Here is a 115,343-nt window from a genome sequence, read left to right as displayed (position 1 = left end):
TCGCGGACATAGAAATGGAACCAGCCCCGCAACGACTAATCGAAGAAGCAGTGGGTTGGGTAATAATACCACATGTTCTAGTTACAGATATTTCATCTATGTAGAGGTACTCGTTGTTATTGTTATTTGCGTCGAGTGTGCTGCTAACGTAAAAGGCCAGGTGTTCAGTTGTCACACTATTAACAGTAAAATTCGCAGTAAAATTAGTGTAGTTAGCGTTAGTAGCATTTACTATGCTGCTTGGCGAAATACCAGTAACCTTAGTTCCGCTAGCACTGGCAGCAATAGCTGCTGTAGTACCCCGTTGGAATAACAGCTGCGCATTTTGTGCTTCTGCTCTTACCCTAAAAGTGATCGTGTACACTGAACCAGGGTTGAACTTGAGAGCCTCCGTTGTTATGTGACCTGTATAGCCTCTTGTCTCGCGGCTACCATTATTTCCTCTGATAATTAAAGTACTGCCGCTTAGCTCACCCGGCATCTCCGGCTTAAAAGCTTTGGTGAAGGTGAACGTTAGTCTACTTACATCAGCAGCGCCATTGGTAAAATCATTTTTATAGATTGAAACCTGTGCATTGGTAGATAAATTAATGATGAAAAGGGCAATCAATAATGTGTAAATGTGTTTCATGGCTTTCGATCTTATACCTCTATATATGAAAGAAATATGCCACCATTTTATAAATCTATTTATTTCCAGCAAAATCCAATAAATCAGGAAACCGGCTTATTAGCTCAAATTGTAAGAACCTATATATCAGGAAATTATTGTAAACTATCAAAAAAGTGATTTAGATCATATATAGCAATAAGCTTCATTGAATGTCACATATAAAACGGAAATTTTCCATATATGGGAAACATTGCACCGATATGGGACATAAAGCACCTTATTTGCCCCCGTATAAATTGTATAGAATTTCTGGTTATTCGAGGTGAGCTATACCTAACCCAACTATAAAGAAGAATTGAAACAAATCAATCATAAAGGCCATTTTGGCATGCTGAGGGCGTCTCTGAAAATATTTATCGGTCAATTTGGCGTTATAGGCTATTGGCACCTCATTTGCATCATTATTAATGAAAACTTAGAGGAGAAAGAGATGAAAATTATAAAGGATAAAGAGTTTTTACGAAACATCGCGCATCACATTGACCTACTTAACACAGTGGGCGGCGGTGTGAGCGAGACCTATATTGATATTAAAAAGAAAAAGAAAAGTGCTGTCATCAACGTTTGGGCGGCCGGTGTAAATCCGGAGTCGTTCAAAGTGGTGCTGCACCAGAATCAACTTACCATATTCTCTGTATTGCAGAGCGAGGAAAATCCTGAAATAGCGGTACCGATGTTTAACCGTGTATTTATGTTGCCTCCTCAGATCGACTTAGGTCGTATCGAGGCCTTCTACAAGGACGGTGAGTTGCGGGTTAAGCTGCCATACCATAATGCTGCGCTCCATCCGCGTCAGATTGATATCCAGCAGCTTTAAACTAGTTAGCGGCGCGGATGTTCGTGCCGCCAGCCTACTACAGCTACAATGCCCCACACTGTATAGAAGGGGGTAAGGGCTGACGCCAAATAAGGGTCTACTGCCAATGAGACTATTAACTGGATCACAAAGGTTAGCACAACTCCCCAGAAAGCAATCCTGTAGTACTTATTCCATTTATTCATAGTTGGCTGTAAATGAAAATACCCGGCTTCAGGGCCGGGTATTCATTAATCTGAACGCTTCCGCGCGCGATATCTTTTTTTCGACTATAAGCGGTGGATCGTCTTCTTTCGATATTACTAACGTGTAGTTGTTGTTGTTATCCTGGTAATAAATGAGCGTCGTAAGATCCTCATAACCTATGCTAAAGATCTTCCTCGTCTTGTCACCGTAGTTAAAATAGTGATTGTCTAATTTAATATTCCTTAATAACCTCATATCCCTACATTCATCTGGTATTTTAACGGGTTTTCCCCCTGAAATTGTTTCACATTATAAAAGATGTGCAAGTATATTCTTCCTATCTTACCATAAATTGCACTAATCAGACACGTATTCAGAATTCGCTTCGCAACCATATCTATATATGTGCCTGTTAATGAAGAACAAACAGTATGCCATAACTCACATATAGAGCATTAACAATATGGATTAAGTTTGCTTAACTTAGTAGTCAGAGTATACGAGCGTTCTAAAAAACAGCACGCGTGGCAACATATCAGCTTTCCTTTATTATATTTAAGTGAAGAAGGGTTTCACTTAGGCAAAACATCAATTACATAGATTCCATGCCTCTGAAAGCTATCTTTTGTATCCCTAAACCCGGCAACATGTCTGAGCAGAAAAGCGACAAGCTTTACGGTCTGTTTTTCTTTATAGTGTTCGAAGTAGTGGTGTTTTTTCTGCTGCGCTACCTGGTGTCGGGTATGGGCATGGATGACCAGTATCAGGCAGAAAACACTATAGTGCCGAATTGGGTAAAAGCCGTTACTTTTATACTATTGTATATATTATGCGTATTGATAGCCGTTGTATTGGTGAGCAATATTGTGCCCAGCAAGCATAGGGGCCAACTGATGAGTTGGGTATACCTGGCACTGGCCGGAATGCTCGTGATGCTCGTGGTTATTTTCTGAACTTAAGCCTATTTTGTATTATAGCTGAAATCACCCTATTCATGAACAAGACAATCTTTGCACTTTTCGCCTGCTTGTTGTTAAGCTTCGGCCTGCAAGCGCAGGAATACTCCCAGGAAAACTACCAACCGCAACGCCAGAAGGGCCGGCATTTTCTGCAACTGCGCAACGGCCAGGTGGTGTACGGCAACAGGGTACAGTACAAATCGCCTCTTTTCAAGCAGGATTTCTTCCTGGTGGACGATACGCTCAAGTACTCTCCCGAACTGGTAGATGTGTATCAGAACAGCGATGGCTATTTTGCCCGAGTGGCCGCCGGTAACCGCTTCGACTCTTTTGCCAAACGGATCATGGAGGGGCCACGCGTTTCTAAGTTCTACACCACCACGATCGATTATGCCGCCATGGGATACCACCCATACGGGTACGGTATGCCGCGCTCCAGCCGGCGCCGCATTTACTTCTTCTCGAAAGACAACGGCCCGCTGATGACGTTCAACCAGCAAAACCTGGAGCAGGCATTGGCTGACAACGCCTCCAGCATGGTGCTGATCCAACGTCATAAGCGCGAAAAGACCATCTCGACAGTGGTAGGTATAGCCGGCGCAGGGCTGCTTACGTATGGTCTGCTTTCGTCTTCCCAGAGCTCCACTAACCCGAATTCTGTTAATGTGTCGCCTGCAGTGTATGCGGGAGCCGGGCTTATAGTGGTGCCGCTGGTTATTCAGCTTTTCCGAAAAGACAAGCTGACACAGGCAGTTGATGTCTACAACTACCAGGTGAAGCAGTAACACAGCTTATGCCTGATCTGCTCTTACTCCACGGCGCCCTGGGCGCTGCCAGCACCCTGCAGCCACTTCAGCAGTTGCTTGAGGCAGACTTCAACGTGCATGTCCTTAATTTTCAAGGGCATGGTGGTAGCACATTGTCTCAGGATCCTTTCCGTATTGAGCTTTTTGCAGAGGATGTTCTGCGCTATCTGGACCAGCACCAACTGCAGCAGGTCGACATATTCGGGTATAGCATGGGCGGCTACGTAGCGCTATACCTGGCGCTTCAGCACCCGGATAGAGTAGGCCGCATCTTCACGCTGGCTACTAAATTTGCCTGGAACCCTGAAACAGCGGCAAAGGAAGTCAAAATGCTGCAGCCGGAGAAAGTACAGGAGAAAGTACCCACTTTTGCTGCTGTTCTCAACGGGCGTCACCGCCCTAACGATTGGCAGGAGGTGATGCGCCGCACAGCCGACATGATGCAACACCTGGGCAACAGCCCCTTGCTCACTGAAGAAACGCTTTCGCGCATATCTGTGCCCGTCCGCATAAGTGTGGGCGACCGCGACAACATGGTCAGTCTACAGGAAACTGCCTGGGCCTACCAGCATTTGCCTAATGCCAGCCTGCAGGTTTTCCCCAACACACATCATCCTCTGGAAAAGGTCAACCTTAGCCAGCTGCTGCACGAGTTGGGGCAATTCTTTGGGAAAGATGCCGTTTAGGTTTAAATTAAGCTGATTATATCTATTGCGAATACTTATGCGATTACAACACTTCTGCGGCACTTTGCTAATTGCCTCTACCTTACTTACTGCAGGTGCCTGCACAAGTACAAAACCCTCCGTGGGGCAGCGTGGTTATACTGAAGCAGGCAAGGCATCTTACTACAGCAACAAGCTGCATGGCCGTAAGATGGCCAACGGGGAAGCCTATAATCGCAAGAAGCTTACAGCAGCCCACCGCACGCTTCCTTTTGGCACTAAAGTGAAAGTCACGAATCTGCAGACGAAGAAATCGGTTAAGGTGAGTATTACAGACAGAGGCCCCTTTGTAAAGGGGCGCGTGATAGACTTGAGCGAGGCCGCTGCCAGGCGGCTGGACTACATCAGCGCAGGTATAGTCCCGGTGGAGATAAAAGTAGTGAAACCAGCCCCTGTGCGTTAGCACACAATGTTTATACACTGACCACCCTTGGGATAGCCTTTACTTTAATTTTAAAAAAGTCTACAAATATTCCTATTAATCATTTGGAATACTGTACCTTAAATCATAATTTTGGGCATGCTTAAAAAGTGGAAATCTCTTTCGGTCACAGCTGGTCTTGCAACAATTTTGTTGCTGGGCGTAACTACTACGCCTAATGCGGCCGATCTGAACAATGGAGAAGCAACTACTATTGAAGCAACTGCTGCCGTAGCCCCTGACACCAACGTTACCGTTTCTACAGACGAAGCTAAGCCTGAGACCCCCAAAAAGCAAAAGTCAGTTTTGGATGCTGATATGCTGGAGAGCCCGCTTTCTTTCTTCAAAGACCTTTCTTCCGGATCAGAGGAAGAGGAAGAGTCGTCTGACCTGACAGTGAGGTCGAGCACGATCGTGCTGGCCCTGAAAGCACTCGCCGCTACACTGCTTTCCACCATCATGTAATTTCTCCTTTTACTTTACTCTATGCAGGCCGATCCAGATCGGCCTTTTTTGTTTTTGGTCAGCGCTATACCTGAACGGGCGCGTCTATACCTACATCAGGTCCGTGAGTAGGGCCAGGCCCAGTCCAAAGAGAGTTGCCAGCAGTTTGTTGCGGTTGAAGCGGTGGTCGGGGCTTGTTTCGAAAAGAATAGTGGTAGAAATGTGCAGGAAGTTACCGGCTACCAGGCCCGTAAGTGCAGTAAAGACCAAGTCACCTCCAATATTATCTTTTATGATGTAGTTGCTCACCAGTATACCCAGCGGTGCTCCAATGGCAAATATGAGGAGCCACAAAAAGGCCTTTCGGAAAGAGCCAATGCGCGACATCAGCACAGACATTAATGCGAATGCAGCCGGTATGTGGTGAATGGCTATACCTAGCAGCACCGCATAAAAGTTCTCACCCGCATGATGGTGTCCCGCATGTCGCTCGCCGCCCTCTACGAGTATGCTACCCTCCAGAAACGAATGGATAAACAGCGAGCCCAGCAGCAGAAAGGGCATGGTACCTGCATGCGCATGGCCGTGGTGGCTGGTGTGCATGTGCCCGTGTTCGACGCCATGCGAAAAAAGCTCCAGTACCAGCTGCAAAAAGAAGCCGGCAAGCACCCAGTAACCCACACGATGCGGGCTTGGGTTGCCGATGAGCACGTCAGGGAGCAGATGTACGATTGTGATGGTGAACAGGTATGCCCCACTGAAAGCCAGCGCCATTTTGAGCCAGCGGCTGTTGTCTGGCGGAAATACCTTGACGAGGAAGCTGGATAACACCACCGTAAAGAAGAGCACAAGTATAGCTATGATCATACCGCGTTATTTTTTTAGCACGAAAATGATTCGCTCACTCTTTTCCGGGTCAAAAGGCTGCAGCTTGTAGTCACCAAACACTTCTGCCAGTCGCAGCTGCGCAATACGGAAGTACTCCATGAAGTTTTCCTGACGCAAGGCCCGCACACGCTCCTCAAAGCAGTATTCCCGGCCCTTGTCCTCAAAATGAATGGTTTTTACAATGAAATCGTGTTCCACTTTTCGGCTGATGTCAAAGAGAATGCCCTGCACCTCTTTCTGCTCATGCGATACCAGGCGCTCAACGGTACGGTCGGTGTTCATAAAGTCGATGACCAGTTTGCCGCCGTGCTTCAGATTGGTAGCGGCGGCTTTCAGGGACACCACATTTTCGGTCTCGCTCTCGAAGTAGCCAAAGCTCGTGAACAGGTTCAGCACAAAATCGAATGACTCCGGCTTGTATACCTCCCGCATGTCGTGCACATCAAAGTGCAGGCGCTCATTTTCGTACTGCCGGGCATAATCAATGCTTTTCTCCGACAGGTCTATACCTGTCACATCGTAGCCTAGCTCGTTCAGATAAAGGGAGTGGCGGCCTTTGCCGCAGGCAAGGTCCAGAATTTTGTGTTGGGGTTTGGGGTGCAGGTAAGCCAGCAGGTTGTCCATGAACAGCCGGGCATCGTGATCGTCGCGGTTACTGTAAAGAATATGATAGTAAGGGGAGTCAAACCAGGTGCTGAACCATTCTTCCTGTTGGGCCATAGGAGCTGCGCAATAGCAATAAGGATGCAAATATACTCTTTTATTTTCGGAACATGGGTATACGCAGCCAGCGCGCACAGGTATAGCAACTCATAAAAAAGTCTGCCGCCACTGTAGCACACAGTAACGGCAGACTTTTTATTATTAGCTTAGGCGGACGATTATTGCTTATCGGCGCCGGCTGCTGAATTCGTTACAGCACCTTGGCGAACGCTGTCACCTGGCTGTATTGTTTTAGCTCCCTGGTCATGGTTAGGCATAACTTCCTGTGCGCCATGGCCCTCTGCACCATGTGCGGCAGCCTCACCACCGGCATCGGATACATTGTAAGTGCCACGCGTCCCCGGAGGAACTGTATCATTAGACACCTTTACCTCAGGGCGCAGGTCTTTTGGCGTATCGCACGAAATCATAAACAAACCACAAACTGCGGCGAATACTGCAAGTACGTTCTTATTCATCTCTATTTATAGGTTATAGGTCCTTATTTTAAAACACTATTGCACAGCGTAATAGCAAATCTCTTAGTACGACAGGTATACTGACTTTGGTTATAAACCATTAGGCGATGAGCTCCTTGCGGCGCAGCATCGACTCCAGCAGCTTGATGTCGTTCGGGTTGTTGAAGATACGGAATGGCAGCATCACAAACACCGGTGCCTGGAAATTTTTGGCCAGCCAGCCTCTCCAGCCGCCAGGCAGCTGCGCATCCGTAGGAGGCTTCAGCCACAGCAGGTAGGCTTGCCCCTTGCGCTCCACCGATTCGATCATGTCCCAGGTCAGGGCCATGCCTTCGCGCTCGTTGCGCTTCAGCAGGATCTGGCGGGAGTCGATCTCGTAACTGAGTTTCTCGAACAGCGGATTGCCCTGCTCCATCTGCGTCACACCCATCACCTGGGCCGAACGGAGCAGCACAAAGATAAGCGTAACCAGGATAGCACCTGCTACCCACCACCAGGAAAAGCTAAACACAGCCGGCAGCAGAAACAGCACCAGCGGAATAAGGGCCATCCACCAGTCTTTGCGCCATACCTTGGCCAGAGCTATACCTGTAAAAGTGTTTTTCTCCAGTTGGTACTTTTTGGTACGAATGGCATTCGGAGCAGCACTTGACTGCATCCGGTAACGTTGATTCTGTTGCATAAAAATAAAAAAATAAGCTTCTGCCCTTTATCGGACAGGTATAAGTTCAATTAATAAGCCTTCAGGCTCAGGTCCATGCTCTTGATGGAGTGTGTAAGCGCACCCACTGAAATAAAGTCAACTCCACACCTGGCCACTTCCGCTATCGTTGCCTCGGTGATGCCGCCGGATGCCTCGGTTTCAAAGCGGCCACCGATCAGGGCTACTGCTTCGCGCATCATCTCCGGCGTCATGTTGTCGAGCATGATGCGGTGGATGCCGCCGGTTTCGAGGACTTGCTTCACTTCGTCCAGGTTGCGGGTCTCTACCTCAATGCGCAGGTCTTTGCCTTTCTCTTTGAGGTAGCGCTGCGTGGCTTCTATGGCTTCGCGTATACCTCCGGCATAATCCACGTGGTTGTCTTTCAGGATGATCATGTCGAACAAACCAAAACGATGGTTCACCCCGCCGCCGATCAGCACGGCCCACTTCTCCATGATGCGGAAATTCGGTGTGGTCTTGCGCGTGTCGAGCAGTCTGGCCTTCGTACCAGTAATCAGCGAGTTCAGGTAATGGGTATAGGTGGCAATACCGCTCATGCGCTGCATGCAGTTGAGCACCAGTCGCTCGGCCGTGAGGATGGACTGCGCCTTGCCTTTCACGGTCAGGGCCACATCGCCAAACTTTACTGCGGCTCCGTCCTGCAGCACTACTTCCACTTGCAGGTCTGGGTCTACTTGGTTGAAGATATAACCAGCCAGCTCCACGCCAGCCAGTATGCCGTCACCCTTCACCAGCAGTCTTGCCTGGTTCTGGGCATCGTTCGGAATAGAAGCCAGCGACGAGTGGTCGCCATCACCTATATCCTCGGCCAGGGCACGGGATATAAACTCGGCTATGCTTTTTTCTGTCAGGTATGATGCTTTCACGGTGCAAAAATAAAAAAAAGGCCCGGTATATACCCCGAGCCTTGCTAAAAATATAACTATTATCTTCTTAATCTTTAATGAAATCGATAGAATGTATCAGGAATTTGCCTCCTGCTTCCTTCACACGGATCAAAGTGGTGTAAGAACCGTTGCGATGGGTATAGGTTCCGATCACATAGCGCTTGTCTTTTCTAACGGATTCACTCGGCGTCGGGAAGTTGTAAGCAAAGCCGGTTGGCGGGTTTTTGCTGAAAAAGTTCTTCATCACAAACTCTGCCTGGGTCTTGCTGTAATCCGTGGCCTTCTCATCGGCGAACGACAGACTTACTTTGCTGTCGAAGTGCCGGGCCAAGTCCTTGGCAGAGCCCGCTTTTAGCGCCGCCTCCACTCCGTTGAACACATCTTTCTGGGCCACAGCCTGTCCGGAAGCGAATAAGGTCGTGACAAAGGCCAGGAAAAGTACTACAGCAATGTTTTTAAAGTTTTTCATAAGGTGTATAAGTAATCTCGCCTCTCTATCTGCCAAAACTATGCCAACAAAAGTCGTCAGCAAGTACCTAAATATAACAGGAATAATCAATATATTCCGATGTAACGGTATAATTATACCTGACGTTACAGAGGTCTGGTCTAGGCAACGTGCGCTCACCAAATTCGGAACAACAAATCGGCCTTTGCCAGTTGAAGTGAGGCATCCTCTCTGGCGTATGCTACAATTTAAGCATTTCCGGGCAGGCTTCCCACTATCAAAGCACAAATCAGCTATTTAGGCTGATAAGGCACCACAGATTGTCTTATATTTGCACCATGGATAAAAAGGTAATGCTCATGATTCTGGATGGTTGGGGAATCGCTACCAACCCGGAGGTTTCGGCTATTCATAAGGCGCACACGCCCTTCTACGATCACATTATTCAAACGTACCAGCACACCACGCTGCAGGCTTCCGGTGAGGCGGTAGGGCTCCCGGAGGGACAGATGGGCAACTCCGAAGTTGGCCACATGAACCTGGGCGCCGGACGCGTGGTGTACCAGGACCTGGTGCGTATCAACAAGTCTATTGCAGAGCACAAGCTGGCCTCTATGCCGGCGTTGGCGGGCGCCTATACCTTCGCTAAAGAAAACAAAAAGGACGTGCACCTGATCGGACTCCTGTCAGACGGCGGCGTTCACTCCCATATTGAGCACCTCAAGGCGCTCTGCACCACCGCCTTCGACTATGGTCTGGACAAAGTATACATTCATGCTTTTATGGATGGCCGCGACACAGACCCTAAAGGTGGCGTGAAGTACATCAACGACCTGGAGCAGCACCTCGAAAACACGACGGGCACCATCGCCTCAGTCATCGGCCGCTACTACGCCATGGACCGCGACAACCGTTGGGAGCGCGTGAAACTGGCTTACGACCTGCTGGTGCACGGCCAGGGTACGCCATCGCAGAACCTTATCAAATCGGTGCTGGACTCTTATAATGCCGGTGTCACCGACGAGTTCATCCAGCCGATTGTAAAAGTAAACAACGAGCAGCAACCTATCGCGACGATCAAGGAAGGCGATGTGGTGATCTGCTTCAACTTCCGCACCGACCGTGGCCGCGAGATCACGCAGGCGCTTACGCAGCAGGACTTCCCGGAGCAAAACATGCACAAGCTCAACCTGCGATACACCACCCTGACCAACTACGACGACACTTTCGTGGGTGTTGAGGCCATTTTTGATAAAGATAACCTGAATAACACGCTCGGCGAAGTGGTGGCCAAGGCGGGCCGCAAGCAGATTCGCATCGCCGAAACAGAGAAATATCCACACGTGACTTTCTTCTTTTCCGGTGGCCGCGAAGTGCCGTTCGACGGCGAGAAGCGTCTGCTTTGCCCATCACCGAAGGTAGCTACTTACGACCTGCAGCCGGAGATGAGCGCTTACGACATCCGTGACGCCATTGTGCCGGAGCTCCAGCAGCAAACCGCCGAATTTATCTGCCTGAACTTTGCCAACCCCGACATGGTGGGCCATACCGGCGTATTTGAGGCCGCAGTGAAAGCCTGTGAGGTGGTAGACCGCTGCGCTGAAGCGGTGGTGAATGCTGCCCTGGAAAGCAACTATGACGTAATTGTGATAGCCGACCATGGCAACGCGGATTACATGATCAACCCGGACGGCACACCCAACACAGCCCACACCACTAACCTGGTGCCTTGCGTACTGGTAAGCAACGACTACAGAGGCACTCTTCGACCAGGAAAGCTGGGCGACATCGCCCCTACGATACTGGAGCTGATGGGTATAGCACAGCCGTTGGAGATGACAGGCGAATCACTTCTTGAAAAAGCACTTTAATTTGAGCAGCCACCGCATCATCGGACTTTTTGCTCTGCTGGGAGGCCTCATGGCTTGCGAGCGCCCTACTCCGCCGCTTGCCGCGGGGCAGGAACCTGCCTATGACCTGACCGGCTACCTGCAGGAGCAAACGGCCCGCCTGCAGCAAGAACAGCCGCCGGTGCTGAAATCGGTGATCACCAAAGGGCAGCTGACCGAGACCCTGCAGCTGGAGGAGCTGGATTGGGAAAAAGAGTTGGCCATTTTTCAAGAGGTGGATCTGAGCCGCCCTGCCTTGCGCGACTTTTACAGAGAGGAGCGCCATACCTTGCCCAATGGCAGCACAGTGAGCATTTTTACGAAAGACGCCGAAGCGGCTGCCCCTGTAGACCGGCTGCAGCTTACGGTTTCGCCTGCTCAAAAGCTGGAGCGCCTTGAAGCGGTGGTTCTGGAAGAGAACCTGCTGTTCTACTCAAAAAGAAACATCAGCCTTACTGCAGATCCGGGTTCTGGCAATCTATCCGGCTACCGCGTGGAGGGCGTGCAAAAGCTTATTTTTGGGGACTCCCTGCGGTATCGCGTTGATGCTAATCTTTAACCAGGCCCAGGCAAGCAATCTTATGCGCCTGATTGCTTTCTTGAGGCCTAAAATGCGTATATTGCTCTACTAAGTTGCTCGAGCCAGGCACTTTATCTGTGCTTGTGCTCTAAGTTGTCTGTTTGATCTGTGCGTATGCGTGTTTATACCCTGGCCCTTCTTCTGGTCTTTGCCTTTGCTCATCTGGCTTTTGCCCAGACGGCTGGACAGGGGCGTGGCTGCAGCACGGAGGCATACCTGGAAATTCTAAAACGACAGGATCCGGACTTTGAGGAGCGAAGCTTAAAAACACAACAGGCTGTGCAGCAACTCATGCGCCAGCGCCCTGCCGGCCAGGCCATGCAACAGGCTACCATCACTATACCTGTGGTGTTCCATGTATTGTATAAAACCGGAAGCGAGAACATCTCTGAGGCACAGGTGCGTTCGCAACTCGAAGTGCTGAATCAAGACTTTCGCCGCCTCAACGCTGACACTACCAATACTCCGGACTACTTCCAACCTTTCGCCGCTGACACCCGCATTGAGTTTTGCCTGGCCATAGTAGACCCGAACGGCAACCCAACGACAGGCATCACCCGCACCCAGACCACCAAAGAGAGTTTCAGCTATTTTTCTGATCAGATCAAGTCCTCGGCCAACGGAGGTGTGGACGCCTGGGACACGAGGCTATACCTGAACATCTGGATAGGCAACCTGGGTACCAGTAGCATTGGTTACGCCTCTTCGCCGGACGCTTCCCCTGGTCGTGACGGTGTGGTGCTGCACTACCGAACAGTAGGAGCGGCTCCGCACAACAATAGCCTCTGGGCTTACAACCAGGGACGCACTGCCACCCACGAAGCAGGGCACTGGCTGGGCCTGAAGCACATTTGGGGCAACGGGATGACCTGCAACGACTCCGATGACATAAACGACACACCAAACCAGTTCACCCAGACAGATGGCTGCCCAGACGGAATAGAGGTCTCGTGCGACAACGGCCCCTACGGCAATATGTGGCAGAATTACATGGATTACTCTGACGACGCTTGCATGAGCCTCTTCACCAAAGGCCAGGCGGCCTATATGCAAGGTATACTGCAGTCGGCACGTGGGTATATGTTTGAGTCCACAGCCTGCACAGGTGAGTTACGTTCCCGTTTCAGCACTGCCCAGCCCCAGGATACGTTGTTAGCCCCCGGCGATGAGGTACAGTTTATTGGTGCTTTTGCTGGCTTTAAGCCAACACAATGGCAGTGGGAATTTGAGGGTGGTACGCCTGCCTCGTCTACGGTTCAAAACCCAACCATCAGGTATAGCCGACCGGGCAGGTATAGCGTCACCCTCACCACCTCCAACGAGAACTCAAGCCACACCCTCACCAAAGAGGATTACATCTACGTGACACCTGATAATGTGAAGGTATATCCGAATCCGGCACAGGGTTATCTCATTCTGGAGCAGGCAGCCCGTCAGCAAATTCAGTTGGTAGAGTTACTGAACCGCCACGGACAGGTGATGCTGCGCGAGCAGGTGGCGGAAAGGGTGATCAGGCTGGATGTGCAACACCTGCCATCCGGTATCTACCTCCTGCGCACGACCAGCACCAATGGTGTCACGGTCACGAAGGTGAGTATTGTACAATAGTACTTGCTATACCTTAGTACCCTTCGCCCTGCAGGGTCACCACCACCGTGCGCTTTGAAGCATGGTTGCGGTGTTCGCACAGGTATACGCCTTGCCAGGTGCCCATATTAAACTCCCCTTTCGAGATCGGCACCGTCACAGAACTCCCCAGTAAGGCAGCCTTGAGGTGCGCCGGCATATCGTCCGCTCCTTCCATGGTATGGCGGTAATAGGGCGCATTTTCAGGCACCATCTGGTTAAAGTGGCTTTCAAAATCCTGCCGCACAGTAGGGTCTGCGTCTTCGTTGATGCAAAGGCTGGCAGAGGTATGTTTAATGAAGATGTGCGCCAGGCCCACTTTGTAGTTCTCCAGCTCAGGCAGCTGCGCTGTGAGCAAGTCCGTGATCAAATGGAAACCGCGTTTTACGGCTGGCAGGCGTATCTCTTTCTGAAACCACATGTCTTTTTGGAGTTAGTGAATTGGTGAATGAGTGAGTTTAAATTGAGTGAGTAAGTGAATGAGTGATTTAGTGATTGATTTTTCTGGATGACTCAATCGTTATGGTTCATACGCGAATATAGCATCGGAGTAAATGTAGATACTAAGCGCCTGCTTCTTCAATCATTGCACAACTGATCAAATAACTCACTCATTCGCTTAATCACTCAGTCACTAAATCACTAAATCAGTCTATTACCCGCTCAAAGGCGCCGATGTCTGGTTTGTCGGAACTGCGGTTTATACCTTTGATGTCCTTGCTTATACCTGGAAGAGGTATAGCCGCGCCGGTTGCAGGGGAGAGCGTGTCGAGCTGGAAGTTCTGTTTGCGTACGTCTTTGAACTTGGGGTCGATGTTAAGCAGGTTGCCGTTCATGTTGAGCGTATTTTTGTAGGCATCCGTGCGAAGAATATTATGTGCTACTTCAGCTGATAAATCGCCTTCCAGCAGCACCTCGTTTATATAGTTAGAGCCGTCGCTGTACACGATGCTGTTGACCAGTCGTAGCTGAGTAAGCTGGTTTCGGATATCGGTGCCAGGTATAAAGTCGGCTACGACAAAGGCAGGCGTTTCGCGTTGCAGCTGGTTCTGATAGTTGACAATGGTGGAGTACAGCACCTCGTAATTACCACCTCCCAGGCCACCGAAACTGTACTGCCCGCAGTTGCTGATCAGCGTATTCACCACCTTCACATCCGAAGTGAAAGCCACAATGCCATCCAAAAAAGCATACTGTATCGCACAGCCTTCCACTAAAGTGCCTCCCTTGCCCGGGTTGCCTATCCGAATGCCGCGTATCGTGTTGCGGATGTCAGCGTAACGGATAGTGTTGTTCTGACTGCCTGTGAGGATGCGTATACCTTCCCACTGACCGGGTGCATTGACATAGGCTGGCTCGCGCCGTATACCTGAAAACGTCACCCGTTCCTCTGGTGTGCCCTCGACCCGCAGCGTACCATTGACCAGCAGAACGGCTTTATTTGTTGCAAAGATGCGTGCCCCTTTTTCTATGGTGAGTGTGGCGCCTTCGCGCAGCAGCACCGTGTCGAGCAGCACATGCGGCTTGCCAGCTGCCCAGGTGGTATTGCCGATCACACCTTTTGGATGGAACACCGCATCCTGACCATAAGCTACCAGCTTCACATTCTGCTGGTTTCCGTTGGTATGAAACAGAATAGAGTCCGCTACCAGAAAGGGCTGGTTCTGATCTGCCGGGTTGATGTCGACGCGCACCAGAACATAAAGGCTGTCCTGTCCCCGCAACTCAAGGTCGTTTGCGATCGATGTTTCTTGGCCGTTGATGATCAGTTTGTAGGGAGAGGTGTTCGCTCTGCCTAAGCTGATGCTGCTGATGCGCACGGCCTTTTTTTGAGGGTTGTATACCTTGAGTCGCCGCGTCACGCTACCCTGCGTCACAAACACCGTATCAAACAGCACCGTGTCCGCCGAAAATTGCAGGATCGCATCCGGGTCATTGGTCACGACCTCATCTTTGGGCTCGCAGCCCACCATCGAAAGCAGGAACAGGAGGGGCAATATGGCGAGCAGGTATCTCAAAGGGTGATCATTTTTTTGCCTTTCGGATAGGACTTTAAATTTCTCCAACAAGTTAAAACAAAAAAAGGAATGCAGCGCAGCTTCCGGCTGCACTACATCCCTAAATATGTCTTCTCAAAAGCAGGTTAGCTTATTACGCTGTGGCACCTTCTTTCAGGCGCTCGGCGTTCTCTGCTATACGCAGCTCTTCCACAAAGTCTTCAATACCGCCATCCATTACGTTTGGAAGGTTGTATACGGTATAGCCAATGCGGTGATCGGTTACACGACCTTGCGGGTAGTTATAGGTACGAATCTTGTCAGAACGATCGCCGCCGCCTACCATGCTCTTACGCTGGGCGCCTTCAGCTTCGTTTTTCTTGGCCAGCTCTACTTCAAAAATACGCGAGCGAAGTACCGCCAACGCCTTGTCAAAGTTCTTGAGCTGCGATTTCTGGTCCTGGCACTGGGCTACTATACCTGTTGGAAGGTGCGTCAGACGAACGGCTGAGTACGTCGTGTTTACTGACTGACCACCCGGGCCTGAAGAACAGAAAAGATCTTTGCGGATTTCATTCATATCGAGCTCGATGTCGAATTCCTCTGCCTCTGGCAGCACCACTACTGAAGCAACCGAGGTATGGATACGACCCTGCGTTTCGGTGGCAGGTACGCGCTGCACACGGTGCACGCCCGACTCAAACTTGAGTTTGCCATACACGTCTTCGCCAGACACGCCCACAATAATTTCTTTGTAGCCGCCAGATGTACCTTCGGTGGCATCCATCAGCTCCATGCGCCAGCCCATTTTCTCAGCAAAACGGCTGTACATTCGGTATAGGTCACCGGCGAAGATGGAGGCCTCATCGCCACCTGCTCCAGCACGGATCTCCATAATAATGTCTTTGCTGTCGTTCGGGTCTTTCGGGATAAGCAGTTCTTTCAGGGTATCCTCCATTGCCTCACGCTGCGGAAGCAGCTCGTCCAGCTCTTCCTTGGCCATTTCACGGAAGTCCTCATCCTTCTCCGTCGAAATTACCTGCTTGGCATTGTCGATGTTACTCAGAATGTTGAGGTACTTCTTATACTCTACTACTATTTTTTCAAGATCCTTATATTCCTTATTCAGCGACTTGTACTTCTTCATGTCGCTGGCCACATCTGGCTGGATAAGCAACTGGCTTACCTCTTCAAACCTTTGATTAATGGCTTCTAATTTATCTAACATCGCTCTGTTATGGTTTTAAGCTGCAAAGATACTAAATTGGCGTTTAAGTAATAAAACATAAGTGCTGGTTGCAGCTGTTATATTACTTATTTATCCTACTACAAATTTGTATCGAAAGATGTTCAATGCCCGTTCTTTGCTCGCTACTATAACCCTTGGCATAGTCTTTATAGTTTCAGGCTGCGATGTGAAAGTGAAACCGATAGAAGGAGGGAAGGAAATTGCCCGGGAGTTGGAGCGCCACAAGATCAAGCGCCTGACACAAGAGGACATCTTTAAAGCCGCCCAAAAACACGGCGACTCTATTGTGGTGGTGGCCCAGCGTCTGCATATCCAGCGCCTGACGGAGCACCTTACCCAGGGAGGTATAGCGGCCGCTATACCTTATTGTCAGCCTGAGAACTTTGAAGAGGTTGAAGTTTTGCAGGATAAATTCGGCGCCATTTCGCGGCGCTTCAGCGAGCGGCCACGCAATCCGCAGAACCTGGCCAAAGGTAGCACTGCCCAGGCGCTGGCCAGGTATAGCAGCGGCCAGGAGCAACAGGCAGCAGTAGAAGCGCTGAACCAAAACGAGATTCGCTATACCTCTCCGATCTATCTCCGCGACGAAACCTGCCTGAGCTGCCACGGCACGGTGGGCCAGGAGCTGAGTGATTCCGACTATACCCTGCTCAAAGAAAAGTACCCGCAGGACCAGGCCACGGGTTATAAGAAAGGCGATCTGAAGGGAATGTGGGAGCTCACGTTCGACAAGATGGACCTGGTCGCCTTCCTCAACGACCAACCTAAGAAAAGCCGCCGCCCGCGCTAAACATTCTGCTAGCAGGCCTGTTTTAGGGCCATACAGCAGGTATAAGGTGACATATGTCACTGCATTTTACGACCAAAACCTTTAACTTTGCACCTAGTAGATGAGGTATACCTGATCTGATGTTTAATCTTATAAAAAAGAATAACATGGCTGTAATAGTAGCAACCGATAACGATTTCGATAACGTACTGAGCTCAAACCAAAACGTGGTAGTGAAATACTACGCCGACTGGTGCGGCAGCTGCCGTTTGTTTGCGCCCAAGTTCAAGCGCATGTCTGGCGAAGAAGACTTTGCCAATGTAGCTTTTGTGGATGTTAACGCTGAAACAAGCCCGGAAGCCCGCAAAGTGGCTGGCGTAACCAACCTGCCTTTCTTCGCTGTTTTCAAAAATGGCCAACTGGTAGACACCGTGGCTGCCAGCAAAGAAGAAGCCGTACGTGATCTGATCAACAAATTGACTGTTTAAGAAATGAAGATACCCGTAATCAAAAAACTAGTAGAAAACGAGTCGCTGGAGAACCTGATAGCAGCCGAAGAGGCCCTGATGGAAGAGCAGCCGCTTGCCATTGAGGTAGAAGGCGACGATGAGGGCGAACAACTGACGCACGTGATTGCCGCCGCCTGGATTTTGAACTACATGAACGACAATGGTGTGGACTTTAAGGCTGCGCTGCGTGAGTACACCAAGAAGGTGCGCGTTTCCATCAGCTAATCTTATCTGATACCTATAAAAAGCAGCAGGCCCCGAAACATTACGCTTCGGGGCCTGCTGCTTTTTATAGAGCACGCACTCGTTATTCCTTGTTTTTAGCGAAATACTCTTCTGCCAGTTTTCCACCCATGTCGGTACAAATGCCGCGTACGTAGTACAGGTAAATGCTGCGGAACACTTCAGACAGATCATACTTTGCAGGAGGAAAAGACGCCGGGTTGATCATCATGAAGAACTGTTCCAGAATGATTTTGGTCACCAGTTGCAGGTTGATGTCTTTACGGAAATAACCCTGCAGTATGCCCCTGTTCAGGATCTCAGCGTTTACATGCTGGTTGTTGTCGATCAAATTCTGCATACTTATTTGCCAAGCCTCCGGATACTTCTGCAGATCACCGATGTAAACCGGGTTTATCTGTTTGATCGTTTTGGCACCGTCCTGCAGGAGCAGCATGATTTCCTCTACAGGATTAGAGGCTTTTGCGAGCAATTCCTGTTGTCTTCTGTTTTCCAGCTCTATATCGTACAGGATCACCTGCTTCACCATATTCTCCCGGCTCGAGAAAAGCTCATGAAAAGTCGACTGACGTATGTCTAGTTTCCTGATCAGATCCGCATCCGAATTCGCCTCTATACCTTCCCGCTTAAAAATCTGCAGGAGCTCACCTAATATGGTTTCTAAAAAAGTCATTGAACAGGGTAGGCCATTTAGCTGCTGAATAGGACAAATACCTATACGCAATAATAGACCTGATGTATATGATAAAATCGCTTTTGATGTCTCGCGAGAAACATGCAAATGTAACACAATAAGTTGCGCCCTGCAAACTGCTCAGAGTCGGAGTAAGGTAGATTTACAGTATGGTCCAGATACTTATGAAGAAAACTGCCTGCACCAGGTATACATAGGGCGCCAAACGATTTTGCTTGTAAATGGGGGCTTTCTGGAAGTACACCTGAAACAGAAAAGCCAGCCCCAGCCACCCCAGGTAGTTCGACAACGGGATGTGCCCGCCTTGCCAGTCCCAGAAGTCAAAGGCCACCGCTACCGGCTCCAGGAAAAAATCAAGTCCGACCATCAGCAGGGCTCCTACCACGGCTCTGACAAGCCAGTGCATGTCAATCATGTTCACTAAATGGCCTGATGTGTAAACGAGCATCAGCCAGTTGAGCCCGATCAGCAGCGGCACATCCAGCAACTTTAGACCTAATGATTCGCCATAAGCATAGTCTCCGAACAGCAGACCGGTGTGTATACCTACCACTTCCGCAAAAAAGCCCACTGCCACAATGACCAGCGCGAACAGCAGAAAGGCCACGTTCCAGCGCCTATGGAAGGAAAAGAGCAAAACGTTGGTCAGGATAAGGTTCATGGGCGTGAGCCGCTGAAACTTTTCGGGTTCGCCACTAAACACGAGGCCCCAAAAGCCCACTGCGTGAAAAATCGTCAATACGCCCAAAGCCACCGCGAAAGCATAAGGCTTCAGGCGCTGCTGCAAAGGTATAGCAGGCTGGTATGGATGTGTAGTCTCAGACATGCTGTTTTGATCGGTTAACTGATGTTACGACAGGCACCAGGTTACCCACTATACGGGCTGAAAGCAGACAGAGCGGTATACCTCCGCCAGGGTGCACACTGCCGCCACAAAAGTAGAGTCCTTTTAATTTAGCGTTGAAATTTGGGTGCCGCAGAAAGGCGGCCATGCGGTTGTTGGAACTGCTGCCATACAGGGCTCCGGCGTAGGAAGACGTCCGTTGCTCGATCAGCAAAGGGTCCAGCACCTGCTCGCAGACGATCGCCTCGCGGAGGTCGGTCTGTAGCATACGGCTAAGCTTGTACGTCACGGCCTGGCGGGTAGTGCCGACGAGTTGCTCCCAGTCCTGCCCCTGGTGGTGCGGCACGTTCACCATCACAAACCAGTTTTCACAGCCTGCCGGCGCATCATGTTTTTCCATTTTAGAGGTGATGTTCACATACACGGTCGGGTCAGAACTGATGGATTTGTGCCTAAAGATGTGCTCAAACTCCTGCTTGTAGTCTTGGCTGAAGAAAATGTTGTGCAGGTGCAGTTCCGGAAACTCGCGGGCTATACCCCAGTAGTAGATCAACGCGGAACTGGAGCGCGGTTGCTTTAGTGTCTGTTCGGGCGCTGGCTGGTCTGGCAGCAGACGGCGGTAGGTTGGCACCACATCCATGTTGCTCACTACAATAGCAGCGCTATACCTGCCCGAGCTGGTTTCTATACCTGTGGCTGTTCCATTTTGCGTGATGATCCGCTCCACCCGCTCGCTATACCTGAACGCCACACCCAGCTCTTCAGCCAGCTTCACCAGACTAGCCGCGATGCTGTAAATGCCTCCTTTCGGATAAAAAGCACCGATGTTGTGCTCCAGGTGCGGAATCAGGTTGAGCGTGCCCGGTGCCTGGTAAGGATCGGAGCCATTGTAAGTGGCAAAGCGGTCGAGCAACTGCACAAACCGTGGATCATTGAACAGCCTGGCATTGGCGTCGTGCATAGTCGTCGTCAGGCCCAGGTCCGAGAGACATCCCAAAGCTTTGAGCACATCGGCGCTCAGGTAGGTGTCGAGCCGGTGAAGGGACTTATGCAAAAAAGTATCCGCCGTACCCTTGTAGAGCCGGGCACTCTTGGCCAGCACATCCCGTACGTCCTGCGCCTTCACGCCCAGTTGCTGCTCCGCTTCAGTAGCAAAAGCCTCGGCATCGGCGTAAGCTTTCAGGCGACTGCCATCGGGCCAGAAGTAGTGCGTGATCGGGTCGAGACGGGTATAGGTGAAGTAGTCGGAAGGGTTGCGGCCAGCCAGCGTGAAGAGCTCGTCTACCAGGTGCGGCAGCGTGAACAAGGAAGGCCCCGCATCGAAGCGATAGCCCTGCAAGTCGAACTGGTGCATCTTGCCGCCGAACGAAGCGTTGGCCTCAAACACGGTCACGTCGTAGCCTTTCACCGCCAGCCTGATGGCGGTGGCTATACCTCCTATACCTGAACCGATGATGGCGGCTTTCGTCATTCCCGAATTTAAGCAGATTATTTCTTTCCTGCACTTAACTGCAAGGGTAGGGCAAAGGTTTTGAAGATTATTGCTTATACCTTAAAATAGGCATCAGTCAGGATTTTAAATATTCATGATTTTATATGTATCTTATACCTGTCTTACATTTGCTTTTTACTCAGTTATGAAATTCGTATTCAGACGGAAGTACCTGTTGGTTGTGCCACTCGCCTGTTTTGTAATAGCTATGGCCTGCGTATTCGCACTCACTTTGGTCAAACGCCAGTCTAATCAGTATACATTCAGGCAGACTGAACACGTTCCCTCGTGCTATACCGGTATAATTTTTGGCGCTGGCATTCGTAATGGCAAACCCAGCAAGTATCTACAGGACAGGTTAGATGCAGGTATACGTTTATATGAAGCAGGCATCGTTCAGCGTTTGCTTTTATCAGGAGACAACAGTAGCCACAACTATGACGAACTTAAAGTGATGCGCGACTATTGTCTGAAAAAAAATGTAAGAGTTGATGACATTTTCCTGGATTTTGCCGGCTTCGATACCTACTCTACCTTATACCGTGCAAAGGAGGTCTTCAAGGTGGACCGTGCCGTGCTTGTCTCACAGAACTATCACCTTAACAGAGCCATTTACATTGGTAGGTCGCTGGGCCTGGACAGTTACGGCTATATAGCAGATAAGGGGCATTATGCAGGATACCGTCGCAATTACCTTCGGGAGGTGCTCGCAATGGTTAATGCGTTTATGGAAGTTAACTTAAACCGGAAGCCTAAGTTTTTGGGTGAGCCAGTTGACATAAAAGGCGCCTCGAACGCACTGCTTCACTACTAAGCTATACCTTACCAAACAGTTTCTTATAAATCGGCTTCCGCAAACCAAAAGCCGCCAGCATGAGGGGGTATAGCATGGCATCCAGCGCCTTATACCCAGTGCTGTAGTCGATGATGTCGTGGATGAGAGCGCCGCTGCCGTGTTGCGTGACCAGGTGCTTGTGCCGCCATTTGCGCAGGGGCGGGGGTACTTCCTGGCCTTCGTCTACAAACCAGGCGGCCGTATCTGTTATTTCCCGCTCTGTGATCAGGCTGGTCCAACGAAAAGATTTTATACCTGTCTGCAACTCCACTTCTACCACGTCACCCGATTCGCTTCCATCAAACCGCAACAGTTTCAGCCGTGGGTAGGGTGGTGCCAGTTTCCTGAACAGCTGCTCATCAAACGCATGAAACACGCTCCGGAAGTCTTGCTCTACAGCTGTCTTTAAGTGAAGGAGCATTTTTTAAATTGTTAAATGGTTGATGATTGAATTGTTGATTCGCGGTTGTACCTATTCCTGTTATATTCGTCAGGTATGCTAAATATCAGGCTTTAAACAGGTATAGCTAATACACTCAAGTTTGCTAAGCGTGGGGCAACAGTGCAAACTTTTGAAGGTATAACTTTCCCTCTCTACACCTATACCTATACCTATACCTATACCTAAGAGCTCCATCTATTAACCAAACAACAACTATAAAGTTATACCTGCCTTCTTGCTGCAGCCACAAAAAAGCCGCAACATGCATCATGCTGCGGCTTTGGTATAATCATCCGTTATCAAATCTACAATTCAACCATCAAAAATTTATCTCCTAACTCAATAGGTTGTCAATATCCTCTTTCGTCAGGCTCTTGATGATGTTCTCGTCGGTGCTGATCAGGTCGGTTACGAGTTGGATCTTGCGGTTCTGCAGCGCCAGGATTTTCTCCTCTACAGTGTCTTTGGTGATGAATTTATACGTGAACACCTTGTTCTGCTGCCCGATGCGGTGGGCTCTATCCACGGCTTGCGCCTCCACGGCTGGGTTCCACCAAGGGTCCAGGATAAACACGTAGTCCGCAGCGGTCAGGTTAAGGCCAACGCCACCTGCTTTCATCGAAATCAGGAACACCTGTATGCTCGGGTTATTCTGGAATAACTCCACTTGCTGCTGCCGGTTTTTGGTGTTGCCGTCCAGATAAGCATAGGTTATCCCTTTCTCATCCAAGGCCTGTCTCACAATCTCCAGATGCTTCACAAACTGACTGAAAACAAGCACCTTGTGGCCTTTTGCTACGATACTCCTGGTCATGCGCATTACCTCTTTCAGCTTGCCTGACTCGCCTTCATAGTTCGGATCCGACATGTAGGGATGGTTGGCTATCTGGCGGAGCTTCATCAAACCTTGCAGGAGCATAAACTGCGTATTGCCAGGGCCTTTTTCTTCCAGACTGGTCAAGATCTTGTTGCGGTAATATGACTTGGTTTCCTCGTAGGCCTGCTCCTGTTCCTCTGTCATCTTGCAGAAAGTGGTGTGCTCTATCTTAGGCGGCAGCTCGCGGGCCACCTGCGACTTGTGCCTGCGCAGTATAAATGGCTTGATGAGTGCATGCAGCCGGCGTGTTTTGTGCTCGTCCTTCTGCTTCTCGATCGGCTTCAAAAACTCCTTCCGGAAGAAATGCTGATTGCCCAGCAGGCCCGGGTTGATGAACGACATCTGCGACCAAAGGTCCATGGTGCTGTTCTCGACCGGCGTACCCGTCAGGATCAGGCGGTAGCGCGACTTCAGTGAGCGAACTGCTTTTGAAGTATTGGAATCCGGGTTTTTGATGGCCTGCGACTCGTCCAGGATGATATAGTCGAAATAGTAGGTCTTGAGCAATTCCGTATCCAGGCGCACGATGCCGTAGGAGGTCAGCACCAGGTCGTAGTCCTTGAATTGCTCCACGTTCTTGTCGCGGTAGGTACCGGTATAGGAGAGGATGCGCAGCTCCGGTGTGAACTTTTGCGCCTCGTTCAGCCAATTATAAATAAGCGAGGTCGGCATCACAAGCAACGTCGCCGACTCGGCTCCGTTTTCTTTGCGGTGCTGCAGCATGGCCAGCGTCTGCACGGTTTTACCCAAGCCCATGTCATCGGCCAGGCAACCACCGAACTTGAAGTCTTTTACAAAATGTAGCCAGTTGTAACCCGCCTTCTGGTAAGGACGCAACTCCCCCAGAAAGCCTGCCGGCATTGGTTTGTCTTCTATGGCATCAAACTCGCGCAGCTTCTCCAGCTTTCGTGTCATCGTTACCTGGGCCAGGTTGCCGTTCTGCAGGTCGTTTACGAGCGCCATGTGGTGCTTGCGCAGCGTCAGCTGTTGCTCACCTTCCGAAAAGGCAAATAGCTCGATGTACTGCGTAAACCACTCTTCAGGTATGATCGCCACCTGCCCGTTTGGTAACAAATACTCGTTGTTACGCGTCAGGATGTGGTTTTTGAGCCTGATAAACGGCACTTCGAACTCCCCGAAACGCACGGTACCGTGTATATCGAACCAGTCGTTGTTTTCGGTTATACCTACGTTAACGGAGATCTCGCCAATGAAATAGTGCTTTGTGCTTTTCTCGGACTGCTCTACCGTAAAGCCGAGCTGCTCCAGTGCCTGCAGGTTGTGGTTGAGCCACGAGAAAGCAGCGCTCTTGTCCAGCACGGCCTGCCCGTTCTTCACCTCCAATTCGCGCTTGGCAAGCTCTTTTACATACTCTTTTTCATACACCGCATCACGCAATAGCTTATGGAAAATGTAAGAATCCTCCGTTTTTTCCATACTCACACTAATCCGCTTGGCATCCTGGGCTTCCACCATGTGGTCGCCATACCTGAAGGACAGGTTAAACAGGATCTTGTCGGCTGCAGCGGCTTTGTCTACTCTACTAGCTTCACTGCCGCCGTTGCTTAGCAGCGCTGAAACGTTGGCCGACTTTATTTCGGAGAAGTTCAGGTGCGGTTTGGGCCTGTACTGCTGCGGTTTTATCTCGAACCCATTCGGCTTCACGTCGAAGGACTCAACCAGCGAGGTCACAAATTTGCGGTAGTAGTTTTCCTCTACTGAGCGAGGAATCAGGATAAACTTCTTATTCAGGAAGGGCTGCAGCTTCTTTCCATCAATGCCACTCTCGAAACTATAGATGACGCCGTCCACCATCAGCCAGGCCGGTTCGTAGCAGATCAGGGCCGCATTTCGGTACTGGAAGTTTAGCTTTTCCCCCTTATACCTGACGGTAGGGTAATAATGGGTGTTATCGGCATTTCGGTGCAGGTGAAAGCGCACAGTCGCTTTTTCGGGCGCTACCTGAATCTCTTTCCAGGTAGGATCACCGTCTTTGCCAATAATAAACGTGCGCCGGTCCTGGAGCAATTCCAGGATTTTGTTCATGCGCACCTGCATGTAGTGGGTTATCGCCTCCTGAAGGGTTTTGTCGCCCTTTTCGGGATCGTATACCTTCAGAAAAAAATCAACGGCGGAGAGTTTCTTATTGGAGAACTTTTTCAGCACAGCTTCCTGCTGTATCTGGTCGATCAGGTCGATCAGCTTAAAATCTTTAGCATCGAGACGAGCGGAGAACTCCTCGGCGTTTTTGGCAGAAATATTCTGGTGCTGTAAAGTCAGCTGGCCCTTGCTATTAATCTGCACCACAAATGATTCGAACAGGTATCCCAGGTACTCGTGCTCGAACAGGGAATAGATTACCTGAAACGGCTGTGTGGTGTATACTTTCATACGGGTACAGTTTTAGGACTCCAAATTTAACCAAAAAACCGCTAATTTCCTACCTAAAATGCCTGAAAATGCCGTCCAGAATCAAAATATTTTCATATTTCCAGCATCTAATTACTGGCTGTAACACATTAAAGACTTTTAATCTCAATATATAGAGGTACTTATATATTGGCCTTTACACTAAAGCCCTTCCTCCAGACCAAGTTCGCTTCTGACTACCTCTGCCTTCTCAACTTTCACCAAGCTAATTGCACTGTCTTGAACCCGGAAGATGTTCTCTTCCGTCCACTCCCAGGCAGCATTCATGGGCACATTCACGCCGCCTGCACTGAACCATACCTGAATCGTGTCTCCCCGAGTGGTCAGGTATACCTCGTTGAATGTTTGCTGGCTGGAGGCAGTAAAGGGTACCCGGGGGCAGGAGGCCAGGCGAGCCAGCACTTCCTGATCGTTTCGAAACCAGTTTTGTAGAAAGCCAAGGTGTTGGTCGGAGCACTGGTAACCCAGGTTTAGCGCGGTGAGTGCCTTGCATTTCAGGTTGCTGTACTCCTCGTTCGCCTCACCATCCCACTCGCACTCACTGCCGATAAAAGTAATGACGTAGCCCAGGGCCGCCCGTTCAGCGTCGGTCAGCTGATCAGCTAAAGCCTGATCGATCGCAATCGTGCTCACAGAGTCCTGCAGGCCGGCATCGTATACCTGTTCCCGCCACAGGAAGCGGATTTTGCTTTTAGCTGCAGTTTCGGCTTCTGATTCGGCCGGTGCTATACCTGAGGCAGCTTCTGCTATGGCTATATCGGTCTCCACTGTGGAGCAGCCGGACACGAGAAGCAGGAAAGGCAGTAGAAAGGCTTTCATGTTAGTGGGTGTGGAGCGTAATTGAAAGAAAGCGGCTATACCTTACAGGTTATCGCGCACAGACATGGCAGCCGCTTTGCGGGCAGGGCGTATGGACACCAGCATGGTGATGATCACAATGGCGGCACCCGTCAGCACGAAGTCCATCAAAACAAGCTTCACTGGGTAGGAGTCGACGACCGACGTAGCCATACCCATGGAGACAATGCCGAAGGTTTGCTGCAGGTTAGCGATCAGCATGCCTAGCGATAGACCGTAAGACGCCCCGATAAAGGCGACCAGCGCGCCCTCAAACAGGAATATGTTGCGAATCTGCTCTTTGGTGGCGCCCATAGAGGCAAGCACGGCAATGTCTTTTTTCTTGTCGATCACCAGCATGGAGAGGGAGAAGAAGATATTGAGCGAAGCAATGAGCAGAATAAAGGCGAAGGTAATGAACACGAAGAGCTTTTCAACCTTCACGGCACGCAGCAGACTGGTGTGCTGTTCGTCGCTGTTCTGGACCAGGAAGCCCTCTCCCAGCACCTTCTGCAAGGCGCGTTTCACCGTCTCGATGCGTTGCCCGTTCTCTACCTTGATCTCGATGGCTGTTCGCCGCCGGCCGTATTCCATGAGCTCCTCCGCAAACTGGATGGGCACAAACACATAGGCATCGTCGTACTGCCGCTCGATGGCAAACACGCCTCCAGGTGTTATCTGCAGTGACTTGAAAGCTCCTTCGGGGTTAAGCGGATTGAACTTGGTATTACGCGGGTACAGGAACTGCATGTTCGTGAACTCATTGTTTGTCCGGATGGATAACTGATACTGCACACCCCGCCCGACCAAGGCGTAGTAATTATTATTGGCGTACAGGTTATAGTGTCCCTCCACCACCGAAGAGCCTATTCTGTTCTGCTCGAAAAAGTTTTCGCTTACACCCTTTACTTTCACCACCATCTGGCGGTCGTTGTAGCGCAACAGGGCGTTGTCTTCGATCACCTCAGTTACCAGCGCCACGCCAGGTGTGCGGCGTATCCGGTTCATAAACTCCGTGTCCGTCTCAAAGGACTTGCCCTCTGCCGCCGATATCTTCAGGTTGGGATCGAAGCTGGTATAGATAGTCCGGATAAGGTCTTCGAGGCCGTTGAACACCGACAGCACGATGATGAGCGCGGCTGTACCCACCGCCACGCCGATCATGGCAATGTTGGAGATAATGCTGATGATGTTCCTCTTCTTCTTAGAGAAAAAATAACGCTTCGCTATGAGATAAGGGACGTTCATTTAGCAGGTATAGGTGCTTAGGCTAAAGGTTGATTGTTGATTGTTCTTACAAAGTTTTTTACAGTTACAGGCATTTCAGCATACCTGGCCTGCCTTTCACCTGCGCCCTGCTATACCTTTCCAAGAAGCTTAGCAGCAGCGCGGTTATATCACAACTTCTACATCAACTTAATCACTGTGTTGAATCAACAATTTAGCAATTAAGCCATCAACAATTAAATTTATTTCCATGCTTTCACGATCAGGCCGGTGCCAGAGTCATGCTTGCCGTTCACATCCAGCCAGTTTAGTACCAAACTTATCGGAAACGTGATCAGGTAATAGAATGGCAGCAGGATAAAGAACGCCTTGGATGTATTCAGCATTAGGAGCGGATACTTCATGGATAGTCGCCACGAGATTTGCCCTGGTTTGCCGTATGAATAGCGCGCCTCTACTCTGCTGAAGCCGGCCGAGAAAAGCTTATCCTGAATTTCGCGGATGTTATACCCGTCGCGCACGTGCTCCTCTATAAACGACGTTTCATCGTCGCCGTGCACGTCCGAGCCACCCTGATCTGACGGGGTGGAGATCACCAGCATGCCGCCCGGCACCAGCGATGCCTGAAAGTTGCGGAACACTTCCACGTCCTCCAGAATATGCTCCATCACGTCCACTGACAGGATCAGGTCGTAGGTATTTTCTTCGCGGTACTTCACCAGATCGCCAATACGAAACAGCACGTTCTGCCGGCCGACAGCTCTGAAGAAGCGGTTGCTGTCCGAAATCTGTTCTTCTTTTACGTCAACGGCCAGTATGCTCCACTTGCTGCTCTGGCTCGAGAGCCAGTAGGTATACTGTCCGAAGCCGGAGCCCGCATCCAGTATGTGCTGCTCATCGTTTTTGCGGTTGGCGGCCCACTCGCGCAACTCCTTGTGCACGTGCCAGGCACGTAGCAGGAGCAGGTCCAGCAGGTTGTAAAATACGCGGCGCAGGAAAGGGGTCTTGTTAAAAACATCGCCCAGCACGCGCTTGATCGGGTCGTACTGCATAAGGGTGTTGCTGCTTCTTAGCGGGTATAAGTATCGTCCTCCTCGTCTTCTTCGGGGGCAGGCGGTATATCGAGGTTGGCAAATAGTTTATCGATCTTGGCGGAGTACTCGGCGGTATCGTCCAGGAAAAACACGAGCTCAGGTACAACGCGCACCTGGCTCTTAATGCGCTGGGCCAGCAGGTGGCGGATCGTTTTGGTGTTGACCCGCAGCTCCTGCAGCAGCATCTCGTTGCCGTCCTTGGCGTTCATCACGCTCAGGTATACACGCGCCAGTCCCAGGTCGGGCGACACACGTACAACGCTTACCGATATGTAGGCGCCTCCGAACAGGTGTGGCACTTCCCGCTGGAAGACCTCTGCCAACTCCTTCTGAATAAGGCGCGAAAATTTCTGTTGTCTTTTACTTTCCATATTGAAGATGCAAATATCATATTAATTTCGCATTTTTACCCCAATTGTGCCGTACTCATTTCGGCTCAGGCTGGTGTATAGTTCTTTCTAACTCCGTCTTCCTTTGATTAGTTACTTCCGAAGCATACTGCCTTCCCGCTTATTTTTGCTGGTATTACTGTTCCTGGCTATCCGGCTGCCTCTTTTCTTTTTGGGTATACCCGCCACCTCGTCCGAGCTGCTGCACATGTTGGTAGGGGAGCGAATGGCAGGTGGTTTTGCCTTGTACCGTGATATTTATGACACCACAGCACCGCTTTCGGCCCTCGTGTACTGGACCATCGATGTGATAGCGGGGCGCTCATACCTGAGTTACCGGATCGTGGCTACCCTGCTGATGCTCTTTCAGGCGATCATGTTTAATGTGACACTTAACCGGCACCAGGTATACGCCGGCAAGGGCTACATCCCTGCTTTGCTATACCTGCTCATGGGTAGCCTTACCTTTGAGTTTGACATGCTGACGCCGCTGCTGATCGGCAATACGTTCCTTATTCTGTCGCTCCCTTATATTATCACCATCTCACGGGAGGGTTTTGAAAACAACCGCCTGTTTGTAGGGGGCTTTATGGTGGGACTTGCGGCGCTCAGCTACCTGCCCTTAGCTCAATTTCTGCTAGTGGCGGCATTTGGGGTTGTGCTCTTCGCCTCCAATACATTCAGAAGCTTCTTGCTGATGCTGTGCGGCTTTGCATTTCCGTATGCCGTGCTTTTTACCTACTACCTGTACACCAATACAGCCTCTCAGTTTGTGGAAATGCACCTGCTGCAGTCCTGGCAGTTTGGCATCAACCCACTGGTACCGCCAGCACATCTGGTCTTGGCATTGGCTCTTCCCGCAGCCATCCTCCTCCTTTCGCTCATCAGCACTACTTCGCTTCCGCAGCGTCTTGTGTTCCAGGGCAAGTTTCAGCAACTCATGACGGTATGGCTCGTGGTCAGCATTATGGTATTGGTGACGCGGCATGAGCTGTCAGTAGGCTCATTTGTGGTCATACTACCCCCCATTGCTTATTTTGGTGAGTTTCTGTTTACAAGCCGCATGAAGAAATGGATACTGAACCTGATGTTTTTCATCCTGCTGGGTGGGGTCTTGTTGATCCGCTACCGGGAGCCCTTGGGTATAGCTTCCTTTGTGAAGATAGATGACTCGCAGTTGCTGCTGCCGAATGGCGGTGCGAGCGGAACGGTTAAAGGCAGCTCTGTCCTGGTGCTGGGTGAAGACCTGAGCTACTATGAGCATAACAAGCTGGCGACGCCATACCTTAACTGGCAACTATCACAGCGTCACTTCGGCCACCTTAACGAGTACCAGGCTGTGTATGACCTCTATCAGAATTTCCATCAGGAAACGCCCGAGTACATTGTGGACCAGGTGGGGCTTATGCCGCACCTAAAACACAAACTGCCGTCCGTTTTCGAAGGTTATGCACCCACGCAAACAGCGGCAGTTTATAAGAGAGTTCGTTAACCGGCTATACCTGACTTAGCAAACCGGAATTTTATCGACCCGATTCTGATGGCGTCCACCTTCAAACGCTGTCTCCAGAAACACGCGCGTCATGTCGGCGGCTACCTCCTGCGAAACGAAGCGGGCAGGTATACAAAGGATGTTGGCGTTGTTGTGCTCCCGGGATAATTTCGCCAGCTCCGTCTGCCAGCAAAGGGCTGCCCGTATTTCCTGGTACTTATTGGCGGTCATGGCCACACCGTTTCCACTACCGCAGATCAGCACACCAAAATCAGCCTCTTTGTTTACCACAGCCTTGGCAAGCGGGTGCACATGATCCGGATAGTCCACCGAAGCGTCTGATCCAGGACCGAAGTCTGTTACTTCATGACCAGCTGCCGTTAGCTGCTCTTTCAGCAGGTTTTTATAGGTAAAACCGGCATGGTCGCCGCCGATCGCTATTTTATATCCCATAGTTTTAAGCTTTACTTTCGTTCAATCTTTTCAAATCACGCTTGATAATTCTTCTCGACACGCCTATACTTACTTCGTACAGGATGATCAGTGGAATGGATATGATGAGCTGGCTGATCACATCCGGCGGTGTGATAACCGCTGCCACAATTAAAATAACGACAACGGCATGTCTTCGATATAGCTTCATCACTTCCGGCGAGAGCAGGCCTGCTTTGGTGAAGAAGTATACGATAACGGGCAACTCAAACATAATGGCACAAGCCAGGCAGAGTGTCGTAAGCGTCGAGATGTAGGAAGTCAGGTCAAACTCATTCAGAATAGACGGATCTACCTGATAGCCTGCCAGGAAGTTGATCGAAATAGGGGATACCACATAGTAGCCAAACAGCAGACCCATCGCAAACAGGATCGATACCCAGAACACCGCGCCGCGCGAGCTCTGCTGCTCCTGTGGGTATAGGCCGGGCTTCACAAATCGCCAGATCTCCCAGAATGCATATGGAAAGGCACAGGCCAATCCCAACACCAGCGACACCATGATGTGCATGGAGAGCTGTCCGCTCATCTGCCGGCTCTGGATCGTGAAACCAAGGTCCTCTATACACAGCACATCGGAACCCATCCACTGACCCACATCGCACATAAACCGATAGCTCAGGAAGTCTGGTCGGGCTGGGGCCAGGATAATATCATGAAAAACAAAGCCTTTTGCCAAAAAGGCGGCAACGGCAAAGATCAGAATAGAGGCGAGTGAGCGGATGATGTGCCACCTTAACTCTTCCAGATGATCCACAAAGGACATCTCCTGCTGCGGCTCTCCTCCTCCTTCTTCCAGGTACGGTTGGTCCATCAATCGTCGCTCTTAGATATGCTTATGGTGTTATTAATAAGCAAAAAGTGGGTAGTCTTTCATCCAGCTGTTCACTTCTTTGCGCACAGCTCCTATTTTGCTTTCGTTTTCGTTATGAGTCAGCACATCATCGATCAGTTCCACGATGCGGGCCATGTCCGCCTCTTTAAGTCCACGCGTTGTAATCGCGGCCGTTCCTATACGCATACCTGAAGTTACGAATGGCGACTTGTCATCAAAAGGCACCATGTTCTTGTTGATGGTGATATCTGCTTTAACAAGTGTATTTTCGGCTAGCTTGCCAGTTAATCCTTTCGTGCGCAGGTCGATCAGCATCATGTGGTTATCTGTACCCCCTGAGATGATGTTATAGCCACGCTCCACAAAGGCGGCTGCCATAGCCTGCGCATTTTGCTGTACCTGCTTGATATAGCCCATATAGTCGTCAGACAGCGCCTCGTAGTAAGCCACTGCTTTTGCCGCAATCACGTGTTCCAGCGGTCCACCCTGCGTTCCTGGGAACACGGCGCCGTCCAGCAGGGAAGACATCATGCGGATTTCGCCTTTCGGAGTCTTAAGCCCAAATGGGTTTTCAAAGTCTTTGCCCATCATGATCATACCGCCTCTTGGTCCGCGCAGTGTTTTGTGCGTGGTGGTGGTTACGATGTGGCAGTGCTCAAAAGGATCGTTCAAAAGTCCTTTGGCAATCAGCCCGGAAGGGTGGGAAATGTCCGCCATCAGCAGGGCACCTACCTCATCGGCGGCGGCACGCAGCTTTTTATAATCCCAGTCACGACTGTAGGCAGAAGCGCCACAGATGATCAGCTTCGGTTGCTCACGACGAGCTGTTTCCACTACTTTGTCAAAGTCGATCAGGCCTGTTTCCTGCTCCACGCCGTAGAAACTTGGCTTGTACAGTTTGCCCGAGAAGTTAACAGGGGAGCCATGTGTCAGGTGACCGCCATGCGATAGGTCGAAACCCAGTATCTTATCGCCTGGCTGCAGTACGGCAAGCATCACAGCAGCATTAGCCTGCGCGCCGGAGTGTGGCTGTACGTTGGCCCAGCTTGCTCCAAAAAGCTCCTTCGCACGATCGATCGCCAGCTGCTCTGACTGATCCACAATTTCGCAGCCACCATAGTAACGCTTGCCCGGCAGGCCTTCGGCATACTTGTTGGTCATGACGCTGCCCATCGCTTCCATCACCTGATCCGAAACGAAGTTCTCGGACGCGATCAGTTCGATGCCGTGGGTCTGGCGTGCTTTTTCTTTTGCAATCAGGTCAAATATAGCTGTGTCTTTCTGCATGGCTTCTTTGGTTTTATATTCCTTCAAAATTAAAGCTTGCTCCTGAATAAACCAATGTTTCAAATGTTTATCTACGAGGCCGCCCCAGTTACTGGATTTGCCGGTTGTTAATTTATTTTGGCTTTAGGGCATCTCCGTCTGTTTCGATCAACTCTCTTATAAAGCCAAGAAGGCCCGCCATTGTTGGCGGGCCTTCTTTATGATGATAATTCTTAGATTACTGCTTCATCAGCTTCACCTGCTCTGTCTTACCGTTAAACTCTGTCATCAGGATGTAGATTCCTTTTGGCAGGTTGTTGTTCAGGTTTAACGTGATGGTGTTTTCTCCCGCTTCAACGTCATAAGACTTGCTCTGAATTCTGGTGCCACTCATGTTAACTACTGTCACATTCAGTTTACCAGCTTCTTCTGCTGTGTACACCAGCTTGGAATCAGGATTGATTGGGTTAGGGTACACTCTAGGCTCTACTGCCATGTGCAATCCATTGGCTGACACTGCCACCACTTTGCTGTAATCGGTTGTACCATCCAAGTCTACCTGCTTCAATCTGTAGTAACGTGTGCCAGTGAAATTGCCTTTGTGGGTAAACTGGTAGTTCTGACGAATAGAGCTGTTGTTTACACTGCTGTGTACTCTACCTACCGCTTTGAATTTACCTTTCAGGTCTTCTGTCATCTCTACATCGAAGTAATCGTTGTCAAGTTCAGACGCTGTTGCCCAAGTTAAGAACACGGCACTATTTTGCTTCACTGCTTTGAAAGAGATCAACTCTACTGGGAGTGGGATAACTGGGGTTGAGCCGTTCACTGTTAGTACTTCAGTAGTAGCTCCTTCTGAAGAGTGTGTAATCTGTGCGGAAGACGCACCCGTTTTAGAAGGCGTGAATCTAACCCAAAGCTCTGTAGCTTCTAATGTATTATCTACGATCTCCTCGATAATAGTTATAGTTTTCACAAATGTACCTTCTTCGCCAGTTCTAGAGATTGTATAATCCCCAGGCAAACCATTTACATCAACTATCACGCTGGCTCCATCGTTCAAGTTCACAGCACTTACTTGGTATAATTTCATATCACTTGAACCCTGTATTACAGTAAAGCCCATTTCGGTTTCAGAAATAGTAATAATTGGTCCGATTACTTTAAACGGTTCACTTGGAGAGGAACATTCAACACCAAATACTGTGACTGGTCCTGAGATTGCACCTTCCGGAACTTGTACGTCAATCGTATTTTCATCTAGAACAAAGAAGTTAGCTTCAATTCCTCCAAATGTTACTTTGTTAACTAAATTAAGATTAGTACCATGTATATACACATAATCGCCTACTTTACCTTCATATAAGTCTAAGCCAGTGACTTCTGGACAGATAGGAGTTAAAGCGATACCATTAATATTTAGTATTTGTGTTTCTCCGTTGGCTGTCTGATGACTAATACTAGTACTTGAATTTCCAGAAACAGCAGGAGTGAACTTTACCCAAATCTCTACAGGTGCTAAAGTTCTGTTAACTATAACACCATCTACTTCTTCCTCAACAATATTTTCATTTATAGAAATTGTCTTAACAAATGGCCCATCAGCAGTTCTAGAGATTGTAAAATTACCTTCTAGGTCACTCACGTCAATTAAAACCCCAGCAGCAGCATCTAAATACATCGCACTTACTTGATAAGATTGAATTTCGCTGGAACCAACATTTGCGTTCATCTCCATTTCTGTTTTAGAGATTTTAATTGTTGGGTTTAGTACAGTAAATGACTCGCTTTGAGCAGAACAATCCTCGCTATAGACTTCCACTGGACCAGACAGGGCTCCCTCTGGTACCTGAACATCTATTGTGTTCTCATCTACAACAAAGAAATTAGCTTCAACTCCCCCAAATGTAACTTTTGTTGCTTTCTCAAAGTTTGTTCCATATATATAAACATAACTCCCCACTATTCCCTGATACACATCAAGGCTCTCTATTTCAGGGCAGTATACACTTACACCCGTCACAGTAAATGTATATGGATTTATTTCTGCATCATTATTGGCTATTGTAATTAATGCTGATTTTGACCCTGCATCAAGTGGCTTGAACGTAATGGTAAAGCTTGTACTACTGCCAGGTGCAACAACTGCATCCGTTTTAGAAAAATCAACTATAAAGTCAGATGGATTTGATCCAGTGATACTAATTAGAGGAGTACTCGTAAGTAGAAGATTTGCGTTACCTGTATTCTCGATTACATATTCAATGGCTGAGCTTTGTGACCCAACTGGATATCTCCCAAATGCATAATTTGAATTACTTAGTATATCAGTAAAGCCTTGCTTTATGTTAATCTTTGGTACAGCTTTAATAATCTTTACATCATCTACTGTTGCTGTACCTCCTGTTACGCTTAATAATTCTAATCTTACGGTACTTGTAGTCGGCTGCAAATTAAATGAAACTTTCTCTCCAATAGTAGAACTTACTACTGTAAAAGATTTTTCTCCAACAGAGACATATTCACCGCCTATCTGTTTCTCAAAAACCCCAAACTTTAAGCCCTGAAAGCCTCTAGCTCCTTCAGCTTTTATCCAGAAAGACACCTGAGCAGCGACATCTTGGAAGTTTATTTCTATATAAGAACCAACTGTAGTGAAGTTAGCTGATCCATCAGATTGGCTCTCACCCATATTACCTCCTTTGTCAATCCCTAGACCAGAGGATTTCCATCCTTCTTTGTTTGCTGGAATCGTTTGCCAAGGTCCTCCGTGGCTTGTAGGCAACAAGGCCTGTCCATGTGATTCAAACACTCTTGCAAAGCAGAATATTAGAAGCAGCAACAGCCTCATCGTGTGTTTCCTTAAAAGGAATTTTAAAAGGGTAGAAGTTTGTGCCATAGTACAGCGATTAAATAACCCGACAATAAAAGGTATTAAGTAAAAAATTAAAAGTTTTCTTCTTCTTCTTCTGCTGCCTAGCAATAATTAGACAGGCATTAAGACATTATTTCTTCAAAAAGAACTATTCTTATATAAATCAGTGCAAGAACTCCCAATCATCTCTTTAATTCCTAGCGAATCCAAATTCTCGGAGCTTTTTCTCTTACTATATAGTCTGATAAATATAGTGCAAAGCTAGTACAAAAGACAAATATATTTACAAGAAATTTATATATAAAAATTTAAGGATGATTTATTGTGCGAATATTGCACATATTAGCGGCATTTCTAGATCAACTTTATTTTACAACGATATTTTATAAGGCTGCACTTAATGCGCTCCCGAGACTGATGTGCCCTCAATTAACTGATTGCCAGACCATAAAGACACACAGGACTTATGTTATGATAAATCAGATGAAATATGTATTCTGATTAGATACACAACGAGCTAATTATAATTTACCAATTAAGGATATGAATTGCACAACATTGTTATAAGTTTTTCACATATAGGTTTGTATATATATAAACAGTTCAATACATTTTAAGGGCTGAGACCTTTTCTTATTTGGTTGCCAATATAAGTAAAATGCAAATATCCTACTTAAACAACTTAAATTTATAACTCCATGAAACAAGCTTTACTCAAATTGCTGGCTTTTCCTTTTAGAGGAACGTCTAGAGAATCAGTCCTATGTAGCAGGCGCACTAATTGGACTTTAAACAGAGCTGTGCTCTTGGTAGCCCTATTGTTTATGAGTCTAACAGTTACTGCTTCACATTTTAAGGGAGGACAGGTAACTTATAAGTCCTTGGGGGAAGGTCAATATGAAATGACCATAAAGGGCTACTGGGACAAGGACGCTGTGGGAAGCATCGTGCTTACTTACGAAGGCGCTCCTAGAATCAATACAGGCACTGTTACACTCTCCAAAACTTTGCTTCCTGATGGCATGACAGTGGAGCATGTTCAACGCCAGAGGATTACTTGGTCTAAGCCCGGCTTGTACCAGATTTCGTGGAGGAGCTGCTGTCGTGCTAACGGGTCTAACTTTGGCTCTGAGGAAAGTGGCCTTTTTGCGGCTATCAAGTATGACGCTAACCAGCCAAGTTCATCTCCGCAGTTTTATGACCTGCCAGTATTTAACTTTACAGTTGGCAAAGCGATCCGTTATAACATGAACGTAGAGGACCCGGACAGGCATGGCCAGGAGTACTCCCTGGAACTTCCTTACGGGATAAGCGGGGATCCTTATAAGCTCATGAAAGAAACAGGGTTCCATGTTAACAACGACGGCACCATTAACTGGGAACGTCCGCTAAAAGGATTGTGGCTCGTAAACGTAAAAATTCGCGAAAAAATAAACGGCGAGTTTACAGGAGCTTTTGTTCTACGTGACTTCATCCTGAACATTACGGACGGAACCAATACGGCTCCTGTTCTAACCCAAGTCGCAGAACAATATGTTACAAAAGGCGAGACTTTTTCATTTGATGTGCTGGCTACGGACGCACAGCAGCAGAATATAAAACTACAAGCTAACAGCTCTATGCTCGAAAAAGGAGCCATGTTCTCTCAGTTAGACTTTGGGCATAATGCGAAGGGCACATTCACATGGGCAACAAAGGCTGAGCATGTGGGCCGCTTCGCCGTTCAGTTCACCGCTACGGACTCCGATGTGGTACCTCTCTCTTCTCAGATGACGGTTTACGTTAACGTACTTGCTGAAGCGTGTACTGTAAAGGCTGGCTATACCTTAAATCAAACGCCCTGTGTTGGCAGCAACAATGGAGAGGTAACTTTATCAGGCAGTAACGGCATCGCCCCCTATACTTATTCGCTGGATGGCGGACAAACATTTCAAGCCGAAGCTACTTTCAGTAATCTGGCTGGTGGTGCCTACGGGGCGGTAGTAAAAGATGCAAAAGGCTGTACTACTACTGCTCAGGTTCACGTTACAGAAGAGACGCTGACACAGGTTAGCTTAAATCTTGCCACTACGGTTTACTGCCTCAATTCTGGACCGGCTACACTTTCCGGAGGCACCCTGGCAGACGGAACCTTTGCAGGCAATGGTGTGATAGCGGGCGTGTTCTACCCATCGGTTGCCGGACTTGGCAAACATACGATTATGTATAGCTATACTAATGCAAACGGCTGCACTAACACAATCTCTCAGGAAGTAGAAATTAATGCTGCACCGGTTGTATCAGCTGGAGTTGATCAGACAGTGATAATAGGGTATAACAAAAGTTTTGCATGCGCCACGCTAACCGCTAGCAGTGCAAGCGCCATATCTTTCTTATGGAGCAACGGCGCAACTACTCAAAGCATTGAAGTATGCCCTACTGCTACAACAGTGTACACCGTAACCATAACTGATCAGTATGGCTGCACAAGCAGCGATGAAGTAACTGTATTTGTGCAGGACGTGCGTTGCGGCAATAAGATGGATAAGGTAGTGGTGTGCCACAATGGGAAACCTATTTGCATAGCACCGCAGGCAGTTCAGGCGCACCTTGATCACGGTGATGTACTGGGCGATTGCAGCGAGATCTCATCAGGCAGACTTAATCAAAAGGCCGAGGGCGCTTCCGTAGCTGTTTTTCCTAACCCGATGGTTGACAGATCTCAGCTGAGAGTTGTTGCAAAGACACAAGGCGATATTTCAATTGACATTCTGGATATGAACGGCAAGGTGGTGCGCAAGCTACATAATGGCATAGTGAATGAAGGACAAGAGTTGAACTTCGACTTAAAGCGTAACATCGGTCCGAATAACATCTACATTGGCAGAGTCGTGACGGAGTTTGGAGTCCAGACCTTCAAGATCATGATTACTGAATAAGATAACCTAACAAACAGAAAAGGCCTACGGATTGCAGGCCTTTTCTGTTTTATACCATTTATACTATACCTCGCTAGCGCTTCATCAGCTTGAAGGTATGCTTCGTGTCGTTGTCAAGCACATGTAACACATACATGCCCTTGGTTGTGATGCTGCGCATATCAACTGTAATGGAATTGCCAGAGGTTTCCTCGGTGTGTTGCTGCAACACTTTGCCCATTGCATCCATCAAGACCACCTGTACGTTGCGAGCCTCCGTACCATTGAGCGTCACGATAACTGCATCATCAAATGGATTAGGGTATGCAGAAACTGTGGCATTGTCCGCGTTCAGGGCAACGGCTCTGATTGGCGAGAATGAGGTAGTACCATCGAAGTCAATCTGCTTCAGGCGATAGTAGCGTGTGCCAGACACTGCTTTTGTATCCAGGAAGTTGTAGTGCTGTGTATGTGAAGTTGTTCCTACTTTACTTTCCACAAAACCGATCGCCTTGAAATCTCTAGCATTGTTTGATACCTGCACTTCAAAGCCTTTGTTTTCAAGTTCCGAAGCAGTTGCCCAGGTTAGGTTTACACCTTTGGTTTGGGCTTGGGCTTTGAAGAACATGAGCTCTACGGGAAGGGGAATAATTGCAAGATTTGTAATCCTATATATATCATTATTAGTACCCTCCAGATTCAAATAACAAGAACGATATTCAGGCTTTATCTTAATGTCAACCCTCATACCATCGATGTTACCAGGCATTTCTTCAATGGTGAAGCTCCGCATGTTCGATCCTGAAAATGGTATCCACTCGGTAGATTTTACCTCTTGTTTGAACCATTCATAAGATTCTATCTCACCCTCGGGTATATTACTTAATACTACTTGAAAAGTGGCTCTACTACCAATCACCATGACATCTTGCTCCGCAATCTGCCCGGTCGGGGCTAATGGTGATCCTGTAGATGAAGCAGTAATATTAACTCTTGGCCCTTCACAAAGAGCACTAGCAATACTTACTTGATAGGTAACTGAACTATTCGCATTTAAATTGACTAAATGAGTTAGTCCTTGACCAATTAAACTATTGTTCATGTACCATCTATAAGTTTGACCATCTCCAGCACCAGTAGCTGTTAGGATTAATTCACCAGGTCCACATCTGCTAACATTAGGTGCGATTGGGCTATTAGAAATTTCGGTTTTATTTAAACCAACCCTAACGCTTCTACAAGTAAGATTATTAGGATTGATGATCTCAACATAGATTTGCTGAAATTGATTAGCTTTTATAACATATGTATCATTTGTTACGCCTGCGATAGGTTGTGCTCCCGTTGCAGAGGTATACCATCTATATTCTTCATTTGTATTAGCACCGCTAGCAGTAAAAGTAACATCATCTCCATTTTTTGTTTGGCAAGTACCACTAGAGATTAGGGTAGGGGTATTAGGGCGCCCAACAGTAGCTACTATAGGCACTCTAGGGCTTTCACATAAAGTAGCGTTATTAATTCTTGTAACGTAAAAAGTCCATGTTTCCCTTAATGGTTGTTGAGGAGTGTAAGTTTCAGTTGTAATAACATTACCATTTGGTGCAGTAATAGGTGTACCCCCTTCTTCTTGGATATACCATCTATAACTTTCACCGCTAGTAGCGCCTGAAGCTGTAAGAGTTAAATTAGCAGGAGAGTTACAGCTCGCGACATTTGCAACACTTGGCGGGAGTGTACAAGCTGAAATTATCAAACTATTAATGTATAACTCTGAATTGTTTAAATCATTAGAGACAGATAACCTCAGATATTGATTAGGTAGTGTAGTTGGCACTGAAAAGGTAGCAGTGTATTCTCGGTAGTCAACTGAAACATCAATAGTTATTGGACTGCCAAGTGATATTCCTGCACCTGTAGGAGTTTGAGATCGCATCAAAGAAATTGAACCTGGGTTTTTTACAGCTCTTGCACGAATTAATATAGTATATGTGTTACCAGCCTCTAATTCGAACACCCTGTCTAAGGTTCCTTTTTTTATAAGTAAATTACCTGCATAACCATGGTTGCCTGCATTCCCATTATCGGCAATAATAGCCCACTGACTGTTACTTAAACTGAAGCTGCCTTTAGTAATATTGCCTCGTTCAAGTTCATTCATTGAAATCACCTGTCCTACACTCTCCCCACTCACCAGCAGGAAAAAGCTTAGCAACAATAACATAAAAATTTTACTTGCCACAGCTGTTCCCGTAGCGTTGGCAGTTGGCCGCTGGATGAGGGCGGCGGTTGGATTGTAGATGTGTTTCATAATAAACAAAAATTAGAAGATTCAGGTTGGTGGCTTGACCAAAGCCTCAGTATGGTCATAGCAATCCCGCTTATGCTTTTTACAGCATTTTTTAGAACTCTATCTTTAGAGGTCTAACCCAACAGGTATAGTTTAGCTAGCTATAAACCAATATGCCACATATCGCCATACAGGAGCACCTTTTACCTATAAAATATTGGGGAGAATTATTTTGCCCTTTAACTAAATTAGTCTAAATTATTATTAATATAAAGCAATATTAATTATAGGACAGGGAATTTCAATACAATTATTGTTATTTTTTTTATCTGATTTTTACAAATTGCACTAGAATCTAACAGTTTCATTAGTCTGCTTAAGTATAAAACTATCTTTACATAATGCTTTATGGCATATATAAAGATTCAAATATCTAATTATCAACTCTTTCTACGCACTACATAAGGCCGGTCTAAATTGCACTGAATATTCAATAAATTAGTATCTAAATCCAACGCTACAAGGTTGCCGTAGGCGGCGTTTTTGTAGTAGACGCAGCCGGCATCGATGTTGATTCGGGCACTTTGGTGGGTAACACTTTTCTTTATGGCATGGAGTGCAGTGGGAGTATGGCCGTGCAGCAGTCTCTTGTTATCCAGCCGGTTCCAGTCGACGGTATAGTTTCTGATGTTGAGCATGGCTTCTTTGTCGCTGAACAGATCATCCTGATGGAAGTCGAAGCCGGCGTGCACCAGATAGTAGTCGGGCAGTTCGAGGTAGTAGGGAAGGGAATCTATGAAATGGGCGTAGGTAGTGGAGAGTTTCCTAAAGTCATGCATCCCGAAATTTTGGAGCACCATTTCTTTCTCTAGCTCTGAAAGGTTCAGTGCTGACTCTCCTTTGGAGGCCGCTTTGAGTAGCATCTGGTCGTGGTTGCCACGCAGGCAGTGTACCTGGTACTGCTGCTTCTGGAGGTGCATGATAAAATCGAGTACGCCTTTGCTGTCAGGGCCTTTGTTAACGTAATCGCCCAGCAGGTATAGCTCGTCCGTCTTTTTGAGCTGCAGTCGCTCGAGCACGAGCGCTTTAAAAGTGCGGGCGCAGCCGTGTATGTCACTGATCGCGTATCGGGCCATAGCGGGGTGCGTCTGGTCTGAATCGGTTTGAATTGGCTAAAAAAATAGCACCTGTGTTATGAGCAGGTGCTATTTTTTCAGCTGTTTTCTGATTAGTTATACTTGTTATTGTCTAAGCCGGGCTTGTCGTGGTTGCGGTTTGGGTTGTTTACGCGCACGTTGGCTCCTGTTTCATCCGCATCATCCACGGTATACTTCTCTTCCAGTTCCTCGTGCTCAGATCTGGTGCTGTTCGGATCCACCGGCTTGCCGCCGGCAGCTTTGTCCTGACCCTTTCCTGTTGGGTTTCCTGAGTTTTCCCCTCCAGGCTGGGTATGCTTATATGATGGCATAATGTGTCCTCCTTGTTTTAATGTTAAAAATAAAAGGCAAGTGGCTTCAGGCTATACCTGAGAGCAGCTATACCTTGTGTAAAGTTCAGCGCTATCGATCAGGTCCCGCGCCCTTCGTCTTCGGTACGCATGTTGTCGGGTGGTGGTGTACCGTCGTCAGCAAAATCATTGACGCCAGTGGCTGACGGTCCTTCGGAAGCTGTATCGCTACCGAAGCCCTCTTTGCCATCGCGGTTACCGAAGCCGCCGCGCTGATGTTCGTTCTTCGGCGGATCTGCGCCCGGGATAATATGCCCTGCACGGAATTCCTGATCCGTAGTGTCGTCCTCAATCACACGCACCGGCCTGTTTTTGGCAGCTTCGCTGTGGTTCGCTTCGCCAGCGTGTTTATCGTTTTCCTTGTTTTCCATAGTTGTATCTTTATCGCGCTTCACTTAAGTGCTATACCTGTTTTTACTCCATTTTGGCCGCTATGGTTTAATTTGCTTAGCTGCCCACCTGTTCGCCGCCATTCACGTGGATCACTTGGCCGGTTATATAAGAGCCGTCCTCCGACGCCAGCAGCACATAGGCCGGAGCTACTTCCGATGGCTGCCCAGGGCGCCCTAGCGGAACATTTTGACCGAACTCCTTCACTTTCTTCTTGTCAAAAGAGGCAGGTATAAGCGGGGTCCAGATCGGGCCGGGTGCTACTGTGTTCACGCGTATTTTCTTTTCGGCCAGATTGGCTGAAAGCGAGCGGGTGAAGGCTGTGATAGCCCCTTTGGTAGAGGCGTAATCCATGAGGTGGTCGCTGCCGCGGTAGGAGGTAACGGAAGTGGAGTTGATGATGGCGCCGCCTTCTTTCATATGCTCCAGCGCCGCCTTGGTCATGTAAAACATCGAGAAGATATTCGTCTGGAATGTGCGTCGCAACTGATCCTTCGAAATGTCTTTAAGGTCGGTTTGCTCATGCTGTTCGGCCGCATTGTTAACCAGTATGTCCAGGCCTCCGAGCTCCTTCACGGCTTGCTTCACAGCATTTTTGCAGAAGGTTTCGTCGCCGATATCGCCTGAGATAAGCACCCCTTTCCTACCTTCCTTCTCTATAAGCTGAAGCGTGTCTTTGGCATCTTTGTCCTCGTTGAGGTATACAATGGCCACATCGGCTCCTTCGCGGGCAAAGTGTACGGCCACGGCCCGGCCTATACCACTGTCACCACCCGTGATCAATGCTTTCTTACCCTTCAATTTATCGCTGCCTTTGTAATTTTGGCGTATGTACTCCGGCTGCGGGGTCATTTTGTGTTCTTTGCCGGGCTGCACTCCCTGTTCCTGAGCGGGTACTTCTTTTGGTTTGTTTGCCATAGTTTTCATAGTTTTAGTGTGACCGCAGTCCATACTATACGCCTGCATTTTTAGCCTAGTTACCGCAGACCGGCATCTTGTGAGGTAGCTGGCCGTTTATACCTTAAAATATAGCACCAGAAGATCATGTGGAAGGAAACAGAAAATATGCTCACCCGCAGCCTCGAGTTCAAAGATTTCAGGTCGGCCATGGCTTTTATGAACAAAGTGGCTGATGTGGCCGAGGAGCTCAACCATCACCCGTGGTGGAGCAATGTATATAACAAAGTAGAGATCGAGCTGACCACCCACGACGCCGGCAACACAGTGACAGACAAAGACCTGGAGCTGGCCCGCCGCATCGATGAGATCTACGATAACATGATGGTATAAATTGCTTGAAGTTGACTTACAACCGCTTAAACCAGTGTGCTAGCGAAGTATTCAGCCGTGCACAATCGACAATTAAGTAATACCTTTGCTGCATGCAGGAACCTGAAAAAACCAATCTATACCTGGTGCCGACACCCATCGGTAACCTGGAGGATATTACACTGCGGGCCATTCGCATCCTGAAGGAAGTGGACGTGATTCTGGCCGAGGACACCCGTACCAGCGGCAAGTTGCTGCAGCACCTGGGTATAGAGAAGCGCATGCATAGCCATCACCTGCACAACGAACACAAAGCCAGCGCACACCTGGCAGATCGCATGAAAGCAGGTGAGGTGATGGCACTCATTTCGGATGCCGGCACACCCGGAATTTCTGACCCAGGCTTTCTGCTGGTGCGTGAGTGCCTGAAGGCTGGTCTTAAGGTAGAATGCCTGCCGGGCGCAACTGCCTTTGTGCCTGCCTTGGTCAAATCTGGCTTCAGCACCGACCGGTTTACTTTTGAGGGGTTTCTGCCTTTGAAAAAGGGACGTCAGACACGCCTGATCAGTTTGGCAACAGAGGAGCGCACCATGATTTTCTATGAGTCTCCGCACCGCCTGCTTAAAACGCTCACACAGTTCAAAGAGTACTTCGGAGGCGAACGTATGGCTTCTGTTTCACGTGAAATCTCGAAGATGTTTGAAGAGACCATTAACGGTACCCTAGACGAACTGATCGAAATCTTTACTACCAAAGCCATTAAAGGGGAATTTGTGTTGGTAGTTTCCGGAGCGGGAGCAAAGTAGGACCACGGCTAACACAACGAAAATGTATACCTGTGTTGGAAGCGCAGCGAATTTGAGGAACAGAATAGCCAGACTATTGGGCTTCGGCTTTTTAATAGATTAAAAACTTTGACAAAATCGTGACACATGATAGGATTGTCGCGGTATCAATATAACCATGAAGCTATACCTTAAAAAGCTTTCACTCATATTTACCTTGCTCTTCGCCACTCTGCAGGTGCAGGCGCAGTTTGAGGGCAGCCAACTTTCGCAGGAGGCCAAAATCAGCCTGATCACCTGCTCGCCGGGCGATGAACTCTATGCCATCTTCGGACACAGTGCCGTGCGTGTCAACGACCCCGCCACAGGTATGGACATCGTGTTCAACTACGGCACCTTCGACTTCAACGAGCCAGGCTTTTACATCAAGTTTATCCGGGGCAAACTCAACTACAAGCTTTCCATCGCCTACTTCCAGGATTTCGCCTACAGCTATACCCTGGACAATCGCTCCATCTATGAGCAGGAGATGAACTTCACGGAAGCGCAGAAGCAACAGTACTGGCAGTTTCTTACGAACAACTATCTGCCTCAGAATCGCTTTTACCTCTACGACTTCTTCTTCGACAACTGCGCCACCCGCATACGCGATGGTATAGAAGCTACTTTCCCCGACCAGGTGGCCTTCAACATCGCGCACCTGGACAAGGACATGAGCTTCCGCAACCTGATCGACCTATACCTGCCGCCGCAGCCCTGGTCCGATTTCGGGATAGACCTAGCTCTGGGCGCACCGATCGACCAAAAGGCCACGCCCTACGAATACATGTTCCTGCCCAATTATTTGTCGGAGGGATTCGGTAACGCTACAATTCAGCAAGATGGACGGCAGGTGCCCTTGGTAGGCAAGCCAACCGTTATTTTCCAGAACAGTCCGCCGCCTGCCTCAACTGGTGGCCCGTTTAGCCCCGTGGTGGTGTGGTGGCTATTTTTCGGGGCAGTTGCCCTCATTACGTACCTCGACTACAAGCACCGCAAGCGCAGCCGTATGTTTGATGTGTTTTTCTTCCTGATCACGGGTCTGCTGGGCGTATTGCTATTTCTGCTTTGGTTTGCCACTGATCATCAGGCGGCTGCCAACAACTTTAATCTGCTCTGGGCACTGCCTACCCACGTGGTAGCTGCAGCTTTCCTGGCCCGTCCTGTGCTGCCGGGCTGGTTGCAGAAATACATGCTGGTAACGGCTGCGCTCGCTTTCATCACGCTACTGTTGTGGTGGGCGTGGCCGCAGCAATTACATACCGCTGTTTTCCCGATTGCCTTAGCCCTCTTGGTAAGAGCCGCGTATACGGTTTGGGCTGCCAGACAGCCAATGGTTATCAGCAACACGAACACTAAAATAAAAGAGCGGATATGAACTTGCAGCAACTTTGCCAGAATGCCAATATCATCGTCAAAAGAGTAGGCGCATTTATCAAGCACGAAGCAACCACCTTCGACAGGGGTAAGGTAGAACTGAAAGGCTTTAATAACCTGGTATCGTACGTTGATAAAGAGGCCGAAAAGCAACTGGTAGAGGCACTGCGAAATTTGTTGCCCGAGGCAGGCTTTATTACAGAAGAGGAAACCGACAACACCCGCGGCGAGCGTTTCAACTGGATCATCGACCCTCTGGATGGCACCACTAACTTTACCCATGGCTTGCCGCTTTACTCTGTGAGCGTAGCGCTGATGGACGCCGACGAGGTGGTGCTGGGCATCGTGTACGAGATTAACAAAGACGAATGCTTCTATGCGACAAAGGGCAACGGCGCATTCTTAAATGACAGTCCCATTAAGGTATCGCCTGCGGAAAAGTTGAAGGATTCGCTCATCGCCACAGGCTTTCCTTATTATGAGTTCGGTCTCACGCAGCAGTACCTGCAGGTGCTGGGCGCTTTTATGGGCAAATCGCATGGGGTGCGGCGGCTCGGCTCGGCCGCGTTAGACCTAGCTTATGTGGCGGTTGGTCGTTTTGAGGGTTTCTTTGAATTTAACCTGAATGCCTGGGATGTGGCAGGCGGCGCTATTATTGTGCAGGAGGCTGGCGGACATGTCTCAAAGTTCACAGCTGGCGGCGACTATGTTTTTGACCGGGAGATCGTGGCCAGTAACGGCAACATCCACCAGGAGATGCTCGATACGATTGCCGAGCACTGGAAAGAGCCACTTCCCTAAACTTTTTGTAAATTTGTGTAGTTGATAAGAGCATATGGTACAGAACATCATCATCTTCCTGATATTCGCGGTAGCAATAGCCTACATGGTACGGGTGATTTACCGCAGCGTCATGCCTAACAAAAATGCCGGATGCGCTAAAGGCTGTGGTGGCTGCTCCGCCATCGACCTTAGTAAGATCCAGAAGGAGCTCGAGAAGAAAGCGGTATAGCTATACCTTGAAACAGGCCTGACGAAAGAACTTCCGGCAAAGGACTGTCTGACTACTCCTTTCTGAATAGCTAACCAGGTATAGCATCTATACCTGATATCACCCTGGTCTCAATGCCTGAACTATCTCTGGGTGAATTCGGCTATACCTTCGCGCAAAACCTCAACGCCTTAGGTATAAGCTTTGTCAGTTTCGTGGCACTATACCTGATAGTTTGTTCTGACTTACTTTAACTCCTACGCCTCCACTACCTGAGGCTATTAATAATTCCAGCCCCTTTTTCGTATCCATTGCCTGAATTTGCGTATAGGTTTATACCTAACCTGAATATCCCTTAAAACTATACGCTATGCAAGATAAAGTAGAAGAAAGAAGCCTCATTAACGTACTCAACCGCCTTCGCAAGGACGGCTATACCTACGACTTTAAAGTGTCTGGAGAGGGCAAACTATGCACCATGGAGGACAAGCAGACCTTCGGGCCGGATGAGGTGCGCATCGTGGACTTTTACCGATTCGAGGGTGAGAGCGATCCGGATGATATGTCGATACTATATGCCGTGGAAACCAGCAACGGCCTGCACGGCACGATCTCTAACTCGTACGGACCTTATGCCGATGCGAAGGTCGATGACTTCCTGAAACAGGTGGAGGACCTTGGCAAAAACCTTGACAAAAAAGACAAATAAAACAGAAAGGGCCGATTAGTCGGCCCTTTCTGTTTTATACCTGTATTGGCTATACCTCATTGTCTGTCATTCCACGGCCATCCCTCATTTGGTTCTGCATTTGTTCCAGATGCTCGCTCAGCTTCTCGCCACCTTTTATACCAAAGTCCAGTGTGCGAATCGGGAACGGAATCATGATGTTGTTTGCATCAAAAGCCTTTTTGATCTTGATAATGGCATCGCTCTTGGCTGATACAAAATCTACCTGCCGCGAATAAGTAATCCAGAAGCGGGCCTTGAAATTAATAGAGCTGTCCCCGAAGGCATCGTACATCACTTCTATGTCACGCGTCTTTACCCGGTTCTTCACATCTTGCAAGGCTTCTATTGCAATCTGCTGCACGTGCTCCAAATCCTCTCCGTACGACACGCCCACATCCAAATCGATACGCCGTGTGCCGCCGTTCGAATAGTTGGTTACCGGGTTTTCAAACACCATCTTGTTGGGCAGTTTTACCAGTTCGCCGGAGGGCTGCCGAATATCTAACGTGCGGAGCGATACTCGTTCAATAACCCCGAAATAGTCGTTGGTTTCTATCATGTCGCCCACGCCAAAGGGCTTATGCACAGCGATGATGATACCGGAGATAAAGTTGGCGGCAATGTCTTGAAAGGCAAAACCTAAAGCCAGACCGATGATACCGACACCGGCCAGCAAGGAGATGACCACCTTGTCGAGTTGTAGCACGCTGAGTACAAAGAAAAAGCCGACCGCCAGCAAGGAAATGTAGAGGATATTGGAAATCAGGTTGTTGAGAGCCGCGCTGTGCGATATACGTCCTATCACTTTGTCTAATCCGTTGCGGATAAACCGGGCCACCACAAATGTGATGATTATGAGTATGATCGCTACCGCAATATTGGGCAGCATCAAAATTAAGTGCTCACCCCAATTATCCAGCTTGCCCAGCAAAAGGTCGATAGCCTTGTTAATATCGTTCATATAGTATCTGATTGTTGCACATCACCTTCAGGTATAGCCTAAGCCCATACCCGCGTGCCCTCGGTGCAGTTGCGGCACATTTCTATCTCTTCCCGAGATTGTAACAACGATTTGCGGAATTGGTTATACCCCGGGCTGCGCCATACCTGCCGGAAGCTTTGCTCTTTCACGTCCCCCATTCGGTACTCGGCATCTTTGTCGAAACAGCAGGGCACTATCAAGCCGTCCCAAGTGATCACGCACGAGTGCCACATCTTCCAGCACTGGTTGAGTAATTTGTTCTTGATGGAAAAACTGCCGTTGCCGTTGTTCTTATACCTGGAATAATAATCGATGGTAGGTATAAGCGGCGAGCCCTGCTCGTAATCATAAATCTGTGCTGTTTTGAACACCACTTCATCCACACCCAGCTCGTCGGCCAGCGCCTGCACTTCCGAAATCTGATGCTCGTTAGGCTTTACCACCAGAAACTGAAACATAATGTGTGGCGTGCGCGACTTCAGCTCTTTTTTCCACTTCACGACCTGTCGTGTGCCCTCCAGCACCTTGTCCAGTTTACCACCCACACGGTAGGCCGCGTAGGTCTCCTGCGTAGTCCCGTCAATCGATACGATCAGGCGGTCCAGGCCCGACTCTACGGTCTTGCGTGCGGTATCGCTATCAAGGAAGTGGGCGTTGGTGGAAGTAGCGGTATAGATGCCGCGGTCTGATGCGTACTTCACCAACTCCAGAAAACTCTTATGCAGGTATGGCTCGCCCTGAAAGTAGAAGATCAGGTATAGCAGGCGCTTGTGCAGCTGATCGATGGTCTCTTTAAACAGATCATTCTGCAGCATACCGGTGGGTCTGGTGAAGGAGCGGAGGCCGCTGGGGCACTCGGGGCAACGCAGGTTGCAGGAGGTAGTCGGCTCAAACGAAATGCTGATCGGGTCGCCCCAGTGCACCGCTTTCCGCGACATACGTGCATACCAATAGCTGCCCGCCACCTGCAGGGCATTGTACATGCGCAACGGCGTTAATTTCGACAGGAAGTTGAGCTTGTCAGTGAGGTGGAGCTTCATGTACAGGTATGCAAAAGAAAGGGCAGCCCACAAAGGCTGCCCTCTAAATTATGCTATCTGGCGCTAACGGCCAAAATTACGTGTTGTTTAGTAACGGAAAAGCGCTTTTACGCTGCCACCATCTTCACTCACCTCGGCCAAACCGTTGTAGCTGCTCACGTATACCTTACCGCCCTGCGCCAGCGTCTTGATGGCCGCCAGGTTAATCAGGTCGTCGTCGCCGCGCTGGTAGTCTTTGTGCACTTCGGCCACGGCACTCTTGGCATCGTAGCGTCCCCACACCGGGTTACTTGGCGTAATAAACAGCGTGTCGACGCGGCCGTGCACCGCTTCGGCGGCTACCGTGGCAATGTCTTCGGACGTTACGCCGGTGCCTGCCACGTTCTCGTAGCGGCTCAGCGAGTCGGTATGGCTCTGCTGCATCAGCGGCTTCATCACTTCCAGCGCCTTCTCGTGTATGGTCTGCGGGCTCATACCTGCGGCGCTCTCGTTCAGGTTGATGTGCTGCGGCACAATGTGCTTGTACTTACTGAACTTGCGGTACAGGGCGCAGTAGTGGTCCACGCCGGCCAGCACGAGTGGCTCGGTGGCGTTGTGCAGAATCTCCTGCAGGCTGTTGTCTATCTCGTGAATGAACTCAATTACCTCGTCGTGCTCTTCGTCGCCTTTGCTGGCACCCGCCCCGTGCACAATATTGGAGCCGTTTACGGTTGTGGTCGAGTTATGGAAATCCTGGTCTTTACCTTTCAGCGTGAACTTGAGCGCCTCGTTCATGCTCTCCGGCGCAAAAGCACTGATGTCTATCTGCCGGATGCGTTCAATAGTGGCTTCGTAAAAACCGATACGTTCGCGGTAAAGCGACAAGATAAAGAAACGGCCGTTCTGGCTCAGGAGCGGCAACATGGGTGTGAAGTGGAACTGGTCGAGCACGTATACCACGTCTGGCATGGTGGCCGGGAGGGTATAGTGCGCCGAGAAGCCTTTGGTCAGAAACACGGCCAACCCTTCGGCCTGGTGGCGCCAGAATCCGGTGTCGTCCAGTAGTCCTTCGGCAGGCTGCAGGTAGGCGTTAATTTCTGCCTCTGGCACATCGTGCCTGGCCAGCAGGGCGCGCGCTTCTTTCAGTTTGTTTTTAAAGAGTGTCTGATTCTGACCATTCAGGGTTTCGTGGCCGGCGCGGTGTGTAGGTATGTAAATAGAGATGCAAAGTGCGCCCTTCGTGTTGCTCTGCACATTAAGCAGTTTCTCAATGTCACTTTTGTTGATTAAAGCCATATTTTCTAGCGGTTAAATGAATAAGGATATCTCAAACAATCAATTTCTTTTGATTGCCCCGTTGCGTAGAGGGGTTAGGCTTTAATTACGCACCAAACAAATGCACGGTTATTTATGCATCAGTAAAGAAGGGATCAGCATCCAAAAACAAAACCGCCTGTCACGTTAACGCGACAGGCGGCTCTTGAAAAAGTATAAGGCATAGCTGCCTACCTGCGGGAGGCGCGGTTGCTCATCACATGCTGCAGAATTTCCTTTTCTACTTCCCTGTCTATGGGGCGACGGGGCTTTGTGCTCAGGATGGTGCCATCTTCGTCTATCAGGAAGTAAGCCGGCACGTCTTTGAGGCCATACCTTCGGGCCAGTTCGTGGCCCTGTCCCTTCAGGTATAGCTGCACGCCGCCAAACCCTCTCGACTGCACCACATTGCGCCAGGCCTGTTCGTTTTCATCTACTCCTATATTTATGAGCACCACGTCGTGGGGCTGTAGTTTTCGGGCCAGTTCCTGCGCATGCGGTTGTTCTACCATGCACAGGCCACAGTCCGTGCGCCAGAAACTCAGGTATACAATCTTGCCTTTAAAATCGCTGAGCGACACCAGCTCCCCGTTTATATCCTTCAGGCTGAAGTCAGGAGCGGCGCTGCCTATACCCAGGCCCGGGTGGCTCTCGTACTGGCGCAACAAGTTGGTGTGCACGGCGGCTATACCTTCGTTCTGGCTGAAATCCTGCAGCATGGCGGGCAGGTGCAGCACGTTGCCCTGCTGCAGCGACAGGCGTATGAGGTAGGCTTGCGCCATTACGCGCGCCGGCCCCTGCAAAGTATAGCTCACCTCATCGTACACCTTTTTATAGTAGTGTATGTCGCTCGTTTCCAGCTTGGCTTGCTGCCCTATAAACCGGATGTAGTTGCGCAGAAAAGCCGGGAAGCTGATGGCCTCCAGACTGGCAGGCCCCTCCATTTCCAGGTCATCCAGGAAATCGAAGTAGGTGGCAGAAGGACTAAGCTGCATTGGCAGTCGCATCAGCTCGCGCATATCGAAAAAGGTGAGGCGATCGTTGGCGTAGCTATATTCGATCTCAGCCAGTATCATTTGCCGGAAATGTTCGCTCACCGGCTTGGCTTCTATCTTTTTTTCGAAGATGGCCAGCTGGTCTTCCTTGCGGAATTCCAGAAACTGTAGAAACGCCTGTTCTGAAAGCCGCACATTGTCGGGCAGGGTCTGGTAATCTTCCTCCTCGTCGAAGCGATAGGTATGCAAGGCCAGGTAGTTGTTTTCGTTGGCGCCCTGTCCGCTGTATTTCAGCGTCTTGAGCATTTTGCCAGCTGCAAACGAAACCTGCAGTTCAAAGCCCGGCTCCAGGTATAGCGGCACTGATTCGTCGCCGTACACCAGCTCAACTGTCATAGGTTTGCTAACGGGCAGCTCAAACCTGAAACGGCCCTTGTTCACCTCGGCAAATGTGCGCTGTTCTTCCGGAAATAATAAAGAGGGGAGGGAGGCGATGAAGATGTCATCCTGCAGGCCTTTTTGAACTTTTCCCGTAATGGTAACGGTACTTTGAGCCAACAGGCAATGCGTTGCCAGCATGCATGCCAGCAATAGGGTAAGCGTCCGTTTCATAGGTACAGTGGGTAGGGGTGTCTTATAGAATCTAATTTTGGTTGAGTTAGCCGCAAATCCGATCTCCCCGTCCAGGACGGGTAACCGCTCAGCTAACGCACTCAACATTAATTATATAGAATATAATTCCAAATCCCAACGCTGCCCTAAAAGTTATACGAAAGATAGAAATCCTTCCTGCTTAAAGCACAATTCTAACCAAACAGGGAGGCAAACACTTCCTCCAATCGTCCAAAAGCGTGCACGTTAATCGAAAACTTGCTCAGCTCCACGCCTTTCTTGTTGTACTTGGAGATGTAGATGTCCCGGAAGCCCAGCTTCTCGGCTTCGGTAATACGGTTTTCGATACGGTTTACAGCCCGCACCTCGCCGCCAAGGCCTACTTCCGCTGCAAAACACGAGGTGCTGGGTATGGCAATGTCCTCGAAAGAAGAGAGGATGGAGGCGCACACGGCCAGGTCAAGCGCGGGGTCTTCCACCTTCAGGCCGCCGGCTATGTTCAGAAACACGTCCTGTGCACCGAGTCTATACCCGCCACGTTTCTCCAGCACGGCCAGCAGCATGTTCAGACGCTTGCCGTCGAAGCCGGTGCTGGTGCGCTGTGGCGTGCCGTAAGTGGCAGGCGTTACCAGGCTTTGCACCTCGATCAGCAAAGGGCGGTTACCTTCCAGCGTCGCGCCAATAGCTATACCACTGAATGCATCCTCACGCTGCGAAATCAGTATCTCAGACGGGTTGCTCACTTCTCGCAGGCCTGTGCCCAGCATTTCGTAAATGCCTAGCTCAGAAGTAGAGCCAAAACGATTCTTGGAGGTGCGCAGAATGCGGTAGGTCATGTGGCGGTCGCCCTCGAAGGTCAGTACCGTGTCCACCATGTGCTCCAGTATCTTAGGCCCGGCCAGGTTGCCTTCTTTGGTGATGTGCCCGATCAGGAAAACGGGCGTACCACTTTCTTTGGCGAACTTCAGCAACTCCGCTGTACATTCGCGCACCTGGCTCACGCTGCCCGCCCCGGCCTCTATGAAGGATGAATGCAGCGTCTGGATGGAGTCGATGATAAGTACCTGCGGGCGCAACTGCTCTATTTGTTTGAAGATGTTCTGGGTGCCGGTTTCGGTCAGGATGAAGCAGTCGGAGGTCTGGGCATTGAGGCGCTCAGCCCGCATTTTGATTTGGTGCTCACTTTCCTCGCCGCTCACATACAGCACCCGCAGCCCCGTCAGGCTCAGGGCAATCTGCAGCATCAGCGTGGACTTGCCTATACCTGGCTCGCCGCCTATCAGCACCATGGAGCCCGGCACAATGCCGCCGCCCAACACCCGGTTCAGTTCCTGGTCTACGGTCTGGATGCGCTGTTGCTCCTGGTAGTTGATGTCGGCAATGGGTTTAGGCTTGTTGGCCACCTGCGCCGAACTGCTGGTATTGCCTACTTTCCATACGCTGGTAGGGGTGAGCTCTTCGCGCTGCACCACTTCCTCCACGTAGGTGTTCCACTCGCCGCAGGCAGGGCATTTGCCAATCCACTTGGCTGACTGCGCCCCGCAGTTCTGGCAGAAATAAGAAGTTTTGATTTTAGCCATTCAGCTTTATACCTATGCAGCCCTTTTGAATTCGGGCTGACGTGTTCTTAAATTGATTAAAAAGGAGTGCTATACCTGTTCTGGTTTTACCGCTTCTTCTACCGGCACCTGCTTAAAGTATACCCTGAAGGTGGTACCTTGTCCCAATTCGCTTTCCAGCTCTATGCGGCCGCCATTGTTTTCAATAATCCGCTTCACAATGTACAGGCCTATACCTGTGCCTTCTACGTGATTGTGCAGGCGCTTAAACATGTTAAAGAGCTTTTGCTCCTGTCCTTTTTTGATGCCAAGCCCATTGTCCTGTACGCGCAGCACCACATAATCATCTTCCATATAGGTGCTGATGTGCACCTCCGGCGCCTGATCCGGCTTACGGTACTTGAGTGCATTAGACACTAGGTTGTAAATGATGCTACGCAGGTTCTTGCGGGCATACAGCAGATTCTTCACCTGGAAATCTACCTGCACATTCGCATTCGACTCCTTTGCGAGACTGTCAATATCCAGCATCACATCCTGCAATATGTGCTCAAACTCCAGTGGCTCCACTTTGGCGTGCAACCCTTTCTGCACTTTGGTGATCTCTGCCAGGTCGGCAATGGTCCGTTTCAGCTTGTCGATCGCGTCTGCCAGCATGTCAAGCAGCTGCTTGTCTTCGCCCTCCAGCTTGCCTTCCAGGATGTCGCGCAGCAGGTTGGACAGACCCTCCATATTGGCAATCGGAGACTTCAGGTCGTGCGAGGCGGTGTAGACGAAGTTGTCGAGGTCGTTGTTGGTGCGCAGCAGCTCCATGTTTTTCAGGCTGAGCTCCTCATTGGTCGACACGAGCTTGGTGCGGGCCTTTACCAATTCTGTTACCTCCACCGCAAAAATGAGCACTGCCTCCGGTTTGCCCTTCGCATCCATGAGCGGCTGTATCACGATGTTGAAATAACCTTGCGTCAGGCTGCCGTTGTTGTGGTTATCCACCATGAGGGACACTTCCTTGCCTACATAAGGGGAGCTGGTTCCAAATACCTTCTTTATCTCCTCCAATACACCCCGGTACTCCAGTTCGGGATGGGCCTCGCGCAGCGTTTTGCCTACCAGCAGGCGGTTACCGAACAGCTTACGATAAAGCGGATTGGCCAACAGGTACTGCTGGTCCGAGGCGCGCACAAGCCCTACCAAGGCCGGCACCTCAAGGAATAGCTTCTGGAGCAGCTCGGCATTCTGCTTCACTTTGCGGTCCGCCTCTTTTATATCCGTAATATCGATGGCCGAACTGATATGCCCCAGGAAGTCTCCATTAGTACCGACGCGCGGCGTGCAGGTCACCACCATCCAGCGGTACTGCCCATCATGACGACGCATGCGCACCTCTATACTGAAATCGCTTTCTGAGGCAAGGGCGCTGTTATACTGCTCATCAAAGCCCGGCATGTCCTGCGGATGGATGATCTGCTGCCAGCCGAAGTTGATGCTGTCTTCGAAGTTCTGCCCGCTAAAGTCAAGCCACTGCTTGTTCACATACACGCTCTGCTTCCAGATGTCGAGGATGGTGATGATCACGGGGGCGTTGTCGGCCATTGTACGGAAGCGGGCCTCACTCTCAATAATAGCTTGCTGAGCTCGCTTCTCTTCTGTAATGTCCTGCACCTCAATGATAGCATAGGCCTCGCGGCTGCCGTCTTTGATCAGGTGAACTGCACAGGATACGTCGAAAAAGCTGCCGTCTTTACGCACGAATACCTCCTCGTACACTCCCTTCGACTTCACCCCGTTACGCAGCGCACTGAGCAGTGGGCAATCTGATGCGGGGTATGGCGTGCCGTCCGGCCTGGTGTGGTGCACCATCTTGTGCAGCGACTTGTTCTGCATCTCCGAGAAGTCAAAGCCGGTCATTTCTTCTGCGGCCGGGTTCATAAAGGTACAAATGCCATCTGCGTCGATGATAAACAGGGCCGCCGTGGCATTGTCGGTAATCGTCTGTTTGAGGCTGTTGGAGCGGCGCGTATTGATGAGCGACCAGATGATGAAGAACATCAGCAAACTGATGATGGTACCACCCAGCAAAATAAAGTAAGGTAGTTCAGTATCGGCGGAGCGCGCAAACGAGGGCTTGGCAGAAAAGTACACGCGCCATGTCTGATTGCCGATGCTCAGGGTACTCAGCATGTCAAGCTCCGGTTTTTTAGCAGCATGATAATGCAACACGCTGTCTGTATTGAAAAGCAGGTCTTCTTTTCCCAAGCCAGTGCCATCGTACACTTCTATATCCAGGTCGCGGTAATTACTCCCCCACACAGCCAACATCAGGTCTTCGGCCCGGAAAGGACTGTAAACGTACCCTTTGATCAGCCGCTGGCGCTCCTTGATGGATTCGGGCTCGGCATTGTCCTCATAAATGGGCAGGTAGATCAGGAAGCCGGCCTGCTCGTCCACTCCTGTTTCCTGCACGAGCCTTACCTTGCCAGACAGTGCCGGTTTGCGGGTATCACGGGCCATCTGCATGGCCGAGCGCCGTGTCGAGTCGCTGAACATGTCGTAGCCTATGGCCCGCCGGTTGCGTTTGTCGAGCGGCTCCAGGTATATGATGGAGGTATAGGTAGAACGGGGGTTGTCCGGACGGATAGCATAATCCTTGAAACCTTCCTTGCGAAAGCGGCTGATATGGGCAGGCAACTCTTCGGGTTTCACAAAATGGGTATAGCCCACGCCCTGTATGCCAGGATAGTTTTCCTCCAGCTTCAGCGTCCTGTAATATTGTGCCCAGTCTTCGCGGGTAATTGTGTCGGATGCCACGAAAAGAGCCTTCGCCCCCACCAGTATCTGGGTATAGTCGCGCATGCGCAGTTCCAGTGCCTGAGTAGCCTGTACTGCCTTTAGTTCGAAGAGTTTTTCGTTTCGCTCCAGCGCCTTCTTCTTCGTCTCTGAGTAAATAAAAAGTGTTAACAGAAAAATAAGCAGAAAAGACGAGATCGCGATCAGATACTCCCGGACAAACGCTACCAGTTTGGAAAGTTTCATAAATGAAATGAACAGGCTATTCAAAAAAACACCGGCCTTGCGCAAAACAACGGCCGGCAGCAGCACTTAGTTCAATGGTTAGGTCATCAAAAATAACGAATTTATTGTAACCCCTGCAACATTTAGGGGGCTTAAAATCCAGAGGTGGCGGCACTGCGAGCCAGCCCTTGGTTATACCTGAGTTATCTATAATTAAATGGATAATGCCGAATTAAATACAGGAAATTGGGCTTTGCGTGTTAATTTTACATTAAACATCTTTTTACCATGATAGATATTCTGAAAAGCCTGCTGTTGAGTTTCATAGCTGTGGCTGTACTCCTGCCTGTGCTGCGCTATGCGCTGCGCCGGCTATCACCGGCAGGGCAGAAGGCTTCCATAAGCGCCGACGAGTCGCGCTACATGCAGAAGAAAGAATGGCAACTGACAATTGCCTACTTTGTTTTTGCCTCGGTGCTCTCCGTGTTCTTTGCAGGGGCGCTGGCCATGCTCGCCAGCATACTGCACCTATCCTCGGAGCACATGTTTGTGCTGACGCCCAATTTCAAGGCCTTCTTTGCGCCTGGCCTGCTGCTGGGTCTCACCACGGCGCTGCTGCCGCTGCGACTCTCACAGAGCACGCTCCTTAGCCAGGACCTGGACCTGTACAGACAATACCTGATCCAGCAGGAAGGGATTCGCTCCACCCGTATCTACCGTATCCTGTTTGCTTTCATGCTGGGTATCTCGGTAGTGGTGCTTTGGTTTGCCATGCGCTGGCATGTGAACGTAGACGAAAACCAGGTGCAGTTGACCAACATGCTCAACCAGGAGCGCACCTACCCGCACAGCGCGATCGAGAGCATCCACTACCTGAGTGAGGAGGGCGGGTACCTCATCACGTTCGAAGACCAGACCATCCTGAACACATCTTACCTGAAGCCTGTGCCCTTAGATATGATTGCCCTTTTGTCCGACCGCTCGGGCAAGCGCGTGATCCGATAAACAGGTAGGTATAGGCCATACCCTGATTATACCTGTACAGCGGCCGTGAAAGAATATTTTCGTAGTTTTGCCGGAGTTAAACTGATCCTTTAAACCTAAGTATAAACGATATGCAAGTTCGCGTAGAGAAAGACACGATGGGCCCGATTGAGGTGCCTGCCGACAAATACTGGGGCGCGCAGACACAGCGCTCAAAAGAAAACTTCACGATCGGTGGTCAGCAGATGCCGAAAGAGGTAATTGAGGCCTTCGCTATCCTTAAAAAATCGGCGGCACAGGCCAATGCCGAGCTGGGTGTGCTGGCGCAGGACAAAGCAGACATTATCTCGCAGGTATGCGACGAGATTCTGGCAGGCAAGCTCGACGACCAGTTTCCGCTGGTGGTATGGCAGACAGGCTCGGGCACGCAGTCGAACATGAACGTGAACGAAGTGGTGGCCAACCGTGCGCACGTAGTGCTGGGCGGCAACCTGATGGATGAGAAAAAGAAGATCCATCCGAACGACGACGTGAACAAGTCGCAGTCTTCTAATGATACCTTCCCGACAGCCATGCACATTGCCGCTTATAAGAAGGTGGTGGAGCACACGTTGCCCATGGTGAAGAAACTGCACGACACGCTGCAGGCGAAGTCTGAGGAGTTTATGGATGTAGTGAAAATCGGTCGTACGCACCTGATGGACGCCACGCCACTGACACTGGGCCAGGAACTGTCTGGTTACGTGAAGCAGTTGGAGTATGGTATGAAGGCGCTGAACAACACGCTGGACCACCTGAAAGACCTCGCGCTGGGCGGCTCTGCCGTGGGTACAGGCCTGAACACACCAGCTGGCTATGCAGAGCTGGTTGCTGAGAAGATATCCAAGTACGCTGGCCATGAGTTCCGTACGGCTCCCAATAAGTTCGAGGCACTTGCCGCGCATGACGCCATGGTAGAAACCTCCGGCGCCCTGAAGCAACTGGCTGTGTCGCTGATGAAGATCGCTAATGACATTCGTTTGCTGGCTTCTGGTCCGCGCTCAGGTATAGCCGAGATTCTTATACCTGAAAACGAGCCAGGATCATCTATCATGCCAGGCAAAGTAAACCCAACGCAAGCCGAGGCTATGACCATGGTATGTGCCCAGGTAATTGGCAACGACGTGGCAATCTCAGTTGGTGGCATGAACGGCCATTTCGAGCTGAACGTGTTCAAGCCGGTGATGATCTACAACCTGCTGATGAGCGCCCAACTGATCGGCGACGCCTGCGACTCGTTCGACAAGCATTGTGCTGTAGGTATAGAGCCGAACACGGCCCGCATTAAAGAGAACCTCGAGAACTCCCTGATGCTGGTAACGGCCCTAAACCCGCATATCGGTTACGATAATGCTGCCAAAATCGCGAAGAAAGCCCACAAAGAAGGGACTACCCTACGCCAGGCGGCCATCGCACTCGAATTGCTGACAAACGAGCAGTACGACGAGTGGGTGAAGCCGGAAGATATGATCGGCAGCTTGAAGAAGTAAAAAATACATCTGACTTACAAAGCAAAAGCAGCTCCAATTGGGGCTGCTTTTTAGTTTTACAATGAGACCTCATATACTTTATACACCTATTCTTCTATAGCTACTATTAGTTTAAGGAAAAGTAGTTGCTGTTTAGGCTGCTTTTCGTGTTTTCTATCTTGTTTTGGTGCCTGTAGTTAAAAACATCATGTGCTTAGAACCCGTTCTGATTAAATTTGTAAACAAAACAGGTCTTGCTTTTAACAAACACCTTATAAGCGCTGTAGCTTAACTTTAATTATATAAACACTTATGGAAGTAAATGCTTCATTTTGGATTGGGTTCAACGTATTCGTGCTGCTTATGCTTGCCCTTGACCTGGGGGTTTTTAACCGGAAGGCACACGTAGTTTCTGTAAAAGAAGCCCTGACCTGGTCAGGCGTCTGGATCAGCCTTGCATTAACTTTTAACGGGCTTATCTATTACTGGTTTGGTGAGGCGAAAGCGGTAGAGTTTCTGACCGGTTACCTTATTGAGAAATCGCTGAGTGTAGACAATATCTTCGTGTTTGTGCTTGTTTTTGGTTATTTCGGTATACCTGCCATCTATCAGCACAAGATCCTGTTTTGGGGTATCCTCGGGGCGCTGGTCATGCGCGTGATCTTTATTTTCGCTGGCGTTGCCCTCATCGAGAAGTTTCACTGGACTATTTACATTTTTGGTGCCTTCCTGATCTATACCGGATACAAAATGTTTACGAATAAGGGCACGTCAATCGATCCGGAAAACAACCCGGTTATCAAGTTTTTCAGGAGGGTGATGCCAGTGACAAACCAATTGCATGGCGACAAGTTTTTCGTAAAAGTCGACGGCAAGCGGCTTGCAACTCCTTTGTTCTTGGTACTGATACTGATCGAAACCACCGACCTGATCTTTGCTGTGGACAGCATTCCGGCTATACTTGCCATTACGCAGGACCAGTTCATCGTTTATACCTCTAACGTTTTCGCCATCCTGGGACTGCGTTCGCTGTATTTCGCCCTCGCCCACGTAGTAGACCGTTTTGTTTACCTGTCCTACGGTCTTGCCATCATACTGACATTTGTAGGCACGAAAATGCTATTGATCGATATTTTCAAGATCCCTACTTTCATATCCCTGCTGGTGATCGCCATCATCCTGATCTTTAGTATCGTTTTGTCTTTTGTGAAAACAAGGAAGGACAATCGAATGAACGGGCAGGGGATGTAGTGATGGTCCTTTTCTTCGGTTAGAAGGATGAAGCTGCCGTCTGATGGAAGCTTCACGTTTTAGATGATACAACAGAAAAAGCAGCTCCGAGAGGGGCTGCTTTTTTGCTTGGCTTTAAAGTACAATTTAATTCGTCCTAAAATAATTATCCGCCAAAATCTTATCTCCTGCATTTCTCAACATCTGGTTAAAGAAAATCCTCGATTTTAATCCAATTTCTTAAACAGTTCCGGAATAAGTCACGTATCCCAACCCAGAAGCTTCAAGTAAGCAACATACCCCTTCTTGTTACCTATTAACCTACATTCGACCAACTAGGGCGAATCTCAATGGCTATGCATTAGTTTAATGCACGACGATTACCGCAGTACATAATGCAATTTTAATATTTCAATTCTTTAACCAATACATAGGCTTTTTTATTTTCTTTTTCACCCAGTTATTTTCCCTATGAAAACATTTAGTACAAAAACATTCGCCATTGCTTTCGCTTCCCTTTTCCTTTTCTCCTGTGAGCGCACCGACGAGCACGATGTTGTTGCGCCTATGGCTACTGCGCAAAGCGATAACCTGATCGGCTACGACCCGACAACCTGCAACCTGGTGCAGTCATTTGGTGAAGGCCCACTGCCCCGCACAGCTGACGTGATAGAAGAGGATGGTGCCGTCATGATTGTAAAGGCCCAGAAGAGAGGGCAAAATGGCAAGTATCTTCCGGAAACGCCGGCACTGTTGCTCGACGCGCACGATCCGGCTACCGATCTCGTGAACTGGATGGATGCCAACATGCTGGCGATGAATGGCCTGCTAACAGTAGGTGATGGCACCGGTCAGAAAGCCAACCGCGAAGGCGGCCGCCTTGTGCTGGACTTCTCGCCCGTGAGCACGGTTACAATGAAAACCATGGTTTTCACGGATATTGCCGACGAGGACAAAGGCTCTAAAGTGGAACTCTATAGCCGCAGCGGCCAGTTGCTGGAGCAGAAGGAAATCCCGACCGGAGAGAAAAACTCTACTGTAATTGTGTCTTTTAACAATGTACCTGGCGTAGCAAAAGCCATCGTGACTTTCGGAAATGAACGGAGCAAAGTAGGTTCTGGCGCTGTGGCACGTCTGCAGCTGTGCATTGAAGGACAGGGACGCTACGATGACGCCCGCTATCAGGATGTGCATACCTTGTGGCTGGAATATACCGGAGAAAAACCTGCCAATGTCACCGTAAAGTCGGTGCAGGAAGGGAACAGCGGCAACGTAGTATTTGAAGCGAAAGGCATGAAACCGGGCACCGCGTTTAAGATCGCAGCTTCGGCGGCCAACGCATTCGGAGAGTCTCTGGAGATCAAAACACAGCGCGGCGAACAGCAGCTTATACCTGTCAATGCAGATCCTTCTGCGTCATTGAAGAAAGAATATGGCAGCTTCAGGGTAATAGAAGCCCGCTGCTCCGATTACCCGCTTAAGTTAGAGGAGTAGGTTTGGAAACTGAATAAACAGGAAAGCAGCTCTGAAAGGGGCTGCTTTTTTTGTATATTGTTTTATGAATGAAAAAGAAGATATAGTAAAATTATACGAGAAAGTAAAGGGTAAAGGCACCTTCACATATCTTAGAGAACTAGACCACTTTAAGAGTGGGGAGTTTTACAAGTTTTACCTATTCTTAAAAGCGAATCGGCAGGTATTATCTATTCTTAGGTATAATTACTTTCAACTTATTGATTTAGTAAATTACCACATCTCAGCTGAAAATCATTCAAAAGTTTGGAATAACATTAACTCAAAATATAGATGGAGACAGCAAAGGATGATTACAACTCAGCTCTTTAACTATCTAACCAGTGTATTTGCAACAGTAGATTACTCTAGAAGCAAGGTCGAAAACTACATTTCTCTAAAACCGGAATTAGAAAGCAAATTTAAACTAGGTAAAGAAGCTTGGTTTATCAAGAATCCACAGCACCGGTTTATTCAAGATTTGAGAAATTATACTAGTCATAATTCATATTTAAGAATATCGACTGAATTCAGGTCAAATAGGCAAGCAAAGCAGATAGAAAGAAACGTATACCTATTAAAGGAGGATCTGCTTAATTCTGATAAATGGACTAGTATATCTAAAGATTTCCTTCTATCACAGGATACTAAAGTATATATCATAGATATTATCAACTCTCACTTTCCCATATTCTCAGAGTTTCAAGACTGGAGCTACTTAGCCCTCCTACAGGTGGACCCTAATTTCACATTAGAGTCTAGAAATCAACTTCAATCTATACTTGATTTTGCTGAAAAAGTAAATCTGGCTCGGACAACTCTTCCTTTCAATCGCTCTTATATTAGATATCTGAACCTAATTATTGATGAGAGTACAAATAGATGTGCATCTGAGTTTAAATATTTAACCTCAACCTCTCGGGTTTAGCAGTGGTACTTGCCAATACATATCGTAACATAGTACCATGACCAACCCTTCAACAAGCTATACCTACCAAAAAAAATTCCCCGGCAAAGGCGGCTGCACTAACCTATCACCTATTCCAGGTATACACGCGCATCTAGTTGCAGGAGATGCTACATTCTACTATAACCATCTGCCTCTACCATAAGTATGCTTAGTAATGCTATACCTAAACACATACCTATGGATAAACTTAAAAACAAAGTGGCCCTGATCACTGGCTCCGACTCAGGTATAGGCCAGGCTACGGCTATTGAATTCGCTAAAGAAGGGGCGGATGTTGTGGTGACCTACCATACCGACAAAGAAGGCGCGGAGAAGACGCTAAGCGAAGTGAAAAAACAGGGCAGGAAAGGTATAGTGCTGCAGGTAGATATCAGTGACGAGCAGGCGGTGGAAAAGCTTTTTGAGCAGGCCCTGAAAGAGCTTGGCTCCATCGATATACTTGTGAATAACGCAGCGGTAAATGGCTCTGGCATCAACGTAGCCGACATGGACACGGAAGTTTTCGACAGAACGATCAAGACCAATCTGTATGGTACCTTCTTCTGCTCCCGCGCTTTTATCCGGCACCGCAAACAGCAGGGAGGCAAAGGCAAAATCGTCAATGTATCGTCGGTGCACGAGGAGATCGTGTCGGCGGGCACAGCAGACTACTGCGCCTCCAAGGCCGGTGTTCGCAACCTCACCCGCACTCTGGCCCTGGAACTGGCGGAAGATGGTATCAACGTGAACAACGTTTGCCCCGGCATGATCCTGACGCCCATGAACCAGGAGGCGATAGATGACAAAGAAAAACGCGAAGAGAGCGAACAGAATATCCCGATGAAGCGGGCGGGCGGGCCAGAAGAGATCGCCAAAGTAGTGCTGTTCCTGGCCTCCTCGGACGCTGACTACGTGACCGGATCGAGCTACTTTATGGATGGCGGCCTGTCGCAGTACATGGGGCAGGGAGCATAGCCTATACCTGATACCCCGGTCATCCTGTCATAAACACCCTTGTGGTGCGTTATTTGTATACCTTTGTATGCACAAATTAATTACTGTTAAGCTTATGAAAATCGCGAAAGACCCATCTGAATATAACAAACTGACACCAGACGAAGAGCGCATCATTGTGCGCAAGGGCACCGAATACCCGGGCACTGGGGAGTATAACAACTTTAAAGGAGAAGGGGTATACCTATGCCGCCGCTGCAATGCGCCGCTCTATACCTCCGAATACAAGTTTGAATCGAACTGTGGCTGGCCAAGCTTTGATGATGAGATAACGGGCGCCGTGAAGCGTATACCTGATCCGGACGGACATCGCACCGAGATCGTTTGCGCCAACTGCGGCGGCCACCTGGGCCACGTGTTCGAGGGGGAGTACCTTACCCCTAAAAATGTCCGCCATTGCGTCAATTCCCTCTCCATGAAATTTGTACCGGTCGAAGATCTGGAAAAGTAAATCACAGGTATAGCCGCAGGCAAATGTTCAGGCACAGGCAACAGTTATCGGCTAGTGACCGCAAAGATGAAAGCGGTATTTATGTCTGTACTTGTTGCGGCTATACACTGTTCGAGGCGAGCAGGAAATTTGAAGTCGGATCTGGCTTTCCAAGCTTCTGGGAGCAGTTTGGCGACCATGTTATCCACAAGACGCTCAGCACGTACGAGCGGGAGCGCACACAGCTGTTGTGCGGCAAATGCGGTCAGCACCTGGGCCATCTCTTCGAAGATGCACGCACGCCCACACAAGTCCGCTACTGCATCAACCAGGCTACCATCCGTTTTGTAGAATAACCAGAGCGGGCTATGCTTTAACTTTATACCTGCCTGCACAGTAAACCACAGCAAAAACTAAATATCCTCACCCTGATAGATGCTAGCATGAGCCGACCCTCTTTTATCAGAAGCCGCTTAAACAGTTTCCGGTTTGCTTTCAATGGCCTATCGGCCGTCTTCCGCTCCGAGCGTAACATGCAGCTGCATGTGCTGGCCAGCATCGTTGTGCTTGGCATGGCTTATGGCTTTGAAGTTACCCGGGTGGAGTGGTGCCTGCTTATTCTTTGCATCGGCATGGTGTGGGTGGCCGAGATCTTCAACACCTCCATCGAAACGCTTACCAACCTGGTGTCGCCGGAGCATAACATCCTGGCAGGCAAAACCAAAGACCTGGCGGCCGGTGCGGTGCTGATGGCGGCTATTACTGCTGCGGTTGTTGGTTTGATCATCTTCATACCTTATTGGGTCGAGTACGTAAACACTGAATTGTAATTGCCGCAAATGGCAGGTACAGGTATAATGCTGCACTTGAATCGGTGTTTAGCCATAAATATCCTACCTTTGCGCTTCGTTTGAAAATTAACCGCTATGGCTGCACCAAAAATACTTGTGTGGGCACTTACACTATTGCTGATGACGTCTTTTGTCAGTTGCCAGACAGCGAGCAGTCCTACAAGCTCCGGAGTGGAGCAGGAAAAGGCCGCTCCGACAGGCTGGCTGAGTGAGCTCATCCGGGAACTGGAGCAGGAAGACGTAGCCAACCCACCGGCCAAGGTATACCGCTATACCTATAAGGAGCAGGAGGTCTACTATCTGACCAGTCGTTGCTGCGACATCCCCTCCAGGGTATACGATACTAATGGCAACCTGCTGTGCGAGCCTGAAGGCGGCATAACTGGCCAGGGCGACGGTCGCTGTGCGGATTTTTTGGATGCCAGGACAAACGAGACCTTGATTTGGGAAGATAAAAGAGAATATAATTGAGATGACTGGAAACGACGTATTAAAGAACCTTTCGGAATATAACATCTGGGCCAACCAGACGATGCTGCACGTATTCGATTCGCTGCCAGAGTTGCCCGCTAACGCAGCGCGCCTTTTTAGCCACGCGCTCAATGCGCAGGCCATCTGGATAGCCCGCATCACCGGCACTGAGAGTCCGGTGAAGGTATGGCAGGAGCACAGCCTCGAGGAACTGCACAAGCTGCACCAGTATGCTTCGTACAAAATAGCCCAACTGGTTGCCAACTCCGACGACGAAGAGTTTAACCGCCTGATCGACTACACCAACAGCCAAGGTCACAAGTATAGCACCCGCGTACTCGATATCCTGACCCACGCCTTCAACCATGCCACTTACCACCGCGCTCAGGTAGCCACTGACCTGCGCAAGTGCGGCCATACCCCGCCCAACACCGATTACGTGACGTACGTGCGTGAACTGATGGGGCAGGTATATTAATTGGTCTACAAAGGATTTTTAGACAAAAGATAATCAGACTTTAAATGAAAAAGGGAGCCCTTCACGATGAAAGGCTCCCTTTTTGTTTACTTTAGAGAATAAGACAAGCCAGGTATAGCTTGTTTCAGAAACTTATTTTGTTGGCAAATTAACCGTCCCCAGGTCTTTAATCTGATCCTGTGAAACGCTGATGTTTGTTAGGGTCGTGTCGTTTACAGCACCCGCGGTATAGAACTTCACCGAATAGGTACCCGCTTTCACACCTTTGATCAGGAAATCGCCGTTTTCATTGGCAAAACCACCGATAGTGTCATTTTCAGCAGAAATCACATAAATACCTGGTTTAGCCTCAGCTGGCGTTACTCTGCCTTTTATACCACCCGCTATTGCCTGGGTAATGGTGCGTACTACTGGCTTCAGGTTATACTGTCCATTACCTCTCGCTACAACCGACTTGGCTGCATCAAAGTCCAGCAATACCACATAAGTTACATCTTCGCGCAGGTCGGCGTTCAGTTGTAACTTCACTCCCGAAGTTTGTCCACTTGGCGTTTTCAGACCAACCACTTCGCCATTCTTAAGCTTAAGCGAGTTGTTCTCTCCTAGTACCAGTCTGATCTGGGAAATAGTGCCCGCCGGCAGGTTGGCAGAAGCAAGCAGCGTGTCGCGTCCGTTGGCAAAGTCAAGCAGGTTGTATATACCTGGGTTGATCTCGTCGAGCGTTTGCCAGCCGCTTTCGCTGTCTGTATTCTCTTTGTGGATCTGCACGGAGCGGATGTCCACGTTCACCTCGTCGTAGTCGCCAGGGGCGTCCGTCATGCGTACTTCCATACGGGCAGTGCCATTGCTGTCGGACTCGCTGTCGCAGGAACTGAACCACACCAGGCCACTCATCAGAAAAGGAATTACAAATTTTGCTTTCATAAAAATTACATATTTAAGTTTCATAGCAAATATCTGTACCTTAAATGAAGATAGAATGAAGAATCAGATATCGCTATATTTTCTTTACTCAGGAATATGGATTTGTTTGGTTTCTCCGATCCCTGCGAATGCAAAACGATAAATAGTCTAACAATGTTATATAGCTTTAAGAAAATAAAAGCCGGCAACCATTATCGGCTGCCGGCTTTTGCTTGTTTAAAAGAGTGCAATTGCCTTAGGGCCTCACCTTTATAAATTTATACCTTACTGCTGCTGTACCTTTGTGGTATCAGGCTGTGCAGGTGGGGTAGCTGGTTTTGCCCTGGGTTTCAGGAAGTCCGTTATCTTATCAGTTGCCTGTTTTTTGATCTGCTTTTCGGCTTCCAGTCGCTTTTTCTCCAGTTCCAGACGCGCCTTGTCCTCGGCTTCCTGTCGGCGGCGATCCAATTCGTTGCGCACGCTGTCCTGCACCTGTTGCTTCTTCTGCTCCAGCTGCATTTTCGCATTATCCACTTTGCTCTTCACCACACTTTCTACCAGGTCTTTGGCCTGCCCCTTGACACTGCCGCCCGCCAGCGCCACACGCGGCTCCGACAATGTGCCGCCAATGTTCAGGTTCAGGGTGATGCGATCTGATGTCTTCAGGGCCTCGTTGCCGATCAGGCTGCCCAGTCGGGTGTTCAGTTCACGGCCTACCTTACCGGCCGGCACATTAAGCGCGGTCACATAGTCGATGTTGCCGTTCACGTTGTTAGAGCCGCCTACTGTCATTTGTATGTCGCCCACTTTCATGTCAAACGGGCGAATGACCAGGCTACCGTCTATGATCTGGGCATCGATACGCTTGTTTTGGATGACGAAGTTTTGCAGCTCTTCAAAATGAGTGAGCCGGCTGATCTGGTCCACGATCTTCACATCGCTTACGGCAGCTTTCACTACATCGATTATACCTGATCCGTCCAGTGTCTTGAAAATCGGGATCATGTCTTGACCTATCTCTCCATTAAAGTTAAACTTAGTGGAGAAGGTACCGTCGAGCAGACCTGCAATAGGGGCAACTACTTTAATGGTATTAAAAGCATTGAAGGCCTCTTTAAAACTCAGGTTCTGCACGTCAAGCTTCATGTCAAATAGCGGCTGCTTCAGGCTCTGGGTGTTGTAGCTGCCACTGGCTACAAAAGCGCCGCCCAGCGTATTGAATTTCACAGCCTCTAACCGGGCTACTTTGTCCTTCACGAGCACGCGGCCATCCACATTGTTAAGCTTCAGGTTGTCATAAAGCACCTGCTTCGCATCTACATGCAGGGTGATGTCCAGGTTCTCCGGTACCGGCACTACGCCCTCAGCCTCGGCTGTGGCATCTGTAGTCTGCCCGGTGTTTTCGTCCACCATCCACTCGTTCACATTAAAGGTATTGGAGCTCAGGTTGAAGTTACCGCGCAGCGACTGGTTTTCGGCCAGGGCATAGCCTATGTAGTTAGACACCGAGCCGCTGGCTTTGAAGTCGCTTTGGCCGAGGAAGCCGTTCATGTTGTTAAGTTGAATGCGCTCGTTGTTGAACACGGCGTCAGCACTGCTGATTTTTAAGCCCTGCGGCAGATCGGTGCTCACAAAGCTCAGGTTCTTGATTCCCATGGTGCCGTTTGCCATCACGTTGCCATACTTCTCAGCTTCGATATCCGACATCTTGCCTTTGGCTGCCACGTTGGCATTGATGCGGCCGGTTACGGTCATACCTTCCTGCGGGAAAATCTTGGTGAGCTTCTCCAGATCCAGTATACCTTTTATCTGGCCATCGAAAGCAGGGCTCGCTATACCTTGCACCAGCATGCGGCCCTCCAGCGGTTCGCCGTCCAGGGTCATGTTGAAGCGCTCTACATTAATACGGGTGTCGTCGGTGTTGCCTGTTTTGTTGAGGATGTTTACCACAGCATTCAAGTTCTGGATAGGAGCGGGGAAGTCCTTTGACTTCACATAACCGTTGGTTAGGCGCATGTCGGCGTCGATTACCGGCATGCTCTTTTCGCTGTAAGTGCCCTTTGCATCGGCATCCACTTTCAGCAGACCACGCAGCGTCATACCTTCCACGGGAAACACCTTGGTTACTTCGTCCAGGTCGATGTCGGCCTTTACGTTACCGTCGACCTGCATCACTTCTATACCTTTCACCAGCACGCGGGCATCAATCGGGTTCTTACCCATGTCCATGTGGAACTTGCGAACATCTACCACAGTGTTTTCCATGTTGCCATCCGGATTGTCGATGCGCATGTCTACGTTGATGTTGCGGGCGGCCTGCGGCAGGTCAGGGTACTTGAACATACCTTCACTCACTTTTAGCTCCGTGCCGAAGCCCGGCATCAGGGTATCGTTGAAACGCCCCTTCACATAGCCGTCAAAACTCAGGTTACCTTCCGTCTTGATGTCCTTAAAATCTTCTTTGAACATACCCGGCACCACAGAAAGCACACTTCTGAAGTCGGTGTCAGCAGCTTTAAAAGTTAGGTCGAGGTCAATGTCTTCTTCGGGCATCAAAATGGTACCGGCAAATTGTACCGGCAGTTCATTGATACGGATGTGGTTGTCTTTAAAGGTAAAGAGGAACTTGTCGAGGTCCATTGCCATGGTCACGTCAGCGTCCAACACGGCGTTTTCGATGTAGTTTGCGCCGTCGTAGGTCATCACAAAGCGGTCGGCGGTGGTCTGCGATTTCATATCAAAGATGCTCTTCTCAAAGTCGCCGCTGCCAGTGTGCTGCACGTTGTAGGCCGCCATCCCGAATGGAATGCTCAGGTCGTCGTAGAACAGGGTGCCGTTGGTGATATCCCATTGCTTTATCGCCATCCGGAAGTCGCTGGCTGCTGTGTCGGCTTCAGCGGTTGTGGTGGTATCGGAGATGAAAATGTCCCAGTTTGCCTTGCCGCTCTTGAGCACGAGCAAACGAATGGTCGGGTCATCGAGTTTGATGCTGTTCACCTTAACCCGGTTACCCGTAATGACACTCATCAGGTCGAGGCCCATTCTGAAAGAAGGGACCTTCGCCAGCGTATCGGTTGCAAAGGAATCCTGACCAACAACCAGCAGGTTCTCCACCCCCAGCGACATGTTCGGGAAATCCCGGAAAAGGGAAAGGCTTACATCATCTGTCGCATACACAACGGAGGCATTGATATTCTTGGCGATCTCTTTGTCCAGGGCCTGTTTAATTTTATCTTTGAAGAGCAGGGGCACTAAGGCCGCGAAAGCCAACAATACTGCTAAGAAGACAAAAAAACCGATAACTACTTTTTTCATATAGGTGGTTGCGTTTAGTAAAAGCTAAGCTATATAATTTTATAGCGAAAACCATGCAGAAATTATACAAGCTCTGTAGCAATAACCGTTCAGGAGTACTGAAAGTATGCGTATAGGCCTCACAAAATTACTTTTTTGCCTGATGATTTGCCTCTGCGGCCTGCAAGCAACAGGGCAAGATGCGCATTTTACGCAACAGTACGCCAACCGGCTATACCTGAATCCTGCCTTTAGCGGACTGGGCCGCGACTGGAGTGTGGCCATTGCCCACCGCAACCAGTGGCCTTCGCTCAACGGATCCTTCATCACCAATCAGCTCTCAGCCGACTATCGTTTTGAGGGCACCAAAAGTGCAATTGGGATGGTACTGCAGCAAGACCGCGCCGGTATTGGCGGATTACAAAAACTGCAGGCCGCCCTGGCCTACGCCTACCACACCCGCCTCACCGAAAACCTGGCTCTCGCTGCCGGCCTACAAACCACTGTTGCCTCGCTACGTGTCAATTACGATAACCTGGTGTTTGGCGACCAGCTCTCTGACTACGGCCAAACTGCCCTCACTTCAGCCGAGGCCGGCCGGTTCGATCCTACTAATTATGTAAGCTTTGCCGTGGGGAGCATCTTGTACAATAACAATTTCTGGGCAGGGCTCAACGTATCGCACCTCAACCAGCCAAACTATGGCTTTGATGAGACGACTCGTCTGCCCCTGCGGTTTGTAGCAAATGCCGGGTATAAGTTTTATCTTAGCACTGGCCTTGTGCGCAGCAATGCCGAGTTTAGCGTAAGCCCGGCCCTGAATCTTACCCATCAGCAAAATTTTAGCCGTGTTGATTTAGCCCTGTATACTATCTATTCGCCTTTGGCGTTAGGAGTAATATATAAAGGAGTCCCTGTAACGGGTGCCGAGCAGGATCAGAGCTTAGGCGTGATCACAGGTGTAAGCCTCAACAGGCTCCGCATCGGCTTCAGCCACGACGTGGGAGTGAAGGGTTTTGGCAGGCAGGCGGGAGGGGCGAATGAAATTTCGCTCGTTTTTGAACAACTTAACTTAAATAATTTGTTCACAGGCCGTCGATCGTCCAAAATAAACCATAACATTGTTTGTCCGGCATTCTGAATTTAGTTATAATTGCACGTTAAATTACATTAAAAGAACCTTATCATTAGTAGGTCCTAATCTATGAAGCTTATTAAGTATGTATCTGCCGTTGTAGTAGGAGGGGCTCTCCTTGCATCATGTGGCAAAGGTGGCGGCTATCCAACTAGCACTGACCCAGGCGATTACAGCTCGGCCACGGGTATTGAATACAACGAGGACGAAACTGCGTTTCAGGTAAACGATTACGAGGATTTCCCTCAGGCACCGGGTCTTGTATTTATTGAAGGTGGCCGTACCACGCTGGGCTCTATGGAGGAGGACATCGCCATGACCCGCGACAATATCGAGCGCACGGTAACGGTAGCTTCTTTTTACATGGACGAAACTGAGGTGGCTAACATCCACTGGCTGGAGTACCTGCACTACCTGAAGCGTGACTCTATACCTGAGGTATACGTAGCTGCTCTTCCGGACACGACTGTATGGTCCCGTCAGCTTTCTTTCAACGACCCTTATGTAACGTATTACCTGCGTTACCCTGGTTTCCGTTTCTTCCCGGTGGTAGGTGTGAGCTGGCTACAGGCCAACGACTACTGCACCTGGCGTACGGCTAAGGTGAACGAGAACCTGGCCAAAGAAGCAACAACTGGTGATACAAAGAAAAGAGGTCTTTTCGGAAGAAACCGTACAGAGGAAGCAACCGAAGCAACTGCTCTTTCCATCGAGTCTGGCTATGTGTTGCCGAACTACCGTCTCCCAACAGAGGCTGAGTGGGAGTACGCTGCCCAGGCTTTGATCGGTACGCAGTACAACGAAGACGAAAACCAGAACAACAGAAGACTATACCCTTGGGATGGCCACCAGCTACGTAACCCACACGGCAAAAAAATGGGCCAGTTCCTGGCGAACTTCAAGCGCGGCCGTGGTGACTATGCCGGTGTAGCTGGCTCACTCAACGATGGTGCCATGATTACGGACTACATCTACGCTTATCCGCCAAACGACTTCGGTCTGTACAACATGGCTGGTAACGTGAACGAATGGGTGCAGGACGTTTACCGCCCACTTTCATTCCAGGATGTAGAAGATCTGAACCCATTCCGCAGAGACGGCTATCAAGATGAAGCTGAAAACTATGACACAGCAGAAGGTTTCCATTCCCTGATCAGCAACGAAGTACGCGTTTTCAAAGGAGGTTCATGGAAAGATGTAGCTTACTGGCTATCTCCAGGCACCAGAAGATTCATGGCGCAGGATTCATCTACAGCAACAATCGGTTTCCGTTGCGCGATGATTAACGCTGGATCTAACAGATAAGAACTAACAGTTAATACTATATTTTAAAGAGCCCGGGATTTACCCGGGCTTTTTGCATTTATACCTAGGCCGCCGCAATAGTGGTCACACTAACTTCGCTGCAGCCACTCTGCAACAATGCGTGGGCGCAGGCTTCCAGTGTCGCACCGGTTGTTAATACGTCATCAACCAAAAGCACACGCTTGCCACTTACTTCCTCCGCCTGCTTCACTACGAATACCTGTTCCACATTCTGCCAGCGGTCGAGGCGGCTTTTCTTCGTCTGGGTGTCGGTGTCAATCACGCGCTCAAGCACTTTGCTACTCCATGCTATTTGCAGTGCTTCTGCTAAACCTTTGGCAAAACCATCAGACTGGTTGTAGCCACGGCGCCGGAGTTTCAATCGGTGTAGCGGCACAGGTATAACCAGATCGAAATGTGCTGCATACCCATGTTCAGCCAACAGTGTACCGTACAGCCTGCCCAAGTGCTCCCCGAGTTCCTGTGCTCCTTTATATTTAAGCTTGTGAAGTACACGCTGCACTCGCCCCTTGGATCTGAAATGCAGATAAGAAAACGCGAACCTGACCGGCGCCTTCCCCCAGAAACGCTGTTGTAGGTAGTTCAATTCGGTAGCTCCATGCAAATGTAGGTCGGTATAAGGTAGTTTCACGTTGCACTCGGTGCAGATATAGCGTTCTCCTCGGGCCAGTGTCTGGTCGCACGCATGGCAAATTTCGGGGAAAAGCAGGGACAGAAAATCCTGAAACATAGCAGGGCTGGTGTAGTTAAGGTATTCTTGATAATTTCAATTAACTTTATCTGTTATACTTTTAAAAGCATAAAACAGTCACAGCACACACAACAATGAGTCAGATAGAAGAATTCAACGAATACCGTACGCGCATGAACGATCGCATCATGTCTTACGATAATAAAGTAATTAAGCGCTTCTTTAACCTCGACACCAACACCTACGCGGACGGTGCCCTTGATGTAAAAACCAAGGAAATGCTCGGCTTGGTGGCCTCTATGGTGCTCCGTTGCGACGATTGCATTAAGTATCATCTGGGCAAATGCTTCGACGAAGGCGTTTCGGATGAGCAGGTGTTTGAGGTGTTTTCTATAGCCAACTTAGTAGGAGGTTCTATCGTGATCCCGCACTTCCGCCGCGCAGTCGAGTACTGGGAGGAACTTAAGGCCCAGCAAAGCGCTTCGTAAATAAAGTTTTCCAAATGCTGGGCTGTTCACTTGTTGCTGCTCTTCGTTATTCTTACGCTATTGAGATCAACAATTAAACAATCCAGCCATTTAACAATTAACTGATATGGCCGACGAATCATCTAACCTGGAGCACAGATGGACCAATCTGCGGGCTTCTATGATGAAGACTTTCGGGAAGAAGCCTGACTTGAATGCAATCCTTTTTCTGATAGGTATACAGGAACTGGGCAGGGGCATCTCGGAATTTACAAAAGAAGAAAAACAGGACCTGATGCACATTGCTACCTGCAAGGTATTCAGTCTGTCGGGTTTCTACGAATTAGAACGGGTCGACGAAGAAGGTTGGCCCCATTACCGCTCTGCTAAACCTATACCTTTCACCAATCTGAAAGAGCAGGAACGAATGCTGAAGTGGCACATCCTGGAGTACTTTGACAGAGCTGACGAAATTTAACAACTCAAAAAAATTATTAAACCTATGCCTGCAGCATGTTTCTCCTTATAGTTAAAGGATAGGCATGCTGCCATTGCATGGTTGTGAAACAGTACGTATGAAGATTATTACATATAACGTAAACGGCATTCGTGCAGCTATTTCCAAAGGATTTCAGGATTGGGTAAAAGCTGCTAACCCGGATGTACTTTGCCTGCAGGAGATAAAAGCCTGCGAAGACAAGTTTGATCGTGCCATATTCGAGGACATGGGTTATAACGTATACCTGCATCCAGCTGTGAAAAAGGGGTATAGCGGGGTGGCCATCCTCAGCAAGGAGAAGCCGAAGCATGTGGAAATAGGTTGCGGCATGGAATGTTATGACAATGAGGGCCGTGTGATTCGGGCAGACTACGACGATTATTCGGTGATGAGCGTATACATGCCTTCCGGATCGAGTGGTGATGAGCGGCAGGGTTTTAAAATGCAATGGCTCGACGACTTCAATGGGTATATCGGTGACCTGAAGCAAACGCTGCCAGGTATGGTGATCAGCGGCGACTACAACATCTGTCACCAAGCGATCGACATCCATAACCCGAAATCGAATGCCAATAGCTCCGGCTTTTTACCTGAAGAGCGTAACTGGATGACGCAATTTATTGAGAGTGGCTTTGTGGACAGCTTCCGCCACTTTAACAAGGAGCCGCATAACTACAGTTGGTGGAGCTACAGGGCAGGGGCACGAGCCAAGAACCTGGGCTGGCGTATCGATTACAACATGGTGACGGGCAATCTGCAGGACCGTATGCAACGGGCAGCCATCTTGCCGGAGGCCAAACACTCTGATCACTGCCCGGTTTTATTGGATATTATATAGTACAACATCCTATACGTATACTAAATCGACCTTGTCGTCAGTTTAATAATAGAGGCAATAGGAGATTCTCTTAAATTTCTATAGTTTAACGACTTATACCTCTCAGGTTAATCATTAGCTGTAAGCATAGGTTAGTCACGTATAAAGAATCAGGCAGATGAATCAGCACGATGCGATGGACAAGCTGTTACAGCAGCTGCAGGCCTTTAAGAAAAAGTTTTACCTCAACTTATTGTTGCGGGGGAGCATTTTCGCCATAGGCCTGCTGATGTCCATCTACATTGTGTACAGTTTGCTGGAGTACATCTTTTACTTCCCGGTGTTTGTGCGGGCCTTTCTGCTGTTCTCTTTCGTCGCCCTCACTGTTTACGCATTCGTTCGCTGGATCATTCCTCCGCTTTCAGCCTTAACCAACCTCCGGAAACTACTTTCCAACGAACAGGCCGCCGCCAGAGTAGGAGACCATTATCCCGAAATAAAGGATAAACTACTGAATGCCATTCAGCTTAAAGACCTTGACAGGACCAATGAGCTGATTGCCGCCAGTATAGCCCAACGCTCATCCCAACTTGTCAACTATCCTTTTGAAGAAGCTATTACCTATCGCGAGAACAAACCGCTTCTCAAGTACATTGCGCTTCCTGCAGTTGTGATGCTCCTGATCGCTTTGCTATACCCTACCATTTTTGTACAGGGCACAGAGCGTATCATCAATTATAAGAAGCACTATACCCCACTGGCTCCTTTCCGGTTTGTGGTGGAGAATGAGTCGCTCCAAACTTACAGAGGAGAAGACTTCGAGCTTAAAGTGGAGCTGGAGGGAAAGACTATACCTAGCGAGGTATACATTCACTACAACGGCAGACGCCAGCGGCTGCAGAAGAGCGGCGATGGCTATACCTATACCTTCAAGCAACTGCAGCGCCCGGTGGAGTTCCAACTGGAAGGCTCAGGCTTTATGTCTGGCGACTACAACCTGCACCTGCTCTCCCGGCCAAACTTAAAGAACTTCCATATGGAGGTGGCTTACCCCGCCTACCTGAAGCGCAAGCCTGAGCTTATACAAAACACTGGCAACGCCACTATACCTGCCGGTAGCATTATCACCTGGAACTTCGATGCCACCGAAACGGAGCGTGTTGAAATCAAATTAGAAAACCCCTCTGAAACGCTTGTAGCTAAATCTAAGGCAAACTTATTCACAGCCAGCAAGCAGTTTACCGAAAGCCAGAATTATGGGGTAAACCTGCGAAACGCGCATAGCACCAACAAGGAAGAGATCAATTACCAGATCACCACTATACCTGACCGTCATCCGCAGATCACATTGGAACAGTACCACGATTCTGCGCTTTACCGCTTTGTGGTGCTGGCCGGCGAAATTTCAGACGACTATGGCCTGACTCGATTGGTGCTGAACTATAAAGTAACTAACGATAAAAACCCTCAAGCCAGGTATAAGAGCGTGCCGATCGGACTGAACCGGCAGCAACTCAACCAAACCTATTACCACCAGTGGAACACAGCCGGCTTGCAGCTCAGTCCCGGCGACAAGCTCGAGTACTTTGTGCAGGTATGGGACAACGACGGACTGAAGGGGCCTAAAAGCGCACGCACGCGTTCCTTTGAACTGCGCGTGCCAAGTCGTCAGGACCTTGAAAAGGAACTGATCAGCAATGCACAGTCGGTGGAGAGCCAGCTGAGCAAATCGTTGGAGAGAAGCACCAAGCTGAAAGAGGAGCTCGCCCAGTCGGAAGAGAAGATGAAGACCAAACGTGATCTGAACTGGCAGGACAAAAAGCAACTGGAGGACCTGGCCGAGAAGCGCAAGCAACTGGAGCAGGATATCTCCTCTATGAAAGAGCTTTTTGATGAGCTCAACAAGAAGCAGAATATGCTCTCGGAACAGGACAAGCAGCTGGCCGAAAAAGCACAGGAGCTGAAGAAATTGATGGATAGCCTACTAGACGAAGAAACCAAAAAGCTGTACGAGGAGCTTGAAAAGTTACTGCAGGAGCAAAGCCCGAAAGATTCTGAACTACAGAAACTGTTGAGCAAACTTGATAACCGCGAGCGCAACATGGAGCGTGAACTCGAAAGGGCACTGGAGTTATTCAAACAGCTTCAGTTTGAGCAAAAGCTCGACAATATCACCAACAAACTGGAGGAGATGGCCAAAGAACAGGAAGAGTTGTCCGACAAAACTGCTCAGAAACAGGCAGACAACAAGCAGCTGCAGCAGGAGCAGGAAGGTATACAGAAAGAGTTTGAGCAGCTAAAGCAGGACATGAAGGACCTGAAAGAGCTCAACGACAAGCTCCAGAACCCAAACCAGATGGACGAGCAGCAAATGCAGCAGGAAAAGCAGCAGATTGAGCAGGACATGGAGCAGGGGCAACAGCAGCTTGATAAGAACCAGAACAAAAAAGCGAGCGAGTCGCAGCAGAAGGCAGGGGAAAAGATGAAGCAGATGGCCCAGCAAATGGAACAAATGCAGAACAGCATGAGCATGCAGGGTATGGAACAGAACCTCGACAACCTGCGCGACATTCTGGAAAACCTGATCAAGCTTTCTTTTGACCAAGAGGGTTTGATGAAATCTTTCCGAGGCGTTAACCAAAGCGATCCTCGCTTTATTTCGCTTTCGCAGCAACAGCTCTCGCTCCGCGACAACGCCAAAGTAATTGAGGATAGCCTTTTTGCCCTAGCCAAGAAGGTATTTCAGCTGGAGTCGTTTGTAACCCGTGAGGTGGCCCAGATGAACCAGAGTATGGACAACAGCATGAAAGATCTGCGCGACCGCAACGTGGGCCGAGCCACCGCCCAACAACAACTGGCTATGACATCTATGAACAACCTGGCCCTGATGCTGAACGACGCGCTTAAGCAGATGCAGCAGGCCATGCAGCAAATGCAGGGCAATATGGCCAGCAAACAGAAAGGAAGTAAGCCACAGCCAGGCGATTTTGGTCAGATGCAGGACGCTTTGAACAAAAAAATCGACGAATTGAAAAAAGGTGGCAAGTCAGGCAAGGCACTGTCTGAAGAATTAGCTAAATTAGCTGCGGAGCAGGAGGCTCTGCGCAATGCTTTGAAGGAAATGGAAAAGCAGGGACAGAAACCTGGCGAAAAGGGCGGCAACAGTGACTTAGGAAATATCACCAAGATGATGGAACAAAGCGAGACTGATCTCGTTAATAAACGTTTGACTGACCAGACCATCATGCGACAGCGCGAAATTCTTACCCGATTGCTGGAGGCTGAGAAGTCTATGAAGGAGCGGGAATTGGACAACAAACGTGAGGCTAAAAGCGCACAGGCTGTCGCCAGACGAGTTCCGCCGTCATTTGAAAAGTATTTAAGAACGAAAGAAAAACAAACGGAATTACTGCAGACCGTACCACCGGCCCTTACGCCCTATTACAAGCAGAAGGTAAATGAGTATTTCCAGCATATGAGTAACTAATACGCACCTTATAGCATCACTAACAAGTTATATGAATCAGGTTAAAATTCAGATTCCTTCCTTAATCGAGAACATCCGGGTTATAGAAAGCTTCATAGACAATTCAAAGGAAGAATTCGAGTTTGAAGACGACGTGTATGGCAACATCATGGTAGCCGTTACCGAGTCTGTGAACAATGCCATCCGCCATGGCAATAAATTCGATAAGGAAAAACTAGTATACCTCACACTCCAGGTAGAGAACAACCAACTTCTTTTTGAAATCGAGGACGAAGGTCCCGGCTTTGATTACGATACGCTCCCAGATCCTACCGCTCCTGAAAACCTGGAGAACCCAGGTGGCCGTGGCATTTTCCTGATGCGCAATTTGTGTGACGAGGTGAACTTCCTGGACAACGGCAAAAAGGTACAACTCATATTTAACATCACTTCCTTACAGAATGGATCATCTAATTGAGTTCTTCAGCGAGGACATCGAATTCTCGCTGGATAACCCAGAACAGATTTCCGGCTGGATAGCAGATATCATAGAGCAGCACGAGCACGAACTGGTAGGTCTGACTTACATTTTCTGTTCTGATGATTACCTGCACCAGATCAACGTTGAGTATCTCGATCACGACACGCTCACAGACATCATCACCTTCGATAATGCCGACATGGAGGGCACTATCGAAGGTGATGTTTTTATAAGCATAGACCGGGTACGCGATAATGCTGCTACCCATGGCACATCTTTCCACGACGAACTTCACCGCGTTCTCATCCACGGGGTTCTGCACTTGCTAGGTTTTAAAGATAAAACCCCTGAGCAGGAAGCTGCTATGCGCAAACTCGAAGATTCTTCCTTATCTTTGCGGAAATTTTAATCGCAAAAAAGGGAATTACCGACCCTCCTTTGATGTTTCACGTGAAACATCTCTAAATTCAGAATACATGTTTCCAGAATACGATATCATAGTTGTAGGTGCAGGTCATGCGGGCTGCGAAGCAGCTGCTGCTGCTGCCAAGATGGGCTCTAAAATTCTATTGGCTACCATGAACATGAACACCATTGCCCAAATGTCTTGCAACCCGGCTATGGGTGGTGTGGCAAAAGGACAAATTGTGCGCGAAGTAGATGCGCTAGGAGGTATGAGCGGCATCATTACCGACGAAACCATGATCCAGTTTAGGATGCTCAATAAGTCGAAGGGGCCTGCCATGTGGAGTCCCCGCGCACAGAGCGACCGCATGCGCTTTGCTGAAGCCTGGCGGCTGACATTGGAGCAAACGGATAACGTGGACTTCTGGCAGGAGATGGTGATAGGTATAGAAGTAGAGGGCGGAAGAGCCGTCGGCGTGCGCACCAGCCTGGGGATAACTATACGTGGAAAGGCCGTTGTATTAACGAATGGCACCTTTCTGAATGGTATTATCCACATCGGAGAGAAGCAGATGGGCGGTGGCCGCTCAGCAGAGAAATCAGCAAAAGGTATAACAGAGCAGTTGATCCAACTTGGTTTTGAGGCAGGCCGTATGAAGACCGGAACTCCGCCACGAGTTGATGGTCGGTCACTAGACTACAGCCGTATGGAGGAGCAGTTCGGTGATGAAAACCCATCCAAGTTCTCATACACTGAAACGACGCCATTAGCGAAACAACGCAGCTGCTTTATTACCTATACCAATTCGGACGTACACGAAATCCTGAAGACAGGCTTCGAGAAGTCGCCTATGTTCCAGGGCCGTATTCAGGGATTGGGTCCGCGTTACTGCCCATCTATCGAAGACAAGATCAACCGCTTCGCTGATCGTGACCGTCACCAGATCTTTGTAGAGCCGGAAGGATGGAACACGGTAGAAGTATACGTGAATGGCTTCTCCAGTTCTTTACCTGAAGATGTGCAGATGAAAGCGCTTCAAAAGATTGTAGGATTTGAGAATGCCAAGATGTTCCGCCCTGGCTATGCCATCGAGTACGACTTCTTTCCGCCGACTCAACTCAACCTCACATTGGAGACCAAGGTAGTGGAGAACCTATACTTTGCTGGCCAGATTAACGGAACAACAGGGTATGAGGAAGCGGCTTGCCAGGGACTGATGGCAGGTATAAATGCGCACTACAAGATAAATGAGAAAGCACCGTTTATACTGAAGCGGTCAGAAGCTTACATCGGTGTGCTGATAGATGATCTGGTGAATAAAGGGACGGACGAGCCATACCGCATGTTTACTTCCAGAGCTGAACACCGCATTCTGCTACGCCAGGACAATGCCGATATTCGCCTTACTAAGCTCGGCTACGGACTCGGATTGGCTGATGAAAGTCGCATGGCAGCTGTGGATAAGAAGATCACGGAATCAGCTGATATCATCGCCTATTTGAATAATAAGCCGATTGAGCCAGGAGATATCAACAGAATGCTGGAGCAAGTGGGCTCCGCGCCAATTGTAGAAAAGCAGCGTGCAGGCCAACTGATCAAGCGACCAAACATTGAAATAAAGCATATAGCTGAAGCGGTGCCCGCTGTAGCAGAATACCTGAGCAAATTCAAAGCTGATAGCATAGAGCAAGCTGAAATAGCAGTGAAATACGAGAGCTACATTGTAAAGGAGCATACTATGGCTGCTAAAATGGGCGAACTCGAGAACTATAACATCAAAGAGAAAATAGACTACCGCAACATACCTGCCCTGTCAGCAGAAGCCCGCGAAAAATTGCTGCGTGTACAGCCTGAAACAATCGGGCAGGCATCGCGCATCAGTGGCGTGTCACCGGCTGACATATCGGTACTAATGGTATACCTTGGAAAATAAATGAGCTACGAAAGACTGGAGCAATGCCCGATATGTGGCAAAGAAGATTTTAAAAACTTCCTGGTAGTGACAGACAACGCGGTCTCGAAAGAGAGCTTTGTGATTGTGGAGTGTGAAAACTGCAACTTCAAGTTTACAAACCCTCGACCGGATGCTGCCAGTATTGATAAGTATTACGAATCTGAGGAATACATATCGCATAGCAACATTAAGACAGGCATTATCAACAGGGCCTATCATGTGGTTCGCTCCATTACGACGAAGCAAAAAGTAGAGCTTATCAACAGGCACGCCCCTTCTAAGGGGACCATACTGGATTATGGCTGTGGTACAGGCGTATTCCTGAATGCTTGCAAACAGGACGGCTGGGACATAAGAGGAGTCGAGCCAAATACCCGTGCACGTGAGGAAGCTTCCTCACTGACAGGAGAGATAATGGCTAAGGGACTTGAAGAAATTTCTGGTGAGAAATTCGAAGTCATCACGATGTGGCATGTGCTAGAGCATATCCATACGCTAAATGAAACTTTGGCTGAGCTTATCAACTTGCTGCACGACAACGGGACGTTGATCATAGCTGTTCCCAATGCAGATTCGCATGATGCGCAGCAATACAAGGCAAACTGGGCGGCCTATGATGTGCCTCGGCACCTGTACCATTTCACGCAGCCGACGATGAAGCGCCTACTCAAAAAGCATAAGATGCAGCTAGAGGAAGTACTGCCTATGAAGTTTGATGCCTACTACGTGAGCATGCTAAGCGAGAAACAGAAGGAGGGGAAGACTAAGGTCATCAGCAGTGTAGTGAACGGGTACAAGTCCAATAGCTACGCAGAGAAAAACGGCAACGATTATTCGAGCCTCATTTTTGTAGCAAAGAGAAAATAAGCACCGCAACCGAGTGTTAATAAATAAGAACAAGGCAGGCGAAAGTTTGCCTGTTTTTCATTTAAACGAATAGTAGATGAAACTTGTCAACAGTATTTTTCTCGCTGCTTCCCTCATGACACTTGCATCCTGTGCGAGTATAAACAACCCTGAAGGAGGCCCAAAGGATGAAGAAGCACCAGAACTCCTCAACAGCAACCCCAAGCCGCAAGATCTAAATGTCAACACCCGCACGATCACGTTAGACTTTAATGAAGAAGTGCAACCAAACAACTTACAAAAGGAATTGCTGATTACGCCTTTCACTGATAACAAATACCAGGTGAGGTTAGAGAAGACTAGATTAGAACTGGTTTTTGAAGAACCGTTTGAGGAGAACACCACCTATACCTTTAACTTCCGGAAAGGCATACAGGATATCACGGAAAAAAACATAGCAGAAGGGCTAGGGCTTACGTTCAGTACAGGAACATTCATCGATTCAAGCAGAGTGAGCGGGCAAGTGGTTAAACTGCTGACACAAGAACCGGAGAAGGAAGCTGTGGTTGCCTTGTACCCAACGAACGATACCCTGAGCATCCGGAAGAGCAGACCATATTACCAGACACAGACAGATGCGAATGGGGAGTTTACATTTGAAAACATAAAGGACGGTGAATACAGGATCTACGCACTGACAGACAAGAACAACAACTCACTTTATGATAATGAGGAAGAGTGGATAGCCTACAAAGCAGAACCAATCCGCGTAACCAGCGAAGAGCAGGAAGTAGTGTTGCAAACGGTACGAATAGATACCAAACGCCCGCTTCTGCAACGCCGCGAAAGGTATACGGACCGTTTTGTAGCTAACTATAATGAAGGCCTGGAAATGTTCGTAGCAACATCCGCCGACTCCCCAAAGGATACCCTGATCCATAAGTTATCGCCAGATGGAAAGATAGTGGATGTATTTGGGAGCAACCGTTTCACTGGAGGCAGAGCCCTGTTAACCGCAATGGACTCTGCTGCAAATCGCACTGTGGATACGGTTCAAATAGCATTTGAAGGAAAGAGAGCCCAACGTGTAAGCGGAGCAAGGCTGAAGGCGAATGGCAATGATGCAGGCGATAACAACACAGTGAGTGAAGGACAGCAAGTAACAATCGAATTAGAAACACCGGTAAGCATCAAGATAAAAGAGCCCATACGCCTGCTAGCCGACAGCATTGAAGTAGCCAGACTAACGTATCCTGATCAGGTGAAATTAGATCGCTCAGCTACAGAATTGAGTTTCGTAATGCCAAAGTGGACCAACAAGATTCGTGAAGCAACCATCATACTAGATAGCGCGGGTATAGTGCCGGTACAGGGAGCGCAGTTCAGCAAACCCGCTATACAGGTAACGATAGCAGAAGCGCGTGGAACCGGAAGTTTGAGAGGAGCCGTTAAAACAGAACAGAAGAATTACATCGTTCAGTTAGTAGACAACCAATATAAAGTGAAGAACCAGGTGCGTAATACCAAAACGTACAACTTCAGGAACATTGAACCAGGTACCTACTTTATCCGGGTTATACTGGATGCCAACAACAATGGCAAGTGGGATGGAGGAGATCCGGAACTAGTCAAAGAACCAGAGCAGGTATACCTTCATGACAAACCATTGGAGATCCGGGCAAACTGGGAGATGGAAGAGAACGTAACGTTTTAGAAGAAAAAGGGAAGCAACTTAGCTTCCTTTTTTTTGTCCTGACCAACGTAAACAGGCTGACTTGCAGTGGATAAAATATACAGAAAGGTGCAACAAGTAACCCGGAGAGGATAGAGACGCTAACTTGTCAACAATAGTAAAGCAAACTGATGACGCAAAGATACTACTGAAACTTTCGAAAAAAGGGCATTAGTCACAGGCAAGAAATCAGGCAGAAAATCCTTAACTGACAAAAACGAATAGGGGAACCACTCTCACAAACTTTAGCTCATATTGATTCCTGTAAAAGGTTTACATAGCCAATGGGTGTCACCGTACTAAAGCAAGCACAAAAGATCTGAAGGTATAAGCAGCTATTAGGGACCAACTTACCAAACCGCTGTTACGGAGTGAAAAGAACCATTGTAAAATCACTTAACGCCACGCCTGACAAGTCCCCATCAGTTTGAAACGTTTGCAAATCTAGCTCTCCCCTAAAAGTGTAATAGCACGGCCTGCTACACAACAAAGCTAACCAGATATGATCGCACCAGGTAGGTTTATACCAGGACACTCCTCCCATCAAAAAGATCTGATATAATCCCGGTTAAGACGCTTAGAGTAATCGCATAGGTATAGCTAGCCGCTTCAACGGTATAAGTAACTGAAAAGGGAAACTCAGCAAGTAAGAAGTTGCGTAGAGTTGATGAGCAGTAGCGAATCAAACAATGCGTGAAACAACTATTCAAAGAAAGTAGAGCAAGCCTAGCAAAGAAAGTCTTCGGATTACCGTAAGAGGTAAAAACCTAGTGCCAGGCCAGAAGAAAAATCAGCTCTTTTCAGGAATCAAAAAAAGTGTTTAGTAATCCACAAAAAAGGTGGGTATACCTGTGGACAAGTGTGGAGTAAATCTGATAATTCAACAAGCCTATGTTCCACAGGTATACCTATAGGGCTGTGGAACACATAAAAAGTGGAAACCGGTTGACAAAGGTATACCTTAAAAAGGCTTTTCCACGGTGACACAAGCATGTGAAAAAGGTAATGCACACAAAATGGGTAAAAGTGGATAAACAGGGTAAGTAATTGAAAGCTAAAAATTAACAAAAAGATAATGTGTGGGAAGCTGAGTGCACAGACAAGGTATAGAAAAAAGAAATGAGGACAAGTCGGGATGTTCCACACTTATCAACTTGTAAACAGTCTTAATAATGAAAGAAGATTTATTTAAAGAATTATCTAATTAAAATTATTAGAAAGAGGTAAGATGTGGAAAGCTGGATAAGTCGGCTCAAAAAGAGGGAAAATAAGCTGCTTAAAAGGTCAGTACGGAGAGGTGCAAAAAAAAGCAAAAAAATAAAAGCGCTATATTTATACGGAGAAAAAGAGAACGCTAAAATTAAAGTATGACATTTCTACTAAAACTAACACCTCCTTTCGAAGACCCAGTGCTGATATTCACGCTGGTGCTGTTGATCATCCTCATTGCCCCCATTATACTCAACAAACTGAAAATACCGGGCATAGTGGGGCTTATACTAGCTGGCGTAATAGTAGGGCCGAACGGATTTAACCTGCTGCTGCGCGACTCCAGCATCGTTCTGTTTGGTACCGTAGGGATACTCTACATTATGTTCTTGGCGGGGCTGGAAATGGACATGATAGGGTTCAAAAAAACGAAAGTAAGAAGCATAGTATATGGGGCCCTCACTTTCTTTATCCCGATAATATCCGGTACAATCCTTTTCTTTTATGGATATGAATACCAGATAAATTCAGCAGTGTTACTTTCCTGTATGTTTGCTTCCCATACGCTGCTGGCTTATCCGATAGTAAGTAAACTTGGACTAACAAAAAACGAGGCAGTAACCGTAACGATTGGGGGAACCATCATCACGGATACGGCAGTGCTCCTGGTACTGGCGGTAGTAGCAGGAGTGGCACAAGGCAACATTGGGGTAGGATACTGGATAAAGCTGATGGTATCGCTGTCTATATTCGTAGCCATAGTGGTTTTTGTGTTTCCAATTATCGCCAAGTGGTTTTTTAAGCAAATAGAAAGTGAACAAGGAGCACAATTCATTTTTGTGCTCACGCTGGTGTTTGCAGCAGCGTTCCTGGCAGAATTGGCTGGAGTGGAGGCTATCTTAGGCGCCTTCCTGGCAGGATTAGCACTAAACCAGCTCATTCCACACGCATCAGCTTTAATGAACAGGTTAGAGTTTGTGGGCAACAATATCTTCGTTCCCTTTTTCCTCATAAGTGTAGGTATGTTGGTCGATGTGACCGTGCTGTTCGAGGGAGTGGAAATCATTATCATGGCCGTCGTGATCATTGTCCTGGCACTAGTTACTAAATGGGTGCCTGCCTTCATCACACAAAAGCTTTACGGCTATACTGTCACACAGCGAAATCTGATGTTTGGTCTCAGTACAGCAAGAGCCGCAGCCACGCTTGCAGTGATATTGGTCGGGTATGAGCTGCAAATAATAGGGGAGACGGCTCTTAACTTGACTGTAGTGCTGATCTTGGCCACTTCACTGAGTAGTTCTTTCATTACAGAAAAAGCAGCACGCATACTGGCAATTATCGAAAGCCGGAAGCAGCCGGATCTGAGCGAAAAGCCAGATCGAATTATGGTGCCAATAGGCAATCCGAAAACACTCGAGAATCTGGTGGACCTGGCGATCATGCTAAAAAATCCGCAGTACCATGAGCCAATTTATCCGCTGGCTGTGGTGATAGACAATGAACAAGCAGCCGAAGAAATCTATAAGAAGAACAAAATGCTGCAGGAGGCAGTTAAACACGCCTCGGCAACGGACAACGATGTACAGCTTGTATCTAAAATAGACATCAACGTGGCAAGCGGTATACTCCGAGCCATCAAAGAATTGATGATCACGGAAGTGGTGCTTGGCTGGAATGCCAAGATCACTACAAGTGACCGTATATTTGGCACGATACTCGACAACCTGCTCGAAAACACTGAGCAGATGATACTCGTGTGTAAGATCATGCAACCACTAAATACAACCAGTCGTCTGGTGGTGATTGTACCAGTAAATGCTGAACTTGAAAGAGGCTTTCTGCGCTGGATGCGAGCTGTCCGGTTGCTTTCGACGCAGCTTGGAGCTAAGGTGGTTTTTATGGCGGGTAGAAGAACCAACAATAAAATAAAAGCCACTGTGCAGAGCAGTAAGCCTGCCGTAGATGCTACCTACGTGCCTAGGCCTTCGATGTCCGAGTTCGAGAGCAACCAGACAGGTATAAGCAAAGACGATATGGTGGTAGTGATATCGGCTCGCAGAGGCACGTTATCCTATAATGGCATACTCGACAATGTACCACGCGTGCTTTCGCGAAACTACAAAGACAATAGCTTCATCATCATATATCCGGAGCAACACCCGAGCCTATACCAGGACAATCAGTTTAAGACAACTGGCTATACCAATGAAACAAGAGAGATCGAGGGCTTTTAACTATGAACTGGATTTCAGGAAAACGGATTTCAGAAAAAATCCGGAGCTATACCGTATAGGAAAAGGAGAGCAGGGCGTTCTGCTGGTAGAACCCTATAAGTCGGAGATACTGCCGCATTGGCGCTTTAAGACGCCCGAGATAGCACTGGAGTCATCGGAGCATATCTACGGCCTGTTTCTGGATTACCTCCGTCAGAATGACTTTGTAGGCGCCGACATGGCCCGCAAGTTTTTACAGATGGGCTACACCCGCTCGCGCCGCTACGCCAACCACCGCACGGGACAGAAGTACAAAGGACCCGTTCCGGATGAAAAGAAAGGGCAGAGCGGAGCGCACGGGAGAGACCAATTGCCGCTTGATCCGGACCCGGTAAAGGCTGAGTCGGCTCGTATTTTCAAGGCCAAGTGGGAGGAAGCCAAAGAAAATGAAACGTATAAAAAGATGATGGCAGACTTCAGGGCGACATACGAGGCGTAAAAAAATTGAAGGAGATGAAATCATTTAACCTTTTAATTCCGAAATTAGTAAATCACATATCTTTGCATACAAGATAAAACTAGAGAGCAACATGGTTAACAAAGAAATCAGGTTAGGCAAAGGGCTTGGTAAGATCAAGTTTGGCCTTACAATGGAAGAAGTAGAAACGCTACTGGGCGAACCTGAAGAGATAGAAGAGTCCGACGAAGAAGATGAGTTTGAGCACCAGGCCTGGAACTACTGGGAAGAAGGCTACTCGCTGTACTTCGACAAGGAAGACGACTACAAACTGAGCTGCATCGAAACGGCTAACCGCGACGTGAAGCTGTGGGAAGAGCGCATTTTCGAGATGAGCCAGGAACAGCTGAAAAGGCTGTTTGCTGACCACGGGTATGAGGATCTGGAAGAGGAAGAAATGGAAACAGGCGAGACGCGCATTTCTTACGAAAAGGAAATGATTGACCTGTACTTCGACGAGGACCAGCTGATTGCCGTGAACTTCGGCGTGTTCATTAACGACAACCTGGAGGTTGTTTGGCCAGAGAAATGAGAAATAGGTATAAATAAAAAGAGAAAGCCCCGATAACGATGTAGTTACCGGGGCTTTTAGTTTTATCCTTATCTCAGGGAGTACAGCGTATATACCTTCGCTTAGTTGAAGAAGAAGTTATAGATTTCTTCCTGAATAGCCGGGTTAATAGCGATAGCCAATATCAAAGAAATAATAAGGCCAATGGTTACCGATAGAATGTCTTTGCCTATTAAGTTCAATGTTTTGGCAATCTTCACACTGCTATCTTGCGCTCGCAGGCGCATACCTAACTCACGACCAGCCAGCAAACCAATGAACACCCAGGTCGTACTCATCGGAACGTTGTTCACTTCTTTGAAAACATAAAGTATCAGGGCATACACTAAGTCGATGATGGTGGCACTTCGCACATCGCGTACTTCTGATTTCTCGTTGATGATGTTCTGGATCTTGTCCCCTTTCTTAAAAAACAGGAAACCAAGGCCCAGGAAGATGAACAGCGTGAAGGCCAGGAATTCGTACACATTCAGCTGGCGTGGCAGGTATACGGCAATATTGGCCAAGTCTTGTGCCAACCAGATGTACCACAAAAAGCCACTGATAATCCACTGTGCGAAAACCCAGAAAGCATGCGCCTCGCCTTTAATAAAGCGTTTGATAATTTTTGTGAGCGTCAGGTAGATAATCAGGGCCGAAATGAAGGCAACAATATAACCCGCTATGCTTTTGTTGAGCATACTCAGAATGGTGCCCGAAGTAGCCGTGAACACGCTGAGTAGCATAAACGTGGTGGAGACAGGTATACGGAACCTGGTTAAGAGCAAAAGGATAATGGGGGATGCCAGCTGCAGGTATACGAAGCTGGTAGGAGCCACTTCCAGGCCGGGTGTAGCCAGGCGCTGGTACGACACATCGCCGTCAAATGCCACCCAGCTATAGGTAACCGTACCCACGAAAATAAGCCCCATAAAAAGCCACTGCCAGTACCATTTCTTGTCCTCGTTGGAGCCGATGAACGTGCCGATGGTCTGGATACTGTCGTTGGCGATGGCCGAGTAGCCCGCAAATGCAAAGCCAACCCACATGGCAATGGAAGGATAAGGATAAACAGCACCCGCCATAATCAGGGAGAATGCGATAAAGTAAAGGAACTTCTTTTCCTTCTGTACGACAACGTCCAGCAGGCCAAACCGCTTTGTAAACTTGTGTGGTTGAGCCGGAAGAACTTGCTTCGGTCCCTTCTTTTTCTTAGCCATTTTTAAGGGTTGGGTGAGATTTTCAAAAACGACGCAAGTTATCACATAATAGGCGAGAGGTAGTGCTGCCAATGTTAAGAAATTGTTAACAGCGAAGGTTTAATACCGGATATAGCCTTGATAATTATATCAAGACCTGTTAAAATTAAAATATAGAGCTGTTGCTGTACCCAAAAATCTATAAACAGCGTTTGGCATAATCATACCTTAATCTTCTATCTTTGCAGCATGGCGACACAAGAGAAAACCCCTGTAGAAAACGCACAGTTAAAAGATATCATCTCGCACGCAAAGGAGTATGGCTTCGTATTCCCGTCAAGTGAGATATATGATGGCCTGCAAGCCGTGTACGACTACGGCCAGATGGGCGTAGAGCTGAAGAACAACCTCAAGAACCTGTGGTGGAAGTCCATGACGCAGCTGCATCAGAACGTTGTAGGTATAGACGCCTCCATTTTCATGCACCCGCTCACCTGGAAAGCCTCCGGTCACATCGACAGCTTCAACGACCCGATGATTGACAACAAGGATTCCAAGAAGCGCTACCGTGCCGACGTGCTGATTGAAGAGAAGGCCGCCCAATACGAAGCCGATGGACATTACGACAAAGCCAGCGAGCTTTTGGTGGAAATGGGTAAGCTGTTAGGCGCCGAGGAACTGGACGCGGTACGTGAGCTGATCATCCGTGAAAATATCAAATGCCCGATCTCCGGTACTACCAACTGGACCGAGGTGCGTCAGTTTAACCTGATGTTCTCGACGCAGGTTGGTTCCGTGGCCGAGGACTCCAGTACCATTTACCTGCGCCCCGAAACGGCACAAGGTATATTCGTGAACTTCCTAAACGTGCAGAAGACCGGCCGCATGAAGGTGCCATTTGGTATCGCGCAAATCGGTAAGGCTTTCCGTAACGAGATTGTGGCCCGTCAGTTCATCTTCCGCATGCGCGAGTTTGAGCAGATGGAAATGCAGTTTTTCGTGCGCCCTGGCACCGAGATGGAGTGGTACAACACCTGGAAAGAGAACCGTAAGAAATGGCACGAGGCCATCGGTATACCTGCCGACAGCCTGCGCTACCACGACCACGAGAAGCTGGCCCACTACGCCAACGCCGCCGTGGACATCGAATTTAAATTCCCGTTCGGTTTCAAAGAAGTGGAAGGTATACACTCCCGTACCGACTTTGACCTGACGCAGCACCAGGAGCTGAGTCGCAAGAAACTGCAGTACTTCGACAACGATCTGAACGAAGACGGCAAGCCGTATGGCAACTACATTCCTTATGTGGTGGAGACATCCGTTGGAGCCGATCGCCTGTTCCTGATGACATTCTGCAGCGCCTATACCGAAGAAGAAATCACTGAAGGTGACCAAACCAAGACACGTACCTTCCTGAAATTCCACCCGGCTCTGTCACCGGTGAAGGCCGCCATCCTGCCACTCACGAAAAAAGACGGTCTGCCAGAGAAAGCGACTGAGATCTTCAACGCACTGCGCTACGACTTCAACACGATCTATGAAGAGCGTGACTCCATCGGCAAGCGTTATACCCGTCAGGACCTGATTGGTACGCCGTTCTGTATCGCCGTGGACCACCAGACGCTCGAAGACAACACGGTAACCGTACGCGACCGCGACTCCCGTGAGCAGGTGCGCATGCCTATCAGCGAACTGCACAGCTACATCGACAAAGCCGTTAACTTCAAGAGCATATTTGAGAAGCTGGCCTAAAGTATAGGTATAGCATGAATAGAAAGCAGCCTGCGGCATCAAGTCGTAGGCTGTTTTTGTTTTGTAGTCAATCGTTCAAGTACTAATATTAGCTATAGGCGAAGCTATTTAAGGCGTCCAATAGGTATAGGTATACCTTAAAAGAACGCTGAAAATGTCCTGAAACAAAGTAAAGTGCTTTTGTTATGTTAAGCTATGCTTCGTTTTATGTGTAAAATTACTCATATTTGAGAGCATGACAAGGGTGTATTAGCTTCATATACAGGTTTTTATGATTATTTAAATACCTTGTAATCCACAGTTATACCTGTAGCACTCACCTTAAAGCAACTTGAGGTGATTATTGAAGGTATAGCTGTGCACCTACACATCAGACATACAGACAGGCAGGTATAAGGAAGCCTAAGATACTGCTACATTTTTCAGATACCTTTTCAACTGGTCTCCGGACAGACCAAAGAAGCTTTTAGCAATAGAATATTACAGGGCCAATCGTGTATAACTGTTTCATAAAGTGCCTTTGGGTCACACAAACGCATTTTACGAGTCATTATTCCACAGCCTTTATCTGGTTAAAGAGCGAAATAGAGCTCTGATTTACTAGGTATAGGTATAGCAAAAGATGATAGAAAAGTCCTGCAAGCTTTCAAGTGGAAAGCAGCAAAAAATTAAAAATACTTACCTTTGTATTACAGCTGGAATATCCGGGGTAAAAAGGCACTCTATCGGAGCCAAAAAGAGGGAAAACAATTGATTTTAGTAAACAGTCCGGAACCCCAAAGAGGAACAACTTGATTACTTAGCCCCCTTATCTGAGAAAGATGCTCTGAAGAGGAGTAGGCGACTAAATGGGCCTCCAGACAGGTGGTAAGGCAGTCTGAATTGCATTGTGCCCAAACCTAACTAACTTGCCAAATAGCAACACGGGCATTTAGGCTATACCTGAACCAGCTGATTTGAATTTTGACGAAGAATTATCTGAAGATTAAGTGCTGAACATGGCAAAATATAACGAATACAAAAACCTCAACTACGCGCAAGTAGGCGAGGAGGTGCTGGCCTTCTGGAAAGAGCATAACATCTTCCAAAAGTCAGTTTCGACAAGAGAAGGGCACAAGCCTTTCGTGTTTTATGAAGGACCTCCTTCAGCGAACGGTACTCCGGGCATTCACCACGTAATGGCCCGTGCCGTGAAAGACATTTTCTGCCGCTACAAGACCCTCAAAGGATTCCAGGTAAACCGCAAAGGCGGCTGGGATACGCACGGTCTGCCTGTAGAGTTGCAGGTAGAGAAAGAACTGGGTATCACGAAAGAGGATATCGGCAAAAAGATCACCGTAGAGGAATACAACCAGCGCTGCCGCGAAACCGTGATGCGTTTCAAAGGCCAGTGGGACGACCTGACAGAGCAGATGGGCTACTGGGTAGACCTGGACAACCCGTATATCACGTTCGAGAACGAGTACATTGAGTCGGTATGGGCCTTGTTGAAGCGCCTCTACGATAAAGGCCTGCTTTACAAAGGCTATACAATCCAGCCTTACTCGCCAGGTGCGGGCACGGGTCTGAGTTCGCACGAGCTCAACCAACCAGGTTGCTATAAGATGGTAAAGGACACGACCATTGTGGCGCAGTTCGAGGTGAAGAAAATCACCCGGAACATGTTCCTGTTCGAGTACGAGGAAGAAAAAGTCTCTTTCCTGGCCTGGACGACAACGCCCTGGACGCTTCCTGCCAATACGGCACTTGCTGTGGGCAAGAACATCAGGTATGTGAAGGTGAAAACCTACAACCCCTATACCTACGAGCCGATCTCGGTGATACTGGCCAAAGACCTGGTGAGCCGCTATTTCAACCCGAAAGCTGCTGAGCTGGCTCTGACCGACTACAGCTCAGGTGACAAACTGATTCCGTTCAAAGTTGTAGAGGAATTTACAGGCGCGGACCTGGCCGGTGTGGAGTATCACCAACTGATGCCGTACGTGCAGCCGGATAAGCCTGCCTTCCGCGTGGTGGTAGGCGACTTTGTGACGACAGAAGACGGTACTGGTATCGTACATATCTCTCCAACCTTCGGTGCGGACGACTTCCGGGTAGCAGCCCAGAATGATATCCCGGCGCTGCTGGTAATGGATGAGAATGGAAAGCCTGCACCTATCGTGGACAAACAAGGTCGTTTCGTACAGGAGATCACTGACTTTGCCGGCATGTACGTGAAAAACTACGACGGCCAGGACGAGTCAGCCGCTGACTATAAGCCGACGGACGTTCTGATTGCGATCAAACTCAAAGAAGAGGGAAAAGCCTTTAAAGTAGAGAAATACGAGCACACTTACCCGCATTGCTGGAGAACCGATAAGCCGGTGCTCTACTATCCGCTGGATAGCTGGTTCATCAAAACCACCGCGGTAAAGGACCGTCTGATCGAGCTGAACAAGACCATCAACTGGAAACCGGAGTCTACGGGCACGGGCCGTTTTGGTAACTGGCTCGAGAACCTGGTGGACTGGAACCTGTCGCGCTCGCGCTATTGGGGTACACCGCTGCCAATCTGGAGAACAGAAGATGGGGAGGAGGAAATATGCATTGGCTCTATCCAGCAACTGAGCGAAGAGATGGATCGTGCGGTAGAGAAAGGGTACATGGAGGCTTCCGCTGAGATCAATGACCTGCACCGCCCGTATGTGGACAACATTGTACTGGTGAGCCCATCCGGAAGGCCAATGTACAGAGAGACAGACCTGATTGACGTTTGGTTCGACTCTGGTGCCATGCCTTATGCACAGTGGCACTACCCGATCGAAAACAAGGAAATATTCGAACAGAACTTCCCGGCCGACTACATTGCCGAGGGTGTTGACCAGACGCGTGGTTGGTTCTTTACGCTGCACGCGTTGGCCGTAATGCTGGAAGACAGCGTGGCTTACAAGAACGTCATCGCCAACGGCCTGGTGCTGGATAAGAACGGCAACAAGATGAGCAAGCGCCTTGGCAACGCCATCGACCCGTTCGAGATGATCGGCAAGTATGGCCCGGATGCCGTGCGCTGGTACATGATTGCCAATGCGCCACCTTGGGATAACCTGAAGTTCAACCCGGAGGGTGTGGTGGAGACCCAGCGCCGTTTCTTCGGAACACTGCAGAACACCTACTCTTTCTTCGCGCTATACGCCAACCTGGATAACTTTACGTTTGCCGAGGACGAAGTGCCACTAGAGCGCAGAACAGAAAGTGACCGCTGGATTATCTCGAAGCTGAACACGCTGGTCAAGGACGTTGATACCTTCTTGGAAGATTACGACCCAACCCGTGCCGCCCGCTCCATACAGGATTTTGTGGTGGACGACCTGAGCAACTGGTACGTGCGTCTGAACCGCAAGCGTTTCTGGAAAGGCGAATACAATGAAGACAAGATGGCCGCTTACCAGACGCTCTATACTTGTCTGGAGACGATCGCCAAGCTGGCTTCGCCAATCGCGCCGTTCTACGCCGAGCAACTCTATCGCGACCTGAACAACGTGAGCGGCAAGCACAAGGAAGAATCAGTGCATTTGGCTTACTATCCGGAAGTAGAGCACGCTGCCATCGACAAGGACCTGGAAGAGCGCATGGCGTTGGCCCAGACCATCTCGTCGCTGGTGCACTCGCTGCGCAAGAAGCACTTCATCAAGGTGCGTCAGCCGCTGCAGCGTATCCTTATACCTGTGCTGAATGACAAGACCCGTCAGCAAATTCAGGCTGTAGAAGACCTGATCATGAGCGAGGTGAACATCAAGCATGTGGAGTACATCGACGATACGTCAGGTATATTGGTGAAGAAGATCAAGCCGAACTTCAAGAAGCTGGGTCAGGTTTTTGGTCCGAAAATGAAGCTGGTGGCCGCCGCTGTGCAACAAATGAACCAGGATGACATCGCACACCTGGAGCGTGAAGGAGGTATAGAGTTACAGATAAACGATGAGGAAACAGCCGTGCTGACGCCGGAGGACGTGGAAATCTCTTCGGAGGACATCCCGGGCTGGTTGGTAGCTAGCGAAGGTAAACTGACCGTAGCGTTGGATGTGACCATTACCGAAGAGTTGAAGCAGGAAGGTATAGCCCGAGAACTGGTGAACCGTATCCAGAATCTGCGCAAGGACAGCAACCTGGAGGTGCAGGATAAGATCCATATCGTGCTGCAGGCATCGGTAGAAGAGGTAAATGCCGCTGTGGAAAACTTCCGCGACTACATACAGGCCGAAACACAGGCGCTGAGCCTTGAACTGACTGACAATGTGGTAGATGGTACACTCCTTGAAGTGGATGATTATCAGGTGAATATCCGCATCCGTACAGAAGCGGTTTAGCTTAAAGAACAAGAAGCCCTGGCTGCAAACCGACCGGGGCTATACCTTATACCTTTATCCTGCGGCGGCTGATTAAAGTCCCTGCAGCCTAATAGACGAAACATGAAATATTGGAAGTACTACCTGGTGGCCCTTATCGTCATCATTATCGACCAGGCTGTGAAGCTTATCGTGCATTACAACATGGAAATGGGCATGCCGGGCGAAATCGTGCTCCTGGGCGACTGGCTGAAGCTGCATTATACCCTGAATCCAGGTATGGCCTTCGGTGTGGAACTCGGCTCCGACTACGGCAAACTGATGCTGTCGCTGTTCCGGTTGGTTGCGGTGTTTGGTATAGCCTATTATATTTACTATCTGGTCAAAACGAAAGCTCCCAAAGGACTGATCTGGTGCATTGGCCTGATTCTGGGCGGCGCCATCGGCAACCTGATCGACAGTACGTTCTACGGCGTGTTATTCGACAACCACCCCTATGGCTCTTCCACACCATGGTTTCATGGACAGGTAATCGATATGTTCTATATTGATATTTGGGAAGGTATTGTTCCTCACTGGATTCCTTTGCTGGGTGGCAAACCGATGTCGCTGTGGCCCATCTTCAACGTGGCAGACTCGGCTATCTTCATTGGCGTGCTGATCATCCTCTTCAACCAGAAGCGTTTCTTCGCGCATTACGACGAGCCCGTTAAAGAGCCGGCTGCCGGGCAACAGGGTTTGTAAGGTATAGGTATAAGCAAAAAAGAAAGCGGCTGTTCCATGTGGAATAGCCGCTTTCTTATGCGCTACACTCAAGTTGAAGTTCAGTCAATTTTTCTGCAAGCCACAGAGTATAGTTAGAAAAATTCCGCTTATATTTCACGCCGTTTTCTGGTTCCTATACCTTACAATCCAAACCCGATGAAATTGAATAAGCTTTTAGCTGCTGTTGTCCTATCAGTAGGTTTGTCTGCCTGCGGTTGCGAAGACGTGAACCTGGGCAAGCTCGAATTTACCAACGAACTGGTGTCCTTTATGCCTGCTCAGCCAACACAAGGGAAAAGCTATTATATGGCGGAAGAAGGCGTTAACCGGAAAATGAAATACATAAACGCAGCGGGTGTTACCAGTGTCGAGATACCGGTCAGAAGGACAAATTACAGCGGCAAGTTTGACCCAAATTCCTGCAAAGAGTTTTTCACAGCAGATCAGAAGGTATACGCAAGCCAGGTAGAGGGCGGGAGCCTAGTCAGTATCAGCGTCACCTATCGGAAAAACGCGAGCACGGACCGGTTTAACAACATCACTGACAAAGCTGCGGTAGGGGATGTCATCGAGTTTGCAGTCGGCTACAACAACAAATTTCCGGAACCGATACAGACTGGCACTTCCAGCAGCAGCAACTTTATCACAAGCCGAACCTTCCTGTTTGGGGATGCGACTACCAATACAATTGACAACCACACCTATACCCAGGAATTCTTATCAACCGTGACGCTTGGTGGGGTGCAGCACCAAAACGTATACCATCTATACCTTAACCAACCCAACTACTACAGACCGGAGGAACAGTATATTCATGACCGCTATCCTGCTTTGGATTATATACAAGGAATTTATGTGAAGGAAGGATTCGGGATTATACAGGCGTACAGTTCCAAAGGCAAGGAAATAGTGCTAAGCGTGAATTAAAGATAGACTTTAACTTATCCGAACAGCAGCTCACTATACTTTCCGCACAAAACTCTATTCCGATTACAGAACCCCCATTTTCTCCAGCCGTGCTCTCAATTCCTCCGGTGAGGTGAAATGGATCGACTCGATGCCTAATTGCTCTGCAGCCTTGATATTGCGGAGGTTATCATCAATGAAAAGTACTTCGCTGGGTTGCAAGCTATACCTGTTCAGCAAGGTATGGTAAAAACTGTGGTTAGGCTTGCGGTCTTTTTCAGTACCAGACACCACAATGCCATCGAACCAGCCCAGGAAGTCGTAGCGCTCCAACGCAATCGGAAATAGTTCTGCTGACCAGTTGGTGAGGGCGTATAGGTTGTGCTCTCCCCGTGATCTCATCTCACGCAAAATCTCTACTGAGTCATGAATAGGTCCGCCCAGCATTTCTTCCCATCGGCCATAGTAGGCTCTAATGTTATCTTCATGCTCAGGGTGTCTGGCGATCAGGTAGTCGTTTGCTTCCTGAATGGTGCGCCCGCCATCCTGTTCTTCGTTCCACTCAAAAGTGCAGACGTTCTTCAGGAAATTCAGCATCTCAGCCTCGTCATCGAATATTTTGCGATAAAGGTGATGCGGATTCCAGTCAATCAGCACAGCGCCGAGGTCCCAGATAATCGTACTTTTCTTGCTGGTTTCAAATGAAGTTGAATTGGTAGATTGATTATATTCTGAATTGTTCTGCATTGCTTTTTTAGTCAAACTTAAATGTAGTGCGAAAAACCAAAACAAGAAAGGCTTCTCAATCATTCAAAAAACCTTATTTTTACCAGAAGCACCAAGCCCAGCGCCCTTGTCTATACCTACGCCCATACTGCAGGTCACGGATCTCGAAACCACTTTCGCCACACGCCAGGGTATAGTCCGCGCGGTGGACAAGGTTTCTTTTGAGGTACATCCCGGCGAAGCAGTGGCCATTGTAGGTGAGTCGGGGTCGGGGAAGACAGTGACGGCACTCTCGCTGATGCAGTTGCTCGATGCCAACGCAAAGGTCAGCGGGAAGGCCGTGTTTCAGTCGGAGCGGCTGGGAGCAGTAGATCTCCTGCAACTAAAGGAAAAACAACAACAACAGATTCGGGGGAACGAGATGGGCATGATCTTTCAGGACCCGATGTCGTCGCTCAACCCGGTCTATACCTGTGGACAACAGGTGGCAGAGGTACTCTTATGGCATCAAAAAATTTCAAAGAAAGAGGCTAAAGCTCGTGTTTTGCAACTTTTTGAGCAAGCCAAGCTACCCAGGGCGGAGCAAATTTATAATAGTTATCCACACCAAATTTCCGGCGGACAGAAGCAACGCGTCATGATCGCCATGGCTATGGCCTGCGAGCCAGCTATCCTGCTTGCCGACGAACCGACTACCGCTTTGGATGTAACAGTGCAGGCCCGCATGCTCTCACTGATTGACGAACTGCGGGTAAAACAAAACATGGCGGTGTTGTTTATCAGTCATGACCTGGGGGTAGTGGCTGAGATTGCCGACCGGGTGCTGGTGATGTACAAAGGCCGTGTGGTGGAACAAGGGAACGTGCTCGATATTTTTACCAATCCGCAACACCCCTATACCAAGGGCTTGCTGGCCTGCCGCCCTACGCTCAGCACTAAGTCGCAGGCCAGGTTGCCGGTTGTGGCAGACTTTATGGCGGAAGACAGGCAAGGTATAATCCGCGAGAAAAAGCCGCAGGTATACGAACCCTCTTTGGTGGATGTGGTGAATGCCTACGTAGGTACAGTCTCAGCTATAAAGCAACAGCGCGACAACAGCCAAAAGCCCCCCCTGCTAGTAGTGCAGGATCTGCAGGTATACTTCCCCATCAAAAAAGGAATTTTTTCCCGCACTACAGGCCATGTAAAAGCCGTGGATGGGGTGAGCTTTGCGTTAAAGCACGGCGAAACCATAGCGTTGGTAGGCGAGTCGGGGAGCGGAAAGACGACGCTGGGACGGGCGATTCTGCGGCTGGTAGACCCAACAGCAGGGAGCGTACTATTCGAAGGTATAGACATTGCCGGCATGGATGCTGAAAACCTGCGTAAAGCCCGCCGGCATTTCCAGATGATCTTCCAGGATCCCTATACCTCGCTCAACCACATGCAAACCGTGGGCGAGGCCATTCTGGAACCCATGCGTGTGCATAAGCTTTACAAAAACGACCAAGAACGCCGCGCGAAGATGCTGGAACTCCTTGAGAGGGTAGGGCTTACGGCGGAGCATGCGCAGCGTTATCCACAGGCTTTTTCGGGCGGACAGCGGCAGCGCATTGCCATTGCCCGGGCCCTGGCGCTGCAACCCAAGCTGTTGATATGTGATGAGTCGGTGTCGGCGCTGGACGTGTCGGTACAGGCGCAGGTGCTCAATCTGCTCAACGAGCTTAAGCAGGAGTTTAATATGACCTACCTTTTCATCACGCACGATCTGGCTGTAGCCAGGCACATGGCTGACCGTATTCTGGTGATGCACGAAGGCTGCATTGTGGAAGAAGGTATACCTACCCAGCTTTTCCAGAATCCCCGGCACGCCTATACCCGCTCGCTGCTGCAAGCTATACCTGCCGGTGATCCTGAAGCCATTGTAGCGGCGCAGGAGAAGCGGGCGGCTCTGAAATCAGGTATAACGCAGTGCCAGTATTAATATACCCGCCGAATAGCCCATATATAGACTTTTCTCTATAAATTCACCTGAAATTGAATTGGCTTTAACCTTAGTCTGCCTTGCGGGCGTATAGAGTCAAAACCATTTCAACCAATAATTGCATGGCCTGAGGTGCGGCATACCTGCACCGGCCATTAGAAACAAGATACATGAGAAGTAAAAGACCAAGCAAAGGCGGCAGAGATAAAGACAGCCGCAACGAAAAAGGCGGCTCCCGCAGAGGCGAGTCTTCCAGAAGAGAACCATCCGCAGGTAGCGGCTCCCGCAGAGGCGAAGGACGTAAAGGCGGCAAAGACCGTTCGGCTAAAGGCATCGTGCTGGAAATGTTCTCCAATAGCCCCGATACCGTATTCACGCAGCGCCAGATAACCCGCAAACTGGGTATAGTCGACAAGAAAGGACGCGATGAACTAATGGTGATTATCAATACACTGCTGCGCGAAAACAAGCTGCTGCTGATCGACGGCGACAAATACCAGCTCAACCTGCGCGTCAACATCATTACAGGCCGCGTGGACCTGGCCAATAGCAAGTATGCCTACATTGTGTCCGAGGAAACAGAAGACGATGTGCGCGTGTTCCGCGAGCACCTGAAGTACGCCATGGACGGCGACTTGGTGAAAGTGAAAGTGCTGCCTACGATGCAGGGCGGCCGTTCAGAAGGCATGGTGGTCGAGGTGCTGGAGCGTTCGCGCACCGAGCTGGTAGGCCTGATGGAGCTTACCAAAAACTTTGGCTTCGTGGTGCCCGACTTCAAGCGACTTTACTTTGACGTGTTCGTGGGCGAGCGCAATCTGAATGGGGCACAGTCAGGCGACAAGGTGCTGGTGAAGATCATTGAATGGCCCAAAGAACCCGGCAAGAACCCGACGGGCGAAGTGATTCGCGTATTCGGTCCGGCCGGTGAGAACGAGGCCGAGATTCACTCCATCATGGCCGAGTTCGGACTGCCGTTTGAGTTTCCGGAAACTGTGGAAGAGGAAGCCGAGCAGATTTCGGATAAGATACCAGCAGGTGAACTTGCCAAGCGACGCGACATGCGCGACGTGACCACTTTCACCATTGACCCAGCCGACGCCAAGGACTTTGACGATGCCCTTTCGATCCAGAAGCTAGAGAACGGGCATTGGGAAATTGGTGTGCACATTGCCGACGTGACGCATTACGTACACCCGCGCAGCCTGCTCGAGAAGGAAGCTTTCCACAGAGCCACCTCGGTATACCTGGTGGACAGAACCATCCCGATGCTGCCGGAGCGCCTTTCCAACAACCTGTGCTCGCTGCGTCCAAACGAAGAAAAGCTGACCTTCTCGGTAGTGTTTGAGATTGACGACAACGGCAAACTCTACGACACCTGGTACGGCCGTACCATCATCTTCTCTGACCGCCGCTTCTCCTATGAAGAAGCCCAGGAGCGCATTGAGACAGGTGAGGGCGACTTTGTGGAGGAAATCAATACTCTGAATAACATTGCCAAAAAACTGCAGGCCAAACGCTTCAAAAACGGGGCTATCAGTTTCGAGACCACTGAAGTGAAATTTAAGCTCGACGAGAATGGCAAGCCGCTTTCTGTTTATGTGAAGGAGCGCAAGGACGCCCATAAGCTGATTGAGGAATTCATGCTGCTGGCAAACAAAAAGGTGGCTGAGTTTGTCTACGGCTTAGGCAAAGGCAAAAAGCGCCCGACCATGGTGTACCGTACGCACGGCTCCCCGGATCCCGACAAGCTGAGCACGTTCTCGATCTTCGCTGGCAAGTTTGGCTATAAAGTAGATCCGGATGGCGATGTTTCAGAAGAACTCAACAACCTTACGCACGAAATTGAAGGCAAGCCCGAGCAAAGTGTGCTGCAGAACCTGGCGATCCGAACCATGGCCAAAGCTAAGTATAGCACCGAGCCCGAGGGCCACTTTGGTCTGGCCTTCGATCATTACTCGCACTTCACGTCCCCGATTCGTCGTTACCCGGATATGATGGCGCACCGCCTGTTGCAGCATTATCTGGACGGTGGCACTTCGGAGGACAAAGAGGCTTTTGAGGAGCGCTGCCGCCATTCTTCTGAGATGGAGAAACGCGCCGCAGATGCCGAGCGTGCCTCTATTAAGTACAAGCAGGTGGAGTTCATGAAGGACACCATCGGCAATCAGTACAAAGGAATTGTGTCTGGTGTGACAGAATGGGGTATCTTTGTGGAGATTGAAGAGAACAAGTGCGAAGGCATGGTGCGCCTCTCGAGTCTGAACGACGACTATTACGAGCTGGACGCCAACAACTACCGCATCATTGGTCGTCAGTCGAAGCGCATTATCTCTTTTGGAGATGAAGTGCTGGTCGAGATTGTGAGCGCCAACATGGCCGAACGCACCATCGACATGGAACTGGTAGAAACCCTTAAAAGACATTAATACAACCTGTGGATATTACGCAGCTTTCAACCCAGCTTAACCAAACGCTGAATACCCTCCGTTTTGGAGAACAGCCGGCGGAATTGTACGAGCCCATCCGTTACATTATGTCGCTGGGCGGAAAGCGGATAAGGCCCTTACTGGTGCTTCTGGCTGCAAAAATGTACGATGATGATGTGGAAAACGTGCTATTGCCCGCTGCGGCAGTAGAGGTTTTCCACAACTTCACGCTCATGCACGACGACATCATGGATAAGGCCCCACTGCGCCGCGGACAGCAAACCGTGCACGAAAAGTGGAACGCCAACACCGCCATTCTAAGCGGTGACGTGATGCTGGTGCGCGCCTATGAAATGCTCCTGGGTATAGCGCCCGACAAACTGGGCAAGGTGCTGCAACTCTTCAGTAAAACAGCTGCTGAGGTATGCGAAGGCCAGCAACTCGACATGAACTTCGAGCGCCGCGAACAAGTGAGCATCGAAGAGTACATCCACATGATCACGCTCAAGACAGCCGTGCTGCTGGGCTTCAGTCTGGAACTAGGTGCCATTCTACAAGGTGCCCCTGATAGCGATGCCGAGCACCTGAAGGGATTCGGAGACAACGTAGGTATAGCCTTTCAGCTGCGCGATGATCTGCTCGATGTTTATGGCGACAAGGCCAAGTTCGGCAAACAAGTAGGTGGCGATATTCTCTCGGATAAGAAGACTTTTCTAATGCTGACGGCACTGGAGCAAGCCAACCAAGAACAACTGCAAACCATAATCGACTGGCGCGACAACACTGATGAAGGTATAGCCGAAGAAAAAGTACAGGCCATTACCGCCGTTTACGACCAACTCAACATCCGAAAGCAAACCGAACAACAAATCGATTTTTATTTCCAGCAAGCCCTGTATCATTTAGAGGCTGTGCAGGTGCCTGTCGAGCGCAAAGCAACCATCCATGGGCTGGCACTGCAGCTGATGGAAAGGGATAGTTAGAATTGCTAAATTGTTGGTTCGCAGGTATAGCGGTGTATACCTGAAGGTGTGGGAGGTTATCTTTGCAGGTATAGCAGAAGCCTTTGTAGCTCTAAAAAGATGTCTGAAGGTATAGCGGAGGCATTCAGATTACTTTAGCTTATACCTGAAAGCCAAATCAATTAAACAACATCCGATAAAAAGTCAGTGCCAGCAAACATCAAGTAGTTGAGAATGCGATGAATCACTCATGCACTCAATCACTCATTCAAAAATTAAACACCCACTCATTCGCCAACTCACTCAATCACCCAATAGAAAAAAATGAGCGTTACCGTCATCCTGATCATCATTACAGTGGGCATTTCGTTGTATGCCTGGAAAAACCACGAACTCATGCAGAACTGGATTTTTCACCCGTACTCCGTAGCGCGTGACAACTCCTGGCATCGCTTCCTGACTTCGGGCTTCCTGCACGCTGACTATACCCACCTGTTCTTCAACATGTTCACGCTGTACTTCTTCGGCACTGCAGTGGAAAGAACATTCGGGGCTATTTTCGGGGATACAACAGGTATACTCATTTACATGCTAATTTATCTGGGCGGTATTATCGTGTCAGATATTCCTACATACCTGAAGCACCGCAATGAACCGGCTTATCGTGCCCTGGGCGCTTCGGGAGGAGTGGCTTCGGTGGTTTTCTCGAGCATCCTGTTTTACCCTACGCAAGACATTTGTTTGTACGCCATCCTGTGTATACCTGGCTTCATCCTGGGCATCCTATACCTGATGTACTCCTATTTTCAGGGCAAGCGCATGGGCGATAACATCAACCACGATGCGCACTTATATGGAGCGGTATATGGCATGGTCATCAGTCTGGCGATTGTACCGAGCGCAGGTCCGCTGTTTATCGAGCAGATTGGCAGCTGGCGTTTGTTCGGCTAGGTATAATTGTACTCTTCTGCCCTGATTCTCCAAAAATAAAATCAGGCTGAGAGTCGATGAATTCCGTATAAATGCATAAGAACAGCATTTGTACCGATGAAATCGAAACTTTATTATATATACCTTGGAATAGTACTTTTTTTAGCCTTCTTTCTGGCCGACAAAGAGGCCGTAGCGCAGAATACTGAGCTGCAGCGCACTACCATTATGCAGTACGTCATTAACGAACGCCCCGTGCTGGCCGAACTTCTGACCACGGCAGGTATGGCGCCTGCGCTTTCTGGCAGCACGGCCTATACCTTGCTGATGCCACCCGATGCAAGCTTGCAAGAGTTGAAAGGCCAACCAGTAGAGAAAATACGCGCGGTTATGGCGATGCACCTGGTCAAAGGCGCTCTTTCCGCCACTGACTTTAAAGAAGGGAATCGCTTGCAGACCTATGGCAGTGCCTCACTCAACGTGTGCCGCAAGAAAGACAGCATACTCCTGAACGGTGTGCAATTGCAAGCCACCGACATTAGCTTGCGAAATGGTAAAGTGCACGAATTGGGAGGGGTGTTGCAACCTTAGAAACGGAGAATAGCTGGCCCAAATCCACGATTTCACTACCTTACCTCTTATTAGCCTATTCATACTTGAATAGGTATCATGCATTTGCTGCTCGGTTGCGTATCCTATACCTAAGCCCCTATGGACAGCAAAACCCTAAACACCGACCCTTCTATACCACCCCAACAAAATGTTGTCCGCAACGCTTGTTACGAAATCGGCTACGACGGAATCCGGAACAGATTATACTTCAGCATACTGGGCTTTTGGAAAAACACGGACAGCGTACCTGACTTTCTGAAAGATTGGGACAAGGCGCTGCAACTGGTTTCGCCGGGGTTCACGCTTCTCATCGACATGCGAACCATGATTACCCATCCGCAGCAACTCAACGACCTGCACGAAGAGTCGCAGCGCAAAATGAAAGCGGCCGGACTGAGCAGAATTGCCAATGTGATGCCGCTTGACAGAATAGCCAGTCTGCAGGTAGCAGACAGTATCAAGAAGATAGAGTTGCCTTCCCAGCATTTTGAAACCTGCGAAGCGGCTCAACATTGGCTGGACAAAACAATGGCGTAACGCCTGGCTAGCCGCAGCTTTCTTATCATGAATATCTTTATTTTCCTGTTTGCTAATTCCCATCTTTTGTAACTGTTTGGCCACAAACGCAGTTAGAGTTACCAATTATTTCGCCCCTTTACTGCGGCAACGCTATACCCTCTGACCGGCGGCATACGAAGTCGGTTCCATACCTAAACATCGAGCATGACATACGAGATTGGCGTGGTTCTATCTGTGATAGCGGTGGCTGTGGTGCTTTTCGTCAGCGAGAAGCTCTCCATCGACACGACGGCCATACTTGTCATGACCCTCTTCATGATGCTCGGCATCCTCACGCCCGCCGAGGGCCTGGCCGGTTTCAGCAATCCTGCCACCATCACAGTCGCCTGCATGTTCATCATCAGCTCAGCCATTTTTAAGTCGGGGTCCCTGAGCAATGTGGGGGTGCTGCTCACCCGGATAGGGCGTAAAAACAACCTGCTCTGTTTGCTGGCGGTTATGCTGGTGGCTGGCCTACTGTCCGCTTTTGTCAACGACACCGCAGTGGTGGCCCTCCTCATGCCGATGGTGATACAGGTGGCCCGCGATACCCGAATTAGCCCTACCAAGCTACTGATGCCGCTCTCCTTCGGAGCGCTGCTGGGTGGAGTTTGTACCCTGATTGGCACCTCAACCAACATACTGGTAAGCGGCATTGCCGAGGCGCAGGGCGAACCACCCATAGGCATGTTCGAACTCACGTCGGCAGGAGTTTTTTTTATGATAACCGGGGTGCTCTACATGGTGTTCGCCGGCCGCTTTCTGCTACCTGACCGAAAGGTGGCCGAGGACCTGACCGAGGACTTTAACATGGGCGATTACCTGACCGAGATCGTGCTGTTGCCCAACTCCCCCTCAGTAGGTATGCCGCTCAGAAGCTCCCGCCTGGTGCAAAACCTCGACATAGACGTGCTGCAGGTGACCCGCGACAAGTATAAACTCAACGCCACGCCCTATACCATGTTGCGGGCAGGCGATGTACTGAAAGTGCGCTGCGATGTAGAGAAACTCAAGAAAATGAAGGAGGAGAAGGGCATCAAACTGAAGTCGGAGCGGAAACTCAAGGATGAGGACCTGAACAGCGCCACCACCAAGCTCTTCGAGGCCATCGTAACGCCCAACTCCTACATGGTAGGTAAGTCCTTGAAAGAGCTCGACTTCAGGGCCTACAACCACGGGGCCACCGTGGTTGCCATCCGCCACCGCGACGAGATTCTCCACGAAAAGCTCACCCATACCCACCTCTCGGCCGGCGACGTGCTCCTGATCTCAGCTGACAAAAACCAGGCGCTGGACCTGCGCAGCAACGAGGACATTCTGCTCATCTCCGAAACAGAGCGCAGCCACTACGACTATAGTAAAATTATACCTGTACTGATAATAGGGGCAGGTGTAGTGATTACGGCGGCTACAGGGCTGGCACACATCGTACTCAGCTCTTTGGTAGGTGTGCTGCTGCTGGTGCTCACCAAGTCCATTCGCCTCGACGAACTCTACAAATCCATTGAGTGGAAAGTGATCTTTATGCTGGCGGGTGTGCTCTCGATGGGTACAGCGCTCGAAAAATCAGGTGCGGCGATCCTACTCTCAGGCGTTTTAGTGGAGTCGATAGGCAGCTACGGGCCCCATGCGCTTTTATCGGCTTTCTTTTTCATCACCTTCATGACCACCAACTTCATGTCCAACAACGCCACGGCGGCCCTGCTGGCGCCCATTGCCATTGTGGCAGCCAAAGAGATGGGCGTGAGCGTGCGGCCTTTTCTGGTAGCAGTGACCTATGCGGCCTCGCTCAGCTTTATGACACCCATGGGCTATCAGACGAATACCATGATTTACGGTCCGGGCAATTACAGATTTGTGGACTACCTGCGCGTGGGCACACCGCTCAACATACTATTGTGGCTGGTGGCCTCGTTTATCATCCCTTTCTTCTTCCCGTTCTAAATTGTTCCACGTGGGACAGCCTGGGCTCTGCTTTTCAATGGACGAAGGTATAGGCTTTGGTACAATCAGCTCAAAACCAACGCTTTTAAGAAACGGAACTTACCAACTCAGCCTTAGGATTGCCGTAAAATCAGAATGTTGTTTTGAGACCGTTGCAGATACAGGCAACTGACACGCTTACCCGCAGACGGCAAGCACCAGCCCACTATTCCGGCACATATAAAGAAGTCTATACCTTAGCTATACCCACCATGACAATCGCTATAATAGGAGCAGGGCTGAGCGGTACGCTAACGGCTATCCATTTGCTGAAGAACGCTGCGTCGGGCACTACGATTTATCTGATCGAGCCTGACAGGTATAGAATGCATCGCGGGGTTGCCTACTCAAGTCAGTTGCCGTTTCAGCCGCTCAATGTGCCCGCTTCTGCCATGAGCCTTTTTGCAGATGAACCCCTCGATTTTTTTAACTGGCTGACGGAGCACGCTTATCTCTATAAAAGGCAAATTTCCCTGCCGGTTCGGGCAACCGACTTCATCCCACGCACTGTTTTCGGCGATTACTTGAAAGCGCGCTTGCAGGAGGCGGAGGCTGGTGCGGCTCAGGGCGTTTCGTTTGTGCGGGTGTATGAAGAGGCACTGTCCGTATCGAGGCAGGGTCGTGGTTTTGTTGTTAGTTGCAGTAACCAGTGCACGTTAAGCGCCAACAAAGTAGTGCTGGCCGTTGGCAACTTCCCGCCGGCGCCGTTGCCTATACCTAACAAAAGCTTCTACAAAAGCCAACGCTATGTCGCCTCGCCCTGGTCGGCCAAAGGGCTGAGTGGTCTGCAACAGCAGGACCCGCTCTTACTGATTGGTTCCAGCCTGACCATGGTAGACTTGGTGGGCAGCCTGCAGGCACAAGGCCACAGAGGCAAGGTATACGTAGTATCGCGCCACGGGCTGCTGCCGCAACCTTTTGATGTCAGCACACGGCCATACCCCAACCTGGCGATTCCAGCAGTGGCGTATTCATCTGCTTTGAGTTTATTCCGATTCATTCGGGAGGAGATAAAGCGGGCCGAAGCGGAGGGCTATACCTGGCGAAGTGTAATGGATGCGCTGCGCGATGATATACCTGTCCTTTGGCAAACTTTGCCTTTGAAAGAGAAAAAGACTTTTCTGCGCCACATCCGGCCATACTGGGAAGTGCACCCCCACCGGATGCCTGCCTCCTCAGCCGGCCTGCTGCAGGAACTACAGGAAAAAGGGCAATTGGAGGTAATAGCCACCGCTGTCGTAGATATGCACGAGACGGAGAATGGAGCGCGCGTTACCATCAGGAGGAGGCATCACAAGGCAACAGAAGAAATTGAGGTAGGTAGGGTCATCAACTGCACAGGCCCGCAGTGCGACTACACCCAGGTAAAAGCACCCTTAGTTCAGCAGTTGCTGGCAGACGGTATGGCGCAACCTGATATGTTATACCTTGGGCTTAAAACGACACCGGGCGGCAAGCTAATCGATACAGAAGGCAAACCCGTGCGCGGCCTGTTCACGCTTGGGCCTCCCAGGAAAGGAATGCTGTACGAATCGACTGCGCTGCGTGAGATAAGGCAGCAGGCAAAAGCGCTCGCCTACAGATTGATTCGCAAGGGCAAGGCCACGCTGGAAATCGCCGAAAAAAGCTGATTTGATAATAACCGACCATGGGAGAAGACCTGTTCCTGATCTTGCTGGCAGTACTGAGTCTGGCCTGTGTGCTACTGGTTTGGCATTTTATGGCGGAGGATGAAGATTCCACAAAGTAAGGAATGCGCACACTCGATTCTCCAATCTGGCAAGTTTACAAATATCCTTTCGCCTGCAGCGCAAACAACTCGGCATACTTGCCGTTCTTGGCCAACAATTCTTCATGCGAGCCAAGTTCTTTCAGTTGCCCCTGCTCCAGGAACAAAATGCGATCGGCCATGCGCACCGTGGAAAAGCGGTGGGAGATAAGCACGGCGGTTTTACCGGCAATGAGCTCCGAGAACCGCAGGAAAACCTCGTGCTCGGCGCGGGCATCAAGTGCCGAGGTGGGTTCGTCGAGGATGAGCAGTTGCGCGTCGCGCATGTAGGCCCGGGCCAGCGCCACCTTCTGCCATTCCCCTCCCGACAGTTCCACGCCCTTGTTAAAACGCTTGCCGAGCACCTGTTCATAGCCATCCGGCAGGCGCTGTATCACCGGGTCTGCCAGGCTTTTCTGTGCGGAGCCCTGTATGCGGTCGCGGTCAGCGATATTGCTGATCTGCCCGATGGCAATGTTGTCGGAGGCCGTCATCTGGAAGCGCACATAATCCTGAAAGATGATGCCGACCTGGTGGCGCAGATCGTTGAGGTCGTACTCGCGCAGGTCCACACCATCGAGCAGGATGCGGCCTTCAGTGGGTTCGTACAAACGGGCCAGCAGCTTGACCAGCGTGGTTTTGCCGGCACCGTTCTCGCCCACCAAAGCCAGTTTTTCGCCAGCCTGCAAATGGAAGGAGAGGTGCCGCACCGCCCATTTTTCGCTGTTATGGTACTTAAAGCCGACATTCTCAAAAGTAAAGCCCTGTTGGATGGGACGAGGTATAGAAAGCGGATTGACAGGCGGGGTGATTTGCGGCTTCAGTTCCAGGAAATCAAAAAGATCCTGTAGGTATAGCGCGCTCTCGGCAATTTGCGAAAAGCGGGTCATGATGCCCTGCAGCAAGCCCCGCATGTTGCTGAACGAGCCCGCCAAGAAAGTGAGCGTACCCACCGTGATGGCACCGGCCACGGTCTGGGCTAGTATAAAAATGTAGGCGCCATAATAAGCCAGCGTTCCCAAAGAGGAGAGGGCGCTTCCCCACACGGCCCGCCGCACGATCAGGCTTTTGTTTAAGTTATAGTAGCGGTCCGAGAGTTCTTTGAAGCGGGTGGCCAGAAAGCCTGACAGGTTAAAGGTTTTGATCTCTTTAGCTGTTTCGTCGGAGGCGCCGATGTAGCGCAGGTAGTCGAGTTCGCGACGCTCGGGCGTCCAGGAGCGGGAAAGGGAGTAGGTGCGCTCGTTGAAGTGCGTCTCGCCCAGAAAAGAAGGTATAACCGCTACCAACAAAATCAGGATGAGCCACGGATTAAAGGCAATCAGACCAACCGCCAGAAAAGCAATCGTGACCATATCCTGCAGCTGCGAGAGCACCTGCGACATCAGCACCACGCGCGTAATTGTCTGTCTTCGGGCCCGCTCCAGTTTGTCGTAGAAAGTAGCATCCTCGAACTGCGCCAGGTCCAGCCGGGCGGCATGTTCAATGAGCTGCACCGAGGTATTGTTGGAAAAAAGATCGCCCAGCAGACTGTCGAGCAGCGTTATGCCCCGGTTGAAGATATCCGAGAGAATGGCCAGTCCCAGTTCTGCCGCCACCAGTATCCAAAGAAAACTCAGGTCACGCTCCCCCGTCACGTCAATCAGCCCGATCACCTCGTCGATGATCAGTTTGCCCACATACAGCATTGCCAAAGGTATAGCCGACTTGACAAGGCGCAGCAGCACGTTCCCGATGGTCATACTCGGGCTCGTGTTCCAGATCAGGCGGAAGAATTTGGGTAGGTTTTTCAGGGCGCCCACCTGCTCGCGGAAGCTCTTCTTATCATCTGTCCCTTTCGCCCCACGGGCCCCTTTGCTTGGTCTATTCATCGTTTATTTATACCTGAAACCTATACCTATACCGAAATAACGGGCTTATGTTTTACCCGGCGCCCCGAATCTTAACAAAAGCTGTAGGATATTTATTATGGCTATACCCTATATTCAGAATTGTGCTTATTTTTAGAGGATGAAACAAATTTACGCTATTCTGATAGGTATAGCTCTGCTCTTTACAGGGCATAGCGCGCAGACACAGAACCTAAATATAACGGTGAAATACGTTAGCGAGTACGGGAAGGAAGTGAGTCCTGCTGAGGCGGCTTATTTCATTGTGGCTAAAGAAGACTCGCTTGGCGGTGGAACCCGGACCAAGTTTAAAGTGGGCACCAACGCTAAGGTAAGCCTCACTACTTATCAGGATATTGACGGCGGCAAGTATGGCTACGGTATACAGCACGGTCCCAGCTATGAATGGCATGAGAACGGCCAACTGAAAATGGAGCAGATCTTCCATAACGATAGCTTGACCGGCAATTACAAAACATGGTATGAGAGTGGCAAGCCTAAAGTAAGTCGCAGGTATTTCCGCAACATGCCAATAGACACGCTCAATGCCTTCTACGAATCGGGTAAGCTGCGGAGAACGGAAGTATACAGTAAAGGGAAAATGATTGCCGGTAAGGTATACGACGAGGCCGGAGTAGAAATTAAGTACCTTCCGATGGAAGTGATGCCCGAGTTTCCGGGAGGGGAGAGGCGCATGCTGCAGTGGCTTGCTACAAACGTGCGGTATCCGAAAACAACTCGAAAAGATAAAGCACAAGGGATGGTATTCATTTCTTTTGTAGTGGATAAAGGCGGCCGCATCAGCAACCCCGAAGTGATCAAGGGCTTTCATGCCGACGCCGACGCCGAGGGGCTCCGTGTCGTAAAGGACATGCCCACTTGGAAGCCCGGTCTGCAGGAGGGTGAGCCCGTGCCGGTGCGCTATACCTTACCGTTGCGGTTTTCACTGCATTAAAAAACACCTCAATATAGCTTTTTACTATATTTTATTACTTCAAGGCCGTCCGGGCAAAATATAGCACGAAGTTTGAGCCATATTAGGTCAAACATTAAGTAAAGACCTATGAAAAAAACTGTACTGTTCATGCTACTGGCGGGGGCCGTTTCGCTAAGCGCCTGCTCCCCGTCATTACACCCTGAAGCGGACGAACGGCTGACCAAAGTTCCTGCACAACCTCATGGTTATGAAATAGAAGTATTTTTTGCAGGAGAGTGGCCCCGGGAAGAGTATATTAAACTGGCAGCGCTTGAGACAAGGGGTGGAGAGAACGTGCCTTACGCATACATGATCAAAAACCTGCAGGACAAAGCCAGGGCCTACGGTGCCGATGCAGTAGTCATACAGGAAAAGAACGTTGTATCCGATGTGTATACCACCAACACTTGGAGTGCGCTCACGGGAGTCGCCATTAAGTATAAGAAATACCTGGACACCAACCTATTGCCCAAAAGCCAGCAGGTCGAAATGTACGACCCCACGACAGGCGCTTTCCAGCCTTTGATCAGCCTGGCCTACTGGCCGGATGGAGAGCTGAAGGCAAAAGAGGAACTGCGGGAGAACGCGGCATTCATTTACAGCAACTACATTGGCAGTTATACCATGCGCTACCTGCAGGAGCGTGGGCCGGGCTGGTCGCACCGCATGCAGGAGAGCTTTGTAGTAGAGCGGGAACTGCACCGAGACGGCATGCTGCAAAAGCGCATGGAGTACGACTACGACACAGCCAGGCGGCTGAAGCAAATCCGGATCAGAAATGTGAGGGGTGCCTCGGAGGAGATAAACTTTGTGTATGACGAGGCAGGCAGGCTAAGCCAGCGCACCATTTTACGAAGCGGCAAGCCTTACATAGAGGAGGTATACCACTACAACGAAGCGGGGCAGGCATACGAAGTGCAGGTATACAACACGAACCTGCCCGAAAAACAACCACTTTTGCGAAGTACCTATACCTATTATACCCTGGAGGAAATCTAGAACCCCGGTTCTGCAGTATAGTAGCCTATGACGCGCTACCTGCTGCTTTTCCTAACGGGCTTTGCCCACGCCCTCCTGATCCTGCTCTATACCGACCTGGCAGGCGATGAAGCGCTCTTTGACCGGAAAATGGGCTTGATGGCGGCAGTTCCGCTTTTTGCCTTCGCTTCGTGGCTCACTTTGTTCAGTATGCGGTTGGGTGCGCTGGTGTCCCTGCCTTGTCTGTTGCTGCTCGTTTACTGGAACCTGCGCACCGCCGAGCGTATCATAGCGGAGAGTTCTTCCTTCGATACGGTCATTGCCATTACCCACCTGGCGGTGGGCCTGATAGCCCTGGTCACCTTATTAACCAGCCTTCGCTACGTATTTAAAACGAAGCTGCCGTGGGGAGCGGGTACCCCTTCACCGGGTCTGGTGCTGAAACTGCTCCTGACCGCTATACCTATTACGCTGGGGACTGCCTATCTACTGTATGCCTGACCTATTTCTTAAAGAAGAAAGTGGCGGGTTTCTCTAAATATCAGGTTTCAGGAAAATACGATTCAGAAAAGCCCTGAAATGAGAAAAGCCCCGTCAAAATGACCGGGGCCTTCTCTCACCTTAAAACAAACTAATCTAAACTTTAACTAACCTTATCTTTGTACCTGCCGGAGCAGATTTTATATCACTTTTTTAAAGCTATGCTGTACATAGCTAATAAAATTCAAAAAAATCATTGTGAGATTTGCGTCTTTGGTAATTGCTCCACATATTAGCCTTCCGGT

At 49.3% G+C, this 115,343-nt stretch carries 102 protein-coding genes (1 of these 102 running past the window's edge); 61 read left to right on the top strand and 41 right to left on the bottom strand.

Annotated elements, in window-relative coordinates; genetic code table 11:
• Positions 1–631, bottom strand: the start of a protein-coding gene (locus L1278_RS05315) for a T9SS type A sorting domain-containing protein (RefSeq protein WP_253401631.1). It extends 1,022 nt beyond the left edge of the window; the window shows 631 of its 1,653 coding nt (coding positions 1–631); the start codon lies at positions 629–631; its stop codon lies off the left edge, out of view.
• Between the two features lie 337 nt (positions 632–968).
• On the opposite strand from L1278_RS05315, the gene L1278_RS05310 reads away from it, so the two are divergent.
• Positions 969–1,490: an Hsp20/alpha crystallin family protein gene (locus L1278_RS05310; protein WP_253401629.1), complete on the top strand. Its 522-nt coding sequence runs from the start codon at positions 969–971 to the stop codon at positions 1,488–1,490.
• Between the two features lie 5 nt (positions 1,491–1,495).
• Here the strand turns inward: L1278_RS05310 and L1278_RS05305 are convergent, their stop codons facing one another.
• The gene (locus tag L1278_RS05305) at positions 1,496–1,675 is read right to left on the bottom strand and encodes a hypothetical protein (protein ID WP_253401627.1); all 180 of its coding nucleotides are present in this window, start codon (positions 1,673–1,675) and stop codon (positions 1,496–1,498) included.
• A 648-nt stretch (positions 1,676–2,323) separates the two neighbouring features.
• Between L1278_RS05305 and L1278_RS05300 the strand changes: the two genes are divergently transcribed.
• The 5 genes from L1278_RS05300 (at position 2,324) to L1278_RS05280 (ending at position 5,052) form a co-directional block, all read left to right on the top strand.
• Positions 2,324–2,629 carry a hypothetical protein gene (locus tag L1278_RS05300; protein ID WP_253401626.1) on the top strand — a complete coding sequence of 102 codons (306 nt, stop codon included), beginning with the start codon at positions 2,324–2,326 and terminating at the stop codon, positions 2,627–2,629.
• A 41-nt stretch (positions 2,630–2,670) separates the two neighbouring features.
• A complete protein-coding gene (locus tag L1278_RS05295; protein ID WP_253401624.1) occupies positions 2,671–3,420 on the top strand; it encodes a hypothetical protein in 750 nt (249 codons plus the stop codon).
• An 8-nt stretch (positions 3,421–3,428) separates the two neighbouring features.
• Positions 3,429–4,127 (top strand): alpha/beta fold hydrolase, encoded by a 699-nt coding sequence (locus L1278_RS05290; protein ID WP_253401622.1) that lies wholly within the window; start codon positions 3,429–3,431, stop codon positions 4,125–4,127.
• A gap of 37 nt (positions 4,128–4,164) precedes the next feature.
• Positions 4,165–4,569 (top strand): septal ring lytic transglycosylase RlpA family protein, encoded by a 405-nt coding sequence (locus tag L1278_RS05285; RefSeq protein WP_253401620.1) that lies wholly within the window; start codon positions 4,165–4,167, stop codon positions 4,567–4,569.
• 117 nt (positions 4,570–4,686) lie between these two features.
• A complete protein-coding gene (locus L1278_RS05280; protein ID WP_253401618.1) occupies positions 4,687–5,052 on the top strand; it encodes a hypothetical protein in 366 nt (121 codons plus the stop codon).
• A 90-nt stretch (positions 5,053–5,142) separates the two neighbouring features.
• On the opposite strand, the gene L1278_RS05275 is transcribed toward L1278_RS05280, so the two are convergent.
• The 6 genes from L1278_RS05275 to L1278_RS05250 all read right to left on the bottom strand — a co-directional run bounded on the left by L1278_RS05275 (position 5,143) and on the right by L1278_RS05250 (position 9,180).
• Positions 5,143–5,898, bottom strand: a complete 756-nt coding sequence (locus L1278_RS05275; protein ID WP_253401616.1) for a ZIP family metal transporter — start codon at positions 5,896–5,898, stop codon at positions 5,143–5,145.
• Between the two features lie 6 nt (positions 5,899–5,904).
• Positions 5,905–6,639, bottom strand: coding sequence for a bifunctional 2-polyprenyl-6-hydroxyphenol methylase/3-demethylubiquinol 3-O-methyltransferase UbiG (locus L1278_RS05270; protein WP_253401615.1), 735 nt, complete (start codon positions 6,637–6,639; stop codon positions 5,905–5,907).
• A 161-nt stretch (positions 6,640–6,800) separates the two neighbouring features.
• Positions 6,801–7,100 (bottom strand): hypothetical protein, encoded by a 300-nt coding sequence (locus L1278_RS05265; protein ID WP_253401613.1) that lies wholly within the window; start codon positions 7,098–7,100, stop codon positions 6,801–6,803.
• 100 nt (positions 7,101–7,200) lie between these two features.
• Complete coding sequence (locus L1278_RS05260; RefSeq protein ID WP_253401611.1) at positions 7,201–7,782, bottom strand: hypothetical protein; 582 nt, start codon at positions 7,780–7,782, stop codon at positions 7,201–7,203.
• A 50-nt stretch (positions 7,783–7,832) separates the two neighbouring features.
• Entirely contained in the window at positions 7,833–8,690 is an 858-nt protein-coding gene (nadC, locus tag L1278_RS05255) for a carboxylating nicotinate-nucleotide diphosphorylase (RefSeq protein WP_253401609.1), read from the bottom strand.
• Between the two features lie 67 nt (positions 8,691–8,757).
• Positions 8,758–9,180: a DUF4783 domain-containing protein gene (locus L1278_RS05250; RefSeq protein WP_188500842.1), complete on the bottom strand. Its 423-nt coding sequence runs from the start codon at positions 9,178–9,180 to the stop codon at positions 8,758–8,760.
• A gap of 317 nt (positions 9,181–9,497) precedes the next feature.
• Between L1278_RS05250 and gpmI the strand changes: the two genes are divergently transcribed.
• The 3 genes from gpmI (at position 9,498) to L1278_RS05235 (ending at position 13,236) form a co-directional block, all read left to right on the top strand.
• Positions 9,498–11,030, top strand: coding sequence for a 2,3-bisphosphoglycerate-independent phosphoglycerate mutase (gene gpmI, locus L1278_RS05245; RefSeq protein ID WP_253401607.1), 1,533 nt, complete (start codon positions 9,498–9,500; stop codon positions 11,028–11,030).
• Between the two features lies 1 nt (position 11,031).
• Positions 11,032–11,607 carry a hypothetical protein gene (locus L1278_RS05240; RefSeq protein WP_253401605.1) on the top strand — a complete coding sequence of 192 codons (576 nt, stop codon included), beginning with the start codon at positions 11,032–11,034 and terminating at the stop codon, positions 11,605–11,607.
• 135 nt (positions 11,608–11,742) lie between these two features.
• Complete coding sequence (locus L1278_RS05235) at positions 11,743–13,236, top strand: M43 family zinc metalloprotease (protein WP_253401603.1); 1,494 nt, start codon at positions 11,743–11,745, stop codon at positions 13,234–13,236.
• A 13-nt stretch (positions 13,237–13,249) separates the two neighbouring features.
• On the opposite strand, the gene L1278_RS05230 is transcribed toward L1278_RS05235, so the two are convergent.
• From L1278_RS05230 to prfA, 3 genes are all read right to left on the bottom strand, one after another.
• Positions 13,250–13,675, bottom strand: a complete 426-nt coding sequence (locus tag L1278_RS05230; RefSeq protein WP_253401601.1) for a secondary thiamine-phosphate synthase enzyme YjbQ — start codon at positions 13,673–13,675, stop codon at positions 13,250–13,252.
• Between the two features lie 226 nt (positions 13,676–13,901).
• Complete coding sequence (locus L1278_RS05225; RefSeq protein ID WP_253401599.1) at positions 13,902–15,272, bottom strand: right-handed parallel beta-helix repeat-containing protein; 1,371 nt, start codon at positions 15,270–15,272, stop codon at positions 13,902–13,904.
• 133 nt (positions 15,273–15,405) lie between these two features.
• Complete coding sequence (gene prfA / locus L1278_RS05220; protein ID WP_253401598.1) at positions 15,406–16,479, bottom strand: peptide chain release factor 1; 1,074 nt, start codon at positions 16,477–16,479, stop codon at positions 15,406–15,408.
• Between the two features lie 193 nt (positions 16,480–16,672).
• Between prfA and L1278_RS05215 the strand changes: the two genes are divergently transcribed.
• The 3 genes from L1278_RS05215 to L1278_RS05205 all read left to right on the top strand — a co-directional run bounded on the left by L1278_RS05215 (position 16,673) and on the right by L1278_RS05205 (position 18,003).
• Positions 16,673–17,290, top strand: a complete 618-nt coding sequence (locus tag L1278_RS05215; protein ID WP_253401596.1) for a DUF3365 domain-containing protein — start codon at positions 16,673–16,675, stop codon at positions 17,288–17,290.
• Between the two features lie 146 nt (positions 17,291–17,436).
• The gene (locus L1278_RS05210; protein ID WP_220626796.1) at positions 17,437–17,757 is read left to right on the top strand and encodes a thioredoxin domain-containing protein; all 321 of its coding nucleotides are present in this window, start codon (positions 17,437–17,439) and stop codon (positions 17,755–17,757) included.
• Between the two features lie 3 nt (positions 17,758–17,760).
• Entirely contained in the window at positions 17,761–18,003 is a 243-nt protein-coding gene (locus tag L1278_RS05205; RefSeq protein ID WP_220626795.1) for a hypothetical protein, read from the top strand.
• A gap of 82 nt (positions 18,004–18,085) precedes the next feature.
• Here L1278_RS05205 and L1278_RS05200 read toward each other — a convergent pair whose 3' ends face one another.
• From L1278_RS05200 to crtD, 3 genes are all read right to left on the bottom strand, one after another.
• On the bottom strand, positions 18,086–18,694 hold the full coding sequence (locus L1278_RS05200) for a TetR/AcrR family transcriptional regulator (protein ID WP_253401594.1): 609 nt from the start codon (positions 18,692–18,694) through the stop codon (positions 18,086–18,088).
• A 163-nt stretch (positions 18,695–18,857) separates the two neighbouring features.
• The gene (locus L1278_RS05195; RefSeq protein ID WP_253401592.1) at positions 18,858–19,541 is read right to left on the bottom strand and encodes a carotenoid biosynthesis protein; all 684 of its coding nucleotides are present in this window, start codon (positions 19,539–19,541) and stop codon (positions 18,858–18,860) included.
• On the bottom strand, positions 19,534–21,030 hold the full coding sequence (gene crtD / locus L1278_RS05190) for a 1-hydroxycarotenoid 3,4-desaturase CrtD (RefSeq protein ID WP_253401590.1): 1,497 nt from the start codon (positions 21,028–21,030) through the stop codon (positions 19,534–19,536). The genes L1278_RS05195 and crtD overlap by 8 nt, the downstream gene beginning before the upstream one ends.
• 166 nt (positions 21,031–21,196) lie before the next feature.
• On the opposite strand from crtD, the gene L1278_RS05185 reads away from it, so the two are divergent.
• A complete protein-coding gene (locus L1278_RS05185; RefSeq protein ID WP_253401588.1) occupies positions 21,197–21,865 on the top strand; it encodes a vancomycin high temperature exclusion protein in 669 nt (222 codons plus the stop codon).
• Between the two features lies 1 nt (position 21,866).
• Here the strand turns inward: L1278_RS05185 and L1278_RS05180 are convergent, their stop codons facing one another.
• The 6 genes from L1278_RS05180 to rbfA form a co-directional block, all read right to left on the bottom strand.
• The gene (locus L1278_RS05180) at positions 21,867–22,307 is read right to left on the bottom strand and encodes a hypothetical protein (RefSeq protein ID WP_253401586.1); all 441 of its coding nucleotides are present in this window, start codon (positions 22,305–22,307) and stop codon (positions 21,867–21,869) included.
• Between the two features lie 355 nt (positions 22,308–22,662).
• Positions 22,663–25,596 carry a DEAD/DEAH box helicase gene (locus tag L1278_RS05175; protein WP_253401585.1) on the bottom strand — a complete coding sequence of 978 codons (2,934 nt, stop codon included), beginning with the start codon at positions 25,594–25,596 and terminating at the stop codon, positions 22,663–22,665.
• 180 nt (positions 25,597–25,776) lie between these two features.
• Positions 25,777–26,454, bottom strand: a complete 678-nt coding sequence (locus L1278_RS05170; protein ID WP_253401582.1) for a hypothetical protein — start codon at positions 26,452–26,454, stop codon at positions 25,777–25,779.
• A 42-nt stretch (positions 26,455–26,496) separates the two neighbouring features.
• A complete protein-coding gene (locus tag L1278_RS05165) occupies positions 26,497–27,720 on the bottom strand; it encodes an FtsX-like permease family protein (RefSeq protein ID WP_253401580.1) in 1,224 nt (407 codons plus the stop codon).
• A 221-nt stretch (positions 27,721–27,941) separates the two neighbouring features.
• Positions 27,942–28,751, bottom strand: a complete 810-nt coding sequence (locus L1278_RS05160) for a bifunctional 2-polyprenyl-6-hydroxyphenol methylase/3-demethylubiquinol 3-O-methyltransferase UbiG (protein WP_253401577.1) — start codon at positions 28,749–28,751, stop codon at positions 27,942–27,944.
• A 17-nt stretch (positions 28,752–28,768) separates the two neighbouring features.
• Positions 28,769–29,164, bottom strand: coding sequence for a 30S ribosome-binding factor RbfA (gene rbfA, locus L1278_RS05155; protein ID WP_188500824.1), 396 nt, complete (start codon positions 29,162–29,164; stop codon positions 28,769–28,771).
• Between the two features lie 145 nt (positions 29,165–29,309).
• Here rbfA and L1278_RS05150 point away from each other — a divergent pair, with 145 nt between their 5' ends.
• Positions 29,310–30,674: a hypothetical protein gene (locus L1278_RS05150; protein WP_253401575.1), complete on the top strand. Its 1,365-nt coding sequence runs from the start codon at positions 29,310–29,312 to the stop codon at positions 30,672–30,674.
• 15 nt (positions 30,675–30,689) lie between these two features.
• Here L1278_RS05150 and rpiB read toward each other — a convergent pair whose 3' ends face one another.
• The 4 genes from rpiB to L1278_RS05130 all read right to left on the bottom strand — a co-directional run bounded on the left by rpiB (position 30,690) and on the right by L1278_RS05130 (position 36,166).
• Positions 30,690–31,127, bottom strand: coding sequence for a ribose 5-phosphate isomerase B (rpiB, locus tag L1278_RS05145; RefSeq protein ID WP_076668312.1), 438 nt, complete (start codon positions 31,125–31,127; stop codon positions 30,690–30,692).
• A gap of 4 nt (positions 31,128–31,131) precedes the next feature.
• Positions 31,132–31,980 carry a twin-arginine translocase subunit TatC gene (tatC, locus tag L1278_RS05140; protein ID WP_253401573.1) on the bottom strand — a complete coding sequence of 283 codons (849 nt, stop codon included), beginning with the start codon at positions 31,978–31,980 and terminating at the stop codon, positions 31,132–31,134.
• A 33-nt stretch (positions 31,981–32,013) separates the two neighbouring features.
• Positions 32,014–33,288, bottom strand: coding sequence for a serine hydroxymethyltransferase (gene glyA, locus L1278_RS05135; RefSeq protein WP_253401571.1), 1,275 nt, complete (start codon positions 33,286–33,288; stop codon positions 32,014–32,016).
• Positions 33,289–33,505: 217 nt separating this feature from the next.
• Positions 33,506–36,166 carry a choice-of-anchor D domain-containing protein gene (locus L1278_RS05130; protein WP_253401569.1) on the bottom strand — a complete coding sequence of 887 codons (2,661 nt, stop codon included), beginning with the start codon at positions 36,164–36,166 and terminating at the stop codon, positions 33,506–33,508.
• Positions 36,167–36,966: 800 nt separating this feature from the next.
• On the opposite strand from L1278_RS05130, the gene L1278_RS05125 reads away from it, so the two are divergent.
• Entirely contained in the window at positions 36,967–39,060 is a 2,094-nt protein-coding gene (locus L1278_RS05125) for a T9SS type A sorting domain-containing protein (protein WP_253401567.1), read from the top strand.
• A gap of 73 nt (positions 39,061–39,133) precedes the next feature.
• Here L1278_RS05125 and L1278_RS05120 read toward each other — a convergent pair whose 3' ends face one another.
• From L1278_RS05120 to L1278_RS05100, 5 genes are all read right to left on the bottom strand, one after another.
• Positions 39,134–41,350, bottom strand: a complete 2,217-nt coding sequence (locus L1278_RS05120) for a T9SS type A sorting domain-containing protein (protein ID WP_253401565.1) — start codon at positions 41,348–41,350, stop codon at positions 39,134–39,136.
• A gap of 419 nt (positions 41,351–41,769) precedes the next feature.
• Positions 41,770–42,465 (bottom strand): metallophosphoesterase family protein, encoded by a 696-nt coding sequence (locus L1278_RS05115; RefSeq protein ID WP_253401564.1) that lies wholly within the window; start codon positions 42,463–42,465, stop codon positions 41,770–41,772.
• 92 nt (positions 42,466–42,557) lie between these two features.
• Positions 42,558–42,797, bottom strand: coding sequence for a hypothetical protein (locus L1278_RS05110; protein WP_253401562.1), 240 nt, complete (start codon positions 42,795–42,797; stop codon positions 42,558–42,560).
• A 98-nt stretch (positions 42,798–42,895) separates the two neighbouring features.
• Positions 42,896–43,231, bottom strand: a complete 336-nt coding sequence (locus L1278_RS05105) for a hypothetical protein (RefSeq protein WP_253401560.1) — start codon at positions 43,229–43,231, stop codon at positions 42,896–42,898.
• A gap of 52 nt (positions 43,232–43,283) precedes the next feature.
• Positions 43,284–44,153: an SDR family oxidoreductase gene (locus L1278_RS05100; protein WP_253401558.1), complete on the bottom strand. Its 870-nt coding sequence runs from the start codon at positions 44,151–44,153 to the stop codon at positions 43,284–43,286.
• Between the two features lie 117 nt (positions 44,154–44,270).
• Between L1278_RS05100 and L1278_RS05095 the strand changes: the two genes are divergently transcribed.
• From L1278_RS05095 to L1278_RS05070, 6 genes are all read left to right on the top strand, one after another.
• Positions 44,271–44,516, top strand: coding sequence for a 4a-hydroxytetrahydrobiopterin dehydratase (locus tag L1278_RS05095; RefSeq protein ID WP_253401556.1), 246 nt, complete (start codon positions 44,271–44,273; stop codon positions 44,514–44,516).
• 92 nt (positions 44,517–44,608) lie between these two features.
• A complete protein-coding gene (gene rsmI, locus L1278_RS05090; RefSeq protein ID WP_253401554.1) occupies positions 44,609–45,301 on the top strand; it encodes a 16S rRNA (cytidine(1402)-2'-O)-methyltransferase in 693 nt (230 codons plus the stop codon).
• Between the two features lie 157 nt (positions 45,302–45,458).
• Positions 45,459–46,697: a DUF4105 domain-containing protein gene (locus L1278_RS05085; protein WP_253401552.1), complete on the top strand. Its 1,239-nt coding sequence runs from the start codon at positions 45,459–45,461 to the stop codon at positions 46,695–46,697.
• Positions 46,694–47,497: an inositol monophosphatase family protein gene (locus tag L1278_RS05080; protein ID WP_253401550.1), complete on the top strand. Its 804-nt coding sequence runs from the start codon at positions 46,694–46,696 to the stop codon at positions 47,495–47,497. Before L1278_RS05085 ends, L1278_RS05080 begins: the two co-directional genes overlap by 4 nt.
• 34 nt (positions 47,498–47,531) lie before the next feature.
• A complete protein-coding gene (locus L1278_RS05075) occupies positions 47,532–47,708 on the top strand; it encodes a FeoB-associated Cys-rich membrane protein (RefSeq protein WP_253401548.1) in 177 nt (58 codons plus the stop codon).
• A gap of 349 nt (positions 47,709–48,057) precedes the next feature.
• Positions 48,058–48,396: a hypothetical protein gene (locus L1278_RS05070; RefSeq protein WP_253401546.1), complete on the top strand. Its 339-nt coding sequence runs from the start codon at positions 48,058–48,060 to the stop codon at positions 48,394–48,396.
• Between the two features lie 49 nt (positions 48,397–48,445).
• On the opposite strand, the gene L1278_RS05065 is transcribed toward L1278_RS05070, so the two are convergent.
• The 6 genes from L1278_RS05065 to L1278_RS05040 form a co-directional block, all read right to left on the bottom strand.
• The gene (locus L1278_RS05065) at positions 48,446–49,378 is read right to left on the bottom strand and encodes a mechanosensitive ion channel family protein (RefSeq protein ID WP_253401544.1); all 933 of its coding nucleotides are present in this window, start codon (positions 49,376–49,378) and stop codon (positions 48,446–48,448) included.
• Positions 49,379–49,416: 38 nt separating this feature from the next.
• Positions 49,417–50,439, bottom strand: coding sequence for a radical SAM/SPASM domain-containing protein (locus tag L1278_RS05060; protein ID WP_253401542.1), 1,023 nt, complete (start codon positions 50,437–50,439; stop codon positions 49,417–49,419).
• 87 nt (positions 50,440–50,526) lie between these two features.
• Positions 50,527–51,714, bottom strand: coding sequence for a hypothetical protein (locus tag L1278_RS05055; protein WP_253401539.1), 1,188 nt, complete (start codon positions 51,712–51,714; stop codon positions 50,527–50,529).
• A 209-nt stretch (positions 51,715–51,923) separates the two neighbouring features.
• Positions 51,924–53,339, bottom strand: a complete 1,416-nt coding sequence (locus L1278_RS05050) for a TlpA disulfide reductase family protein (RefSeq protein WP_253401538.1) — start codon at positions 53,337–53,339, stop codon at positions 51,924–51,926.
• Positions 53,340–53,533: 194 nt separating this feature from the next.
• Positions 53,534–54,919: a DNA repair protein RadA gene (radA, locus tag L1278_RS05045; protein ID WP_253401536.1), complete on the bottom strand. Its 1,386-nt coding sequence runs from the start codon at positions 54,917–54,919 to the stop codon at positions 53,534–53,536.
• 69 nt (positions 54,920–54,988) lie between these two features.
• Positions 54,989–57,928 carry a CHASE domain-containing protein gene (locus L1278_RS05040; protein WP_253401534.1) on the bottom strand — a complete coding sequence of 980 codons (2,940 nt, stop codon included), beginning with the start codon at positions 57,926–57,928 and terminating at the stop codon, positions 54,989–54,991.
• A gap of 267 nt (positions 57,929–58,195) precedes the next feature.
• On the opposite strand from L1278_RS05040, the gene L1278_RS05035 reads away from it, so the two are divergent.
• The 11 genes from L1278_RS05035 to L1278_RS04985 all read left to right on the top strand — a co-directional run bounded on the left by L1278_RS05035 (position 58,196) and on the right by L1278_RS04985 (position 67,334).
• Positions 58,196–58,912 carry a hypothetical protein gene (locus L1278_RS05035; protein ID WP_253401532.1) on the top strand — a complete coding sequence of 239 codons (717 nt, stop codon included), beginning with the start codon at positions 58,196–58,198 and terminating at the stop codon, positions 58,910–58,912.
• A 110-nt stretch (positions 58,913–59,022) separates the two neighbouring features.
• The gene (fumC, locus tag L1278_RS05030; protein ID WP_253401530.1) at positions 59,023–60,420 is read left to right on the top strand and encodes a class II fumarate hydratase; all 1,398 of its coding nucleotides are present in this window, start codon (positions 59,023–59,025) and stop codon (positions 60,418–60,420) included.
• A 291-nt stretch (positions 60,421–60,711) separates the two neighbouring features.
• On the top strand, positions 60,712–61,650 hold the full coding sequence (locus L1278_RS05025; protein ID WP_253401527.1) for a TerC family protein: 939 nt from the start codon (positions 60,712–60,714) through the stop codon (positions 61,648–61,650).
• A 450-nt stretch (positions 61,651–62,100) separates the two neighbouring features.
• Positions 62,101–63,123: a hypothetical protein gene (locus tag L1278_RS05020; protein ID WP_253401525.1), complete on the top strand. Its 1,023-nt coding sequence runs from the start codon at positions 62,101–62,103 to the stop codon at positions 63,121–63,123.
• A 64-nt stretch (positions 63,124–63,187) separates the two neighbouring features.
• Positions 63,188–64,069: a hypothetical protein gene (locus L1278_RS05015; protein WP_253401523.1), complete on the top strand. Its 882-nt coding sequence runs from the start codon at positions 63,188–63,190 to the stop codon at positions 64,067–64,069.
• Positions 64,070–64,288: 219 nt separating this feature from the next.
• Positions 64,289–65,065 (top strand): SDR family NAD(P)-dependent oxidoreductase, encoded by a 777-nt coding sequence (locus tag L1278_RS05010; protein WP_253401521.1) that lies wholly within the window; start codon positions 64,289–64,291, stop codon positions 65,063–65,065.
• A 94-nt stretch (positions 65,066–65,159) separates the two neighbouring features.
• Positions 65,160–65,555 (top strand): methionine-R-sulfoxide reductase, encoded by a 396-nt coding sequence (locus tag L1278_RS05005; RefSeq protein ID WP_253401518.1) that lies wholly within the window; start codon positions 65,160–65,162, stop codon positions 65,553–65,555.
• A 23-nt stretch (positions 65,556–65,578) separates the two neighbouring features.
• The gene (locus L1278_RS05000; RefSeq protein WP_253401516.1) at positions 65,579–65,890 is read left to right on the top strand and encodes a peptide-methionine (R)-S-oxide reductase; all 312 of its coding nucleotides are present in this window, start codon (positions 65,579–65,581) and stop codon (positions 65,888–65,890) included.
• Positions 65,891–65,977: 87 nt separating this feature from the next.
• Complete coding sequence (locus L1278_RS04995; protein ID WP_253401514.1) at positions 65,978–66,364, top strand: diacylglycerol kinase family protein; 387 nt, start codon at positions 65,978–65,980, stop codon at positions 66,362–66,364.
• A 96-nt stretch (positions 66,365–66,460) separates the two neighbouring features.
• Positions 66,461–66,856 carry a hypothetical protein gene (locus L1278_RS04990; protein WP_253401512.1) on the top strand — a complete coding sequence of 132 codons (396 nt, stop codon included), beginning with the start codon at positions 66,461–66,463 and terminating at the stop codon, positions 66,854–66,856.
• A gap of 1 nt (position 66,857) precedes the next feature.
• Entirely contained in the window at positions 66,858–67,334 is a 477-nt protein-coding gene (locus L1278_RS04985) for a DinB family protein (RefSeq protein ID WP_253401510.1), read from the top strand.
• 132 nt (positions 67,335–67,466) lie between these two features.
• Here L1278_RS04985 and L1278_RS04980 read toward each other — a convergent pair whose 3' ends face one another.
• Positions 67,467–68,258, bottom strand: coding sequence for a DUF4382 domain-containing protein (locus L1278_RS04980; RefSeq protein WP_253401508.1), 792 nt, complete (start codon positions 68,256–68,258; stop codon positions 67,467–67,469).
• Positions 68,259–68,522: 264 nt separating this feature from the next.
• Positions 68,523–71,552 (bottom strand): AsmA-like C-terminal region-containing protein, encoded by a 3,030-nt coding sequence (locus tag L1278_RS04975; RefSeq protein WP_253401506.1) that lies wholly within the window; start codon positions 71,550–71,552, stop codon positions 68,523–68,525.
• A gap of 106 nt (positions 71,553–71,658) precedes the next feature.
• On the opposite strand from L1278_RS04975, the gene L1278_RS04970 reads away from it, so the two are divergent.
• Both L1278_RS04970 and gldJ read left to right on the top strand, forming a co-directional pair.
• On the top strand, positions 71,659–72,672 hold the full coding sequence (locus L1278_RS04970; protein ID WP_256488441.1) for a PorP/SprF family type IX secretion system membrane protein: 1,014 nt from the start codon (positions 71,659–71,661) through the stop codon (positions 72,670–72,672).
• 63 nt (positions 72,673–72,735) lie between these two features.
• A complete protein-coding gene (gldJ, locus tag L1278_RS04965; protein WP_253401502.1) occupies positions 72,736–73,971 on the top strand; it encodes a gliding motility lipoprotein GldJ in 1,236 nt (411 codons plus the stop codon).
• A gap of 64 nt (positions 73,972–74,035) precedes the next feature.
• Here gldJ and L1278_RS04960 read toward each other — a convergent pair whose 3' ends face one another.
• Positions 74,036–74,722, bottom strand: coding sequence for a ComF family protein (locus L1278_RS04960; protein ID WP_253401500.1), 687 nt, complete (start codon positions 74,720–74,722; stop codon positions 74,036–74,038).
• Positions 74,723–74,817: 95 nt separating this feature from the next.
• Between L1278_RS04960 and L1278_RS04955 the strand changes: the two genes are divergently transcribed.
• The 12 genes from L1278_RS04955 to L1278_RS04900 all read left to right on the top strand — a co-directional run bounded on the left by L1278_RS04955 (position 74,818) and on the right by L1278_RS04900 (position 89,825).
• Positions 74,818–75,171: a carboxymuconolactone decarboxylase family protein gene (locus L1278_RS04955; protein ID WP_253401498.1), complete on the top strand. Its 354-nt coding sequence runs from the start codon at positions 74,818–74,820 to the stop codon at positions 75,169–75,171.
• Between the two features lie 106 nt (positions 75,172–75,277).
• Positions 75,278–75,628, top strand: a complete 351-nt coding sequence (locus L1278_RS04950) for a hypothetical protein (RefSeq protein ID WP_220626147.1) — start codon at positions 75,278–75,280, stop codon at positions 75,626–75,628.
• A 97-nt stretch (positions 75,629–75,725) separates the two neighbouring features.
• Entirely contained in the window at positions 75,726–76,487 is a 762-nt protein-coding gene (locus L1278_RS04945) for an exodeoxyribonuclease III (protein ID WP_253401496.1), read from the top strand.
• A 157-nt stretch (positions 76,488–76,644) separates the two neighbouring features.
• The gene (locus L1278_RS04940) at positions 76,645–79,953 is read left to right on the top strand and encodes a DUF4175 family protein (RefSeq protein ID WP_253401494.1); all 3,309 of its coding nucleotides are present in this window, start codon (positions 76,645–76,647) and stop codon (positions 79,951–79,953) included.
• A gap of 31 nt (positions 79,954–79,984) precedes the next feature.
• Positions 79,985–80,410 (top strand): ATP-binding protein, encoded by a 426-nt coding sequence (locus L1278_RS04935; RefSeq protein ID WP_101444487.1) that lies wholly within the window; start codon positions 79,985–79,987, stop codon positions 80,408–80,410.
• Complete coding sequence (gene ybeY / locus L1278_RS04930) at positions 80,394–80,822, top strand: rRNA maturation RNase YbeY (RefSeq protein ID WP_253401492.1); 429 nt, start codon at positions 80,394–80,396, stop codon at positions 80,820–80,822. The genes L1278_RS04935 and ybeY overlap by 17 nt, the downstream gene beginning before the upstream one ends.
• A 67-nt stretch (positions 80,823–80,889) precedes the next feature.
• Positions 80,890–82,752: a tRNA uridine-5-carboxymethylaminomethyl(34) synthesis enzyme MnmG gene (gene mnmG / locus L1278_RS04925; RefSeq protein ID WP_253401490.1), complete on the top strand. Its 1,863-nt coding sequence runs from the start codon at positions 80,890–80,892 to the stop codon at positions 82,750–82,752.
• Positions 82,753–83,640: a bifunctional 2-polyprenyl-6-hydroxyphenol methylase/3-demethylubiquinol 3-O-methyltransferase UbiG gene (locus L1278_RS04920; RefSeq protein WP_253401488.1), complete on the top strand. Its 888-nt coding sequence runs from the start codon at positions 82,753–82,755 to the stop codon at positions 83,638–83,640.
• A 76-nt stretch (positions 83,641–83,716) separates the two neighbouring features.
• The gene (locus L1278_RS04915) at positions 83,717–85,333 is read left to right on the top strand and encodes an Ig-like domain-containing protein (RefSeq protein ID WP_253401486.1); all 1,617 of its coding nucleotides are present in this window, start codon (positions 83,717–83,719) and stop codon (positions 85,331–85,333) included.
• Positions 85,334–86,718: 1,385 nt separating this feature from the next.
• Complete coding sequence (locus tag L1278_RS04910) at positions 86,719–88,797, top strand: cation:proton antiporter (protein WP_253401484.1); 2,079 nt, start codon at positions 86,719–86,721, stop codon at positions 88,795–88,797.
• The gene (locus tag L1278_RS04905) at positions 88,769–89,275 is read left to right on the top strand and encodes a DUF4385 domain-containing protein (protein WP_253401482.1); all 507 of its coding nucleotides are present in this window, start codon (positions 88,769–88,771) and stop codon (positions 89,273–89,275) included. The genes L1278_RS04910 and L1278_RS04905 overlap by 29 nt, the downstream gene beginning before the upstream one ends.
• A 91-nt stretch (positions 89,276–89,366) precedes the next feature.
• Positions 89,367–89,825 (top strand): hypothetical protein, encoded by a 459-nt coding sequence (locus tag L1278_RS04900; RefSeq protein WP_253401480.1) that lies wholly within the window; start codon positions 89,367–89,369, stop codon positions 89,823–89,825.
• A 101-nt stretch (positions 89,826–89,926) separates the two neighbouring features.
• Here L1278_RS04900 and L1278_RS04895 read toward each other — a convergent pair whose 3' ends face one another.
• Positions 89,927–91,063 carry a hypothetical protein gene (locus L1278_RS04895; RefSeq protein ID WP_253401478.1) on the bottom strand — a complete coding sequence of 379 codons (1,137 nt, stop codon included), beginning with the start codon at positions 91,061–91,063 and terminating at the stop codon, positions 89,927–89,929.
• 228 nt (positions 91,064–91,291) lie between these two features.
• On the opposite strand from L1278_RS04895, the gene L1278_RS04890 reads away from it, so the two are divergent.
• The 4 genes from L1278_RS04890 (at position 91,292) to L1278_RS04875 (ending at position 98,811) form a co-directional block, all read left to right on the top strand.
• Positions 91,292–92,794 (top strand): glycine--tRNA ligase, encoded by a 1,503-nt coding sequence (locus L1278_RS04890; protein ID WP_253401476.1) that lies wholly within the window; start codon positions 91,292–91,294, stop codon positions 92,792–92,794.
• Between the two features lie 998 nt (positions 92,795–93,792).
• On the top strand, positions 93,793–97,140 hold the full coding sequence (gene ileS / locus L1278_RS04885) for an isoleucine--tRNA ligase (RefSeq protein ID WP_253401474.1): 3,348 nt from the start codon (positions 93,793–93,795) through the stop codon (positions 97,138–97,140).
• 102 nt (positions 97,141–97,242) lie between these two features.
• Positions 97,243–97,863 carry a lipoprotein signal peptidase gene (locus L1278_RS04880; RefSeq protein ID WP_253401472.1) on the top strand — a complete coding sequence of 207 codons (621 nt, stop codon included), beginning with the start codon at positions 97,243–97,245 and terminating at the stop codon, positions 97,861–97,863.
• Positions 97,864–98,040: 177 nt separating this feature from the next.
• Entirely contained in the window at positions 98,041–98,811 is a 771-nt protein-coding gene (locus L1278_RS04875) for a hypothetical protein (protein WP_253401470.1), read from the top strand.
• 63 nt (positions 98,812–98,874) lie between these two features.
• Here L1278_RS04875 and L1278_RS04870 read toward each other — a convergent pair whose 3' ends face one another.
• Positions 98,875–99,537, bottom strand: a complete 663-nt coding sequence (locus tag L1278_RS04870) for an HAD family phosphatase (protein ID WP_253401468.1) — start codon at positions 99,535–99,537, stop codon at positions 98,875–98,877.
• A 106-nt stretch (positions 99,538–99,643) separates the two neighbouring features.
• On the opposite strand from L1278_RS04870, the gene L1278_RS04865 reads away from it, so the two are divergent.
• From L1278_RS04865 to L1278_RS04830, 8 genes are all read left to right on the top strand, one after another.
• Positions 99,644–101,479: an ABC transporter ATP-binding protein gene (locus L1278_RS04865; RefSeq protein WP_253401466.1), complete on the top strand. Its 1,836-nt coding sequence runs from the start codon at positions 99,644–99,646 to the stop codon at positions 101,477–101,479.
• A gap of 170 nt (positions 101,480–101,649) precedes the next feature.
• Positions 101,650–103,905 (top strand): ribonuclease R, encoded by a 2,256-nt coding sequence (gene rnr / locus L1278_RS04860; RefSeq protein ID WP_253401464.1) that lies wholly within the window; start codon positions 101,650–101,652, stop codon positions 103,903–103,905.
• A gap of 8 nt (positions 103,906–103,913) precedes the next feature.
• Positions 103,914–104,888: a polyprenyl synthetase family protein gene (locus L1278_RS04855; protein ID WP_253401462.1), complete on the top strand. Its 975-nt coding sequence runs from the start codon at positions 103,914–103,916 to the stop codon at positions 104,886–104,888.
• Between the two features lie 303 nt (positions 104,889–105,191).
• Positions 105,192–105,818: a rhomboid family intramembrane serine protease gene (locus L1278_RS04850; protein ID WP_253401460.1), complete on the top strand. Its 627-nt coding sequence runs from the start codon at positions 105,192–105,194 to the stop codon at positions 105,816–105,818.
• A gap of 96 nt (positions 105,819–105,914) precedes the next feature.
• Positions 105,915–106,388 (top strand): fasciclin domain-containing protein, encoded by a 474-nt coding sequence (locus tag L1278_RS04845; RefSeq protein WP_253401458.1) that lies wholly within the window; start codon positions 105,915–105,917, stop codon positions 106,386–106,388.
• A 120-nt stretch (positions 106,389–106,508) separates the two neighbouring features.
• Positions 106,509–106,946, top strand: a complete 438-nt coding sequence (locus tag L1278_RS04840; protein ID WP_253401456.1) for a hypothetical protein — start codon at positions 106,509–106,511, stop codon at positions 106,944–106,946.
• A 186-nt stretch (positions 106,947–107,132) separates the two neighbouring features.
• A complete protein-coding gene (locus tag L1278_RS04835) occupies positions 107,133–108,911 on the top strand; it encodes an SLC13 family permease (RefSeq protein WP_253401454.1) in 1,779 nt (592 codons plus the stop codon).
• A 251-nt stretch (positions 108,912–109,162) separates the two neighbouring features.
• Positions 109,163–110,581 (top strand): FAD/NAD(P)-binding protein, encoded by a 1,419-nt coding sequence (locus L1278_RS04830; RefSeq protein WP_253401452.1) that lies wholly within the window; start codon positions 109,163–109,165, stop codon positions 110,579–110,581.
• Positions 110,582–110,735: 154 nt separating this feature from the next.
• Here L1278_RS04830 and L1278_RS04825 read toward each other — a convergent pair whose 3' ends face one another.
• A complete protein-coding gene (locus tag L1278_RS04825) occupies positions 110,736–112,586 on the bottom strand; it encodes an ABC transporter ATP-binding protein (protein ID WP_253401450.1) in 1,851 nt (616 codons plus the stop codon).
• A gap of 139 nt (positions 112,587–112,725) precedes the next feature.
• On the opposite strand from L1278_RS04825, the gene L1278_RS04820 reads away from it, so the two are divergent.
• The 3 genes from L1278_RS04820 (at position 112,726) to L1278_RS04810 (ending at position 115,059) form a co-directional block, all read left to right on the top strand.
• A complete protein-coding gene (locus L1278_RS04820; protein ID WP_253401448.1) occupies positions 112,726–113,559 on the top strand; it encodes an energy transducer TonB in 834 nt (277 codons plus the stop codon).
• A 108-nt stretch (positions 113,560–113,667) separates the two neighbouring features.
• A complete protein-coding gene (locus L1278_RS04815) occupies positions 113,668–114,579 on the top strand; it encodes a hypothetical protein (protein ID WP_253401446.1) in 912 nt (303 codons plus the stop codon).
• A gap of 27 nt (positions 114,580–114,606) precedes the next feature.
• Complete coding sequence (locus L1278_RS04810) at positions 114,607–115,059, top strand: hypothetical protein (protein ID WP_253401444.1); 453 nt, start codon at positions 114,607–114,609, stop codon at positions 115,057–115,059.
• Positions 115,060–115,343 lie beyond the last annotated feature (284 nt).

Source organism: Pontibacter sp. HSC-36F09, assembly GCF_024171605.1.
Lineage (GTDB): Bacteria > Bacteroidota > Bacteroidia > Cytophagales > Hymenobacteraceae > Pontibacter.
This window is presented reverse-complemented; position numbering and strand designations above follow the sequence as displayed.

Coding starts and splice junctions, on each gene's coding strand:
- L1278_RS04985 (WP_253401510.1), top strand. CDS start 66,858: ATGACTGGAAACGACGTATTAAAGAACCTTTCGGAATATAACATCTGG.
- L1278_RS05020 (WP_253401525.1), top strand. CDS start 62,101: ATGAAAACATTTAGTACAAAAACATTCGCCATTGCTTTCGCTTCCCTT.
- L1278_RS05295 (WP_253401624.1), top strand. CDS start 2,671: ATGAACAAGACAATCTTTGCACTTTTCGCCTGCTTGTTGTTAAGCTTC.
- L1278_RS05005 (WP_253401518.1), top strand. CDS start 65,160: ATGAAAATCGCGAAAGACCCATCTGAATATAACAAACTGACACCAGAC.
- L1278_RS05060 (WP_253401542.1), bottom strand. CDS start 50,439: ATGAAGCTCCACCTCACTGACAAGCTCAACTTCCTGTCGAAATTAACG.
- L1278_RS04950 (WP_220626147.1), top strand. CDS start 75,278: ATGGCCGACGAATCATCTAACCTGGAGCACAGATGGACCAATCTGCGG.
- L1278_RS05015 (WP_253401523.1), top strand. CDS start 63,188: ATGAATGAAAAAGAAGATATAGTAAAATTATACGAGAAAGTAAAGGGT.
- L1278_RS05065 (WP_253401544.1), bottom strand. CDS start 49,378: ATGAACGATATTAACAAGGCTATCGACCTTTTGCTGGGCAAGCTGGAT.
- L1278_RS04920 (WP_253401488.1), top strand. CDS start 82,753: ATGAGCTACGAAAGACTGGAGCAATGCCCGATATGTGGCAAAGAAGAT.
- L1278_RS05300 (WP_253401626.1), top strand. CDS start 2,324: ATGTCTGAGCAGAAAAGCGACAAGCTTTACGGTCTGTTTTTCTTTATA.
- L1278_RS04895 (WP_253401478.1), bottom strand. CDS start 91,063: ATGGCTAAGAAAAAGAAGGGACCGAAGCAAGTTCTTCCGGCTCAACCA.
- L1278_RS05285 (WP_253401620.1), top strand. CDS start 4,165: ATGCGATTACAACACTTCTGCGGCACTTTGCTAATTGCCTCTACCTTA.
- L1278_RS04900 (WP_253401480.1), top strand. CDS start 89,367: ATGGTTAACAAAGAAATCAGGTTAGGCAAAGGGCTTGGTAAGATCAAG.
- L1278_RS04890 (WP_253401476.1), top strand. CDS start 91,292: ATGGCGACACAAGAGAAAACCCCTGTAGAAAACGCACAGTTAAAAGAT.
- L1278_RS04815 (WP_253401446.1), top strand. CDS start 113,668: ATGAAAAAAACTGTACTGTTCATGCTACTGGCGGGGGCCGTTTCGCTA.
- mnmG (WP_253401490.1), top strand. CDS start 80,890: ATGTTTCCAGAATACGATATCATAGTTGTAGGTGCAGGTCATGCGGGC.
- L1278_RS04810 (WP_253401444.1), top strand. CDS start 114,607: ATGACGCGCTACCTGCTGCTTTTCCTAACGGGCTTTGCCCACGCCCTC.
- radA (WP_253401536.1), bottom strand. CDS start 54,919: ATGGCTAAAATCAAAACTTCTTATTTCTGCCAGAACTGCGGGGCGCAG.
- L1278_RS04990 (WP_253401512.1), top strand. CDS start 66,461: ATGGCTGCACCAAAAATACTTGTGTGGGCACTTACACTATTGCTGATG.
- L1278_RS05100 (WP_253401558.1), bottom strand. CDS start 44,153: ATGAAAACTATGGCAAACAAACCAAAAGAAGTACCCGCTCAGGAACAG.
- L1278_RS04840 (WP_253401456.1), top strand. CDS start 106,509: ATGGACAGCAAAACCCTAAACACCGACCCTTCTATACCACCCCAACAA.
- L1278_RS05230 (WP_253401601.1), bottom strand. CDS start 13,675: ATGTGGTTTCAGAAAGAGATACGCCTGCCAGCCGTAAAACGCGGTTTC.
- L1278_RS05050 (WP_253401538.1), bottom strand. CDS start 53,339: ATGAAACGGACGCTTACCCTATTGCTGGCATGCATGCTGGCAACGCAT.
- L1278_RS04830 (WP_253401452.1), top strand. CDS start 109,163: ATGACAATCGCTATAATAGGAGCAGGGCTGAGCGGTACGCTAACGGCT.
- L1278_RS05120 (WP_253401565.1), bottom strand. CDS start 41,350: ATGAAACACATCTACAATCCAACCGCCGCCCTCATCCAGCGGCCAACT.
- L1278_RS05080 (WP_253401550.1), top strand. CDS start 46,694: ATGAACTTGCAGCAACTTTGCCAGAATGCCAATATCATCGTCAAAAGA.
- L1278_RS04935 (WP_101444487.1), top strand. CDS start 79,985: ATGAATCAGGTTAAAATTCAGATTCCTTCCTTAATCGAGAACATCCGG.
- L1278_RS05095 (WP_253401556.1), top strand. CDS start 44,271: ATGTGGAAGGAAACAGAAAATATGCTCACCCGCAGCCTCGAGTTCAAA.
- L1278_RS05160 (WP_253401577.1), bottom strand. CDS start 28,751: ATGCAGTACGACCCGATCAAGCGCGTGCTGGGCGATGTTTTTAACAAG.
- L1278_RS04850 (WP_253401460.1), top strand. CDS start 105,192: ATGAGCGTTACCGTCATCCTGATCATCATTACAGTGGGCATTTCGTTG.
- L1278_RS05210 (WP_220626796.1), top strand. CDS start 17,437: ATGGCTGTAATAGTAGCAACCGATAACGATTTCGATAACGTACTGAGC.
- gldJ (WP_253401502.1), top strand. CDS start 72,736: ATGAAGCTTATTAAGTATGTATCTGCCGTTGTAGTAGGAGGGGCTCTC.
- L1278_RS04835 (WP_253401454.1), top strand. CDS start 107,133: ATGACATACGAGATTGGCGTGGTTCTATCTGTGATAGCGGTGGCTGTG.
- L1278_RS05115 (WP_253401564.1), bottom strand. CDS start 42,465: ATGGCCCGATACGCGATCAGTGACATACACGGCTGCGCCCGCACTTTT.
- L1278_RS04940 (WP_253401494.1), top strand. CDS start 76,645: ATGAATCAGCACGATGCGATGGACAAGCTGTTACAGCAGCTGCAGGCC.
- L1278_RS05265 (WP_253401613.1), bottom strand. CDS start 7,100: ATGAATAAGAACGTACTTGCAGTATTCGCCGCAGTTTGTGGTTTGTTT.
- L1278_RS05290 (WP_253401622.1), top strand. CDS start 3,429: ATGCCTGATCTGCTCTTACTCCACGGCGCCCTGGGCGCTGCCAGCACC.
- L1278_RS05075 (WP_253401548.1), top strand. CDS start 47,532: ATGGTACAGAACATCATCATCTTCCTGATATTCGCGGTAGCAATAGCC.
- L1278_RS05085 (WP_253401552.1), top strand. CDS start 45,459: ATGAAGCTATACCTTAAAAAGCTTTCACTCATATTTACCTTGCTCTTC.
- L1278_RS05165 (WP_253401580.1), bottom strand. CDS start 27,720: ATGAACGTCCCTTATCTCATAGCGAAGCGTTATTTTTTCTCTAAGAAG.
- L1278_RS05205 (WP_220626795.1), top strand. CDS start 17,761: ATGAAGATACCCGTAATCAAAAAACTAGTAGAAAACGAGTCGCTGGAG.
- L1278_RS05280 (WP_253401618.1), top strand. CDS start 4,687: ATGCTTAAAAAGTGGAAATCTCTTTCGGTCACAGCTGGTCTTGCAACA.
- glyA (WP_253401571.1), bottom strand. CDS start 33,288: ATGCAGAAAGACACAGCTATATTTGACCTGATTGCAAAAGAAAAAGCA.
- L1278_RS04845 (WP_253401458.1), top strand. CDS start 105,915: ATGAAATCGAAACTTTATTATATATACCTTGGAATAGTACTTTTTTTA.
- L1278_RS04870 (WP_253401468.1), bottom strand. CDS start 99,537: ATGCAGAACAATTCAGAATATAATCAATCTACCAATTCAACTTCATTT.
- L1278_RS05025 (WP_253401527.1), top strand. CDS start 60,712: ATGGAAGTAAATGCTTCATTTTGGATTGGGTTCAACGTATTCGTGCTG.
- L1278_RS04910 (WP_253401484.1), top strand. CDS start 86,719: ATGACATTTCTACTAAAACTAACACCTCCTTTCGAAGACCCAGTGCTG.
- rbfA (WP_188500824.1), bottom strand. CDS start 29,164: ATGGAAAGTAAAAGACAACAGAAATTTTCGCGCCTTATTCAGAAGGAG.
- ileS (WP_253401474.1), top strand. CDS start 93,793: ATGGCAAAATATAACGAATACAAAAACCTCAACTACGCGCAAGTAGGC.
- ybeY (WP_253401492.1), top strand. CDS start 80,394: ATGGATCATCTAATTGAGTTCTTCAGCGAGGACATCGAATTCTCGCTG.
- L1278_RS05195 (WP_253401592.1), bottom strand. CDS start 19,541: ATGTCTGAGACTACACATCCATACCAGCCTGCTATACCTTTGCAGCAG.
- L1278_RS05180 (WP_253401586.1), bottom strand. CDS start 22,307: ATGCTCCTTCACTTAAAGACAGCTGTAGAGCAAGACTTCCGGAGCGTG.
- L1278_RS05035 (WP_253401532.1), top strand. CDS start 58,196: ATGATAGATATTCTGAAAAGCCTGCTGTTGAGTTTCATAGCTGTGGCT.
- L1278_RS05250 (WP_188500842.1), bottom strand. CDS start 9,180: ATGAAAAACTTTAAAAACATTGCTGTAGTACTTTTCCTGGCCTTTGTC.
- crtD (WP_253401590.1), bottom strand. CDS start 21,030: ATGACGAAAGCCGCCATCATCGGTTCAGGTATAGGAGGTATAGCCACC.
- L1278_RS05070 (WP_253401546.1), top strand. CDS start 48,058: ATGCAAGATAAAGTAGAAGAAAGAAGCCTCATTAACGTACTCAACCGC.
- L1278_RS04945 (WP_253401496.1), top strand. CDS start 75,726: ATGAAGATTATTACATATAACGTAAACGGCATTCGTGCAGCTATTTCC.
- rsmI (WP_253401554.1), top strand. CDS start 44,609: ATGCAGGAACCTGAAAAAACCAATCTATACCTGGTGCCGACACCCATC.
- L1278_RS05175 (WP_253401585.1), bottom strand. CDS start 25,596: ATGAAAGTATACACCACACAGCCGTTTCAGGTAATCTATTCCCTGTTC.
- L1278_RS05185 (WP_253401588.1), top strand. CDS start 21,197: ATGAAATTCGTATTCAGACGGAAGTACCTGTTGGTTGTGCCACTCGCC.
- L1278_RS05270 (WP_253401615.1), bottom strand. CDS start 6,639: ATGGCCCAACAGGAAGAATGGTTCAGCACCTGGTTTGACTCCCCTTAC.
- rnr (WP_253401464.1), top strand. CDS start 101,650: ATGAGAAGTAAAAGACCAAGCAAAGGCGGCAGAGATAAAGACAGCCGC.
- L1278_RS04905 (WP_253401482.1), top strand. CDS start 88,769: ATGAAACAAGAGAGATCGAGGGCTTTTAACTATGAACTGGATTTCAGG.
- L1278_RS05110 (WP_253401562.1), bottom strand. CDS start 42,797: ATGCCATCATATAAGCATACCCAGCCTGGAGGGGAAAACTCAGGAAAC.
- L1278_RS05040 (WP_253401534.1), bottom strand. CDS start 57,928: ATGAAACTTTCCAAACTGGTAGCGTTTGTCCGGGAGTATCTGATCGCG.
- L1278_RS05305 (WP_253401627.1), bottom strand. CDS start 1,675: ATGAATAAATGGAATAAGTACTACAGGATTGCTTTCTGGGGAGTTGTG.
- L1278_RS04915 (WP_253401486.1), top strand. CDS start 83,717: ATGAAACTTGTCAACAGTATTTTTCTCGCTGCTTCCCTCATGACACTT.
- L1278_RS04995 (WP_253401514.1), top strand. CDS start 65,978: ATGAGCCGACCCTCTTTTATCAGAAGCCGCTTAAACAGTTTCCGGTTT.
- tatC (WP_253401573.1), bottom strand. CDS start 31,980: ATGGACCAACCGTACCTGGAAGAAGGAGGAGGAGAGCCGCAGCAGGAG.
- L1278_RS04970 (WP_256488441.1), top strand. CDS start 71,659: ATGCGTATAGGCCTCACAAAATTACTTTTTTGCCTGATGATTTGCCTC.
- prfA (WP_253401598.1), bottom strand. CDS start 16,479: ATGTTAGATAAATTAGAAGCCATTAATCAAAGGTTTGAAGAGGTAAGC.
- L1278_RS04875 (WP_253401470.1), top strand. CDS start 98,041: ATGAAATTGAATAAGCTTTTAGCTGCTGTTGTCCTATCAGTAGGTTTG.
- L1278_RS05260 (WP_253401611.1), bottom strand. CDS start 7,782: ATGCAACAGAATCAACGTTACCGGATGCAGTCAAGTGCTGCTCCGAAT.
- gpmI (WP_253401607.1), top strand. CDS start 9,498: ATGGATAAAAAGGTAATGCTCATGATTCTGGATGGTTGGGGAATCGCT.
- L1278_RS05170 (WP_253401582.1), bottom strand. CDS start 26,454: ATGAAAGCCTTTCTACTGCCTTTCCTGCTTCTCGTGTCCGGCTGCTCC.
- L1278_RS05010 (WP_253401521.1), top strand. CDS start 64,289: ATGGATAAACTTAAAAACAAAGTGGCCCTGATCACTGGCTCCGACTCA.
- L1278_RS04980 (WP_253401508.1), bottom strand. CDS start 68,258: ATGAAAGCAAAATTTGTAATTCCTTTTCTGATGAGTGGCCTGGTGTGG.
- L1278_RS05275 (WP_253401616.1), bottom strand. CDS start 5,898: ATGATCATAGCTATACTTGTGCTCTTCTTTACGGTGGTGTTATCCAGC.
- L1278_RS04960 (WP_253401500.1), bottom strand. CDS start 74,722: ATGTTTCAGGATTTTCTGTCCCTGCTTTTCCCCGAAATTTGCCATGCG.
- L1278_RS04825 (WP_253401450.1), bottom strand. CDS start 112,586: ATGAATAGACCAAGCAAAGGGGCCCGTGGGGCGAAAGGGACAGATGAT.
- L1278_RS05200 (WP_253401594.1), bottom strand. CDS start 18,694: ATGACTTTTTTAGAAACCATATTAGGTGAGCTCCTGCAGATTTTTAAG.
- L1278_RS05055 (WP_253401539.1), bottom strand. CDS start 51,714: ATGGCTTTAATCAACAAAAGTGACATTGAGAAACTGCTTAATGTGCAG.
- fumC (WP_253401530.1), top strand. CDS start 59,023: ATGCAAGTTCGCGTAGAGAAAGACACGATGGGCCCGATTGAGGTGCCT.
- L1278_RS04955 (WP_253401498.1), top strand. CDS start 74,818: ATGAGTCAGATAGAAGAATTCAACGAATACCGTACGCGCATGAACGAT.
- L1278_RS04820 (WP_253401448.1), top strand. CDS start 112,726: ATGAAACAAATTTACGCTATTCTGATAGGTATAGCTCTGCTCTTTACA.
- L1278_RS05125 (WP_253401567.1), top strand. CDS start 36,967: ATGAGTCTAACAGTTACTGCTTCACATTTTAAGGGAGGACAGGTAACT.
- L1278_RS05235 (WP_253401603.1), top strand. CDS start 11,743: ATGCGTGTTTATACCCTGGCCCTTCTTCTGGTCTTTGCCTTTGCTCAT.
- L1278_RS05000 (WP_253401516.1), top strand. CDS start 65,579: ATGTTCAGGCACAGGCAACAGTTATCGGCTAGTGACCGCAAAGATGAA.
- L1278_RS04880 (WP_253401472.1), top strand. CDS start 97,243: ATGAAATATTGGAAGTACTACCTGGTGGCCCTTATCGTCATCATTATC.
- L1278_RS04975 (WP_253401506.1), bottom strand. CDS start 71,552: ATGAAAAAAGTAGTTATCGGTTTTTTTGTCTTCTTAGCAGTATTGTTG.
- L1278_RS05130 (WP_253401569.1), bottom strand. CDS start 36,166: ATGGCACAAACTTCTACCCTTTTAAAATTCCTTTTAAGGAAACACACG.
- rpiB (WP_076668312.1), bottom strand. CDS start 31,127: ATGGGATATAAAATAGCGATCGGCGGCGACCATGCCGGTTTTACCTAT.